The following is a 100,534-nucleotide window of genomic DNA, read 5'->3' as shown; positions in this document are numbered from 1 at the left end:
TAAACTTATTCATAATATCTTTCACCTCATCATTAAAATATAATATCTCAACATACCATCCAGCTATTAAAAACTAAGAACACTTAACAATCAACTACTAACCATATCTTATTAATTAATAAATAAAAAAACTTGTTAGTCATCTAAAGAACAGTTAGTATCCTATTAAACTATTAACTTTTAACCACTGGACAAACATACTTATAGCAATTACCCATATATAAAGATATCACTTCTACACACCCCAAAACAAAAACAAAAACACAACACAACTTAGAACAAAAACCATAGACTACCCCCCCCCCCCTAAACATATAAAGAACACACAAACAAAAAAACACAAAAATAAATACAAAAAAACAACATAATACAAAAACAACCTACCTAACCCCCACACCCAATTCCCACCCATCATTTCATTTATAATACTATCATAAAAAAAACTTTATGAAAAAAATGAGCTATAAACATATAATTTATCCTAGTTTTCACAATATTTCATCCAAAACGCGAAAAAAAATCTCATTTTAGAATAAGAACATCCACACAATCCCCCAAAAAAGATTATGAAAAAACAACACATGACACTTAACAAAAAAAAAAGATTAGAAAAAAGTACTAATAATCACATATAGAAAAATTAATGGTAGAATGAAACAAAAAAGGAGTATATTGGGTTTACTCAAAAATTTATAAGGTTATAATTAAAACTTATGAGTCATAATTTTATAACAAGTTTTTAAGAATTTCTAAAAGATTTTTATAAAAATCCTAAAGCTTAAATTTATGAGAATTTTTAAGTAAATAATATAATGAATTAGTGAATTAATAAAAAGAAGTCCATGATCTAAGTCATGGTCAAAAGTCTTTTTGCACAAATTGAATTTCTTTATTTTGAATTTCAATGATTATTTTTCATTTTAAAACATTGATTAAAATTTAAATAGCTATTATTTATAAAAATTAATCTAAATTCACTAATCACATTAAATTCAAGTAATAAATATAAGAATTATTTTTAATTATTTTTCTAGAACTTTGACTTTTGATCAAGACTCGTTATATTCTATTATTAATAGCTATTGTAATTATTATTAAGATTATTAGTATTATTATTTATTCCAAGCTATTTTTAATGAATTTTCAATAGCTATTACTACTTTTTCTAAATCTTCATAATTATGAGCATTAGAAATAAAATTACATTCAAATTGGCTTGGAGGAATGAAAACACCATTTTTCATTAATTCTCTAAAATACACTAAGAATTTTTCTGTGTCTGATTTCTTGGCATCTTCATAATTTAAAATTGGATTTTCATTGAAATATATTTGAAACATTGAACTAAGTCCTACAGTTTGAAGGTTTAAATCCAAGTTATATATAGTTTCAGATATTTGATTTCTTAAATAATCTCCTTTTTTATTTAATTCATTGTAGAAACTATGATCTAGTTGATTCAAAGCTGAAATTCCAGCAGCTACAGATACTGGATTTCCATTAAAAGTTCCAGCTTGATAAACTGATCCTGATGGAGCAATCATTTCCATTAACTCCCTTTTCCCTGCAAAGGCTCCGATTGGATAGCCTCCACCAAGTATTTTTCCAAATGTGACCAAATCTGGTGTTACAGAGTAATGAGTCTGAGCTCCTCCAACTGAAAGTCTAAAACCTGTGATTACTTCATCAAAAATTAATATGATGTTATTTTTTTCTGTAATTTCTCTTAAGAACTCTAAAAATCCTTCTTTAGGTTCCACACATCCAATATTCCCCATAACAGGCTCTACAATAATTGCAGCTATTTCGTCTTTCTCTCTGGCAATTAAATTACTTAAGGCCGTTTGATCATTAAAAGGAACAGATAGAGTATTTTTTGTAGTATCTTCTGGAATTCCAAGAGAATCTGGCAATGTAGCTGCTCCTGAGCCTGATTTTACTAGAACATAATCATGTGCTCCATGATAACTACCACTAAATTTTATTATTTTATTTTTTTGGGTATATCCCCTAGCTAATCTTATGGCACTCATGGTAGCTTCAGTTCCAGAATTTACAAATCTCACCATTTCTGCACAAGGAACCCTACCTATTACCATTTTAGCTAGGGTTATTTCATTTTCTGTAGGTGCCCCATAGCTACTTCCATTTTGAATTTGCTTATATACATCTTCAATGATTTTAGAATTACAATGACCTAATATTAAAGGTCCATAAGCCAAACAATGATCTATATATAAATTTCCATCTACATCCCATATCTTAGAACCTTTTGCTCTTTCTACAAAGAAAGGATTCGGTTTAAATGCACGAACAGGAGAATCAACTCCCCCAGGTAAATATTTTTTAGATTCTTTAAATAATTCTTTTGAATTCATCTTATCACAGATTAAAAATTGTTATTTTAATAAATTTAATATTCAAAATAAATTCATCTTATCACAGATAAAAGATTTTATTTATTATTTTAATAAATTTAATATTCAAAATAAATTCATCTTATCACAGATAAAATATTTTATTTATTATTTTAATAAATTTAATAATTCAATTGTTTTGCTTGATGAAAGCTTCATTTATTCTTCTTCATGGTTTGAATAAGTGAGTTCATAATAGCACAACATACAGGAGTTCCACCTTTTGGCCCCTTTATGATGATATTTGGAATTTTATTTTTTTGCAAAGCTTCTTTTGAATCAGCAGCTCCCACAAAGCCAACTGGAACCCCTACAATGGATTTAACATCAAGTTCATCTCTTTCAAAAAGATCAATAGCTTTATAAAGAGCCGTTGGGGCATTTCCAATAGCTATTATTCCTTCAAAACCTATGTTTGAAGCGTATTGAATAGCTGCAGCTGCCCTTGTTATTTTATTCTTTTTAGCTATATTTATTACTTCTTCATTTTTAATAAAACATTCAACATTTCCATCATATTGAGTTATTCCTGCTTTTACCATGTTTATATCAGTTAATATATCTTCACCGTTTTTTAAAGATTTTAAACTTTCCTCTAGAAAGGTTGGACTAATAGCTACAAGATCAGCATATTCAGGATCAGCTGTTGAATGAACAATTCTTTCTATTATATCCTGCTCTCCAGGGCTTAATCCTTCTATTTTATCCCCAATGAGAGATTTAACTATTTCTCTACTTTTCTCAGCTATTTCATGCCCTTGTTTCGTTGATGCACCCATGAACATTTTATCACTTTTTAATATTTCTATTTAAATTCAATGATTACAAATAATTATTATTTAATTTTATATTAATATTGATATTAATGTTTATTATTATATTTGATATTAAATTGTCCTTGTTATACTATATATTTAAATACAATTAATAATTTTAATATGACTTTTTTAATGAAGAAATTATTATTATTATTATTATTGTTATTGTTATTGTTATTGTTATTATCGTTATTATGTTTAGAAGAATTAAATTATTGATTAATAGTTTATAGAAATTTATTACAAACTACAATTACAAAATTAGAAATTTTATATCTATTATTTTCATTTATAATAGATCCATTAAATCATTTATTTGAATTATTTAATATTGGTGATTAATATTTTAATTTTTTATAGAATCAGCAACTGATTTTCCAGCTAAAAATCCGGTTGAAAAAGCTATTTGAAGATTATATCCTCCAGTTGGACCATATGACTCAATCAATTCACCTGCAAAATAAAGACCATTGCATAACTTTGATTTCATGGTTTTTGAATTTATTTCATTTGTTTTAATTCCACCACAAGTAATCATAGATGTTTCTTTAGGCATTATGCCGTTTATTTTTACATTTAAATCTTTCAAATTAGCTATTATTTTATTTTTATCATTTTTTGTCATATTGCTCAGTGTTTTATTCCCACTTACTTCAATCATGTTTAAAAAAGAATCAATAAAACGATTTTTTAGATAATATTTCATATAATTTTTTACCATTGTTTTTCCATTAGCTTGAGAATCCTTTGTCATCTTTTCATTTAATTCTTCTTTGTTCAAATCAGGAATTAAATCTAAAGAAACAAATACATTTTCAAAAAATGTGTTATCATAGTTAAAATCATTATAAAAATCATTTTGATTGTTATTTTCAATATTAACATTATTTTTATCAATAATCCCCTCTTTGTCAATATTTTCAACTATATAATTACTTATATCTAAAATAGCTGGTCCAGATAATCCAGAATGAGTAATTAAAACATTCCCTTTGGTTTTAATAGTTTTTCCTTTGGTTTTGAATGAAACTTCGATATTTTCAAAAGTTATTCCTGATAAATGTTTAAAATAGCTATTTTCAACATTAAGAGAGATAAGTCCTGGTTTAGGAGTAATTAAAGAATGACCAAAATCAGCAGCTATTTTGTATCCATCCCCTGTTGAACCAGTTTGAGGATAACTAATTCCTCCTGTAGCTAATATTACTTTTTCTGCATATATTGTTTCTTTTTCTGTTTTAATTTTAAAAATATTTTTTTTAATGAAATTATCTTTTTTTTCATTATTATTGATTATATATTTTACAGAATTCTTTACTAAAATATCTACATTTAATTCATCTAAATAATCTTTTAGTATCTTTAATATTGAATTTGAATCATCAGTGATTGGAAAACACTTATGGTTCTCTTCTTCTTTAAACTCTAATCCTTCTGATTCAAAAAGAGAAAGTAGTTTTTTGTTATCAAATGTGTAAAAAGCATGCTTTAGGAAAAGTTTATCTTCTTTTTCAAATTTACCTAGAAATTTTTTTATATGAGATAAGTTCGTTATATTACACCTACCTCCTCCAGTTAAGAGTAGTTTTTTTCCTAAACTTTCATTTTTTTCAATAACAACTACATTACTTTTCCCTTTTAGTTCTTGTGCAGTGGATATTGCGGCCATCATTCCAGCTGGTCCTCCGCCTATAATAGCTACTTTATAGTTTTTCATTGTTTTCCTATTTACTTTAAATTAAGTTTTATTTACTTTAACCATATCATATATACTTTATATAGTTTTTCATTGTTTTCCTATTTACTTTAAATTAAGTTTTATTTACTTTAACCACGCCATATTTACTTTAAATTAAGTTTTATTTACTTTAACCACGCCATATTTACTTTAAATTAAGTTTTATTTACTTTAACCACGCCATATTTACTTTAAATTAAGTTTTATTTACTTTAACCATGTCATATTTACTTTAAATTAAGACTTCTATTTTATCATAATTTACTATTTCATGGTTTGAAGTTTTAGCCTATTTATAATATCTTTTTAACCATTTGTCACGGAAATTAAAAAAGTTTCCATCCATAATAGATTGACGGATTTGTTGGGTGAGTTTAATAATGAAATAGACATTATGAATTGTTATAAGTTGTATAGCAAGTTGTTTATCTGCAACAATTTGTTTTTCATTTTTTAAACCATCTTTATTTTTTAGTAATTTGCGAATTTCCCCTCGTGTGTAATGAGATTTACAAGTTGGACACTCACAACCCTTAAACAAATTCAATGGATCATCTGCAAATTTTGCATTTCTTAGATTAATATCTCCATCCAGAGTGTAAACTTTTCCGTGCCTTGCCTCTCGAGTTGGTGCCACACAATCAAAAGTGTCACATCCATTTTCTACTCCAGCAAAAATATCATCTGGTTTGGAAAGACCAAGGAGGTGTCGAGGTTTTGATTCTGGCAAAATCGAATTCGTCCAAAACAAAATATCTGATAGATGTTCTTTTTCAAAGGCACCACCTAAACCATATCCATCAAAATCCATTGCTCCTAATTCACGAGCAGCTTTTTCCCGTAAATCTTTATAATGTGCACCTTGTAACACAGCAAAAAGTCCTTGGTAAGGTTTACCAATACTTTCACGAGTCAATTTTTTATGTTCAGTTAAACACCGAACTCCCCATCTATGTGTACGGTTAAGTGCTTCTTCATTATATTTCCTACTATCACCAATGTTAGTCAATTCATCAAATGCCATGATGATATCAGCACCAATTTTATGTTGAAATTCCATGGAATATTCTGGTGTGAAAAGTTTTTCTTCTTGACTTTCATTCCTCTTGAAATATACTCCTTCTTCTGTTACTCTTGCTAAACGCTTTTTGTTTTCTGCTTTAAATTGTTCACGAGCAATATTTCGTTTATCCATCGAAATAACCTTACCTAAACCACTACCAAAGGACATGACTTGAAATCCACCACTATCCGTTATAGTGGGACAATTGTATTTGGAATATTTGGACAAACCTCCAGCTTGTTCAATTTCATCCGCAATTTTCGATAAATGAAATCCATTGCTAATCATTGCTTGAGCACCAATATTATGAAATTTAGAAGGTTCTAAGAACTTAACTTTAGCATATGTGCCAACCACCACAAAAGTTGGTGTAGCAATATCACCATTAGGAGTATGAATAATACCAGCTCTGCCTAATGCATCTGGAATTTTAGCATTAATTTCGAAACTAAATTGATTCTGTTGATTATGTTTCATTTTCCACCAATTTTTTACATAAAATAATAACAGCATAAGTCACTGGTAATAATAATAATGTTTCACCAACAATTTTTGAAATATATGCTATAACCAACAATCAAAAAAATTGCATGGTTGAAATTGTACCAATGAAAGCAATAGTGGTGAAAATCATGGTATCAACCAAGTCACCAACTAAACTTGAACCAGTTGCCCGCTGCCAAAGATGCTTCCCTTTAGTGATTTTTTTAATTTTAACAAAAACATAAGCATTAAGAATTTGTCCACATACAAATGCAATCAAACTAGCAGCGACAATACGTGGCATAAAACCTATAATTGTTTCATATGCTACCTGATTTCCCCAGCCGGACTTGAGGGTAAAATTTGAACAATAAACAATGCCAAAACAGCGACTAAATTCATAGCAAATGCTGTCCAGATGACTTTTTTGGCCTTTTAAAGCCAAAAATCTCAGTAGTTATATCTCCCATAATATAAGAAACAGGGAAAAGTATTGCACCACCATCCCAAACTAAACATGGCAGTAAGACACAGTTAATATAAAAAGGGGAATATACTGTTTTTTCTCACTTTAAAATAAAATAGGAGCTCATAATAGAACTGTTTCCACCAAGAATAGAAATACTCTTTTCTAGTTTTACTTCTAATTTTAAGATATATATAATTTTTTATAAAAAAATGAGAAGATTATCTTCTTTTATTTTAATACTTATAATACAATTGGCAATAGTTTTACTTAGATAGAGTATTAACTAAAATAAAACATTGTTATAAAAAAATAGCTAAAAAATACTAATAAGTAAATTAAAAAATGAAAAACTAAGAATGTTAGTTAAAAACAATAATAAAAAAATAATAATAATCTTACTTTTTATAAATAGATGCTCTTTTACCTATACGAATTATTTCAATTACAGAAGGATTTTCATCTTCAATTATTTTAAAAATAATTCTATAATCTCCAGTTCTAACTCTTCTTTCTTTATTAACCCTACTTTTTAGGCTAATAGAATTATATGGATTATTAGGGATTTTTTTAATGGATTTCAATAATAGTTTAGAATCTTTTTTATTTTTCTTAGATAATTTAATTAAGTATCTTTTAGCAGAAGGTTTAATAACTAAATTATAGTCTGAGTTCTTTTTCAAGCTTATCCACATCCAAAGGTATGCTTTCTTCGGCTTCGGCTTCTTGTAATTTTTTAATAAATTCTTCAGGTGTTTCTCCAAACTCTTCTGCAACAACCTCTATTGGAATGCCCACTCGATATTTCAATTTTTCTTCCTCTATTTCTTTTTCTTCAATTGTTCTTTCTAGAGATTCATTAATGATAGCTTCTTCAGTAGTATTTTCTCTCTTAGCTATTTTACTAATAGTTTTTAATAAATTAGGATTAACTTTATCCATTACACTACTCATATCATTCACCTTTTTAACATACTAATGTATATATTAACAGATATTTATAATTAATTCTTTTTTGGGCTACTATAGATAAAATTAAAAAACAAAAAAACACCATATTTTTTCTACAATATACACCAGCTACAACTTTTTTATAGCTACTTCACTATTTTATATAGTATGCTACCAACTTCTCTCCCAAATAAAAAAAAACCTGCTAAATTAGTACAATGTGTATCAAAATATGGTAAGAACATATGAGGATGGGACACAATTATTTTCAAGAAAAATTTGATTCATTTAAATTTGATTTAATAATCTAATTTTCATTTAAAATTAAAATTAAAATTTAATAATTATTATTTTATTAATTAAAACTAAAATTAAGATATATGAAAAATTTAAAATATTTTTATAGAATTTTAAAATAGCTAAAATTTAAAAATATGTGTTGTGACCCAGCCTCATATAAGAAAAAAAATTTTAACTAGAAAAAAAATAAGATATGGGAAAAAGCATATAAAAAATCCTAAGTTAAATCTATAACAATTAAAAAGAAAAATAAATAATAATAATATTAAAATTTAAAAAATAATGTAAAAAATTATAGTAAATCTTCTATATTTTTATAAACCTTTTTTCTATGCTCTGCTTGAAAAATCAATATTTCTGGAGGATTGGTTGAATCATCTACCATATAAATAATACGATAATCTCCTTTTCTTTTTTTCCTAGCTTTTACACTACCTTGAATGAACCCATATTTATATGGTTCTTTTTCGATTTCTCGAATGCTTCCCATAACTTGTTTTAAATTCAGTGGGTCTTTTTTAGATAATCTCTTGAGAAACTTATCAACTTGTGGATAAACTTTAATCTTGAAACTTATATCTTTCTTCAAGTTTATCAACATCCAACTCTATATAATTTCCCCCATCCATTTTTTCATGAATTTTATCTATTCCTTTGTGAAACTTTTCACAATCATGCTCTTTAATTATTTTCTCTAAAGATTTATTAATAAATGCTTCTTCAGTAGTGTTTTTTTCAGAAGCTAATTTTTTAATGCCATTAAATATATTACTATCAATCTTAACATTAATGTCCATATATATCACACCTATAAATATATTATTGTTTTATCAAATATTTATAATTAATTAATTTTTAGCTAACATTACTTTCATTATCACAAGATTTTTTAAATGATAAATAATAATTGAAAATGACTAAGCATCTAATATAAAAAATCTAAAAAATTACTATATTTTTTCTACAATATACACTCTACAACTTTTTTATAGCTACTTCACTATTTTATATTAATACACTACTATTCCAATATATAAAAGACTAATAATTACAACATATATAAATTTATATACTACATTAAACTAATGTTATTAATGAAGTTGAATGCATTTTAATTAATGCCTTTACTCTATTCTTATTTTTATTATCCTTTATTCCATTTTACTTTAGCATATCCAATTTTTATAAAAATTATTATATTCTCACTTTTGCGAGCATATATTTCTAATTTTTAAGCCCAGAAAATGAAGTCCAGACCTCAACCTGATTCTTTTTCATTTTCCACCAATTTTTTACATAAATTAATAACACCATAAGTCACTGGTAACAGTACTGTCTCACCGACGATTTTTGAAACATATGCAATTACCAACAATCCCATAAATTGAGGAGTTGAGATTGTACCAATAAATGCAATGGTAGTGAAAATCATAGTATCGACCAAGTCACCAACCAAACTAGAACCAATTGCTCGCTGCCAAAGGTGCTTACCTTTAGTAATCTCTTTAATCTTTATAAAAACATAAGCATTAAGAATTTGCCCAGTAACAAAGGCAATCAAACTACCAGCAACAATACGAGGCATGAAACCTATAATTGATTCATATGCTACCTGATTTCCCCATCCCGGACCTGGAGGTAAAAGTTGAACAATAAACAATGCCAAAACAGCTATCAAATTCATTGCAAATGCAGTCCAGATAACTTTTTTTGCACACTTAAAACCATAAAGTTCAGCGATTACATCTCCTAAAATATAAGAAAGAGGAAAAAGTATCGCACCACCATCCCAAACTAACCCAGTTCCAAAAAAATCAAACATTTTAGTGCTAGCAAGATTGCTGACAATTAAAACCGTTGCTGATAGAGCTGTTAAAATTGCAAAAAGTTCTGCTTTAGAAATTTTTAACTTGTTAAGCAAATTCAACATTATTCTTTCTTTCAACATCATTCCTCTCTTTTAATTTGTAAGTTCAAAATTAATCAAGTTTAATCTATTAATAATGTTATTAAGATTATTAAGATTATTAAGACTATTAAATTATTCTTATGGTGTTAATTCTTTTAATTACTAATGATATAGTAGTTTAAACTAATATATAATATTTTATATGATTTTAGAGAAAATAATGAAAAATATATATCTAAAAGATAAACAATGAGTCATATCTAAAGAATAGCTAAGAAACAAATAGCTAATCTTGCTAATTACTTCAAAAACATCAAAAGTTAGACACAATAAACTAAATAAAGATAAACTAAATAAAAATAAATACAATATTAAAAGAAAGACTAAGGAGTTAGTCTACGTCTATCTCTTGGGAATAAGACCGTTTCTCTAATATTTTCTAGTCCTGTTAGAGTCATATTAAATCTATCAGCTCCAAGACCCCAACCTGAGTGAGGAGGCATTCCATATTCAAATGCTTTTAAATATCCCCCAAATGCATCAGGATTTAATCCTTTTTCAGCTATTTTTTCTCTTAAGAGGTCGTGTTGGTGAACCCTCATAGCTCCTGAAGATATTTCAAGGTCTTTATACATTAAATCAAATGCATGACTTTTAATTGGGTTTTTCTCATTTGGCATTACATAAAATGGCTTTATTTCTGTTGGCCATTCGGTTAAGAAATAGTATCCGTCCATCATATCACCAAGCACCTTTTCAGCTGCTCTTGATAGATCTTCTCCCCATTCCATTGGAACATTTCTAGAATTTATCATATCAACAGCATCATCATAATTTACAATTTCAAAATGCCCCTCAGGTGTAGCTAAGTCTACTTCAAGGGTTTTTAGTTCTTCTTTACAATCATTTTTAACATTGATGATTACTTCTTGAACAAGATCATTTAAAACTTTCATAACATCAACATCATCCATGAAAGATGCTTCCATATCAATGGAAATAGCTTCATTTAAATGACGGAGAGTATCATGTTCTTCTGCCCTAAATATTTGAGCTATCTCATAAACTTTATCAAATCCAGCCGACATCATCATTTGTTTGTATAATTGTGGACTTTGGCCAAGAAATGCTTCTTTTTCAAAGTAAGTGATTGGAAATAATTCTGTTCCTCCTTCAGTAGCTGAAGCCACGAGTTTTGGAGTGTTAACTTCTAAGTATCCATTTTCTTCAAAGAAAGTTCTAACTGTATGAAGCATTTTACTCTTTATTTTAAATATTGCACTTACAGATGGTTTTCTAAGGTCAATGAATCTGGAATCAAGGCGTGTATCGATTTCTGCCTTAACTTTCTCTGTTGGATCCATTGGTAAAGGCTGATTAGCTAAACTAAAGACTTTAATTTCAGATGGGATAATTTCAGCACCATTTGGTGCTTTTCCACTTTCTTGAACAGTTCCTTTTAAGCCTATGACTGATTCTTTTCTTAGTTTTCTTATTTGCTCTAATAATTCATCATCTATTTCTTTACTTGGAGCAGTTAACTGAATCATCCCATCCCTATCTCTGATAAGTACAAATATTATTCCTCCAAGGTCTCTAATTTCATGAATCCATCCCATAACTGTAATGTTTTCACCAGTTAAACTTTCATCTACATCTTTAGTATAATGAGTTCTTCTCCAATCATTTGATAATCTTGTCAATTTTTCACCTTTTAATAAGTTATAATATTTTTATAAATTCTTACCTTTACATACTTTTTATTTTTATAGGTTTTAATTATAAATTTTAATAATAATATATTTTTCATTAATTAACATATATAATAATATTAATAAAAAATATACTTCTCATTAATTAACATAATAACAATATTAATAAAAAATACACTTCCCATTAATTAACATAATAACAATATTAATAAAAAATACACTTCCCATTAATTAACATAATAACAATATTAATAAAAAATATACTTCCCATTAATTAACATATATAATAATAATTAGCACCTATAATAAATTATTAATAAAAATAGATAATATATGAATTATTACTTTAGAAATTACTCTTTTTCCATCTATTTTTTTATTTTGAGTTTTATTTTTATTTTCTTTATCTTTATTATATTTAATCTTTTTAATTTTTTTATTTTTTTATTTTTTGTGGTATTTTGTCTGTATTTTCTCTTTTTATTTTTTCTAGTATTTTGTCTGTATTTTTTCTTTTTATTTTTTTGTGGTATTTTTTCTGTATTTTCTCTGTTTATTTTTTTGTGGTATTTTTTCTGTGTTTTTTCTTTATTTCTTATAGATTATTCTTTATTTAATCTATTTAACCTAACTTTTACAGAATCAGCATGGGCATGAAAACCTTCATATTCAGCTAGTGGAACTATAACATCTTCTAAAGATTTTAATCCTTCTTTAGTGAGTTTCTGAAAGGTAGGTTTTTTAAGAAACGATTCTGTTGATAAGCCAGAGTACATCTTTGCTCCCCCTGCAGTTGGAAGAACATGGTTAGTTCCAGACCCATAATCTCCAGCAGCCACTGGAGAATAATTTCCTAAGAAAATCGACCCTGCATTTTTGATTTCTTTTAGTATTTTATTTTCATTCTTTTCTTTCACCATTAGTATTAAGTGTTCTGGAGCATATTCATTAGCTAATTCAATGGATTCCTCTAATGAATTTGTAAGTATGATTTTCCCATATTTATTTAATGATTCTTCTATTATTTCTTTTCTAATGGCAAGTTTTTCTAGTTCTTCTATCTTCTCTTTTGTTTTTTTGGCTAATTTTTCATCTTCTGTTACTAAGAAACAAGAAGCATTTGGATCATGCTCAGCCTGAGATAATATGTCATGAGCTATATATTCAGGATTAGCTGTTTCATCCCCTAATATCAAGACTTCAGAAGGACCTGCTGGAAATTCAATATCTACTTCACCATAGACCAGTTTTTTTGCCCCTGTAACAAATATATTTCCTGGACCAACTATCTTTTCAACCTTTGGAATAGTTTTTGTTCCATATGCCATAGCACCAATAGCTTGACTTCCTCCAACTTTATAAATTTCATCTGCTCCAGCGATGTCTGCAGCTACTAAAATAGCATCCATTATTTTTCCATTCTCTTGAGGAGGGGAACAACATATTATCTTTTTTACTCCAGCTATTTTTGCAGGAATAACTGTCATTAATATGGTTGAAGGATAAGCAGCTCTTCCCCCTGGAATATAACAGCCTACACTGTTGATTGGCCTAATAATTTGTCCAGCATCAATTCCTTTGGATATTTCCATTGACCATTGCTTTGGAATTTGATTGTTATGGAATTTTTTTATGTTTGCTGCTGCTTTTTCAATTGCATTTATTAATGAATCATCTAAATTAGAATAGCTATTTTCTATTTCTTCTTTAGAAACTTTTAATTCTAATGCATCAATTCGAACTTTATCAAATTTTTCAGTGTATTTTTCAATAGCAGAATCTCCATATTCCTTTACATCTTTTAATATATCAGAAACTATATCTAAAACATTATTAACATCATTTTGTGATCTTTTTACGATTTCATTCACATTTTCTCTTTTATACTCTAAAATTTCCATTTGAATCAACTATTAATATGTGAAATTTATTTACGAAATTTATATTTGAAACTATCTGTATTTTCAAACTGATTATATTTAACAACTATTATTATAGTATGATATTTATAATAGTATGATATTTATAAATTAATAATATATAATTAAAGTATGACATTATTATAAAATTAATGATAAAATTATTATTTCAATAATGTAATAACTTTTTGTTTATATTATCATATTATATTTTTATTATTTTTAAATTTTAACAACAATTTTAAATAATACAAAAATAAAAAGTAGATTATATCCAAAATTCTAGAAATTAATTAGTTGATATACTTTTGTATAGTAATTACTAAATTTATAGAAAAAATAAATATATTAAGCTAAAGAGAGATAAGAGGTATAATGTGTATGTATAAGGATGAAATGATTCAGATGCATCAATTTTTAGTTTATGTTTTGAAATACTTAGAAAAAAACAATGAGATACAAAGTTCCTGTAGTGAATACTTTTCTCTAAATATAAGTCCTCATCATATTCATAGAACAAAAGCAGAGCATAAGCATGCAATTTTTGTGCTTTCAAATACAATTTCAGAAGTTATTTTGAATAATAATGCTGATACTGGACAATCTAATGTTTCTACTGCTTTATATGAATTAGTGAAAAGATCTAGAAAGGAATTGAAAATAGAATCAGACACTATCCAAGTTGAATCAAAGTAATAAAAGTTGGTTAAACTAGCATTTTTAAGGCTTTAATAGTAAAATAACATTAATAAAAATTAAAATTGATTAAAAAAAATATTATTAAGTTTTAATTAAATAAATTAAAATCAATTTCTAATATTATTTTTAATTATTTCTACTTAATGATTATATCATAGGGAGGTATATATAATTATTTCTACTTAATGATTATCCTTAAAGAGATCTATATTCAAAGTAATTATTGACAACGACATATGTTTACAGCACAAAATAATAAAAATTTATATTAATCTTTTAACTTTTTTTATTCTCCTTTCTATTTCTTTAAGTTTCTTGAAAATGTCTAATTTTGAGTAATATCTTTTATTTGATTGATTTAGTATCATTTTTCTTGTTGTGATTTATAAAAACTCTGTACTGTATAAAAACTTTGTACTGCATTGTTTGTTCTGAATATTTTTTGATTCCTTTTTTAATGTGTTTGTAAAGTAATTCTCAATTTGATTGTTTATTTTACTAGTTTTAGCACCCCTTATGTGATTTATAAGTAAATTAAAGCTATTTATGAATATTTATGGATGATTCTTCAAAAGTTTCAAGGTATTGCTTAGATTCAATTTTAAATCTTAAAACATTTCCACATACACTTTAACCTATTAAAATTTTTGTTTTAGATATTATATTAATCTTAAGACCCTATTTCACGATTTTAATAAATTTAACAAAACATAAAAAGTATTACTAATTATCATGTAAAGAATAGAAATTTTTCCATCACTTATAATTGGGCAGTACTTTTTACTATTTTTTTAAGGATTGATTATTAATTGCAATGAAAAATAACTAATTAAGACATGAATAATTATATTAGATATGATAACAGAATAGTAATAAGAAATAAGTAAAGTTTAGATACGCTAAAACATTATTAATAAGTAATAAGAGAAACTATTATTTAATAACAAATAAGATAAAATATTATTTAATAACTAAATAAAATAAACTATTACGCAATAACTAATAAAATAAACTATTATTTAATAAAGAATAAGATAAAATATTATTTAATAACTAACAAAATAAACTATTATTTAATAAAGAATAAGATAAAATATTATTTAATAAAGAATAAGATAAAATATTATTTAATAATTAACAAAATAAACTATTATTTAATAACTAACAAAATAAACTATTATTTAATAAAGAATAAGATATAATATTATTTAATAACTAATAAAATAAACTATTATTTAATAACTAACAAAATAAAAGTGATTTTATGAAAAGTACACAAAAAATGGTTTGTTTAGTGGATGGAGAACATTATCTTCCAGTAACCAAATCTGCTATTGAAACTTTAAATAACTTAGGTCATATTGACGTTGTAGCTATTGTTTTCATTGGAGGAACAGAAAAATTGAGAACAGATGATCCAGAAAGCTATTCAAAGATGATGGGAATGCCAGTGCATTTTGGGCCAAATGAAAACGAAATTCCATATGATTTAATCATAGAAATGATTAAAGAATGTGAAGCTGATGTTGTGATGGATTTAAGTGATGAACCTGTACTTGATTATAGCAAACGATTTAAAATAGCTTCAAGAGTTCTCGCAGAGGGTGTTACTTACAAAGGACCTGATTTTAAATTTGATCCAGCAACTGAATATGATATAATGAAGAAACCTTCAATTAAAATCATTGGAACTGGTAAAAGAATAGGAAAAACAGCTGTTTCTGGATTTACTGCAAGAAAAATAGATGCAAATGGTTATAATCCTTGTGTTGTAGCTATGGGTAGAGGAGGGCCAGAAAAACCGGAAATTGTTCATGGAGATCAACTAAAAATAACCCCTAAATTTTTAATGGAACAATCAGATAAAGGAGTTCATGCAGCTTCTGATCATTGGGAAGATGCTCTTATGAGTAGAGTTCTCACCATCGGTTGTAGAAGATGTGGTGGAGGAATGGCCGGCGATGTATTTTTAACCAACATGGAAGAAGGAGCTAAAATAGCCAATGAAGTTGATTCTAAGTTTGTAATTTTTGAAGGAAGTGGTGCAGCTATTCCTCCTATTAAAACTAATAAAAATATAGTATTAATTGGAGCTAATCAACCATTACACAATATTGAAGGCTTTTTTGGGCCATTAAGGATAGAATTAGGAGATCTCATTCTATTGACCATGTGTGAAGAACCAATGGCATCAGTTCAAAAAATAAAAAAAATTGAAGAATTTATAGCTAAAACAAATCCTGATGCAACGGTAATATCTACAGTATTTAGACCTAAACCATTAGGCGATATAACTGGTAAAAGTGTACTATTTGCTACAACAGCCCCTAAAACTATACAAAAAGTTTTAGTTGAGCATATAGAAAGTGAATATAACTGTAAAGTGATTGGAACAACTCCTCACCTGTCAAATAGACCCCTTCTTCAAAAAGACCTTGATAAATACATTGGTGAAGCTGATGTCATGTTGACTGAGCTTAAAGCAGCTGCAGTTGATGTAGCTACAAAAGACGCTCTTAAATATGGGTTAGAAGTCATTTACTGTGATAATATTCCCATTCCAATATCTGACAACTACCCAGACCTTTCAAAATCTGTTCTTAACCTAGTTGATTCAGCTATTGAAGACTTTGACAATAGCTAATTACCCAAATAATTAATTGAATACAACAGTTATTTAATGAATTATTTTATTAAGAATGAATTTATTAAAAAATTTTTTATTAATAAATTTTTATATTTATTATTATAATATAGATTTATATTTATTATTATAATATATTTTTATACTTTTCATTATAATGTATTTTTAATAGAAAGTATTTAATTATTAATGATTTTATTAATATTTTTAATAAAATTCGTTTATTAAATTTATTAATAACTTTACATTTTCATTATATTATAATTACACTTTCATAATATCATAATTACCATTTTCATCATATCATAATTACACTAATCTTTTACTCATTTTTTAAAAACTAGATTTTAATTATTTCAACTATCTTGGAAAGATTTCAAATAGTATTATCTATAGATTAAAGAGTGGTGTTTATTTTGGATCAAGATCAAACAAAAAGGCTGTTGAAGTTTACTTTAAATGAAAAAAAAATTATTAAAACTTTAAATCTTCCAGATGAAATATTTTTACCATTATTTTTTTCTATTCGTTTTGGAGGAGATTGGAGTGTCAATAAAAATTCTAAGAATTTAATGTCTGTTAAAGAAAAATTAACTCATTATGATAAGGATAAGAAAGTAGGATACACTTTAGAAAAAATATTTTTGTTTGTAAATCCAAAACTTCTTTCTCAGGAAGGAAAAATATATAGAATGGAGAAATGTAGTAATAACAATGAAAGAGAATTAGTTGAAAGACCCTATAACGTTTCTATTGATGGTGAATATATATTGGAAGCTACATTAGATCCAAAGAAAAAGAAAATATTTTTAAAGACACTTAAAGGACCATTGACATTTTCAGGACCTACCGCATATGGAGCTGCTCATGAACTGGAACATCTTGATAACGGTTCTATAGAAGGACTCCCCTTTTGGGATTTTGAATATGAATTGATTTAACTACTTATAACGTTTTTACCATCCCCATTTTTTTTTATTTTCTCTCTTCTCCTCATTATCAATTATTCTCACTTATTTTCCCTCTTTTTTATTTCCTTTCTTTCTTCTCCTCATTATCACCTATTCTCACTTATTTTCTCTCTTTTTTATTTCCTTTATTTCGTCTCCTCATTATTATCTATTCTCATTTATTTTCTTTTTTCTTTTAAAATGTTTTAAATTTCTTTTTTGTAGCTATTTGTTCAATTTTCTTGAAAATAGACCATATTAGGTCACTCTAAAAATATTAAAAATTTTGAGAAAAGATTGTTTTTTAAAATCATTGATAAAATAAGTTCTCATATTCGCTTAAAATTTAAATAAGAGAAAATAGTAATGTAATATCTACGTTTTTCATAATAAAAAAGAGAGGTTGGGTAAAATGAATCTGAAAGATATATTAGGTATGGATGTTGTTGATAAACATGAAAACAGCGTAGGAAGTGTTCACAGTATCGATATCGATGAAAGTGCTGGTTGTGCTTTATCTATAACTACAACTTCAGGTGGTGCATTATTAGCTGATACAAATTCATATGGTTTCGATCAGATAGATAACATATCAAACAATGTGAAACTAAACATTGTAATTGACTAAATAAATGAAATTTCATATGATATAACATTACAATTTCAAAAGGAGGTGAATTAAAATGAAAATAACTAATTTAATGGGTAAGGATGTTATTGATTCTGCTGGTGAAAGTTTAGGTAAAGTTGATAACCTTATGATTGATGAAAATAGTGGTTCTATTATAGGTCTCAATCTAAAAGAAAAAACAGGGACGTCATCATATGAAGAAAGTACAATTGCATTTAATGAAATAGAATCCATAGAAGATACTATTCACGTGAATATTTACAAAAGCGAATTTTCTGATGAAGAGGGATTCTTATAGGGAAAACATTGAAATTTCTCTCCCTTTATTGTTTTTTTTATAGAAAAAGTTTTAGTTTTAGCTCTATAAATATTAATACCCATATTTTACTTTTTATTCTGTTTTAATTTCTTATTTTTATTTTATTCTTGTTAATATTTATTTTTTTATTCCTTTATGGTCTTTATTGATTATTTTAGTTTTATCCTTATTATTATCTCTTTTTTTAATCTTATCCTTATTGTTATCTCTTCTTTTAGTTTTATCATTATTATTATCTCTTATTTTAATTTTATCATTATTTTTATTATAGTAATCGACATTTGATTTCAAAATGATAAAAAAAAGATTATTAATTCTAAATGTTTTTAAAATTAGCTGTTTAATGGATAACCAACCATGAAAACTAACTTTAAAATGTAATTCAATTTGAAAAGCTTTGTCTAGTACTATAGATATGTACAAACAATAAAAATCAGAAATTTTTCAAATTTATAATGGATAAAATAAAAAAATTTTACATATAATAAAAAAAATAGAGGAGAAAATAAATAATTCCTTCTAAAAAATGTTTAATCTTGTTTTCTTCTAATAGCTATTCCAAATATGGTTAACACGACTAATAAGATAGTTATTACGGGCATTCCTGTATTTTTCATAGTAGCATTAGCTACTGGATTATCACTTGTTTTATTAGTATTATTAGTATCATTTTTGTTGTTTTGAATTTCAAATTCAACTGAAACTGGATTAAAACTGTAATTTACATCATTAGAGGTAACTATAATCACATGACGACCATCATTAAGTTTAGTACTTGATATATGGATTTTTCCAATACCATCATCACCAGTAACGATATTTACAATGTGTTTACCATCCAAATCAACATTAACTTCATAATCTGGTATTGGATCATCATCAACATCCGTTACTGTAACAATCACATCAACAGATCCATCAGAATTTTTAACTACATTCACATCAACAATAGCTTCACCTTTTACAACATTAAAAGTTGTAGTATTTGTATAACTAAAGTATTTATCGTTTCCTGCATATTCAACCATAATAGTAACATTTCCTGTGTGTGTTGGTTTGTAAGTAAGGCTCCATCGACCATTAGAATCAGTGATCAAAGGATAAACCTTACCATCAACTGTAACAGTAATTGGGGCATTAGCTACTGGATTACCATTCTCATCAACAAGCACACCATCGATTGTTATGGTTTTACCCATTTTAGCAATTTCAGGAATATTTACAGTTGAATTAACAGCTAATTTTCTAACATTAAAGCTAGTAGTATTAGTAAAGCTTGTGTAATTTTCATTACCCGCAAAGTTAACAACTGTATTGAAAGTGCCTGTATAGTTAGTAGTATAATTTAACTCCCAATAACCAAAACCATCAACAAATACATTAAAGAGTGTACCATCAACAATAACATCAACACTAGCTATTCCAGTAAAATTAGCTAAATAACCACTAATAGTGACATTTTCACCAATTTGAGCAGGATTAGGAATAACAACAATAGTTGAATTAGTACCATTCTTAGCTACTATAAAATTAGTAGAATTAGTAAAACTAGTGTAATTTTCATTACCAACAAAACTAACAACTACAGTTAAATTACCAGTACGATTAGTAGTATAATTCAAACTCCAACCACCAGTAGTACTATTAACAGGCACATTTAAAAATATTGTACCATCAACAGTAACATTAACACTACCTATCCCAGTATGATTATCTAAATGACCACTAATAGTGACATTTTCACCAATTTGAGCAGGATTAGGAATAACAACAATAGTTGAGTTAGTAGAATTCATTGCCTCAAAAAAAGTCATATTCACATCTTGTTCATCTAAAGAAGCAGTTACAGTCTGAATTCCTTCAGATAGAATAGTGAAATTATAAATGAATAAATCGTCACGGCTAGAATTATAAGGTGCACCATTAAAAGTACCATTAATGACAAAATAAGGTAAATTCTCAACACCAATATTATCAAAAGTAGTATTCAATACTAACAGATAAAAACTAGCACTATCACCAATATTAACATTATCCAAACTACTAATGTTAGTAATATTCAAAATATAATGATTACTGGTATTAATACCAGAAACAATACCAGTTATATTGTTTTTCCCCCACCAATTCAAATCAGCATTAGTATCATTTCCAAAGTTTACCATATCGAAACCAGTACCATTATTATCGTAAATACGGTTGTAATTTATACTATTACCAGTTACATTATAGACAATTATTCCTCCTTTTAGGTTGTTGAGTATGGTAGAGCCATTTAAAGTATTATTAGTGCCATTAAAGATAATACCGAAATCATTACCACGGATAGTGGAATTATAAAGCCAATTATTACTTGAAGTATCATTAAACATTACAGCAACACCACTATCATCGGACCTATTATAGCCAGTGAAATTACCAGTTAAACGATTACCATTAGCACCATTAGCGAATATGAATCCACCATTATTATTATAACCAAAGCTAGCTATCACTGTATAATTACTATTACTACCACTTATATCAACTGCGTATAAATTATCAGTAATATTATTAGTATTGTTTAAGCCAACAATTGTATAATTCAAATTTGTTAAAATAAACTGAATACCAACAGTATTATTAAAAATACGATTACTAGATAATGTGAAATTAGTAGTAGCTAAACCAACAGCATGACTATTACCAGTAAAATTAGAATCCATAATCACACTATTATCACTACGAGTAGAAACACCACCACCATAAACAGCACTATTGTTAATGAAATTAGAACCACTAACATTCATATTAAAACAATTATTACCATTGGAGATAGCACCACCAGTATTTGCAGTGTTGTTAATGAAAGTAGAACCACTAATAGTCGAATTAATAACACTATTACCACTAGCAGAAATGGAAATAGCACCACCAGAAGCAACAACTGCAGTATTGTTAATGAAATTAGAACCACTAACTCTCATATTATCACCATTATCATTGACGACAGCACCACCATTACCAGTAGTTGCAGTATTGTTAATGAAAGTAGAACCACTAACTCCCATATTATCACCAGAATTGATGAGAGCACCACCAGAAATAAATGCAGTGTTGTTAGTGAAATTAGAACCACTAACACTCAAATTAACACCAGTATTGTAGATAGCACCACCACGGTTATTTGCTGTGTTGTTAGTGAAATTAGAACCACTAACACTCAAATTAACACCATTACTGTAGATAGCACCACCATAAGTAAGTGCAGTGTTGTTAATGAAATTAGAACCACTAACACTCAAATTAACACCAATATTAAAAATAGCACCACCAGTATTTGCAGTGTTGTTAATGAAAGTAGAACCACTAACACTCGAATTAGCACCATTATTGTATATAGCACCACTACGGTTATTTGCTGTGTTGTTAGTGAAATTAGAGTCAGTAACACTCATATTAACACCATAAACATTATTGTATATAGCACCACCATAAACAGCACTGTTGTTAATGAAATTAGAACCAGTAACATTCATATTAAAGCCACCATTGTAGATAGCACCACCATCACGATTTGCAGTGTTGTTGATGAAATTAGAATCACCAATACTCAAATTAGCACCAGCAACATTACTGTAGATAGCACCACCATCAGTATTTACAGTGTTGTTGATGAAAATAGAACCACTAACACCCACATTATTACTCCCATGAATGGCTATGGCACCACCAACATTTGCACTGTTGTTAATGAAAATAGAATCAATAACACTTAAATTAATACCCATATACCAGATACCAGCACCACTACCAACAGTTGCTCTGTTGTTAGTGAAAATAGAACCACTAACACTCAAATTAGCAACAGCATTATTTAAGATACCAGCAGCAACACTTGCAGTATTGTTAGTGAAATTAGAACCACTAACATTCAAATTACCACCAGCATTGTAGATAGCACCAGCACCAGTGCCACTAGTTGCAGTGTTGTTTATGAATGTGCAATTGATGAAAGTCATCGTTGTTCTAGTGTAGTTATTATATATTGCCCCACCAATTGAATCCCTTCCATTTCTGAATGTTATGTTTATAAACATCACATTCACATTATTGCTCATGTTGAATATTCGTCTTAGTCCTTGTGCATCAATTATTACATTAGCAGCAGGTCCATTTCCTTGTATTGTCACGTTTTTGGTAATAGTTAAGTTTGTATTATTAGTTCCTCTGTAGGTTCCAGTAGCTAAATTTATGGTATTTTGATTATCTATTGCACTGTTTAGTCCTTGTCGGATTCCTCCAACATTTGCTGGATTAACATTTATAATAGCTGCAAAGCTGGAGTTTAAGCTAATAACTAATAGTAAAATAGTAGCTATTAGTATACTCGTTTTTAGTATTACTTTTTTATAGTTTTTTATTTTTTTCACCTCCTTTTACATTGTATTATTATAAAAATCAGTTAGAATAAGTAGAGAATAATCACTACTTATTAACCGATAATAATTATATTCTATACCACATATAAACTTTATTGAAAAATAATATATATATATATATATATATATCATAAATAAGTAAATAAAAAACAATGAAAAGAACTTAAAAAAAGTAAAAACCTGAAAAAAATAAAATAATAATAATAATATAATAAATTTTTGAAAGTATTGTAAAAATATAAAATCCATTTAAAATGTTTTTAAAATGCATATAAATAGCTAAAAACCTTTATAATACACCATAATTAAAAATACATAAACATATAACTTTTATAAATGATAAATCCATATAAATAAAGTAAATAAAATATGAACATATAAATGGATAAAACTTTTCAAATTGAAATTTATAGCTAGATATTGATTTTGTAATTATATTAATTCATTAAATAGCTAATTTTAGATATTAAAACCCACTAGTATCTTTTTTATAATTTTAAAAAGTTTTTTCCAATACTATGTCGGTTGATTTTTAAAGATCATAGTTAACATTTAATAGCTTAAAAATTGAGTATCATTAATTACAATATTCTTTGTTTAAATTATTCTCAACTTCCTCATATTTTAAAAGTAGTTGGCTGAATAATTCACTAACTATTTTTTCAACTTCATTGTCTAAATATTTCAAACCATTCTCAGTTATTCCTTTTTTTGTAGTTGTTTTAGTTAGTATTTCATCAATATCTAAATTTTTATCATTTAGTTGAATTGAAGTTCCTAACATAGTTTTAATAAGCATATTTTCTAACTCTAGATAAGACAATGAAGTATTTTTACATGCAGTAATAGCTATTTTTCTTATCACAAGCGATAGAAATGCAGGACCGCAGCTTGTTAAAATAGTAGCTATTTTGGTATCATTATTTTTATCAGACCCGATATCCTTGTATTCGTCATTTTTTTCACCATTTCTTGAAATAGTGTTGTTCTTATTGTTTCTATCAGTATCAAGAATTTTAATGTAACTAAATTTATTAAATAGTGATTCTACGAAGTTTTTATCATTTAAATCTAATTTTGAATTATGCAAAATTAATGAGATTCCTTTTTGATTGTTATTAGAACTATATTTTTGATTGGAAATAGCTATTTCATTATATGTAGAAATAATTGTTGGAATCACTTGAGAAACTTTCCCATGAAAAATATTAGATATATTTTCAAAAGTTAATCCAGCACAAACATGAATTATATGGCTATTTTCATTTAAAGAAGTAGCTATTTCTTCTAATAATGTTTTGAATTCAGGAGTTTCCACAAAAATAAATATTTTATTACATTTTTTAGCTAAATAGCTATTATCTGATGTTACTTCAAGCAAAGGATATTTCTCTTTTAAATTATCTAATTTACTCATTGTTCTATTTGAAAGTATAATTTCCTCTTCTTTTAATAGCTTTAATGATAATATGTTATTTATTACCATTTGTCCCATGTTTCCATAACCAATGAATCCTATTTTACTCATATATTTTTTATATGTGTTTTTATCTTATATATTATCGTATTTTGTCATGTCAAATTAACTTAATAACAAAAGACGCAAAACCTTACATAAACAAAAAATACATTTTCAGATGATCTCATGTTTAAGAAGATGGGTCATAATTTATAAAATCAAAATTTTAAAAATCGATTAAATTACATTAATATTTCAAAGAATAATGAAAGACTATCATCTCAAAAAAATATTTATATTGGGTTAATTAATGAATTAATTATTTAAAATCCAATACCAAGAAAATAGATGATATCAAAGAAAAATTACCTTCTTTCAGATCTAAAAAAGTCCAAAAAAAGAATGAAAAGAAAATTAAAAAACTAAAATCCGAAATAAGAAAATATAAAATATAAAGCCAATTAAAAGAACTTGAAAACTATAAAGAAAGAATATCTAACATATTCAAACAAAAAATGTTAAAAAAGCTAAAAGACGATTTAAAACTCTATACAACAATTTAAAGAACTTACCTCCAGTTGTTGCGACTTTTATTCACCGATTAAATAAAACTTTTGATAAAGCTGTAAATCACATGGTTTAATGAATATTTACCATCAACTAATAATCAATTAGAATGTTACAATGATGTATCATTACCCAATAACCAGAAAAAAACCTATAGAACAGACAGAGGATTAGAAAGAGCCATAAAATTAGGTAAAAAAAGATGGATAGAAAGAAATAGAAAACCAACTTAAAAATCAAAATCAGAAACCATCACAATAATTTTTGACAGAGCCTTATGAATGATTATCTTCATTTTAATTCTAAACATTTTAATTTTTATCATTTTTCATTAAGTATCCTCTAATAATTTTGGATTTTTAGCATTTTGGCTTGTGACAACTTTTTTTCGTGTTTGTTTTTCTAAGTTTTTACGAGCATCTCCAGCAATAGTTCCGCCTCTTTTAGCTATATCTTTGCTATCTTCAAATCCTTCGGGATTTTCAGTTTTAGATATTTCAGTAGTGGATACTTCAGCTAACATATTCAATACTAATTCAACATTGCTCATATTACCGAAAATCGAAGATTTTCGTAATAAGAAAATCGCAAAAGCGATTTTCTGTATTATCTCTAAGGTTTTCTTTTTTAAGACATTTGATTTGTTTGTGTTCTTTTGTATCTATTTCAAAACAAGCATTACTTATTTCATTAGTTAGAATAGCATATTCTATTCCTTGTTTAACACCAGATCTATCCCATTCATCAATCATATCTTTTCTTATTTCTTTAGATTTTAATCTCTGATTAATCCAAGCTTCTGAATAACCTTTTGATCGATAAGTATCTAATGCCCTATCAATTGCTTTTTCAGGGTCAGCTATTTCATCAAGTCTTTCATGGTCGATTTTAGCTAACCATCTTTTAAATAGTTCTGCATTTGGTGATGGAATTGATTGTATGATTCTTAATATCTGTTCTGTATTCCCAACATCAGTTTTATAATATTTCCCATCAAAAGAAAGCATTTTCAGTTGACTACAATTTGTAGCCAACTGACTACCTTCTAATCTGAAGCTTGTGAAAAGATAGGAATTACCATACCCACAGGTTATCAATGGTTAAAGGCATGGAAAAATGATTGAAAAGTTTTAGGCTGAATAAGGCATCGTTTATAATGATTATGTGCGAATAATTTTAATATGCGAATATTCTTTAAATATTAAAATTTTAAATATTAATTAAAAAACGGACTTGGTGGGATTCGAACCCGCGACGGCAGAATTAGGAGTCCTGCGCTCTTCCAGGCTAAGCCACAAGCCCAATTAAAAATAAAAAAAGTATTCGAGAATTTATTATAAAAATAATTAATTATTAACTTTGTTAATCAGCCTTAAATAGTTTTTTCTAACCAGAACATTATTCTTAAAAATATTAAATTAAATACCTATTTTCATATGACCATCACCAGTGTCTTTATATCTAGCTCCACATTTAGGCAAATAAAATCGCCACGAACACAATTACTGTATCCACATTCACAATTTATCTCTTTACATGGAGTATTTACTTCCCCTGATGAAGTTCTAACCATATTATCAGCTCTAAATTTTTACTCAAGATTCTCAATTCATTGTTGATTAAATGTATTCTATTAAATTTGTCATATCATTTTCATTCATATACTTAAATGATTGTGGTGCAGAGAAATCTTCTAATTTATCAGTTTCTATAGGATTTCCAAAGATTTCAAGTTCGTCTATTTTTAATGCAAATCCCTCTTCTTTATTTTCGAAATAATCAAAAAAATCTTCTTCATTTATACCTGCTTCTTCAGAAAAATTATTCCATAAATTTTTAGGGCAATCTTTAATTATTTTATTTGATTTAAAGCAACCTATTATTTTTTTTTCAGGTGAAGTGGAATAAATTACTATTTTTTCGACTTCTTTTTTGAAAATATTTCTTCGGAATTCATAGGTTTTTTCTTTTGAAATTATTTTTTCAACATATTTTGGTTTAATTGAGATTAGAACATTCATTTACATCACTAATTTTTTTAATTTCAAGTATTTTTCATGAGATAAACTTTGAATAGATTGTGGAGGTCCATTTAAAATTTTATTTTCTATTAATTCTTCAAAAGGTACTTTTTTAATTTTTTTACTATAGATAAACAATATTATTGAATTATTCTTCTTATCAAAATCATTTAACTCATCATTTGAATATACAGAACGTTTACCTATTGTTTTATTAATCTCATCAAAGTTAAGATTTTTATAAAAACTTTCTACGATTCCAATATCTCCTATTCCTTTTTTATCAGATTCATAAAATAATAAAATATCTCCAGATTTTAAATTTACATTAGAACCTGAAATATATGCTTTTTTAATAGTATTAGCTGAAATAGGATAATATTCTAAGTTTTGAAAAAATTCATATAACTTTTTCTGCTCTTTTTTCTGTAAAAATAATTTTTCGTGAAATTCTGGTTTAATTGGAACTATATATTTATTTACTTTTTCACCATCATAAAACTCAGGATAAAAATTTTTAGCTAAATCTAAAGGTGATTTTTCACCTATCAATTCATTTATAGAATTTTTAACTTCTTTTTCATCAATGACTTTTATATAAATCGCTTCACCTCTTGAATTATCTCCAGCATGGTTAAAACCATACTCTTCGATTAAATATACTAAAGGATCATCAGGTTTTATAAAGTGGGTTAGATATATTTCTTTAATGTTTTTATCTAATGAATATTTTAGAATCCAGCTTAAGAAGAACTCACCAATTTTATAGCCAGTGCTCGTGACAACAAGAGTCGCTATTTTCATCCTGTCTTTAGGGGGTAGAGTTCTATCTAAAAGGTCAATAGATTCTGTTTCTTCTTTATATATTAACAAAGCCCCAATACTCTTTCCATTTTCTTCGTAAACTAAACATTCTCTTCTTTTACGGCTAATTGATTCAAACCATTTATTGAATTCAGGATAATCTGCTTTTAAAGTATCAAATATAGGGTCTTCAAGGTCTAAATAATTCACTGTTGTATACTTTATAGTATATGGCAAAACAGGTAAGTTTATACTGAAATTTTCTAAAGCTTCTGATATTGTAAATATTCTATCACTAAAATTTTCTTCTAAATTATTGAGCTTTGATGCTTTTTTATGTATTCCTTCATCTTCTGTTATTAAGAAACTAGCCTCATCCTTTAAAATAGCATATATTAAACAATTGTCCACATAGTCATGAGAGTTATCTTTAGGTTTAACTATATATTTAAAATCATTATCTTTATCAAAATTAGGATAATTCTTAATTTCATCATAGCTATTGAGTTTAGAAAGCATGATTTCTCTCCTATCTACAACTTTATCTCCTTTAATTTCTTTAATAGCTAATGGATGTATTAACAAATGATACTCAGGAGTGTTAATAGTTTTTAATAGCTGTTGAAGCTTTTCATCTATTAGTTTATTATCCTCTCTATAGATTATTATATTTGTGTCTAATAAAATCCTAGTTATCATAATATAGTATTTAGAAATTGCATTATTTAAGTTTTTATATAAAACTCTATTATTAAACACTCATTTGTTTAAATTAAGCAGAATATTAATAATATTAGAATTAGAATATAATCATAAACCTCAATCTATATATTATATTCAAAAAAATTAATAATACTTTTTAATAAAAAAGTATATCTAAATTAACAGATAATTAGCGAGTTTTTTTATAACTCCTTTCTTTAGTCTGGATTTTAAAACACTCCAGTATTTTCTAGGGTTTTTGCTTTCACTTAATACTCCTACAACATCAATAACCGAAAAAAACCATTCTTCTTTCTCATCATCCCAATGAGTCCGTATTTCACGATTTTCAAAAAGTTTGATTTGATTTTCATTTTCCATTTATAATCACTTGTTTTTATTTTGTTTGTTTCTTGTTTATTATTTTTTCATAATGTTATTTATAGATATGATTAGAGCAAATGAAAAATAATATTTAAAAAATAGCATTGGTTAATATAATTCTCTATATTTTTACTATTTTAATACATATATCTATTAAATCTAATTTGATAACTGTTGAGTACAAATAGTAGGAGATCCATCCAGACACAGAATCTTCATAAAGCAATGTTCTAAAAATAATCAAAATAATTGATAATTAAAAAAAAGGAAAATAAAGAAAAATAAAGCTATACTGTCTAAATAAAAGAACTTAAATTCTCCTATAAAAAATATATCAAAATATTATATATAAAATATAATAATATAATATCTTAAATTTTAATAATAAATATTTAAAAAAAAAATGAGGGTCAGCCAAAATTCCATATCAGTTTGTCAAAATCTTAGGAGAATCCTTTGTTTAGCAAAAGAAGAAACTTTTTTTTGAAAAAAGCTATTTTTGGCCGACCCTCAAAATTAATAAAAAAAGAAATAAAAAAGGTTATGAAGCTGTAGAATGGAAATAATTAAAATAAAAAATAATTAATAAGAGTTAAAAGTGCTTATTTATAATGAATAAGTTAGGAAATGATAAACACCATTATATTTTACATCCAATTTGTTAATTGTAATTCTTGAATGTTTTTAAAGTGTCTTGTATTATTTGAAACCAAAATTCCATTATTTTGCATAACTATTGTAGCTATTAGAATATCCATATCACCAATAGTTTTTCCTGCTTTTTTTAAGTTTGTAAAAATTTCAGCAGCTTCTACCATGCTTTGATTATTTAAATTGAAGACTTCTATCTCATTTAAAAAAGTTTCAAGTTTTTTTATCTTTTTTTCACTACCAATATACTTAAAGCCTTTTACTATTTCATAAACATTTAATGTGGTGGTGCAAATATCCTCTCCATTTTGTAGATGCTTTAAAAGAGCAGATTGAATATTTTTGTTTCCTTTAAAATAATTTATGAGAATATCAGTATCAAGAAATATCATACTCTTCCCTGCCTTTGGAGAAGTCCTTTCTTTTTTCTATAATATCATCAAATATCTCTGTATCAAGGTCACTCCAAATACCAGAGAATTCAAGAATTTTATTAATTTTGTGTTTATCTATTTTTCCTTTTTCTTTACTAAGTCTCAGTTCTACATTAAAATTTCCTTTAGGTAGTGGATCTTCAAAGTTAAAATTTTTTCCATCATAAGTTCCTTTGATTTTGTACATAATAATCACTCTAATCTTTAATTATATTTTCATTTAAATGATTTTTTCCTGATTTTCCTAATCATATTAAATATATTTTTATATTATAATATAAGGAGTTTGTAATTAATAAATTTTTTTATTTAAATTATTCTTGTTTTATTTAATTCCATTTATTTTTCATTAAATATAGCTAATAGACTTTTCGAATAACTGCATAATCATATCATGTAGTAAATGGGAAAACAGAGATGTACACTATTTTTTCGCCGTTTTAGTAACTAAACACTTGCTTTCACTAAAAAGTTGGAAGTGATAATTACAATAACTTATTATATTGTAGCTATTTACTCCCTCTGATTAGATAAAGTATTATAAGGAGTTGCAATGCTCATCAGCTTACCTTTCATAATCATATAAGAAGGACAAAGCCAGAACATGATAAAATATGCTCCAATTTCAATTAATATGTTTATTTTTCATGAATTATAAATTTATATAATATATTGTAATTATTATTTTTGAAAAAGTAATGTTTACTAATCTTTACTAAATCTTAATTATACTAAATAATCAAGAGAATTGATTCTGATTTTTATTATAATGATAAGTTTAAAAATGTAAAAATATGGGATAATCGTAGAGAATATATTTCCTCGCCAAATTATAAAATAAAAATAGAATAATAAAAATAAAATATATTGAATAAATACAAAAATAATTAAATAGCTGACAATTAAAAAGAAAAAAGATAAAAAGAATAAAAAAGAGGAAAAAAGATAAAGTTATTTATCTTTTCTTTTTATAGCTATACAACTCAGTACCTTCGTTTATTTTAAATGTTTTAATACTTTTAGCATATTTTTTAGCATAAGATGCTTTCATCCATCCGGTTCGGAAATATATTGTTTTTCCTTTTATTAGAGGGCGAAAAAAACCAGACTCAGCAATTAATTTATCTCCAACATAAACATTTATAGTTCCTGAAGCATGATATTTGCCATAATTTTTAACTTTAACATTATAATAATATCTGCTTGAGCTTATTTTAACCTTTTTTATACTAACTATTTTAAGCCTATTTCTAAGACCATTATTCTTATAATGGTTTTTACTAAATTTATTATTTTTACCTAAGTCACGATAAGCAGCAAATTGATTATTTTCAAAATAATTATTAATCACCTTTGTATTTTTAACAACAGCATTAATAAAGATTCCATAACCCATATTAAATGGAGCCACTCCCTTCCCAACACTATTTATTATTCTATTGTTTTTAATAATATTATTAGAATATAGAATTTTTATTTTTTTAGAACCAATATAATTAGTAGTTCCACCTATTTCTATTCCATTTGTACAATTTATTATTTTATTATTTATTATTTGATTATTAGAACCCCTTATACTAATACCTGGCGAACCACCTGAAATAGTATTCCCACTAACAATAGAAGTACCAAGTGCTACTGTATTACCATTACAATATATTTTGTTATTAGTAATATTACTATTTCCCGCAGAAAACCATCCTTTCAATGTTATAGTATTATTATCAAATTTAGCTCCAGATGATGATATAGCAGCGACGATAACATTATTAAACACTTGAGAATTCTTATCAAAGGATAGACTCACACTATTTATCTTACTATTTTTAACAATGCAAGTACCATCATCTAAATTATTAATAACATTACCATTATTACTAAAAGAAGAACCAGAAATAGTACAAACACCATAATTACTAATAATTCTATACATACCATTATTACTAAAAGAAGAACCAGAAATAGTACAAGAACCAGAATTACTAATAACTCCATCCCTACCATTATTACTAAAAGAAGAACCAGAAATAGTACAAGAACCAGAATTACTAATAATTCCATCCCAACCATTATTACCAGTAAAAGAAGAACCAGAAATAATCAAAGTACCAGAATTAACAATAACATTTAATCTAATACCCTCATGACTAGTGAAAGAAGAACTAGAAATAGTACAAACACCAAAATTACTAATAACTCCCTTGTGATCAGCAATATTACCAGTGAAAGAAGAACCAGAAATAATCAAAGTACCATGATTAGTAACTGGATTAGATTCCCCATCGACAAGATCATAACCAGAATATTTATACTTACCAGCATTTTTTATAGTTAAATTCACCAATGTTAATTTAATACCAGAATTCACATTAAAAGCATATCCTTGCTTTTCCAAGTCAATAACTGTCTTATCACGACCTTGACCTTTAATAGTCAAATTCTTATCTATCGTATTATTTCGATTTCCATCAATAGAACCTTTCCAAGTCCCAACACCAAGCTCTAATGTCCCACCATTAGCTGTACTATCAATACCCTCTTTAATAGTAGTATCATTACTGATAGCTACTGCATCAACAGAGTTAACTGAAACTATAGCTCCAATAGCTATTACCAACATCAACACTATTAAAAATATCGATGATAGATCCTTAAATTTTAATAAACCCATATTTAACAATCCTCCATGATTAATTTATAAAAATCAAAAAAATAATTTTATAAAACATGATAATATATTAGAGAGCAATCACTATATAAACTTAACTCAAAAACAAAAGGCTCACAAAACTCTATATAAACAAAAATACATTCTAAAATGCTCTCACGTTTTAAAAAAAAAAAAAAAAAAAAAAATATAAAGAAAATAAAGAAAAATAAAGCTATACTATCTAAATAAAAGAACTTAAACTTTTCTATAAAAAAATATATTAAAAAATATATAAAGAATATATTAAAAAAATAATTTTACAAATTTAACTAAATTTAAATATTTTGAAAGCTAATAACTAATTAGTAAAAAAGATAATATGGAAGGACAAAATGGTAGTTGTAAACATCCCAAACAGCTTACTTAAAGATATTAATAAAATAGCTGCAGAAAGAAACCTTGATGAAAGTCAAATGTTGAATCAAATAATAAAGAAGGGTATTGAATATACAAAACAAGAAGAATACGAGTTATTTAAAGAACTTGATATTTTAACTAAAGAAGCTCGGGAAGGTAAAGGAATTGTAGGAGACATTGAAACTCTTGCCAAAAGATATGGACTTTAAAATCAGATTAATGCCAGAAGTTGACAAATTCCTAAAAAAATTATCTAAAAAGAATACTAAAACTTTACAGATAATATGGGAAGGCATTGAAGAAAGTAAAAAAATCTTTATAATTCAAAGCTTCTTAAAATTATTAGTAGGAGTATGAGTATAGGAAGATTATATGAGAGTTTCCAAAAAACACTGTTTTAAATAGCTATTGAAATCTCATCGTAATTTAAAACTGGCATTTTACTATTAGCACCTTTAACTAGCTCAATTAATCCTTCTTTTTACAAATTTTTAACTTTATTATGTACTGTGCTAACATCTTTATTAGCTAATCTTGCTAACTCTCTTATGTTTTCAGGTTTTTCTTTTTTGATGGTATTTAATAAATTAAGATCATTTCACTAATACTAATTTTATCAGTTACTATGCTGGTGGTCCTTTCTATTTCTTCATATAAATGGTTCAAATGGTATTTCCAAGCATTTAAATCAACATAACAAACCATATTATTAGTTTCTTTAAACATTTTTTCTAATTGGTCAATACTTCCATAAGTTTTTTCCATTTCTTTTACAAAATCTAAACCAGTTTGTTTTTTGTTTAAATTTATTATCATTCTTTCAACTCCTTTCTAAGTTGATCTAAATTTAGCCCTTTATTTTCATCAACATTGTCATAATTTATGAACATATAACATTATTATAATCAACTTTAAGACCATTGACTTTTTGAACCTTTGGTTTAATTGAATATTTTGCTTGTTTATTTCCTTTTAAATATATTTTTATAGAAATCTTTTTAGTTTTTATGATTCCCATATTTTTGATTTGCCATGTGATAGTTCTGATTTTTTTGTTGTAAGTGGCTTTATTTAGTTTTTTCGAAGTTAAAATCTTTTTCACCTTCAAATTTTTTGGAATTTTATAGGATATTTTAAAGGTGGTTTTATCTGGACCGTAATTATAAACTATGGTTTGTAATTTAATAGTTTTCTTTTTTGATTTGCCAGTGCCTTGCATGATTATTTTTTGAGTGTTTTTTAATTTAACAATTGATAATTTAGGAATATTTAAATAACTAAGTTTAACATCACTAAAATATTCGTCGTTAGTTTTGTGAATAGCTTTAACTGTGATTTTACCAGTTGATTTAACAATATAGCTGAAAGTTGCTATACCTGATGCATTAGTTTTTCCAGTTCCAATGTATTTATTATTAATATAAAAATCAATATATTGGTCTTTAACTCCCTGTTTGTTATGGGTTAATGTTGCTTTTAAATAAATTACTTTATTATAAATTCCATTATAATTATCCATAGATATTGATGAAGGTTTTTTATATATGTAAATGTATTTTGTTAAATTATTTTCAGTATATTGATTTTCATTTAGATAAACAACTATTTCGAAGGTGCCTTCTTTATTAAATTTGTGGTAAAGGATAGCTATTCCTTCATTATTTGTTTTAATATTGTACTCTTTATTATCAATGACTAACCGTAAATCTACATTTTCTAAAGGATTATTAGATTCTTTTAAGCTAATATTGATAGTTATATTGTCATTTACATAGGAAATATTTGGAAATTCAAGGGATAAAGTGTTGTTAATAGGGTTAACTATCAAGTTACCTGTTACAGAGGAAACTTCATAATAAGTTCCTGTATAATTAATTGTAAATTGGAATGAACCGGTATTTAGACTAGGTATGTTGTAAAAGACAGCTATACCTAAAGCATTTGTTGTGGCATAATATGTTGAACCATAAATATTCAGAGTTAAATTCTCATTTGAAAGGAGTGTATGATAATTATATATGAAAGTAGCTTCTATATTAACTTGATTTCCAAATGTAGTAGATGCATCATTAACATATATGTTAGCATTACGAGGAATTTCTACATAGCTAAAGTTTGTAAATTCAATATTATTAAAGAATAGATAAAATACATTATTAGAAGAATTTAAAGTAACATTAATGTATCCTTTTGAACTTCCATTTAAATTTATAATATTATCAAAATATACTATGTAAGCTACAAAAGAAGGTAATGTAGTTATTACAGAACTGTCGTTTAGAACAAATCCATAATTCAAGGTTAAATTAGTCCCTCTATAGGCATTAGATGAATTAGTAAGGGTCACGCCTTTAATATAATATTGAATTGAAACTTCATTTTGAAACTCATTAGTAGGAGGATTTCCTCCCCACCAGTTATAGTTAGCTATTATGTTACTGGTACTATAGTATGTACCCACCTCGAAATTCTGTGTATTGTTAAAAATATGGTTAAAATCAATATTAACATTGTTTACAGAATCCATTTCAGCAAAAATAAATGCGACTAAATTATCATGAAGAATATTTCCAGTTATATTATAATAAGACCCTCTCTCAATTAAAATACCATAGTTTGCATTGGAAACTTTTGAATTATAAATTCTATTATTGTCTTTTGACATATAAATTCCAAACATTCCATAGGCTACTGTAGAGTTAATGATACAATCGTTTCCACCTTCTAAGAATATTCCATAAAAATTATTGCCTATAGCTATTGAATTGGAAACATTATTTTCTCCTGTTAAAATGGGATCTGCATCACTTGCAGTGTGAATTCCCCACTGTCCATTATAATTAGCTGTACAACCTGTAATATTCCCATATCTCCCCAGTATAAATATTCCAAAGTAATTATTACTGGCTATTGAGTTAATAATGTTACTATAGTTACCAACAATAATAATTCCATCCATAGTATTATCACTACCATTACAGTAAGTCACATTATTGTAATTACCTTCAATACTTATTCCTACAGAATTAAAATATGTGTTCCCATTTCTAAGGGAATTATAACTCCCTTCAACAGATATTCCCATAGAATTATTATAAGAAGTGAAATTAGAAATAAGATTATCATTTCCATAGATAAAAATTCCATAGGTGGTATCATAAAGATATTTATTATCATAGGAACTTATGTTTGAAATTTTGTTGCGATTACCAACAATCCACAATCCATCATAGTTAGCATAGATCCTACAATCAGAAACGATATTGTCGCTTCCAACTATCAGAATACCATTGTTTTTATTATTAGAGCTAATAACGCTCAATATAGTGTTAAAATTCCCACTTGCATTAATCCCATTTTCATTGTACTGCAAATCACAGTTTTTAATAGTATTATGTCCTGAAGAAACTGAAATTCCATTATAATAATTACTAATATTAATATTTTCAATAGTAATATAACTTCCACTTAAACTAAAAGCACTTTCTTCATAAGATATTCCAGAACCATTAAAAAGTACTTTCCCCCTATTGGCTGTTAAAGTAATATTGTTTTTATTAATACTGACAGTTTTGTTTTGATAAACGCCATCTTCGAAAAAAAGAGTATCTGTCGGATTCATCGTATTAATAATATTATCTATATCGGTAGTAGAATTTCCAACATTTACTTTATATTCTGTAGCTGAAACAGACCCTGCCATAATTAAAGTCAATAAAAATAACAATAAAACACATAACATTTTAAATTTCATTTTGAATTCCTTCTTAAATTTAATATATAATAATTAATTGAAAATACAGCGACTAATTAAAAATACAAGAATGTTTTTGGAGCTTTAATAAAATTAGGAACATTATTATTGTTCACGGAAATAGAATTATTAATATCTGCATTACAACCCCTAAATCTTTAATATAAACTCCATTAACAGAATGAATAGACAATAAGATCATAAAAACTGAAAATAGCAAAAATACTAAAACAAAAGAATCCTTTTTATCTAAATATTTTCAATTATTAAAGTTCATGAAAATCATTCAAAAATTATTAGTATGTGATTATAAAGCATGCTAATATATTAATGAGCAATCACTATATAAACTTAACTCAAAAACAAAAGGCTCACAAAACCCTATATAAACAAAAATACATTTTCAAATAATAGCACCTTTTAAAAAAAAAAGGAAAATGAAGAAAAATAAACTTATACTGTCTAATTAAAAAAGCTTAAATTCTTCTATAAAAAAATATATTAAATTGTTTTATATAATTAACTTTATAAAAATTTATAAAAGATTATAAAAATTTTTTATCATTTTTCATTAAATTGACAAAAGAAGTCAAATATACAAATAAAATACTTTTTAATTAACCATTAATTAGTGTTATAGTCCTAGACATTTGATTTAAAAATAATATTAAATTTTTAATCGTTAAAATTCTTTTATTTATAAAAATAATGATAATATGAATATTTAAAAATATTATAATTTTGAGAAGTTTTGTCCAACACTATAATACCCATTTTAGATAAAAATACAAAATAATACAATATAATGTAATTATTAAAACATAAAATAGCCATTAAATATACCATAGATATTTAATTAAAACATAAAATAACCATTAAATATACCATAGATATTTAATTAAAACATAAAATATCCATTAAATATACCATAGATATTTAATTAAAACATAAAATAGCCATTGAATATACCATAGATATTTAATTAAAAAATAGCAATTTATTATAATATACCTATTTGAATCGTTTTAAATAGGGTTTTTCATTAAGTGAAAGGCATTTTTTAGTTAAAAACTCCATTAGAATTTCATTGAACCATTCATAATCTATTATATTCCATAAGTGAATAGCTCTATAGACATTGAATATTTGAGCTTCAGGAAATGTTTCTTTTATTAATTCAGCTGATTTAACTATTTTTGGATATTCTTTAGTTCCAAATAATACTAAAAGATTCTTATTTTTAATAGAATTAGGTTTTGAGAATTTAAATTTTAGTGATTCTTTTGTGATTGAAATTAGACTGTTATTACTATTTTCAATGGATTCTTTAAGTTCTTTATAATATTCTTTTTGTAATCCATATTCAGCTAAATAAGCTTTTATAATAAAATCTGGACTTTTATCACCTAAAATATCTTCTTGCAGTTGATTCACAAGAGTTAATAAATTGTCTATTTTTCTTTCTTTTTGTGAATTTATCAAATTAGCTATTTTATCATCTTTATCATGAGTTGCCTTTAGATTCACTCCAGTTATAACAGCGTTATCTATCACTTCAGGATATTTAGATAGAATATATAAAATTATTTGTCCACCTAATGAAACTCCCACTAAATGTGCTTTCTTATTTTTAGCTATTTTCTCAATTAGTTCTTTTATGAGAATAGCTGAATCTTTAATTGAAAATTCTTCTTTAAAAGAGCTATTTCCATGTTTAGGCAGGTCAATGTATACACAATGATAGCTATTATTAAAATAACTCCTTTGATTTTTCCAAATCCAATTACTAAGAAAATTACTGTGGATAAAAATTATTGTTTCTTTGTTATCCTTTCCTTCTTCCTCATAGTATAGTTCTTTTTCCACAACTATCTCCTATTTTCATTATATTTACTTTATGATATTTATTAAATTTTTATATGAGTTTTTATCTATGAACTATTTAATAAAATTTTATATAATATCATATAATTATTTATAATTTATTTTTTAAGTACAAATTTTAACTAATCATTGTCTATTTAATGACAAAATGTATTGTTTTTCATATTAATAGAAATATTAATATAGTAGAAACATGAAATAAATTATCTTCATGTATGCTAGTACATATGTGTAATTAATATTGTTATGAGGAGGAAAGCTCAATTTATTACAACCTCTTACTGTAGATCACCATTTCCTTCTCATGATGGTATTTTTTAAGTATAATCGCATGATCAATATCTTATTCTTAAAAAATCAGACTATTCATGTATCCTATTCATTTTCTTAGTTGATTTAAACCCATTGAACATTGGCCGTAGTGAAAACATGCTGATTTGAAAAGCAAGGGTTATATAAAGAATTACTTAATTTTGTAGTGTTGAATGTCACAGCTATGCTTTTTCTAATATTATAATTCATTCGATCTCCTGCTGAAACTCTATCTTCTCTTGAGGTCAAGGTTGGTGATGATGCATATGCTCTGATTTGAATACTTGTTCTATTGTATCTATCATCAAAACCTCTATTTAATTTTTCTATCTTTATTATTGTAATTGCATTGTTATGAGTCAAAGGAGTTTTATTAAGTGAATACTTAGTATATGCATCATCATCATAAATAGCTATTTTATTTTCTGTTGATCCAAAACTTATCCCTTCTCTTGCAGCAGCCATAGCTAAGTTGATATCAGTTTCATAACTTAAAGAATTAGCTAATAAAAATATTAAAACTAAACTAAAAGATATTAAAAGTAAAAACTCTATGGTTACCTGCCCTTTGTTATCATTTCTTAAATTTCTATTTAAATTCATCTTTTATAACCTTACTTATCTTACAACTTTAACAAACAAAATCCACTATCTTACAATTTTAACAAACAAATCCACTATCTTACAATTTTGATAATCAATCCAACTATAAAATTGAAGTAAATAGCTAGTAGATTAAAACACGGAAAAATTAATCACAGAACTACATTAAATCCTATAAATTTGGATCATAGAAATATTGTTATCATCCATAGATTTCTTAATTTTATAAGCTTCACCAGAATTCAATCTTATTTCCTCTAGAGTATTGTTATTAAAATCTGCTAATCTTACTGGAAATATAGTTGATTCTCCTTTCTTATTATTGGATATGAAAATTACTTTATTTTTTTTGACTATGAGATTATAATTCATCTTAGAAAGATTATTTGGAATTTTTACCTCTTTTATATTCCCAACTTCATTAGAATTCACTTGATTTATAGAATTAGCTATTTTATCAATTAACAATCTAAAATTTACTTCTTCTTCAATAATTTTCTCATTATCCAATGTATTTACAAAGAAACTTAAAGTAGTCATAGCTATTAATAAAGTTAAAAATAATGTAAATACAAAATCAACTGTAACCAATCCTCTTGAATTCATCGATTAATTCTTTCTAGTTTAATATTAAAAAGTATTACTATTTTTTAACATCCATACTGTTATTATTTAATTATTTTGCAATGAAAACATGATTTTGTTATGAAATAACAGAAATAAGGTGAAATTATAAAATTTAAATAAAAATAAAAAATTATGATATCAATAGAAAGATATTAATAGAAAATATTAATATAAAACTATTATAAGAATACTCTTGATAATTTCAAATCTTCTATTTTAATTAGAAATAAATCATCATAATTAGAAGATTATAGTTATGAGAGTTTAAAAATCACAATAAACAGTATGAGGGGATAGAATGAAAATTTTTATAATTAGTTCAGGAGAATATGGATCAAAAATAGTTAATGGAATAGCTAGTCAAGGATTTGCAGCAAATATTGTTGGGATACATGAATTTCCTTCTAAAGATGAAGTACCAGAATTTATTGATGATATCAGTGAATATATACCTGAAAATATCCCAGAAGCAGATTTAATAATAGCTACTGGGATACATGGAGATATAAATATGGTAATTCCAGCTATTATTGAAAAATCTGGAGCCAAATCTGTGATTGTGCCTACAAATCATCCCAAACAAATCCCTATTGGACTTCAAAATGAGATTAAAAGCTCTTTAAATGATGATGTAGCTATTCTATTTCCAAAACCATTTTGTTCTCTCCTTCCTATCGGTGATAAGTATATAGATGAGTTTGCAAAGGTACTTGGAAAACCAAAATTCAAAATTGAAGCTAATGATGAAATAAATTCAATAGAAGTTATAAGAGGAACTCCTTGTGGATCTAGCCCATTTATAGCTGAAAATTTAGTAGGAATATCAACTAAAGATGCTGAATTTGAAGCAAACAACAAGCTTCATAATTTCCCTTGTTCTGCATCGATGGCAAGTGACAATAATACAGGAGATACTATTCTCCATTTAGCTACATACAAAACAAAAGAAGCTATAAAAAGAGCAATTGGTTTCACCTATAAATCAGCAATAGTTGATGAAGAAGTTTGTGAAGGATTAGAAGAATGTGATAATATCTGTTTAAATTCTTGTCCAAATGTATTGACTGGTGATGAAACAATATATTTAGATGATAATGGTAAAGCAAAAATCGATCCTGGTTCATGTGGTGTTTGTGAAATTTGCATTAAAGAATGTCCTTATGGAGCTATTGAAATATATGAAGAAAAAATGCCTGTAAACAAAGACAACGATTAAGATATATGATAAAATAATTAAAAAACATTGCATAATTAAAAAATAATAAATGAAATAAAATATAAACTAATTAATTAAAAATTACAAAATAATAACTTAAAATCACCTCCATTAGGAAAAATATTAATAAAATTACAAAACAATAACTTAAAATCACCCCCATTAGGAAAAATATTAATAAAATTACAAAACAATAACTTAAAATCACCCCCATTAGGAAAAATATTAATAAAATTACAAAATAATAACTTATATTATCTCAATATTAGAAGTATGCTGATTTTTAAAAATAGCTACAAGTAAATTAAAAAAATTATTAAAATTAGTGATATAATGAAAGGAAAAGTCATTTTCATTGGTGCAGGTCCTGGTGACCCAGAATTATTAACAATAAGGGGATATAAGGCAATCGAAAAGGCAGATATTATTATATATGCAGGATCACTTGTTAACCCAGAAGTGTTTAATCACAGAAAAAGAGAAGCTAAAGTTTACAATAGCGCAATTCTTGATTTAAATGAAATAATAGCTATTATAGAAGAAGGAATAGATGCAAACAAGATAATAGCTAGAGTTCACACTGGAGATCCTTCAATCTATGGAGCTATTGGTGAGCAGATTAGAGAATTAAAAATTAGAAATGTTGAATATGAAATAATTCCCGGTGTTAGTTCTGTATTTGCAACAGCTGCTGCACTTGAATCAGAATTAACCCTTCCAGAAATTTCACAAACTGTCATTATTACAAGACCAGAAGGAAGAACTCCAAAACCTAAAAAAGAAAGTTTAACTAGTTTAGCTTCCCATAATGCAACTATGTGCATATTCTTAGGAATCGGAATGATAAATGAAGTTGTAGATGATTTAAAAGAAGAATATTCTGAAAATACTCCAGTAGCTGTTGTAAAAAAAGCTTCTTGGGAAGATCAATTAATTATTAGAGGGACTTTAAAGGATATAGCTAATAAAGTCAAAGAAGAAAACATAACAAAAACAGCTATGATAGTAGTAGGTGATGTTTTAAATCCAGGTAATTTTAAAGCTTCTAAATTATATGATCCTAACTTTAAACATGAATATAGATAAGCTAGTTTCATTGAAAAAATCAATTTACAATATTTAAGTAACATTTAAACAATTTTAAAATAATCTCCTAAAAACAATAGATTTTAAGAATTTGAAATTTTAAGCCCTCAAAATAGCTAGATCATCTTAAAATTAAAATTAAATTCAATGAAAATAACATCAAATAAACATTTAAGCACCATATTCTTATTAATAAAATAAAATTAAAACAGCACACTAAAATAAAAATTCTTAAAAGTGATTATTTCCCACATACTAGATACTATTTTCTTTAGAAAGAAGACCTAATCTCTTTCAATATCAATAGATCCTCCTTCATAACCACATACACCCATACGAGGGGAATTAACAACTGGCATGTATGCATAATCCTCAAAATCAGGACACTCCTTTTCATGTTTTTTTCCACACTTATCACAAAACATGCTATCATGAACAGTACATATCTGAGTAGCAATTTCTTCGTTACATGAATCGCATTTCCATTTAAGAGGGTCATTACGTGAAAGCAAGACTATTTCATCTTCTGCTTTTACAGAATATTCTCCTAAAACAGTTAACTGAAGCTCAGTGGTGCTTCCAAAGTCATATTCATAACCCAACTTCAAATCTTTATAAAAAACTTCTTTCACTTTTTCACTCATTGACACTTGACCACTTGAAAAATCACTCATATGTCCACAACATTCAAGCCAAATACCACGAAGAAAGCTATCAATATCCTCCATAGTTGCCTCACCATCGACCCATAATGAAAGAAAATAAGGTAGAGAACCATAGTATGGATTAGATTCTATTTTTATGAGATATGACTGTCCTTTTATATTTTCAGCCTCTTTTTGCTTTAAATGAGTTTTTAAATGACGATTGATTCCTGCTTTAGTAAAAGTTTTACCACAAAATATACATTTGCCTTCTGATTTGGGAACGTTCATTGACATTTTCTATTTCTCCTATATATTAACATGCTATGTTTTACCTAATAAATATTACCTTAAATGACAATTATGGTTAAACCTATGAAAAAGTTAAACCTATGAAGTTTAGTATTGATTTTAGTTATTGGTTTATTCTTATAAATAATTGTTGATTTTAAAAAAATTCTTGCTTTTTGAACTTGTTCCATTTTGGAACAAATTGAATTTTCTTTTATAGTCGAAAACGATTTTTTGGCAATATTAATAAATCCCAAACAGTTTATTTTATTCTTTATATTGAAAATAAAGACATAGTAACTAAATAAAAAATATAATTATTGCCAAAAATTTCGTGCTTGACTATAATTCAACAGCTCAAAAATATTTTTTAAATATTTTGTAATTGCTTGACTATTAATTTCAAGAATTTTCACAGCAAGAAAATAGCTGAAATCCCATTATTTAAAGAATAAATTAGAGGAATTAAAAAATTAGAAGAATTAATCAATGCTTTATTATGAATGCAAAAAATCAGAACAAAGAAAAAATGATGCAATAATTTTTTTGGCTAGGGAATAATTATTTTTGTTCAGTAAATATGTATACTAAAGTGAACATTGTTTAAAAAAATTTAATATAGGGAGTGTCTCATAAGTCACTTTTTTAGAAATTTTCATGAAATTAGTTTCCATGAAAATCATTTAAATATTAAATAGTTGATAAATTATGTATTAATAGCTATAATAAATTAATTGTTTTATTTAGTTTGATTTTTAAAGAATTTATATTATTTTAAGTTTAAATTATAGATTTTTTAAATATTATTTTTAAGAAATAAAATAATATAGGTAGTTATATAATATTTAAAGATTTTAAATGAGGAATACTTTTATTAAATTTTTTAAAAATCTTACTTATGAGACACTCTCATATATTTAAATTTGTTCAATGTATTTCCTGAATTTTCAACATTGTTCAACGAACTTTGAATCATTTCCCATCCAATTTTTAATTAGGAAATATTTTTTCCAGCCATTATTTGATTAACAATTACCCTAACAAAAATAATGTAATTTTTTTGATATCTCATTCTTATTTCATGATAAAACTATTTTTAATGATTTTCTAATAATCATTGAACAAAATAATAATAATAATAATAATAATAATAATATCTAAAAATCACTAATTTTTTTTACAATCCCTTAATTATAAATATTTTAAAGATTTAATATTGCATTATAATAATATATTTTTTAAAATGGAGAATGAATAATGACTAAATCATTGATTGAAGAGTTACCAAAAATTCTTAAAAGAGGAAAGAAGGAAGCAAATAAAATTTTGGGGGGGGGGGGGTAATTATAATCTAATTTTACAAACAAATGAATATGTACTCCCTTCTAAAGATGAAAGTGGATATTTTAAAGAGAAAGTTAAAGAAATCGATGAAAATTCATGGATGAATAAACTTATCTATGGAGATAACTTGTTAGCTATGCAAGCTCTTTTAACAGAGAGTGAAAATAGTCCTTCTATGAGAGGAAAAATAGATTTAATATATATTGACCCTCCTTTCGATTCAAAAGCAGATTACAGAACAAAAGTCAATCTTCAAAATGGAGATATCCAACAAAAACCAACGGTAATAGAACAATTTGCATACAAAGACACTTGGAAAGATGGAACTGCAAGCTATTTAGAAATGATGGTTCCAAGACTAATTTTAATGAGAGAATTCTTATCTGAGAAAGGTTCCATTTATGTCCATATTGATTGGCATGTAGGACATTATTTAAAAGTAATTTTAGATGATATTTTTGGAAAAGAAAATTTTCTTAATGAAGTTGTATGGGTATATAGTGGTGCTACAAGTCCAGGATTAAAAGTCTATGCTAGAAGACATGATATTTTATTGCTATATAAAAAAAGTAATAACTATATTTTTAATCCTGATGAAATAAGGCAAGAATATTCTGAAGCATCTCAGTCTATGCAAGGCAAAACAAAAAAATTTCACAATAGTGATGAAGAAATTGTAATTGAACTTAATAAGAAAGGTAAATTTCCTGAGGATTGGATCTATATTCCTACAGGTATTGCTATGGCAAAGGAGCGTGTAGGTTATGGAACGCAAAAACCAAAAGCACTTCTTGAAAGAGTTATTAAAGCTTCTTCTAGTGAAAATTCTGTTGTAGCTGACTTCTTTTGTGGTTCTGGAACAACAGGAGCAGTAGCTGAAAAATTAGGTAGAAAATGGATTATGAGTGATTTAGGTAAACCTGCATGTATGATTACAAGGAAACGACTTATTGACCAAGATTCAAATCCTTTTTTATTCCAATCTATTGGAGATTATCAAAAAGAACAATATGAGCAATCAGAATTTAGCACAATTAGAGATTTATCTCAAGTTGTAATGCATCTTTATGGTGCAAGACTTTTTAATGAAAGTGAAAATATTCATACAAATTTAGGTTATATTAAAGAATCTAAAACTCTTATTTATGTAGATTCTCCTTCTAAAATGACAGGGTATAATACTTTAGTTAAAGCTCAAAAACTTCGAAATAGTTATAAAGGAGGATGGAAAAAAGTAGTTGTTTTGGGATGGAACTTTGTTCAATCTATTGGTCAAGATATCCAACAATTGAATGATAGAAATTTAGAAGTTCTTGTTATTCCTCCTGATTTATTGGATCAACTTAAAACAAAATCTAGTGCTAAAAAATTAATTGAATCTGGAAAAGTTCGTTTTTCATCTTTACAATATCTTAAAATTAAAAATACTTCGACTATGGGTTATGATAGTGAAAATGAAGAATTAATTGTGGAATTAGATAATTATATTTTATTATCTCCTGATGCTATGCCTTTAGATGACAAAAATAAGGAAAAACTTAGGTATGTTATCGCAAATGAACCATTATCTTTAATTGAATATTGGAGCGTTGATCCTGATTATGATGGAGAAGTATTTAGAAGTAAGTGGCAAGATTATAGGCAAAATACTGCTAATGATAAAGATCCATATAATGTTGTAAAAAAAGCTGTCTTAACGGTTCCTAAGTTAAATCATTCACGAAAAATTTGTGTTAAAGCTGTTGATGTATTTGGATTTGAAAGTGCGACTACTGTTGAACTTAAATAAAGGAGATTAAATTATGGCTAAAGAAATGAAAGGTACAGGTTCAAATCCTCTTGATATGGCTAATTTTTTAAGTGGTGAAGTTAATAAATCATTAAAAGATGGATCATTTTTAGACAAAGTTTCTCCCATTACTCAAGATCTTTTAAAGTATTGGTTTGATGAAAGTTTTTCTGATTTACGGGATTTTAATTTTCATAAAGGACAAAAACAAGCTATTTTAAATATTATCTATCTCCATGAGGTTCTTGGTATTGAAAATGTGTTGGGATTATATCTTAATACCAATCCAGAAATCCTTCAAAGGATGGATGTTGATGATTTAAGTAAAGAAAAATATCAGCATCCTATGTATGCTGTTAAAATGGCTACAGGTACTGGAAAAACTTGGGTATTAAATGCAATATTAATTTGGCAATATTTAAATGCAAGATTTGAAAGTTTAAACATTGAATATGGGGGAGAAAAATCTGGGAAATTTTCAAAAAACTTTTTAATTGTAGCTCCAGGATTAATTGTTTATAATCGGCTGTTGGATGCTTTTATTGGAAAAGAAGACGAACAAGGAAATCGTGACTTTGAAACTTCTGATTTTTATAAATTTAAGGAATTATTTATTCCTAACTACTATACAGATGTAATTTTAACTTTTATTCAAAATTCAGTAGTTAAAAAAGAAGAAATATCTTCAAAAGTAACAGGGGATGGGTTAATAGCTATTACTAATTGGCATCTTTTAGCAGGTGTTGAAGAAGAAGTTGTTATTGATAATCCTTTAGAGTACCCAACAGAAGTTTTATCTAATGCTCTTCCTATTTCACCAGGTACATCTGGAGGAAATAGTTTAGAATCATTGGATAATAATTTTTTAAAAGGAAATGAACTTGAATATTTAGCTCAGTTAACTGATTTAGTAGTTTTCAATGATGAAGCTCATCATATTCATGAGGTTAAAAAAGGAGAGGAAATATTTGAAGTTGAATGGCAAAGAAGTCTTAATTTTATTTCAAAAGATAAGAAAAATAGATTTATTCAAATTGATTTTTCAGCTACTCCTTTTAGTAATACCTCTGGAAAAAATAAAATTAAACATTACTTCCCCCATATTATTGTTGATTTTGATTTAAAAGCTGCTGTTGTTAATGGTTTAGTGAAAATGATAGCTATTGATAAGAGAAAAGAAATTGATTCTATTGATTTAGATTTTAAAGCTATTCGTGATGGAAGAAAAGTAATTGGTCTCAGTGAAGGTCAAAGATTAATGTTGAGAGCTGGGCTTAAAAAATTACAAATTTTAGATAGTGAATTTACTAAATTAGATAAAAATAAACATCCTAAAATGTTAATAATGTGTGAAGATACACAAGTAGCTCCTTTTGTTAGTGAATTTTTATATAATGAGGGATTATCAGACGATGATGTGATGGAAATTCATTCAAATAGAAAAGGTGAAGTTACAGAAAAACAATGGAATGAAATTAAACAACGATTATTTAATATTGATAATTATGAAAAACCAAAGGTCATTGTTTCAGTTTTAATGCTTAGAGAAGGTTTTGATGTAAACAATATTTCTGTTATTGTTCCACTTAGATCATCTGATGCAACAATATTATTAGAACAAACTATTGGTCGTGGTTTAAGATTGATGTGGAGAGAACCAGAGTATGTTGAAACTAAAGCAGAAGATAGAAAAAAGGTTTTAATTGATAAAAAAGAGCCATCTAATTACTTAGATTTATTAAGTATTATTGAACATCCTAAATATATGGATTTTTATAATAAATTTTTAGAGGAAGGAATTGTAATTGATGTTACTGATACTCCAAAATCAGGAAATACTTTAGGAGATATGATAACAGTAGGATTAAGAGAAAACTATCGAAATTTTGATTTTTATTGGCCTATTATTAATCGTGAACGAGAAGAAATATTATCTAAAGAAGAATTATCTTTGGATAATCTTGAGCCATTTGATATTCCGTTATCTAGCCTTCAAAAAATTAAAGGAGAAGGTGGAGAGAAATTTGAATCCCATGATATTATTGTTAGAACAAGGTTTGGAGAGTATAATGTCACTGCAGATTTATTCTCCTCAGAAAGTTATAATGAATTCATTTCTAAGATTATTAATTCAATAACATCACAAATCCAATCATTTAAGCAAGGTCAAAAATCTTTCCCAGTAATGCAAATTAATAATGCTGAAATTGCGGGCTTAATTGATAATTATATCAGATATAAATTATTTAACACCAATTTTAATCCATTAGAAAATGAAAATTGGAGAATTCTCTTAATGTCTGCAAATTCTATTACTAATCATATTATTAAAGAAATTAGTAAAAAAATTTATCAGCTACAAACAAATGTTAATGTTCGTGAGGCTGAAGTCAAAAAAATTTTCTTTTCACAAGTTGACACATTAAGAATGAGAAAAAATTATTCATTAGAAATATCTAAATCTATTTATAATAGATTGCCTTACCCTTCAAATAAAGGAGGTTTAGAAAAATTATTTATAGAAAATGTTGATCTTGATGGAAGAGTTGATTCTTTTGTAAAAATAAACGAATATTATCATACATTTGCTACAATAACTTATATTAGGGAAGATGGACTACTTGCAAGGTATTTCCCAGACTTTATAATTAAAGTTTCAAATGATATATATATTGTTGAAACAAAGTCAGACCATATGATGAGTTCATTTAATGTTCAATCTAAAAGAATAGCTACACTTGATTTTATTGAAAAAATTAATCAACTCAAAGGAGAAAATAGAATGGATTCAAAATGGCATTATGTTCTTTTAGGAGAGACAACATTTAGAGGAATGTTAAATAAAAATGCTTCAATTAAAGAAATTTTAGATTATTCTGTATTAACTGAATCTAAAGTTAAGGGTAACTTAGATGATTATTTATGAAATATTATTAAGTATAGTTATATAAGATATATTAATGAATACACTCCTTACAAAAATCACATCGACATAATAGTGAATTCTAACACAATATCTCAATTTAAAACGCGATACCAACAATTAAAAAAGAAAATAAAGAAAGATTTAATCCAAATAAAACCTAACAGAAAATTTAAAATAACAACAAAAGCCAAAAAACACAAAATACCATCTCAACGGAAAATAAAAAAATTAACTTGACAGCATGGTTTCTCACTATACATTAGGATGCTAGAGTTTTATTAACAATTAAAATTAGATAATACCCATTAATAATTATAGAATCTATATTTTAAAAATAAAGCTTAAAAATCATTGGATTTTAAAAAATCTATTATATTTAGATGTTTTATTCCTTTTTGTGAAAAATCTACTTCATCCATAGTTATGAGGATTTTTTCATGGTTATCTTTGATTTTCAACAAAGAGTTAAATTCTCTTTCAATAGTTTTTTCACTAGCAAGTAAATAAGATACTTGAACATAAAAAGTTTTTTCATGATTTTTACATATAAAGTCTATTTCAACATTATTTAATTTTCCTACATATATTTCATATCCTCTTCTTAAAAATTCCATATAAACGATATTTTCAAGTATTTGACCTATATTTTTAATATTTTTTCCAGCTATTGTCTCATTAAATCCATGATCAGTAAAATAATATTTTTCATAGATTTTTAATATTTTTTTTCCAATCAAATCTTCTCTTTGTACCTTATGTATTAAACAGGCTTCTTGAAGATAGATTAAATAGTTGTAGATAGTATCTCGTGAAACTATCCTATTTTCATTTTTGAAAAATTTTGAAATACTTTTTGCAGAAAATGTGCAACCAATATTATCCATTAAAAATTTAATTAATTTATCAAATAAATCCACTTCTCGAATATTATTTCTATACACAATATCTTTTAGAATAATGGAGTTGTATAAGTCTCTTAAGTAATCTATCTTTTCATTTCGATTTAGTTGAAGTACTAAAGGCATACCTCCATATTTTAAATATTCCATGAAGAATTTTTTCTCATCACTATCCTTAAATTTTAGTTTCAATGATTCTTTAAAAGAAAATGGGTAAATTTTTATTTCAACGTATCTCCCTGCTATAAGAGTGGCCAATTCTCCAGAAAGTAAATTAGCATTAGAACCAGTTATAAATATTTCTGCATCTAAGTCTATCCTATAGCTATTTATTGATTTTTCCCAATTTTTAACATTTTGTACTTCATCAAAGAAGAGATATAGAGGTCCTTTCAAATCATGGGTTAAATTTTCAATTAAGTTGTTTAATTTAGTTGAGGAGTCAATATCCATATATTTTGCAGATTCGAAATTAATTAAAATTATGTTGTCTTTATTAATTCCTTCTTCTATTAATTCATCAATAATTAGATGTAGCATAGAAGATTTTCCACATCTTCTAATCCCTGTTAAAACCTTTATAACATCTTTACCTATTAAATGTCTGATTTTTTTCAAATATAATTCTCTTTTAATCATTTAAACCAAATACAATTATTTTAAAAATTACATCTATAGATGTTATTTTCATAAATATTAAAAAAGTAACATTTATACATGATTATTTTTGAAAAATCTTAAAAATTACAATTATAGATGTCTAATTTATAATATATAAAATTTTGCACTCAAAGTTTTATTTCCTGAGAAATAAATCTAAAATCAAAATTTTAAAAATCAACTAAATTTCGTTATTATTTAAATGATAGTAAACAATTATTATTTTAAAAAAATTAACTATATAAATGTAATAGCTATTTTAGAAAATAGCTATTAATCAAAGTAGTAATTTATAGAATTTTACTTCTAGTTTTGAAAATTTTGTTTTATTTAACTAAAAAGCTATTGTCTGCAATTTATAGAGTTTTTTATCCTTAGAATCATTACCAAGTAACAATGATTTGTATAGAATTAATTTGGGCAGAATTTCGCCAAATTGAGATGAACCAGCTTCTTGCCATGATTTAAATTCTGAAATTTCATCCTCTTCATAGTCATAATGAGGATAATCATAGTAATAAGGTCCACAATCACATTCTTCTGTTATATCAAAACAATATTCACCTACACATTTAGAACAATACTCTTGTGGGTCCTCCACTGCACATGATTCACTACCACAATACCCAAATAGTTTTTTAGATGTATTATATTCTACAAGAACTAATGTGTGTGCATTTAAAACTTTTTCATTTTTATCTTTGACAAAAATAACAAGATTTGTAGTGTTAATAGACTTTGGAATCTTCAATGTAATATTAAATCTATATAAATTAACCGCCTCATCTGAAACATTTTCAATATCTATAACTTCAATATCAGAATCTCTTGAATAAATTTTAACACTCGAATCAGCCTTTTCTTCAACCGCACCACTTAAAATGTAATAATTATACTTATCCGTATCATTAAAACCATGATCAAAAAGACCAAAGGTATCTAAATCATGGTGGGAAATAAACAAATATGGATCATAAACCGTTTCAATGTTTTCAAAAATATCTGGAGATCTTTCAATAATGTTTGAGCTATTTGTGATATTTCCATTGACACATACAATAGACATAGCTATTAAAACAACAATTATAAGAAGATAAATCTTTTTTAAATTCATATAAATCAAATCCTAAAAAGAAAATTAATGATTAATACTGAAATTTAATAAATACATTCAATAGATTTCACTTTATCAAAATCTGAAATAGATTTCACTTTATCAAAATCTGAATCAACAGAACAAATCTTTTTAATATCTAAATCTTTCATTATTCTTATCTTCGCAGCACCTAGTAATGACAATATTCCATCATATTTTAAATACATCTTATTTTTTATTTTTATAGAAGTCATTTTACCATAAAACTCAATTATTATTCTTTAGACTTGTTCTATTTTGGAACAAGTTGAATTATTCTCCCCATTATTTTTTATTACTTATATTTTACCTATATGTTTATGATTATCGTTTATGATTATGTCTTATATTTTATATAGTTTATATAATAATTATTCAGTTTTAAAGAAAAAAAGAATATTTAAATCTAATTTTTAGTCATTCTATTTCTTTTTGCTTAAAATCCTTGATTTTTCAAGGATTCTATGTATTCTTTTTGTTATTTCGCTAAATTCATTTTTTCAGATTTATTTATTAAAATATTTCTCTCATTCCAAAAAAAATAATGAAACAAACACACCTAAACCCGCACAAAACGCAAATGCGAATATAATTCCCCATATAACTTTTATCCACCATACTTTATTAATTTTATTATTTCTAATTTTTACTATTTAATATTTCACAATCCTTGTTTTAATAGATTCCTTTGTGCAATCTTATAACACACGGACTATCATATAAGGAATTATTTATTATCCAGTCAGTCATTTAAATCCCCTTATTTTCTTACGATTTCACCAAAATTATCATTTATGTATTCTACTATTGGTCTTGCCCATGGTGGACTATTTTTAGTATCAATATAGAATACTCTTTGGTCGTTATCTAATTCTATGGATTTTATTTTAATCGGGTTGGTTTCTATGTGGAGTTCTTGCCAACCCCCATTTCTCCATACCTCTGGATGAAGTTCTTCATTTTTTAGGATCCCCACATCTTCAAGTTCTTTTTTAGGGTCTTTGTAGATTTTTTCACCTGTTGTTCTTTTTCTTTATTGTATATTGTAGTCGCAATCCTTGTTTTAATAGATTCCTTTGTGCAATGTAGAACAATTTATCAACTAAGAAGATTGATTATTCATGTAATATTATCATGACAATTTAAATATTAATATATTTATATTTTTCAACAAAATTATTAAAAAGTATTTTATCTTCTTAATTCAATCTTAAGCCTTTTATTTAATCTTACTCTATAAAATCTATATTAATAAAATTATAGAAAAAATTAAATTGTCTTAACAATATATTTAATTAAATTAAAATTAATTAATATGAGAAGGATTAATAAAATAAAAAATCAGCTATACGAAAATATCGTATAACTTCAAAAAATAATAAAAAATTGATAATCAGTATGGAAAAAATACTACAAAAATTCCATACTAAATCCTAAAGAAAATAAATTATTCTTTACTTGATAAATAAAAGAGTAAACTATACAAATTTTTCAACATTCTCTAAAACATAACTGGAATCAATAACACAATTATTAGTTTAAGAATCAAGATTTGAAAATTTTAATTCATAATCAGCATCATTTCGTTTATCTCTAAGACGATTAAGTTTTTTAAAAATATTCCTACCAATTTTCTTATTGCCTCTTTTATGTTTTGAATATAATTCTTTATAAACTCTTCTTACTTCATAATGAGCTTCAGATTTTTTACTATTAATCTTAGTTTTATTTTCTTTATCCAAATAAGCTTTCTTTTCAATTAGAAAATCTCTAGCAATACAATATGCAGAATAATATGACCGATTAATAGATGTTCTTTTCTTTGCAGGGCTGTCATCAAGTGCTAATTCACATGCAAGAGTATAATAATCAACCCAATCAAAATTCATTCACACAAACTCCACATTTAATAAAAAATCATCTAAAGTATCATCAGTTTCAAAATTGAAAGTCAATTCATCTATGATTTCTAATTTTTTATTGGCTTCGGAAGGAGAGATATTTGTATGAATATAAGCTCTAAGAGCATGTTTGCCCGTATCATGATCTTCAATTAATTCAAGAGAAATAGAATCATTAGGAAATTCTCTTTGAACAAAAATTGGAACATACAACAATAATATTTTCAAGTCATCACTATTTCTTGAAATAAATTTTTTAATTTCACCAACATTTGATAAATTATACATAATACTTAAATTTCGCCAAAAAGCAGGAGTAATACCATAAGAAGATTTAAATAGTTCTCTGTTAAATCCCTGCGTAAAAGGTATTGTGGGAAATTGTACAGATTTAATCATATCAGAAATATTTAAAGTTCCTCCATCATAAACAAAATCAAAGTCATCAAGACAAGATCTACGATATACAGTCATTGGAATCCCTTCTACAAAATATCGATTATCTTTTTCATTAATTTATCAGATGAAGAAGAAATTCCTTGGGCATTAGTATCAATAGTTAGTTTCTTCTTATCACTATCTGCTATACTAGAATGGCCTAATATTATTAAATCATCAGGTGTATCTTCATTAGAAACAGCTAAAACTAAATTAATAGCCTTCACTTCATCAAATTCATCTTTAAATTTGTTTAAAAAATCTTCTTTAATAAAATCGGTGATGTTTTTATCTGAATCAACAGAAACCTTTAAAAGCTCTATTTTACTTTCATCTATCATTTTTTTTTACTTCCTTTCAATGTCGACTAGGAGAAGGCCGAATAATTTCTCCCTTTTCTCGCTTTTAAATTAATTTTAAAAAAAATATTACTAATTACTTTTGTGCTGTAATTATAACTTGTATTACAATTATAAATTTATTAGAATATAAATGTTTTTAATACTTTTATGTATTAACTTATTACTACAGTTAGTAATAATTTATTACTTTATCCTAATAAAATTTTCTATTTACTTACACTGTAATCACTTGAAACATACCAATATATTAAAGTCGCAATCCTTCTTTTAATAGATTCCTTTGTGCAATACATCTCCTTCGATGACAATGGAGACAATAATGGTGGGTCGCAACCCTTGTTTTAATAAATTCCTTTGTGCAATTAAAATCCAATGAAGAGTAGCTATTCTTTCGGTGAAGCAGCTACTATATCCATTAGGAGAGATTATCTTACTATTATAAAAAATTATTATACTAGAGTGTCTCATGATTAAGATTTTTAAAAAATTTAATAAAAATATTTCACATATAATATCTTTAAATATTATATAAACATTTGTATTATATTATTTTTTGAAAATAATGTTTATAGATTTAAATTATAATCTAAAAAATAATATGAATTATTTAAAATTAAATTAAATAAAAATACTTATTTAATTAAAAATGTTAATAAGTATTCAGGTGTTATTTAATATTTAAATCATTTATAGGAAATTTAAATTTATCAAAATCTTTGAAATAGTGAATTTTGGGACACTCCCTATACATGTTTTTATAAAAAATAATAAAAAAAATATTACTAAAACAACAAAAAACATCAGTGTTTTTGTTGAAAATAGCTAAAATATAGGTAAAAAAAGTATTACTTTGTAAATAGAAAATATGTAATATATTTAATTAAGTTAAAATTAATTAATAATAAAAATTAATAAATAAATTATTTTGTCTCTTTTTGATATATCTTAACAATTATTCCATTCTCATTTTTAGTATAAAACTCTTCATGGAACTCCTCAATAGTTATATCCTTATATTTTTTTAATTTCTTCCTATATTCTTTAATGAACTCGATATCTATCCATGAATCATCTTTAAGACTTCCTTCTTCTGTATTCATAATCAAATCCTCACAATATTAATATCAATAGCCTTGTTATTAAAATACTTTAACACTGCATCACTATATTTTTTATTTAAGTCCATGATTTTATCACTTTTTATTAAATCCTGATAAAATTTATCCATATTATTTTCTATTATTGCTACATCAATTGCAATCCTTGTTTTAATAGATTCCTTTGTGCAGTAATGAAAAAACTGGTGATGTTGATTATCTTGAACATCCACAAGATTATGAAAATGGTGAGAACAATTGCAGTAATAATTGTAGTTGTAATTGTGGCTTCACTCTTTTAACTAAGATTATGGTCGTTGATCATGGTTTAGATCCAGCTGATTTTATTGATGAAAATGGTAATCTACTAAGCAATACAGAAGTGCATAATCAAGATGTAAATAAAATTGAGGACAATGTTAATGAAAATAAACTTAAAAATGATTTAAAAGAAGATTTAAGCAAAAATACAGATAATCCTGAAAAGCATACTGAAAGTATTATGAATTATATTGATGAAACTAAAGGTTCTAAATTTGAAGAAGGACGACTTTACAATGATAAGAGTAATCTTGTACATTCAGCAAAAGGAACTGGTAATGATGTGACTATATTAAAAAAAGAATATGATAAATTAGCTAATGAAAATCTTGATTTAAGATTACATAGACACCCATCAAATTATCCTCCATTACCTTCAAGAACAGATATGGAGACTCAGTTAGGATTAAATATTAAGAACGAATCAATATTTTCTGATAAATTCTTTTTAAATATTAAAAATACTAATGTTAATTTATCAGAATCAAAGATTAATAATATAGTCAATGATTATTCAAAAGTATCTAATGAAATTAATAGTAAATTTTTAAAAGAAAATAAATAAGAAATATTTATTAGACCCTAAAAAAAGAAAAGAAGTTCGGAGATTAGAAGAATCTACTTATCTTCTTAAAAATAAGAAAGAAATTAGTGATAAATTTAATAAAGTTTTAAATAAATATAATATGTCAATAAAATTTTATAGATATTGATGAGGTTTAGTTTTATATGTCAAATGACGATGAAATGATTACTATCTTAGATGGAGAACTTTCTGGATATGGTCGCGATATTGATAATGCTATGGAAATAATGTTTTTAGAATCTTTAAATGAAGAAAAAAGAGAGTTGGCTGAAGAAGCTATGAAAAAACAAGACCCTAAAGCATATGAAGAATTTTTGATATGGGTTGAAAAAAAATGGCCAAATTATAAAAAAGAATTAAACTTATAATAAATATTTTTTTAAGCCAATGATTCTTAAATGGGTTGTTGGCTTTTTTAATAAACAAATTCTAAATTATATATTTATTATGTACAAAGTAATACTATTTTACTACTTCATTTATAAATAAAAACAAAGCCCACTATATTTAATAATACTTTTTAAATTTTTTTATACTTATTTTATATTTTATCATGATTTTATTTTAAATTTCAAAGAACATAGAGCTATGAAGCTCTAGCGATAGCTATAAAAGAATGGAGGACGATTCAATGTGATACATGGTCGCAATCCTTGTTTTAATAGATTCTTTTGTGCAATCAAATTAAAATGCAATATAGAAAAATTATCTGAAGAAATCGCATCATTCATCGAAAAACTATCAAAAAACTTCAAACAAACACTAAAACACATCAAAAATAACAACATACCCAATACCAATAATAAATTAGAAGGATAGTTCAAAATAACACTTCCAAAACACTTAAAAAGAACATTTCGAACAAAAAAAAGATTAAACAGAAAAGTCAAACTAAACAGAATACAATGGACACAAAGAAATGTCATGAAAATAAAATAAAAAAAATTTCAGCAGGATTCTAGACAATGCTGAGAATCCCCTTATTTTTCTATTTAAAAAATTACTATTTTAATATTTTAATCCCTTCAGAAGTTCCTAAAATGACTTTATCCACCATTTGCGAAAATATTCCATTTTCTACAACTCCTGGGATGGAATTTAAGTCTTTTTCTAATTGAATAGGATTATTTATTTCATAGAAATTAGCATCTACAATAAAATTCCCATTATCTGAAATAACTGGACCATCTTTAAATTTAGCCATTCTTATTTCAGGATCTGCACCCATGTCTTTTAAAGCCGAAAATACTGGTTTAGTGGATTGTGAGATTATTTCTAAGGGTACTGGAAAAGTTCCAAGTTCACTAACTAATTTTGTTTCATCAGCTATTACAATAAATTCACAAGCAGCATAATCAACAATCTTTTCTAGTGTATGAGCCGCTCCTCCACCTTTAATAAGATTTAAATCAGGATCAATTTCATCTGCCCCATCTACAGCTATATCAATATCATGCTCTTCCAAAGATGTTACAGGGATTTTCCACTGTTTTGCAAGTAAAAAAGACTGATAAGAGGTTGGAATTCCCATTACTTGAATTTCTTCTTCTTTTATTCTCATTCCTAAACTTTCAATAAAGTAATGAGTGGTCGATCCAGTACCGAGTCCAATTATTTGACCATCTTTAACTTCTTTTCCTGCCCTAAATCCTGCCATTTTTTTAAGATTCAACTTCAATATCTCCATAATAATTCATTTAGATTATAATTTACCTATAAACAATTTTTAAATAAACAATAAATAAACAATTCATAAATAAACAATTTATAACTAACCAATTAATAAATAAACAATCATTAAATAAATAATAAATGAACAATTCATAAATAACCTATTAATAGATAATTCATGAATAATTAATTTAAACTTAAAACTACTTTAGTGAGTAAAAAGTCTTTACCACAGCCACCTTTATGTTTACCTAAATCTTTTATGACAGTACATTTATCACCCTTCTTTAAGCCTTCAGGGTTACATAGATGGTGAAAAACACATTCAATATCACAATCAGGAGGATTAAAAGAAATGGTTGATCCTTCGAATACTTTTTTTGTATCTACCAATGTTTCAACATCTGCCACTTCTACTTCAACAGATTGAACTAAACCTGTATCATGAAGATCACATTTTTGTTGTATATCTTTAACATTCTTAATAATATATTTCCTTCCTTCTTCTAAAGATTCAATACAGGATGCTTTAAATCTACAACTTTCACATATTTCAGAAGAACCATAAAATATGAAATTCAATCCTTCTTCAGCTAAATCTTTACCAATTAAAGTTATCATTAAATCACTCCTGTTTTCACAGCTAATTTTTTAGCTGCATCTCTTGAAAGACCCCTATCTCCTAAAATAGTATAACGCTCAGGACGTATTTTATGTGCTGAAATAAGAGCTTCTATAATATCATCTGGATCTATTTCTAATTCGTAAGCATTTGTTGGAGCTTTCATATCTTTTAATGCATTTCTAATAAATTTCCAGTCTCCCCCATGTAAATTCATCATCATTATAGCCCCAATTCCACATTGTTCACCATGAAGAGCTGGTTTTTTAGCTATTCTATCAAGAGCATGACTAAATTTATGTTCGGATCCACTAGCTGGACGGCTTGAGCCTGCGATGCTTATTGCCATTCCACTACTAAACAAAGACTTAACAACTAACCTTGCACTTTCTTCCAATCCTTCTTTTATAGAATTAGAGGATTTAATGATTAATTTAGCTGTCATTAAAGATAAAGCTGCTGCTGATTCACTATAACCTTCATTTTGTAACCTTTGTGCTAACTGCCAATCCTTAATAGCTGTATAGTTAGATACAATATCTGCACAACCAGAGGCTAACAATCTGAAAGGAGCATTTCTAATTATGTTTGTATCTGCGATAACACCTATAGGAGATTGGGCAGTTAAAGAAACTGAACCTTTTGCATCTTTAATAGAAGCAAGTGGTGATGCAATTCCATCGTGTGAAGCGGCTGTTGGCACAGACATGAAATAGGTATCCTTATTTTTAGCTGCCATCTTAGCTACATCTATAATTTTTCCACCACCAACACCTAAAATCAATGAAACATCACTAGATTTATCTTCTACTTTTTTTATGGCATTTTGTGATGCTTCTGTAATTTGAACTAAGTCTACTGAATAATTTAACTCTTCAAGACTTTCAATAGCTATTTTAGCACCTATTTTTAAGGTATTTTTACCTGTAACAACTAATAAATTCCCATCAATCTTTAAATCCTGGCAAATTTTGCCTGTTTCATTAATTACATCAGATCCAATATGTACTTCCCTAGGCATCTGAATTTTTTTATAATTCATAATATCTCTCTTTATGATGTATCATATATTTATACATATATAATTAAATAGCTTTGGATTTCTCATAATTAATTTTAAAAATATCATATAATAATTAAAAATAAATTTAATAATTCTTAATAAAACATAATAGTTCCTGAAGTTATTATTTTATATTAGAATATTCAATATTATGCCCATGTAATTCATAATAATTAATATTCCCACTAGTATATCCTTAATATAATTAGTATCATTATTAATATTATATTTATCACAGATTATTATCATTATGGATTTAGAAATATAGATATTAGAATAGGAATAACCTAAATGAATAATTAAAAAGTAAAATATTAAAAAATATTCTAAATCATCTTAAAATAAAGTATTTACAATAAAAAATAAAAATGTTATAATTAAAAAGTAAAATATTAAAAAATATTCTAAATCATCTTAAAATAAAGTATTTACAATAAAAAATAAAAATGTTATTAAAAATATATTTCTATAATAAAAAAATTTATAATAAAAAGGTTTAATAAAAAAACTACTTAAAATAGTAATATCATAAATTAACATAGAAGAATATTAATGAAATAAAAAAGTATTAAAATTAATTAATTAAAAATCATTTTTATAAATTTGGTGATTAAATGGAAGATTTCAGCCAATGGTTTCACAATATTTTAGAAGAAGCAAGGATAATAGATTCAAGATATCCAATTAAAGGTATGAGTGTATGGTTACCTAATGGATTCAAACTAAGAAAACACATATTAGAATCATTAAGAAGTTTGTTTGATAAAGATCATGAAGAAGTCTTATTTCCCCTTCTTATCCCAGAAGATGAATTAGCTAAAGAAGGAATACATGTAAAAGGATTTGAAGATGAAGTTTATTGGATAACTCATGGAGGCCAGAGTGAACTAAATAAAAAGCTAGCTATTAGGCCAACTAGTGAAACTGCTATGTATCCAATGTTTTCACTATGGGTTAGATCTCATACTGATCTTCCAATGAAGTTTTATCAAGTTGTTAATACTTTTAGATATGAAACAAAGCACACAAGACCACTGATTAGGGTTAGGGAGATTACAACATTTAAAGAAGCCCATACCATCCATGCAACCAAAGAAGAGTCTGATGACCAGATAAAAGAAGCTGTTAGAAATTATAAAGAGTTCTTAAATTTGCTTGGAATTCCTTATCTAATAAGTAAGCGACCTGTTTGGGATAAATTTCCTGGTGCAGATTACACGATGGCTTTCGATACTTTATTTCCAGATGGTAAAACGCTTCAGATTGGAACCGTGCATAATTTAGGTCAAACTTTTGCAAAAACTTTTGATATAACTTATGAAACATCTGATAGTACTCATGAACATGCCTACCAAACTTGTGCTGGTCTTTCAGATAGAGTTATAGCTTCTGTAATTGCGATTCATGGTGATAAAAAAGGTCTTCGTCTTCCTCCACTAATAGCTCCAAATCAATTAACAATAATTCCTATTATATTCAAAGATGGAGGAGATGAAGTAATAGCTAAGTGTGAAGAAATCGAAACAGTACTCAAATCTCAAGATATTAGAGTCAATATTGATAAAAGAGACATTAGAGCAGGAAAAAAATTTTATGATTATGAATTAAGCGGAACTCCTTTAAGATTAGAACTTGGACCAAGAGACCTAAAAAATAATAAAGCCATACTTGTAAGAAGAGATACATTAGAAAAAATAGAGATAAACTTAAATGAAGATTATGTATCAAAAATTAAAGTATTGTTTGAGGAAATATCCAATAATCTCAGGCTACAAGCTCAAAAAAATATGGAAAGCAATCTAGTAATCACTGATAATTTAGATGATGTTAAAGGCTTGATAGACAACGGAAAAATCGTTTCATTTTCATGGTGTGGAGATGAAGAATGTGGAAAATCCATCGAAGAAATAACTGATATGGACATTTTAGGAACACAACACTTCAATACAGATAAATCTATAGATTTAAATAGTGATAAGTGCATTCATTGTGATAAAAAATCCAAATATTCTGCTTTAATAGCTAAAACCTACTAAGCATTGAAGATGATTATCTAAAACATGTTAAATCACTTAGTAAATAGAATGTTACAAATATAAACAAAATATAAAATATAAACAAATTACAAAAATATAAACAAAATATAAAAATATAAACAAATTACAAAAATATAAAACATTAAGATGGGATATAATGGATGAAATTTATGGAATAATACCAGTGTCAAAATTTTCAAATGCTAAAACAAGATTATCTCCTTTTTTAGATTTAGAAGAAAGAGAAAAATTGCTTAAAGCTATGTTAAAAGATGTTGTCAGCACATTAAAGCCCGTAGTGGATGAAGTTATTATTATAAGTGCAGATAAAGATGTTTTAGAATATGCAAATGACTTAGAAGTTTTAACTTTAGTTGAAAATGAAGGTTTATATTTAAATACTGCAATAGCTCAAGCTATGGATTGGTGTAGGCATAAAACAGAAAAAGTAATCATAATCCCCTCTGATATTCCATTGATAGCTAAAACAAATCTTCAACCATTGATTGAATCTGCAAAAGCTCTTGATTTTATCATATGCCCATCAAAAGGAGGGGGAACAAATGGATTGTTGATAAACCCATTAGCTATTGATATGAAATTTGGGGATTTTAGCTTTATGAAACATATTAATGAAGCAAAAAATAAAGGATTAGATCCTATAGTCTATGATTCATTTTATATATCCTTAGATGTTAACATAACTGAAGATATTGGAGAAATAATGATTCATGGTGATGGAACAAAGACAAAAAATTATTTAAATAGCTTAAACATAGAGGTAGAGTCAATCCACGGAACAGAAAGGTTAAAAATTACAAGAAAATAGTATCTTATAAGTATAATTATTAAACAATTTACCTTAATATAAAAAAATATATTCATTAAAGAAAATTTACCTATAATATAAAAAATATATTCATTAAAGAAAATTTACCTATAATATAAAAAATATATTCATTAAAGAAAATTTACCTTAATATAAAAAAATATAATTATTAAAGAAAATTTACCTTAATATAAAAAAATATAATTATTAAACAAAATTTACTTGATGTACGTGTTTTAATTCAATTAAAAAATTTATTATTATTTAGTGATTTATTCTATAGTTTAAATTAATAGTTTATAACTTATTTTCAATAAATTAATTATCAAGAATATTAAATTATATAATGAGTACACTTTAAAATCAATGAGTAAATGATGAAATAATGGAAGTCGGATATATGATTGGTATTTCAATAGCTGGTTTTGACCCATCAGGTGGGGCAGGGATCTTAGCAGATGTGAAAACATTCACATCATTGTGCATTCATGCTACATCAGTTATAACTGCTTTAACAGCTCAAAATCCATCGAAAGTCTTTTCACTTCAACCAATAGCTACAGATTATATTGAAGAGCAAATCGATTCTATCTTTGATGAATATGGGAATTATATCAACTATGGAAAAACAGGGATGCTATATTCTCCAGAAATCGTGAAATCTGTATCTAAAAAAGTAAAAGAATATAATTTGAAAGTTGTTGTAGATCCTGTTATGTTTGCAAGTGCAGGTGACACTCTTTCAAAGGACAAACTAGCTATTGCTCTTAAGAAATATTTACTTCCTCATTGTATAATAACCACACCAAATATCAAAGAAGCTGAGATCTTCTCAGGAATAGCTATATCAGATGTAAACAATGCAATTGAAGCATCCCAAGAAATAGGCAAGTACTGTAATGTTTTAATAACCGGGGGGCATTTAAATGGTACCAGTGTACTCAATATAAATAATAAAATAACATTATTTAAAGATGACCTTATAAACACTGCTAACACACATGGAAGTGGTTGTTGTTTTTCTGCAGCAATTACATCCTATCTAATCAAAGGTTATGATTTGAAAGTAGCTATTGAAAAGGCTAATAATTATGTTAAAATAGCTATTGAAAATGGATGGTATGGAACGCTTAAACAAGTCATTTAATCATTTATTAAAAATAACCTTAAAAAAATAAATATAGTCCTGAAAATAAAGTTTATAAGTAATGATATTTTTTAAAAACTTTTATATTCATTTATTTCTCAATCTAAATAATCATAATATATATTTTTTTAATAATAAAATTATTAAAGATTATTTTAGAAATTAAAGATAATAACAACTTATATTTATGAAATAGATTAATATTCCAATAAAACATTAATTAGAATTTTTTCTTTCAGGACCATGATTAAAAATAATACAATAATTGAATATAATAATATAATTAAAAATAATGAGTATTAAATTTTTTAATTAAAGGGTGATTAACATCTATAACACGAATAAAAGTAAAATTATATTAATAAAAAAAGGTAATAAATGCAATTTAGGTCCTATAAAAGTTGCAAATAGCTATTTTTCAAGATTAAAAGGACTTATGTTTAAAAATGATATAGATTATATCCTACTTTTAACAACTCAAAAAAATAGATATTGGCTCAAATCATCTATTCATACATTTTTTATGAAATTTACCATTGATGTTTTATTCCTAGATGAAAATAAAAGAATTTTAGAAATAGCTACAATTCCACCATGGAAAATTTATAGTCCTAAAAATTCATCAAAGTATATTTTAGAAATGAAAGAAGGGTATGCTTCAGAATATAATTTAAATGTAGGAGATAAACTAGATTTTTCTTCTGAATTTAAATAAAACTAAAAATAAAATAATAATGAAAATGTGATATCATAGAAAAAAGAAAGACAATAATAAAATATAATATATGATATAAACATGCAAGAAATAAAATATAATATATGATATAAACATGCAAGAAATAAAATATAATATATGATATAAACATGCAAGAAATAAAGTATTACTAAATATGTCTCATTATTTCATTAGGATGTTTTAAAACATATATGCCATCCATAAGAACTAATTTATGAGTATTTTCAATGTCTATGTCCCTCATGTGGATTGTTATTTTTTTACCCGCAGATATTGCGTTAAATGGACAAGCATCCTCACATTCACCACATCCAATACATTTTAAGAGATTAATCTCTGTTTTTGGTAGAATAGCTCCTTGATTACATTTTTTAGAAGCTTCACATGTTTCACAATCAGCACAGCTTTCAAGTTCGAGTTTTGAGGGGAGAATAGTTTCAACATCCCCTATTTCTAAATCAACAGGTACTATTAAAGTTTGAACGCCTCCTTTTCCAGCTTGAGCCACTGAAGTGGTCATAAGAGAGTCTCCTATTCCATGAACAATTTTAGCTACTGTATTAGAAGTTGTAGGAGATAGAATAAATAAATCATATTTACCTAAAGACAATCTTCCAGAAATAGGATAGCTAAAACTTTGATCACTATCCAGAGCTAACTCCCTGTAATAGCCTCCAGTAATAGCAGTAACTCTCTCATAAAGACCATACATTTTTAAAACTTCTTCTCCAGCGTTAGATAGAAAAATTGTGATTTTATGGTCTTTAACTAGTTCCTCAAGAATTTCAACACTTTCGCTAAGTAAGTGTCCTGCTCCTGTAATGCCCCATGCAATTTTCATAGCTTTTCATCCTAATTTAAACGGTAAGTATTGTTATTGATTTATTTTTATAATATAACTAATAAATTAACATCTAAATCTTATGATTAATTTTTAAATCTCTTTTAAATAATAAATAATCCTTATCATCAACTTTCAAAGCCTAATTCAATTAAAAATTAATGCTATCAAAATTGAATATATTGATATGCTTCATTTTCTTTAAATGCATAATTAACTTTAGTGTATTGATTCATAAATTCAGTTACTTCCATTTTAACATCTTTATTATCTTTAATTACTTTTGCTATAAATTCAGCTACTTCACTCATTTGAGATTCTTTCATACCTCTACGAGTAATTTCTTGAGTACCGACCCTTATACCAGAAGGATCATCAGATCTATTAACATCATCCCATGGCAGAAGATTTTTATTTAATATTATATTATTAGTTTCAAGTTTTTTAGCAAATATTGAAGCTTTACCAATTGCAGAAACATCAAAAGCTACTTGATGAGATTCTGTAAAACCATACTCTTCACATAGTACGTTGAAACCAAGATCATGAAGGCTTTGACCCAGAGCTTTAGCATTTTTAATAATTTGTTTGGCATAATCTGAACCAAATTCCAGCATTTCAGCAGTGGCTATTCCTAAACCTGCTACATGATGAAGATGATGATTACTTACCACTCCAGGGAAAACTGCATCGTCAATTTTGTCTGCATATTCATTTTTAGTAAGAATTATACCTCCTTGTGTCCCAGGAAATGTTTTATGAGTACTTCCAACTAAAAGATCAGCTCCTTCCCTAAGAGGATCTTGAAAAGTTCCACCAGCTATTAAACCAAGAACATGAGCTCCATCATACATCACCTTAGCTCCAACTTCATCAGCAGCTTCTCGAGCTTCTTTAACTGGATGTGGGAAAAGGAATAAGCTTCCTCCTAAAAGAACTATCTTAGGTTTTTCTTGTTTAATCTGTTTAACCATAGCATCAGTATCAATATTCATCTTCTCTTGATTGAAAGGGTGTGGATGAACTGTAAGTCCCCTAATACCTGCAGCACTAACATTAGCATGGCTAATATGGCCTCCAACAGGGACTTCAAGGGCTGTCATTAAATCTCCAGGCTTTGAAAATGCAAAAAATGAAGCTAAGTTAGCTACTACTCCAGAAGTAGGCTGAACATTAACATGCTCTGCTTTATATAGCTTCTTTGAAAGTTTTATAGTTAGATCCTCAATACCATCAACATATTGACACCCTTCATACAATCTCTCACCACATTTTCCTTCTGCATATCTGTGGGAAAGGTCAGATACAAGAGCTTCTTGAACTTGAGAACTTGTTATATTTTCACTTGCAATTAGATTAATGCTGTTTTTCATCCAGCTATTATGTTCTTTCATCAACTTTTGAAATTCTGAAACGTTTTCTTGATTATTAAACATTTATACACCATAGTTATATATGTAAACAATGATAAGAGCTATTAGTTTTTGAATTAATAATTAATTATAATTAAACTAATTACCCAATAAGATAATTTATAACTTTTTAAATTATATTATATTAATTTAAATTATATTAATTTTAATTATTTTAATTATTTTTAAAGGAAATTTTAAGTATTTTTTACTATTTTTTATTATTAATTAATTAGCAACTATATAAATTCTATATTGTTTTTTAGTTATTTATAGTTTTCAAAATTTTTTATATTTTCTATAGTTTTATAAAAATAAAGTTTATATAAAAATAAAAAATAAAAAAATAAATTTTTTCATGATTCTCCTAAAAATAAAATAATTTTGAAATAAAACTTCTTGATTATTTTTATAAAATAAAATGAACAGAATAATGAAAAATAGTAATATGGTCAATTGAAGCTAGATAAAAAGTATATTAATTTTAACTAAAGTTGTGCAACAATTAAAAAGTTGATAAAGCTATTAATTATGAGAAAATATTAAAATAATGTTTTTAAATTATATAATATTTGAAAATGAAGATTATTAGAATTAGAAAATTAAAATGAAGGTGAATAAAGTCTTTGTATATTTTGTTCATGATAGAAAAATAAAAAAGCTACTTGGTGAGATTTATATTTTATGCACAATAGGAAATTTTATCATGTTATAATTTTCATTTGTCACTTAAAAAAGCTTTAAAAAGTGTTTAAATTCTTAAACATTTTTATTAACTTAAATAAGAATTATTTAAAAAAATATTTGATTAATATAATCATTTTTAAAAAAGTTATAATTTCCAAATGAATATTACATTTTATCATATTTAAAAAATGTATCATGAACATTTTGGACAAAGACGAATAAAGTTAATATAATTTGAAAAATTAAATTATGAAAAATTAAATTAAAAAAAATGAGTAAAAAAGTAAAAAGTAAAAAAGAAAAGTAAATTGGAGAGAATCTCCAAGATTATTTTCCTACGTCTTCAAGGGCTGCTTCAATTTGTGCCATAATCTGGCTGGTTTTAAAGTGTTGTTGATCCATAGCTCCAGAAGGACAAGCAGCTACACAAGTACCGCATCCTTTACATAAAGCTACATTAACAGCAGCTTGATCATCTTCAATTTGTATTGCACCATAAGGACATAGTTCAACACAAACTTCACATGCACCACAAATATCAATATCTGTAGTTGCGACAATAGGTTCAATTTCTACTTCACCTTTAACCATAGGAATAGCTGCACGAGCTGCAGCACCAGAACCTTGAGCAACTGCATCAGGAATATCTTTAGGTCCTTGAGCAACACCTGCAAGGTATACACCATCAGTTAAAGTATCAACAGGTCTGAGTTTTGGGTGAGCTTCCATTAAGAAGCCATCTCCACTTTTAGATAAACCTATAGTTTGTCTAAGATCTTCAGCCCCTTCAGGAGGTACGAGTCCTACACTTAAAACAACTAAATCATAATCATATTCAGTTACTTTGTTTAATAATGTATCTTCACCCCTAACTGTTAAAGTCAAGTCAGGATTTTCGATAACCTCAGAAGGTCGTCCTCTTACAAACTTGATACCATATTTCTCTTGAGAGTTTTTGTAGAACTCTTCAAATCCTTTACCGAATGCTCTTATATCCATGTAGTAAAGAGTTACTTCAGTATCAGGTTCATGATCCTTGATTAATTGAGCATTCTTCATTGAATACATACAACATACTCTGGAACAGTATGGTTTACCGATTTTTTCATCTCTTGAACCAACACAGTGAATAAATGCAACACGTTTAGGATTTTTACCATCAGATGGTTTAACTACATGTCCTTCAGTAGGCCCAGATGCATTAATCATCCTTTCGATTTCCATAGCGGTAATTACATTACTATGAGCTCCATAACCATATTCAAGTTTTTCTGTAGGATTGTATGGATCATAGCCAGTAGCTACTATGATAGTACCAACATCCAAGTCTATGAATTGACTTTCTTGATCATGCTTTACTGCACCACGTTCACAAATTTGATCACATAATTTACATTCAATACAGTAATCTTTATCTATTGTAGCACATAATGGAACTGATTGTGGGAATGGAATATATGCTGCTTTAACCATACCAATGCCTTCATCGAAGTAATTTGGCATTTCAATAGGACATACTTCTACACAGGATCCACAACCAACACATAAATCTTCATCTATGAATCTTGGTTTTCTTTCCACTTTAACATGGAAATTACCAATGTATCCACCTACTTCTCTAACTTCAGAATAAGTCAAGAGTTCAATGTTTTCGTGTTTACCTACATCCACCATCTTAGGAGCAAGAATACACATAGAACAATCGAGAGTTGGGAAAGTTTTATCCAATTGTCCCATTCTTCCTCCGATTGTAGGTTGTTTTTCAATCATATAGGTTTTAAAACCCATATCTGCTAAATCAAGAGCAGATTGAATACCAGCTACTCCTCCACCAATAACCATAGCTTTGTTATCCACAGACACAACTGAAGCTTCTAATGGCTCAAGTAATCTTGCTTTTGCTATAGCCATTCTTGTAAGATCTTTTGCTTTATTAGTAGCTTCTACAGGTTCACCCATGTGTACCCAAGAATCTTGTTCTCTTAAATTTGCAAATTCAAACAAGAATTGGTTAAGTCCTGCTTCCCTTACACATCTTCTAAATGTTGCTTCGTGAAGTCTTGGAGAACATGCAGCTACAACAATTCTATTTAAATTGTGCTCTTTAATATCCTCTTGAATTGCTTGTTGTCCTGGATCAGAACAATAATATTTATAATCTTTCGCAAGAACTACGTTAGGAAGACTCTTTGCATATTCTGCAACAGCAGGAACATCTACAACCCCACCAATGTTTACACCACAGTGGCAAACATAAACACCTATTCGTGGTTCTTCATTTTTAATATCTCTTTCTTCTTCTGCCATATAAAATCACCTTGTACAAGTTGACAAAATCTAATTTATAAAAAATACTTTTTATATCATTTTTTTATAAAGCTATTTAGCTATTAAAATCATTCTACTATTTTTAAGCTATATGCTTAAGCTATTATATCCCTTATAAAATTACTTGATTATTTTCAACCTATTTTTAATTTTTAACAATTTTAACTTATTTATTAGTAAAAATTATTAAAAAACATTTATAAAAGATACTTATAAAAAACTATAAAAATTTTATAATTTTAGATAGTGTTATTATGCCATATACCTAAATAAAGCTTTCTATTTTTAGTGTTGAGTAAACTTTATATATGATAATAAAATTTTAACTAAAAAACTTTTAAATGATCAAAATACGAGTAAAAATGAATAATATCAGAAAAATGAAACAAATAGTAGTGTAAATATGAATTCGATAGCTATTTAGAAAATTAAAAATATTATGGTGCTAGATTTTTGCAAATATTTAAAGGATGGGATTGTCTCATAATTCACATTTTTTAGAAATTTTCATGAAATTAATTTCCATATAAATCATTTAAAAATATGACTATTTTGATATAATATTTAAAGATTTTAAATGTAAAATATTTTTATTAAATTTTTTAAAATCTTAATTATGAGACACTCTCTCTTATATAACTATTATAAATTTTTATATAATCAGTGAATTTGGATTATTTTTTGTATAATGAAATTTATTAATGTTTTAATCAGATGAAAATGAATAAATGTTAATTAAATTATGAATGAAGGAAAAAAAGAATGTTTGGAAAGAATAGTTAGATTAATTAACTTCTTTCCAAAAAAATATAATGCAAAAACAATTTATTTTTTTTTAGGCTTTTCTGTATATTGTTATTTTGAGTTTAGCTATTTTGTTGTGTGCTAGGTTTTTGACTATTGTTTTTAGTATTTTTGATTTTTTGTTGTAGTTGTATTTGGTGTTTTTTGTTGTTTGTATTTTGTAGAGTTTGTGTTTTTTGAGTATGTTTTTGAGTGATTTTGTGAATGTCTTTGAGCCTGTTTTTTCTCCGTAGTTTTTGATTGAGTAGGTTATGTAGTAGATTTTGTGTTTTTTAGTCTTTTTTGAAGTTGTTTTTTTGCTGTAAACTTTTATTTTTGCGGATGTTAGTGGTTTGTTAACATTTATGGTTTTTGTTACACTTGCTGATTCTTTGAATGTGTATTTGCCTGTATTGTTGGTTATTGTTGTTTGTTGTGATTTTGCGTAAACCTTGTAATTAGATGTTTTTGGTACTTTGTAAATGAATCTTGCTTCACCGTATTTATCAGTTGTTGCTGAACCTACTTGTTTACCATTAACATAGAAATAAACTTTTTTACCAGATAATAGTTCATCTGTGTCTTTTCTTGTTACTGTTGCTGTTATTGTGATTTGACCATTACCTGAAACAACAGTTAATACAGTGCTAGTTTCATAAGTTACATCAACGGTTATAGTACTGTTGTTAATTGATTCAGTGTTATTATTTCCTGTATTGGATACGATATCACCGGTGTTATTGGTTGAGTTAGTATTGTTGATAGTTACATCGTTGTTGTTTCCTTCATTGTTGATTAATCCGTCTTTTGCTGTATTGTTAGTTATAGTAGAATTGTCAACTGTGATTTTGTTATTATCACCTTCACTTTTTAATATTCCATCTTTGTTACCTGATAATTCACTGTTATCTATAGCTATTTTGTTTTCATCACCAGTACTACTAATTACTCCACCTTCTGGTGCATTATTGTTAGTTGCTGTTGAATTATCCAAAACAATATTATTATTATCACCATTACTGTTGATTGCTCCACCTTTATTTGAGGCATTGTTGTTGTTGAAATCAGTGTTATTAACTGTTAAATTATTATCATGACCATTACTGTTGATTGCTCCACCGTTTTTAGCGGAGTTATTGTTGAATGTAGAGTTGTTAATATTAGTTTCATGTAAATTACCATTGATATCTATTGCTCCACCAGTAGAACTAGCAGAATTATTTTCAAACAATGAATTATCTATATTAACTTCACTATCTTCACCATTAATATCTAATGCTCCACCAGTCTTAGCACTATTATTCACTAAAGTACTACCTTCTATATTGATAGTCTGATTTTCACCATTAGCATATAATGCTCCGCCTTCTTTAACAGCAGTATTACCATTTATAGTACTATCTTTAATAGTAAGCACATTATTACTATTAGCAAATCCTATTCCACCACCATTAAGACCAGCAGAATTATTAACTATAGTAACATTATCCAAAACAGAACTACTACCATCACCATAAATGGAAATAGCACCAACACTATTAGTTGCTGTGTTGTTTTTGAATACTGAATTTTCGAGAGTGTTACTGGAACCCTCTCCACCAATACGTAAAGCACTAGCATCATGATTTGCAGTGTTGTTTTCAAAAGTACAATTATCAACTAAATTAGTACTACTAACTCCAGCTAGAGATGCAGCACCATAATTATTTGCTTTGTTGTTTTTGAATACTGAATTTTTGAGAGTATTATTGGAACCATCTCCAATCATACGTAAAGCACCATAATTATTATTTGCGGTGTTGTTTTCGAAAGTACAATTATCAACTAAATTAGCACTATTAGCTCCATTTATATATGCAGTATTATAATCATGATTTGCATTGTTGTTTTTGAATGCTGAATTTTTGATAGTATTATTGGAATCATCTGCCATCATACTTAAAGCACCATAATTATTATTTGCGGTGTTGTTTTCAAAAGTACAATTATCAACTAAATTAGTACTACTAACTCCACCTAGAGATGCAGCACCATAATCGCGTGCTGTGTTGTTTTTGAATACTGAATTCTTGATAGTATTACTGGAACCATCTCCAATCATACGTAAAGCACCATAACTAGCACTTGCAGTGTTGTCTTCAAAAGTACAATTATCAACTAAATTAGTACTATTAGCTCCATTTAGATGTGCAGCACCAGCATTATTAGTTGCTGTGTTGTTTTTGAATACTGAATTCTTGATAGTATTACTGGAACCATCTCCATCCATACGTAAAGCACCATGACTAGTTCCTGCTGCGTTGTTTTCGAAAGTACAATTATCAACCAAATTAGTACTATTAGCTCCATTTAGATATGCAGCACCATAATTACTAGTTGCTGTGTTGTTTTTGAATACTGAATTTTTGATAGTAATGTTGGAACCAGCTCCATTTATATGAACTGCTCCAGTATTACTTGCGGTGTTGTTTTCGAATGTACAATCGGTTATGGTTAATGTAATGTTAGCTTGAGTTGAATAAATTGCACCACCATTACTTGTGGTGTTTCCGTTTATGAAGGTTAGGTTTATTAGTGTTAGGTTGATTCCTGCATTTATTGTGAATGCCCGTCCACTATTTTCCATGTCGATTATTGCCATACCTTTATTTTTACCAGCTATTGTCATATTTTTACTGATTGTTAGACCTGTATTATTTGATCCTGAGTATACACCATCACTTAAGTACAGTGTATCACCATCATCAAAGCTACTATTGCTGATTGCATCAACTTTTATACTACCTGTAGTGTTATCAATAGTAACATCTGCTGCGTTTGCTGTGCCGATTAAACAAAGAGCGCCAATAGCTATTATTATGGAAATTATCAAAAATGTCGATAATTTCTTAAATTCATTTTTATACATTATTCACCTCTAATATTTTTATTTAATTAAATTAGTTATTCACGACCCATTATGACAGAGTAACCAATCTTCTATAATGATCTTAGAATAATCAACACACAATCATGATTATGAATCGTAAAAAACCTAAAATATATTGATTCTATACTCTTATTTTATAATAAACATAGAACATATGAACAATATTTTTTACTTAAATATATAATTCATGTACTACCAGCTATTATTTAAAAACTAAAAAATGTTTAACAATCATCTTACTAGCTATGCCATTATCAATAAATGAAAAAAAACTTGTTAGTCATCTAAAGAACAGTTAGTATCCTATTAAACTATTAACTTTTAATTACTGGACAAACATAGTTATAGTAATTACCCATATATAAAGATATCACTTCTACAAACCTCAATACCAAAACAAGAAGAAACTAGAAAGTAGATTTAATTCCATAGATTGCCCCCCCCCCCCCTAAACATTTAAAGAACTTACAACTATTCAAACAAAAATTAAACGCAAAAAATTATCTTTTTCACAAAAATAAGACATCTAATCCATCAACGCATTTTCCACATATTCTTCTATTATAAAGAATAATAATACAAGACAATAACAAAATACTACGATTTAAAAATATACAAAAATAAGAAGACAAAGAAAAAAAAAGAGTATTCTACCAACATGTAAAAAATAGTTTTTATTTTTTGATGAAAAAATGGAATTTTGACTTATTGAAAATTGGTTAAAAATCGAGTTTTTGAAAATGCTTTAAAATAGAATATTATATAACATTCATGAAAAAAACGTTGTATTGCAAAAATTAACAGATAACATACATGAAAAACTTCATAAATCATTTAGTATTTATCAAATTAATAAAATAAACAATTTAATGAAGTAAACAGATAATAGAAAAAAATTATTGAAAATTAAAAAAATTATCAATGAACCATTGATATTAAAAACTGAATAAATTTAATTAGTAGATAATTAATTAAGGATAATAATTAATATCTAGTGTTGTTGTAAATCATTATTATCCTTTTTTAAAAAACAAGATGTAGACTTTTCAGGGAATAATGGAAGTTGAAAGTATGTAGAATTATTAGTCATTGGCTATTTATTAACTATAGTAGCTATTTATTAAGACTAGTAAATAAGTAATAAAGATATTAAATATGAAAACTTTCATTATAAGCAGTAATAAATGGTCGAAAATAATAAAATCCCCAAAATACTATTGTTTTATTTTATCATTGGGTAAATTGTCTTCTTTCATTCTGTGAACAGCATTTATTTTACTTTTTTCCATTCCTTCTGTTTTATCTTCATTTATTCCTTCTTTTTTGCCTGTTTCTTTTGCGTAGTGTATTCCGCTGTTGTAGTTTAGTTCCACTTTTAGTTTCATTTCGTGTTCTGCCATTTCTTTTTCGTTTTTTGTTGATATGTCTAATATATCGTAGATTTCTTTAGGTTTTTATCCATTTTTACCACCTTTTTAAAGAGTTCTTCAGGGCTGTTTTTATCTAAAAATATAAATAGCCTATGCAGTTCATTGTTCAGATCTGGTTCGTTTGTTTCTAGAAATCCTGAGATTTGTATTAAATAAAATTAATGAACTATTTTATAACAAACCAATTAGAATAGGTAAACTTATTAAACTCATAACTGTTGTAATAACAACACAATCTGCAGTTAATTTAAAATCTAAATCATAATTAATTGCCAAAACTAAAGTAAGCATTCCTGATGGCATTCCTGCTTCTATAATAGCTATTGTGTGTTCAATCCCAGTTAACCCTAAAATAGTAACTATTATTAAAGCTATTAAGGGACCAATTAATAATTTAATGACTGTTGCAAAGGTAGCGACTTTTAAACTCCTTTTAATATTTTTAAATTGGAGAGAAAGTCCTAATGAAATCATTATTAGGGGAATTGAAGCAGCAGCTAGATAATCAATGACTTTAAGTGGTAAATCCCCAATTGAAAGCTGAATTAAATTAAAAAAGATTCCGAATGTTACTGCCCATAAAACTGGAAAACTTAAAACTTTTTTTATAGCAGTTTTAAAACTACCACCAAAATTAAACATCAAAATAACACTTAAGGATAGAAATACTATAAGTGATGAAATATCATAAAAAATAGCTCTAATCAGACCAATATCTCCAAATATTCCAAGAGTTAGGGGAAATCCTAAAAAAGCAGTATTACCCAATATTATAGGGACCATTATACTCCATTTCTCTTTTTTAGGATATCTTTTAAATGTGAGAATGGAATAGGCTATTATACCAGAAAAAGAAGATACAATGAGACCAACAAGAGGCATGATAGCTAATTTTCCGATAGAAGACAAATCAGCAGTGTAAAGAGCTGAAAATATCAAACAAGGCATGGTTACATTAATAACGATTTTATTTAAGGTGTTAACATCAGATATATTTAATAGATCAATTCGTTTGAGAAAATAACCTAGGAATATCATTACTAAAATTGCAATTATTGTAATCTCAAAGCTAGCCATTATTTCATTTTATATATTTTCTAATTTATAAAAATTTTTCATTTTTACGAGATAGAAAAAATTAAAAAAATCTTTGATTTCTTCTAATTTATCATATCACTATCCAGTGCGAATATCAATATCACCAAATATCACTAAAAAAGATTAGTTTCAATAATAAAATCAAACTATTAAAAACAAAAAAATAAGAAATAAAAAAATAAAAAATAATGTAAAAAAGGGTAAAAAAAGTAGTTAATCAACAATACCTTCAGTGACGATCTTAAATACACATTCTCCTTCTGGAAGATGAGGACTGTCAACTAATCTCGCTATTCTCTTACCAGCTAAACCTTTTTTAAGCCAAATTCTGTAAGTTGACGCATGCCCAAGAACGTGACCCCCAATTGCTTTAGTTGGACTTCCAAAGAAAGCATCAGGTCTCGCTTGAACCTGGTTAGTTACAAAAACAGCTACATTATATGTATTAGCTATATTTTGAAGAGCATGTAAGTGCTGATTCAATTTTTGTTGTCTTGTAGCTAATGACTCCCTTCCAACGTATTCTGCTCTAAAATGAGCCATTAATGAATCTACAATGACTAATCTTATGTTTGTACCATTTTGAATTAATTCGTTAACTTTATCAGCCATTAACATTTGATGAGAAGAATTAAAAGCTCTAGCTATGTGTATTTTTTGTAAAGTTTCTTCAGGGTCCATTTCAAATCCTGCAGCTATTTGTTCCACTCTTTCTGGTCTGAAAGTATTTTCTGTATCTATGAATACACATTCTCCATCGATTCCACCATTTTCTTCTGGAAGTTGAACTGTAACAGCCAATTCATGTGAAATTTGGCTTTTACCAGACCCAAATTCGCCAAAAACTTCAGTAATAGATTGAGTTTCAATTCCCCCACCTATTAATTCATTAAAAGCTTCACTACCCACATTAATCCGGCCAACATCTCTTCTTCTTTCCATCACATCATATGCCGTTTCAAAATCAATTTTTTCTGATTTACGAGCTGCTTCAATGACTTTTTCAGCCACTCCCTCACCAATCTCAGCTTTAACAGATAATTCTTTAGCTGTAGCAGTAGCTAATCGCATCATATCTGCAAAACCTGCATCTCTCAACTTTTGTGCTGTTTTTTCCCCAACACTAGGTAAATCTTCAAGTTCCACCATTATAATCATTCCTAAATTTTTTATTAAATTTTAATTTTTGCTTTCTTATTATTAAATTATAAATATTATAAAGATTTAGAAAGAATCTTCTTAGGATTCAGCCTTATTTCTTCATTGTATTCATCGAAGCTAACATCAGCTATTATTTTCAAAGTTATACCATTTAAATCTTCAACTTTGCCTTCTAATGCTCCTTCATCAGCACTATCTTCTATAATTTTAGCCACTTCATCAGTTGTCATTCCAATTAATTCTTCAGCTAATTTAGCAAAGAAAGTTATTGAAATTTCTTCAGTATCATCTTCAATCCTTGCAGGAATCATTAACAAATATTTAGGCTTTTCAACATCTTCTCCACAGTAATCACATATATATTCATCCTCAGTTTGCTCCAATCTATTATTACAACTAGGACATCGTGCAGATAATATTTTATTTCCAAATGGATCCTTTAAAACTCCTTCGATTTTGACATTCTTATCATCATCTTCAAGTTCACCAATATTTTTAGCTTTATATATAATGTCTTCCAATTCATCAAAAGATGGCAAATCCTTTAAATCATTCTCTTGTGCTGAAAGAATTTTAGTGTTGTTACCAACACTTAATTCAATCTGATCATTTCTGAAAGATACTCTAGGATTTTCTATTTTAATTGCATCTCCTACTTCATACATAAGTTCTGCTTTGTCATCCCAAAGTGAAACCCTTATAGCACCAGTTTCATCACCTATTTCCATGTTTCTTACTACTCCAGGAGTTCCATCCTGTCGTTGGAATTCATTAGGTTCTTGAAGATCTATAATTCTAGCTATCAATCTTATATTTCTATCATCTTCTTCTAAATCATCTATTTTCTTTTTAACATATATCATTTCTTCGAGTTCAGAAAATGAAGGTAAATCTCCAACAGCATCTTCATCTAATTGAATTACTCTAGCTGTTTTCCCTATGTTAAGTTCCACACTATAAAGACCCATTCTAGTTCTAGCATTTTCAATTTGGAATGGTGATCCGATTTCTAGATTAGTTTTAGCTTTATCATCCCAAAAAGATAGTCTAATCATTCCAGTTTCATCAGCTAAATCTCCTGATCTAACAATACCCATAGTTCCATCATCTCTTTGGAACTCCCTAGGATCGTATATGGTTATTATTCTACCAAGTAAATCTACTTCCTCACCATCATCTTCCATTTCTTGTACTTGTTCTATTTTAATCGGACCTAATTGATTCTTATATTCTTTTAAAAGTTCTATCAATGCAGGATCTTCATCCTCAGGATTAGTTAATATTTGAGTGTTCCAATTTGTGTTAACTCTGTAACCACTAGAAGCATATTCATCAAATTCTATATTTCCTCCTGTAATTTTGACAATATCTCCCTTATTAATTTCAAGATTAGTATCATCACCCCAAAGAGTTACTCTAATGGAACCTGTATCATCAGCTATTTCAACTGATTTTACAGATCCTGATTTACCATCTGCTCTTTCAAAGGAGATAGTATCTTGAATTTTAGTTACAATTCCCATTAAAGAAACATCTTTAATTTCATGAGCTTCACCAATTTTAAGGATTTTCTCTTCAAAATCAGGAACCTCAAAGTCCCCTTTAATTATTCTTCCTTCCCAATGAGATAAAGAAATCTCACCATTTCTTTCTCTTGCAGAAGCAGATAGTATTTTTAGTGAATCTCCTTCTTTTAAATCTAAAGTCTTAATTAGATCTGTATCTTTATTCCACAAGGTGTAACTAATTTTTCCAGTTTCATCTTGAAGTTCAAGAGAAGTTACTTGACCTTCTTTACCATTACGTTCAAAAGTCCTTATTGAAGGGATTCTAATAAGCCTTCCAATAATATTTACTTCAGTATCAGGAGTAATATCATTTATAGCAGTTATAGGTTCACTATATTGTGGTAAATCTGGATAATCTTGGGAAGAAAGAGTTTCAATGGTTGAACGAGGTTGAAGATGAATTTCTTTACTTCTGTAACCATCTTTAACTTCAACTTTATTTACTTGAATAACATCCCCCTCATTTATATTTTTTAGGAGTTTGATGTTTTCAGTCCATAATACAACTCGAATTTCTCCAGTATCATCAGCTAATTTTATATTACATAGTTTTCCAGCTTTTCCTTTCCTAGTTTTGAAATTTCTAGGGTTAGAAATGCCCATTACCCTACCAATAACATTTAAATTTTGAGCTCCAGTTTCAAGTTTAGCTATTTTATCCATTGCATGCTCTTCACTGTCAGACAAAGAATCATTTTTTTCATCAATATAAGTTCCCACAACCATTCTAGCTATGTCTAAATCATTCATGAAACTTACATCTTCATAATCCTTTTGCATTAATTTCATTTTCTCTAAAAATTCTTCTTTAGATATTTTATCTTTTATTTTATTATATTCTTCAATAATTTCGTTATCCATACCAAACCCTCAATTCGTTAATATTATTTAGTTTCGATAGTATATTAATGCTTTTTCAAAGAGCATTTGAAAAATAATCAAAACAAATGAAATAGAAATAAACTATGTTAAAGACATAATAACATAAAATAAACTACAATAAACTATATTATGAATTCAATGAATTATTACTAAACTCATAAGTCATATAATAAATTTCTACTAAGTTTTTCTATTAAAGTTGTTTTGAATTATCTTGAATCGTATTAAAAATGTCTTGAATGTGATAAATTTAATATTTATTATAGTAAATCAGTTATTAAATCTTTAAAATGGTTTTAATACTTGTTAAAACTATCTTAAAACTATCATTTTTTCTATTAGGATGTAACATCTAATAATCTTTATATTCCTATTAATCTATATTTTTATACTAATTTCTAAATCCTAATCATTATCTATATTTTAAATCTAAATTCTAAACTTTTTAATAATAAAATAAATTATTTAATCAATAATAACTTATTTTTTCATACATTATTCATTTGTTACTATTAAATATCTCTATATTTATTTAATATAGTATAAATTATAGTATAATTTAATCCTGAATTAAATATTATTAAATTAAAATAATTATGAAATTAGCTATTTAATTAATTAGAAATTAATTAAATTAATTAAATTGACCATGAATTGATTGCTAGATAGTATAATTTTGTGATTTATTATTTTTAATTAGATATTAAAAATCAGAAGACAATTATAATATAAATAGTAACTTTAATATATGTTAATTTATTTTAATTATAATTTAATTATATATTAGCAAATATTAGCAAATAAAATAAAGTCATAATAATAAATATTGATTTTGTATTACATAATTTTAATTAGTAATAACTTATATATAAATATTATTATTATGATTGTTATTATTTTAATAATATGAAAATTGAATTGTAAAAAATTAGAATGGGTATGTACAAATTACATAAGAAGTTAAAAAATTACATAAGAATGAATTTATTAAATAATGAATTTATTAGATAATTAATTGATTAAAGAACTTAAAAGAGATTGTTCATCAATAAGCATTATTATTACCTTTTAACAATGTTTTCCACATGATCAAAAGATCTAATCCAAAATACCAATTCTCTACATAATCAATATCATACTCAATCCTTTTATATATTGAGGTATTTCCCCTCCATCCATGTATTTGTGCCCATCCGGTAAGTCCTGGCCTAATTTGATGTTTAATCATGTATTTTGGGATTTCTTCCTTAAATTTATCAACAAAATAGGGTCTTTCAGGTCTTGGACCCACCACACTCATCTCTCCTTTTAAAACATTAAAAAATTGAGGTAGTTCATCTATATTAGTTTTTCGTATGAATTCACCAATTTTTGTCTTTCTTGGATCATTTTCAGTTGTCCATTTAGAAATTTCATCTGCTTTATCCTGTAATTTCATACTACGAAATTTATACATCATAAAAGGCTTTTTACGATAGCCTATTCGTTCTTGTTTAAAAATAATAGGCCCAGGTGAAGTTAATTTAATAGCTATTGCTGTAAATAACATTATAGGAGAGGTTAATATTATAGCTATTAAAGAAATTACAATATCTGAAACTTTTTTTAAGAACTTATTAAAAGCATCATCAAGAGGGATATATCGAATATTTATAATTGGTAAATCATCTATCATATCTACAGAAGGTTTCGCCGGGAAATATTTATAGTAATCAGGTATTATTTCGGCTCTTACACCTTGATTCTCACAGATGTCCACTAAATCATTTAATTTATCATAATCCTTTAAAGAAATAGCTATTATGACCCTATCGTATTTATTACCTGAAATTTGATTTTCTAACTCAGAAATGGATCCAATGACCTCAATTCCATTGATTTTTTCTCCAATGTTCTTATTTTTTCCTAAAAATCCAGAAATAGAATACCCTAAATATTTTTTAGTTAATATTTTCTCTGAGAAATTGATAGCTAAGTCTCCATCCCCAACTATTAAAATATGTTTCAGATTAAGGTCATTACTACGAATATGTTTTAAAACTTTTCTAAAGGAAGTTCTTTCAATTATAGCAAATGTTGTACTGAAAACAGCTAAAAGAAATAATAATTTTCTAGAATAATCTGCCTGATCAACAATGAAGAGAACTGCTAGTAATATGATAAGCATGCAGAAATTTGTCTTAATAATCTGAGTAACTTCTCTTATTATGTGTGATTGATCACGAAACGGTCTATAAAGACCAAAAAAATAATAAAAAATTAAATATGATGGAACTATTATTAAAATTGATAATAAATAGGTTTCAAAACTTAAACCATCACCTGATGGTCCCAAAACAGTAGTTTGAAATCTTATAACCCAAGCAAAGATAAATGCTAAAGCAACAACTAAAGCATCAGTTGATATCAATGTAGCATTTAAAAGTCTTTGATTCTCTTTAATCATATCTTCACCCAATTATAATTATTGCTTCTTAAAAATATTTAAAAATAGTTTTACTAAAAAAAGAACCCCTATTCCTAAATACACTGCTATTCTGGTTATTATAGAATATTCATTTTTATAATGTTTATTATAAAAAAGATACATTGCCCTATAAAATTCATATAGTAATTTCGATTTTTGTTTTTTACTACTTGCTCCTTTATAATGAATTATTTCTGATTTTCCATAATATATAACTTTCCATCCAACTTCTTTTATTCTATAACAATAATCTATATCTTCACCATACATAAAATAATCTTCATCAAGAAGACCTATCTGATCCATAGTTTCTTTTCTAATAAGCATGAATGCTCCAACTAAGCTATCTACTTCATAAATTCCATCATCATCCAAATTAGTTAAGTTATAATTATTTGATCTTGAGTTTTTATTTAAATTAAAAAGATCGAATAGCTTATAAAAAGAATTTTTAGGGTTTGGAAAACTACGTTTACAAGCTTTATCTAATGTTCCATCTGGAAGAAGTATTTTACAACCTAATGCACCCACGTTATCATGATTTTCAATATAATCAACACAATTTGCTAATGTATCATTTTTAACTATAGTATCAGAATTTAAAAGAAGAATAAAAGTCCCTTTAGCTGATTTAATAGCTGAATTATTTGCAAATGCAAACCCTAAATTTTCAGGGCTAACTATAATTTTAATTTTAGAATCAGTTATTTCTTTAGAAAAAAAATTTCTGAATTTTTCCAAGCTTCCATCATTTGAATTATTATCTACTAAAATAATTTCTGTATTATTCATAGAAACAGTTTCTAAAACTGAAATAATTGTATTTTTAGTCAATTTATAGGTTTTATAATTGACAATTATAACTGATAATTTCATGTTCTCACTTAGATTATTAGAATTATTTTTAAATAATTTTTAAATATATTTCATGGATTCGGTTCATTTCTTAATAAGTTTAAAAGAATTAGCTATAAGTTTCCATTCTAATTTTAAATAATTTTTTAAATTGCTAGATCTAAATTTAATTTTATTTAATTTTTTTCTATCTTTTATACCCTCTTTTAAGCCTTCTAAGTAGATGTTTCCATACCCTTTCTTAGCAAAAAATAAATATTTAATAAAAAATCCAAACAATAGAAATCCAATGTTTAAAATTATTTGAAGAATAGGCATGTTTTTGTAAATAACGAACACATTATTACGGGCAGCTAATTTAATTTTGAATTCGTTATATTTACTTCCACTACTAGCACTACCATGATGATAAACAATAGCATTGGGAGAAAAAAGATTTTTATATCCAAATATCCTAGCTCTATATCCAATATCTACATCTTCCATATAAGCAAAAAAATTTTCATCAAAATAGCATATTTTATTTAAAATAGACATTTTATATAGTGTAGCACCTCCACATGCTGAAAATATCTCCCTTTCTTCAGTATAATGTTTTATTGATACTCCATCCCCTGATTTCTTTGTCCATCCAAATAATGTATATTCATCTCCAGCATCATCTATTAAATCAGGATTATCATATCTAAGCATTTTACTACCCACACTGAAAATATTTTCATCCTTTTCAATAGTTTTAAATAAGTTATCTAAAAAATCTGGTTTAACCTCAGTATCATTATTAAGCAAACAAATATAATCCGAATTGTTTTTATTAGCTATTTCAATTCCTTGATTAACAGCTTTAGCAAATCCTAAATTATTTTCATTAATAATTAGCATATGATTTGAAATATTGTTAGTGTCAGCATTCTCAAACTTATTTTTTAAGAAATCAACACTTCCATCTTTTGATCCATTGTCAATGATCAATATAGATAAATTAAAATTATGACTATTTATATTTTCTAAAGAATTTAAGCAATTAATCAATAAATTTAATCCATTAAAGTTAGGAATAACAATAAAAATCTTCACCATGACACCAATCTATATATTTCTACAATTCAAAAAGAATATTCTTAAATAAAATATCTTAATTATAATATCTTTTTATATAAAAATATCTTCTTAAATATAATATTCTTAAATAAAATATCTTAACTATAATATCTTTTTAAATAAAAATATCTTCTTAAATATAATATTCTTAAATATAATATTCTTAAATAAAATATCTTAACTATAATATCTTTTTAAATAAAAATATCTTCTTAAATATAATATTCTTAAATATAATATTCTTTAAAAAAATATCTTCTTAAATATAATATTATAATTCAATTTATATTAAGCTTTATATGAATAAAATTTGCTAGAAATAGAAAAAATAAAAACATCAGCTTTTTAATATTAATAAAATTCAAATTATTGTTTTCTATAAATATAATTTTATTAGAATATACTGTGAAATTGATTTATATTTTAAGATTAGTATTTATTAGCTTAAATTAGTATTTATTCACCTTGAATGTTTATTAGAATCTAAAACAAAATCAACAATTCTTTTTGAAGAATTATTATCTAAAAAATCATAATTCTCTTTAACAAATGTCTTAATTAAATCAAAATCAAAATCATTATTTTTAATAATTTCGACTAGTTCATTAGTATTTTTAGCTATTGGACCTGGAACTTTATTATAATCGAAATAAAACCCTCTTTCATTTTTCAAATAATGATATAAATCAAATGGATAAAAAATTATTGGTTTTAATAATATGGAAAATTCTATCATTAAAGAAGAATAATCCGTTATTAATATATCAGATATTAAAAGCAATTCTTTTTCGTCTGAATAATTAGTTAAATCGATTCCGCCTTCAATTGAAGGTGTTTTAATTTTTGGATGTGATTTAAAAATTAATGAAAATTCATCTCCTAAACAAGCATTAAATCTATTAAAATCAAAATTATTTAAAATATCCTTGTTTTTTTTCTCATGTTCTCTGAAAGTTGGAGCATATAAAATTATTTTTTTTCCTTTAATTTCCGGATATTTTTTCTCAAGATTTCCCCTAATGTGCTTTTTATTATTCTCATTATTGTACTTTTTATCAAAGTAATAATCAATTCTTGGAACTCCAAAGTTTAAAATTTTATCTTTACTTACTCCAAATGCTTCTTGATAAAATTCAGAAACATTTTTAGAACTTACAGATAAATATACATTATTATTTGATAGTTTTATTAAATCTTTAAGGTTTTTATCCTGAACAACAGATATTCCAAATTTTTTAAATGCTCCTGGAGCATGCCAAAGCTGAAAAATAATAACATCCTTTTTAAAATTCATATAAGCAAGAGGAAAGAAATTATCATTTAGAAATACATACTTTGATTTGGATAATTTATATGGTTTGATAAAAAAGAAATTTAATAGTGTAAAAATTTTTTTTATGATGCTTGATAGAGATTTTACTTGTCTAAATGAAAATTCTTCTTTGGATAAACAATGATATCTAAAGTTTCCTCTTTTACATAGTTCATCCTTAATAAATTTTGAATTTCCATTGAAAGAAGACTTCTTATCAAGAATAAAAAATACATCTTTTCTACTAAAAGAAAAGAATTTAAAGAAATTGAACATATAAGCAAATAATTTGTATTTAAAATTCATTTATAACACGATTAATATTCTTAATTTTGATTTTTTAATTAAATTCATTCTATTTCAAAGATAAGGGATAAATATTCTTAATTTTGATTTTTTAATTAAATTCATTCTATTTCAAAGATAAGGGATAAATATTCTTAATTTTGATTTTTTAATTAAATTCATTCTATTTCAAAGATAATGAATAGAAAAATGATAATTTAAAATAGACATCCATTAAAAATCCGTGAATATGATATATCATATAATAGGAAAACATGATTAATTAAATAAGATTATATAAATGATATTTAATAAAATATTCAGTAAATAATCACAGTATTTATAAAATAATGTTTAATTCATCTTTAATCAGCTATTAACAATTTCTTCATACTTTTCACAAACTTCTTCTACATTGCCTTTCATTATAAGTTCACCTTTTTCTAACAAGATAGCTTTATCACAAAGTTCTTTTACTTGACTTATTGAATGAGAAACAAATAAAACCGTAGTATCATTATTTTCAATTAAGTTCATCATTTTAGAAAATGATTTTTTCTTGAATTTAGCATCCCCTACAGATAAAACTTCATCTAAAATTAAAATATCTGGATTAACTACTGTAGAAATCGAAAATCCTAATCTTGCTTTCATTCCAGAAGAATAATTATCCACAGGAACATCTAAAAAGTCTTTCAGCCCAGAGAAGTTGACTATCTCTTTAAAGTGTTCTTCCATGTATTTTGTAGAGAACCCTAGCATGGCCCCTCTAAGAAAAATGTTTTCTCTTCCAGTATAACTTCCAGTAAAACCCCCACTTAATTCTAATAGAGGAACTATCTTACCTTTTGTTTTCACTGTTCCTTTACTTGGTTTTATGACCCCAGCTATAGCTTTCAGCAGTGTACTTTTTCCAGCCCCATTTAAACCTAGAATAGCTAGTCTATCTCCTTTTTCTACATCAAAAGAAACATCTTCAAGAGCCCAAAATTCTTGAAAAAGAAGTTCTCTATTTTTAACTTTTTTAAAATAGTTTTTTAAACTAATCTTTCCTTCTTTAGCAAGATTATATTTCATTGAAAGATTTTTAACTTCAACAACTTTTTCACCCAAAATATCACCTAAATATAAAGTATAAATTTGTCTTGGTATTTATATAATAGAATTACCCCTGCTATTAAAAAGACCATCGAAAATCCAAATACATATAAAATCTGAAACGATGTAGGTGGTATTCCATACATAAGAGAGTTTCTAACCATGTCAATTGCATTGAATACTGGATTAATATCAAACAAAAATCTGTATTTTTCAGGAACTGTAGTTACAGGATAAAATATTGCACTCCCCCACATAAGCAAGGTTGTAAAAACTCCCCATAAATGTTGAACATCCCTAACAAATATAACAACAGTAGCAAGAACTAATCCTACACCTAAAGTCAATAAGAAAATTAAGATGAATGGTATTATAACAAAAAATCCATTCCAAGTTAAATTAAGACCAGTGACAATTACTAAAAGAACTAAAACTGATAAAGAAACTAAAAACATGACATAATTTCCTATTACATTAGCTAAAGGGAAAATATACTTAGGAACATAAATTCTTTTAATAATTCCTGCACTTTTTAAGGATCTCATTGCAGTCTTAGTCCCATTGCTAAAAAAGTCAAACAATAACCTTCCACATAAAAGATAAACTGGATAATTTTCTATGCTTCTTTTGAAAAATGTTGAAAAAATTATTGTTAAAACTATTGTATAAAGTAAAGGACTTAAAAAAGTCCAAAAAAGGCCTAAAGAAGATCTTCTATAGGTTAATTTAATATTTTTCTTAATAAGTTCATATAAAAGATACTTATATTTTTTAAAATTTAAAAGAAACCTATTATTTGTTATAAATTCAAAACTCATTATATCTCCAGGAAATTTTCATTAATAAACAGTGTTAATTATAAGTTTATTTAATTTTATTCGATTTTCAATTAAATATTATTTTAATTATTTATATTCATTATTAGATATATAAATCATTAGATTATTAATTATTTGATATTTAAAAATATTAATTTTAATAGAATTTAAAATAATATTTAACAAAGATTTTTAAAAGAAGCTTTAAACTAAACTTTAAACTAAACTTTAAAATAAGTTTTAAAAATTATAATTAGTTATGCGAAGCATTAAATATTATAAACTATATGATGATAGCATATAGTCTTCATATATAATAGAATTAATATATTTATATATCGTTGTCAATAAGTTCATAGTTTTTAATAAGATTATAGTTTTGATGAACATTATAAATATGCTCAGATGCACATCAATCTATTTATCCCAAATTAAAATTGTTTTTCCGAAATTAGAATTAAAGTCTCTCTCAAAAGCTTCGTTAATATCAGTTAAATATCTTATTTTAAATACATTGCTGATTATGTTTTCAAGATAAGATAAGATAATTGGATGGTTTTTGAAAATACGCATAGTATTTATAAAATCTTCTTTACCACTCCTACTACTCCCAAAAACGGAAATACCTTTCTCTAATATCATCCTAGTATTAATTTGGATAGGATATTCAGATACTCCTAATATAGACACTGTTCCTTCAGGTTCTATATAATCAATTATTTGATTAATTGCTATTTGAGATTTTCTTCCACCTACACATTCAAACGCATGATCAACAGTTAATCCTGATGGTATTTCGTTTATTTTGAAAGTTTTATCAACAAAACTAAACATGTTTAATTTTTCATCATTTGTTCCAAAAACTATAACTTTAGAATCTGGAAAAAACACAGTTAACAAAAGAGAAGTTATGTAACCTAAATTACCATCACCCCACACCCCAATTATATTTTTTCTATTGTGAGAAATTTTAGAAAATTTTGTAATGGCATGAACGCTTACACTTACAAGTTCTGTGAATGATGCAACTTTCTTATTAATATTAAGGGGTAATTTAATTAATCTATCAGGAGATGAAATAATATAATCCTGCATAAAGCCATTAAAATCACTAGATCGGAACTTAGAAGATTTTAAATAGTTTTCAGATATTATATGGTCATATTCTGTGGGAGTATTTGGAATAATAACTACCATATCTCCAGAGGAGAAGGTTTCAGTATTATCTTTTATAACTTCTCCAATACATTCATGTATCAGAACTAATGGCAATTTTTTAGCCAATATTCCAGGATCCCTACTACCATTATAGTATCTTTGATCTGCTTGGCATATTGAAAGATGAGTAGGCCTAATAACAACATTATCTTCTAAAAAAACTTCCTCATATCCCTCTTCAAAGAGTTTAGGAGCCACTAAACGATATATTGTGTTAATCATTATTTTACAACCAGAACTTCACTGAAATATATTTAATATCCTTTTAAAATAGAATTTGCAACTTTTAAATCATGTGGATAAGTAATTTTAATATTTGTTACTTCTCCCTCAATGAGAAAAACTTTTTTATTGTTTATTGAAAAAATTTTACAAGCATCCGTTAACATATGTTTTTCTTTATCTGAAATTTTATTATAAAGCGTTTTAATCTTGTTTATTTTGAAAGACTGAGGAGTTTGACCTTGAAACATGTTTTTTCTATTGGGAATATTACTAATAAATTTATTATCCTTTGTTTCTACAATTGTGTCAGTTGCTGGAATTACAGTATCACAAGCATCATATTCAGCAGCATACTTTATATTTTCAGTTAATATTCTATGGGTTATAAATGGTCTAACAGAATCATGAGTTACTATTATGTCCTCATCAGTTAGTTTATAATTTGTTTCAATATATGAAATAGCATTCATGATAGTTTCATTACGAAGATTACCTCCTTCAATTACTTCAATTTTATCTGAGTTGTTAAGACTATCAGAATTAGTAATATATTTATTTATAAGATCTTCAGTATATTTTATCCAATTTTTTGGACATAGAACAATTATTTTTTCAAAACTATTATTAATATAAAATTTTTCTATTGTATGTATTATAATTGGCTTATCTCCAAGTAAAAGAAATTGTTTAGGTTTTTCAATGTTTCCCATTCTTGTTCCAGTGCCACCTGCTAAAATCGCCCCAAATATCATATTAATCTCCTAATTATTAACATATAATATTAATCCACTAATTATTAACTAATAATCATATTCATATAAATTAATCATAACTCAGTATCATATAGCCTAAGAATACTAATCTACTCTAAAAATTGATAATATCTAGAAATACCCTAAAAAGATATTTTAGAAAGATCCTATAATTTTTTATTTTAAATATATTTATATTATGATTTAAAAATATATAAAAAATTATTTATTTATTATTTATAATTATTTTATTATTAATAATATTTTTCTTTTTATTTTTATTAATTCTAAATTTAAAAAATAATTTTTTAAAATCATTTGATTTGTAATTAATCGGAATATTTATGTATAAAACATATTGAGCATTTGCTTTATTAATAGATACATTTTTAAAATCATTATTGCTCAAAATTTTAATATTAGACATATTTAAATAATTTATATCATTTTTAAATTTTAAATTTTCATTTAAAAGTACTTCAAATGAATTAAATTCTTGATTATAAATTGATTCTAATAAATTATTTATTTCTTTCTCAGTTATTTTCATATCATCAATGATTATTGAAATAGAAGGATTTTTAAGGTATTTATCAGTACTTAGTATGTAGTTTTTATTTATCTTTTGAAATTCACCAAGAGAATATAAATTTTTAATATCATTTTTAATATCGTGAGAAAATTTGAAATTAATCCTTTTTAAAAATTCTTTTCGAATTAGCTTATCAGAGATTAAACTATCTTCAATTATATTAGAATCTAAAATATATCTTTTAGAGAATTTATTGATTACATATTCATCTTTATTAGCTATTATATCTCCAAGTACAGACTTCATAGGAGATATGATAAAGTCATATCTTGTTTTGGATTTTTTATTAAAAACTCCTTTAAATAATTTAATACAATCCATAAATATATTAGGAAATTTTTTAATTAATTTTGTGTTGAAACCAATAGATTTTACTTCATTTATTTTCTCTTTAAACAAATTAATTGAATAATCAATGCCATTTATCTTATCAAACATTTCTTTAAATAAATTAGGAGAAAACAAGATATCTTGATCTATAAAAAATAAATACTCTCCTTTAGATCTATTAATGGCTTTATTTTTAAAATCAAAGTTAGATTTATATTCCATTGGATGAATATTTTTTTTATTTTGAATACTTTCATCTAATTCCTCAAATAAGTCATTTGAAACAATTAATTCAAACGCGGGGAAATGAGAGTTATATATGTTTGATATTATCCTTTTTAATAGTTTAAAATCTATCTTATTTCTTATATAATTAAGATTAGTAAATTTAGTATTTAAATTACTATCTTTATTAGAATAGTTTTCATTTTTCGAATAATTATCAAAATAAATATTATCTAAAACTATTGTAATTAATGGATTTTCTGCCATTTTAATAGGATCAACAACAAGGTCATCAATATCTATATCTCTATTAGAATTAACAATATTTTCCCATGTTTCTGGAATAATTTTCTTTTTAAACTCCAATATAATTTCTTTAACCTTTATTAGTGTTTTAACATCCGTTTTCCAAAATAATCTATAAGTCATGTCAATAAATAGAGTTTGGAGTTCTTTAAATCTTAGCAAATCGATGTATTCTAAATAATCTATTTCAAAATTTTTCAGATCATTGTTTTTGCCTTTATTTTCTAGAAATTGCCTATAATTATTAGAATATCTTTTAAAAGACTTTAAAATTATGTTATAAGATTCATAGTAAGCATTTACAGAATCTAAGTTTGATTCTTGTGAAAGAGACGATTTATCAGAAAATATTCTTTTTTTATAAATCAAAAAATCATAGGGACATCCCACAATTTTATCACATTTATATAAAAAAGAAAATAAAAATACTGCATCACTTGAATGTGTTAAAAGAGGCATTTTAAGTCCAATTTCCAATAATTTTTCTCTTTTAAACATTTTATTCAAAATTAACATAGTCCAAATTATTCTTTTATCATGTGGAACTATTTCATTTTCAAAAGGAAGGAATTTTGCACTTTTATAATAATGAAAATTATATTTAAAAAATCTATTATTGCTTAATTGTTTAAAATACTTTATCTTAAAGAGTTTATTTCTAAAATTAACTATTGATCTTAAAATATTTTTAAAATTTCTATTAGAAGGGTCATGATTTATTTTTGACCAAGTATCAATAGTAATTTGAGAACCAATTACTAAATCAGGAGAAACATTCCGATTTTCATGAAAACTTATGATTTCATTGAAATTATAAAAAGCATCTGGGACGAAATAATCTCCATCCGGATCTAAAAACCCAATATAGTCACCACTTACAACTTCAAGAGCACTATTTCGAGCATTGGCAACTCCTTGATTTTCTTGAACAATAACTTTAAAATTAGGATATTTTTCGCAATACTTATCAATTATATCTTGTGTTGAATCTGTAGAACCATCATTTACCAAAATTACTTCAAAATTCTGAAAAGTTTGATTAACTAAAGAATCTAAACTTTTTGAAATGTATTTTTCTACATTATATGCGGGAATAATTATTGAAAATCTATAAGTAATTTTAATTCCTCCACTAAATAACACATGATAAATCATTTAAAAACTTAATTATTTATTTATCTTCTATTAGACAATTATTTAAAAACTTAATTATTTATTTATCTTCTATTAGACAATTATTTAAAAACTTAATTATTTATTTATCTTCTATTAGACAATTATTTAATTAAATAATTATATATTTAATTTATATTAAATTAATTCTATAGTTGAATCTTAAAAATCATTAAGATAATCTTTTATAAAATAATATTTTAATATAAATCAGACATTAGAAAAACTTTAATAACATATTGCTTATAAAAGAATACTTAAATAAAATATTATGTAGTATATTAACTTAGTATTAGATTAGCTTAGTATTATTTATTGATTCCATTATATTAAATTTAATATATGATTAAATATTAGTGTAAAAATTATTAAGTGTAAAATTAATTTACTGTGAAAGTTTGGTGGATTTTATTAAATCAAGATATATCCGTAATATAACATTGTAAATATTATATTTAATCTTCCTGTTTTTAATAAAGACTTATTAAAAAGTTCAAATATAAAATAATAGCTATCTTTTTAGAACAGAAAAATTAACACCAATTATTTAAAGATATAGCATAAGATGAGGAAATTATATGCAATGTGTTAAAGAAGCAGTTATACTTGCAGCTGGTTTAGGATCAAGATTAGGACTTAATATGCCTAAATGCCTAGTTGAAATAGGAGGAAAGGCAATTATTGATTATAATCTTGAATTATTAGAAGATATTCCGAATATTTATGTTGTAGTTGGATATGAAAAAGATAAAGTAATAAAACATGTTAAAAAAGTTAGAAATGATGCGATTTTTATTGAAAATTCAAACTTTGCGAGTACATCAAATACCTATAGTCTTTATTTAGGACTAAAATATGTTAAAGAACCATATTTACTCCTATTTGGAGATGTTATATTTAATAAAAATGATTTCAAAACATTTATTAACAACTGTAATGATGAAACAGTTGTAGGGTTAACTTTAGCTAAATCAGAAGAAGCTGTTTTTGCTGATGTGGGAAAAGAGAGTTTGATGATTAAAAACTTTCAAAGACGACCTCCAACAGGTTATGAAATTGCTGGTATTTTCTACTTTAAAGATATAAAAATAACTAAAAATGATGGATATGTTTTTGAAGTATTAAATAAATATTTACCTTTGAAATACTTTTTACTTAAATCTTATGAAATTGACACCAAAAAAGATCTGAATTTTGCTGTTAAAAACTTAAATGAACTTGAACTATGAAAATCAGTTCGGAAGTAAATATATCTTTAGAAGAATATTTATCTTTACAATAGATTTAATAATAATGTATTGAAATTTTTAAATTAATTTAATTATCCTCCTATTTTAGGCATGTTAATTACCTATATAAATATTAATATTTTCAAAAATATAGTGTAATGTGAGATTTATTACTAAAATTATCAAATTAGATAATGTGTAACTTAAATTAAGGTATAATTTAAATTGTAGAAAAATTTACTTAAATTGTAGAAAAATTTGCATTATTCTCAAAAATAATTATTGTTTTTCCACCATCCGTTAAATTTTAAAATAAAGTTAAAGGGGTTACTCATGCCAAAAATATCTGTAATATTACCCATATATAATGTAGAAAGTTATTTAAAAGAAACATTGAATAGTATTATTAATCAAACTCTAGAAGAAATTGAAATAATTTGCATAAACGATGGATCCACTGACAATTCATTGAAAATCTTGGAAGAATATGCAAAAAAGGACAAAAGATTTATAATATTAAACCAAGAAAACAGCGGTGCAGGAGTTGCCAGAAATAAAGGATTAAAAATCTCAAAAGGGGAATATCTCTCATTTTTAGATGGTGATGATATCTTTGAACTCGATATGTTAGAAAAAGCATATGCAAAATCCAAAAAATTGTCTTTAGATTTGTTAAATTTCGGAGTTAATGATTTTAATGAGGATTTATCTGATTCAAAAAGAATTCCTCATGATATAAACAAAAAATATTTACCTAAAAAAGAAGTTTTCAATTATAAAGATTTCCCTAAGTATGTTTTTAACACATTTCAAAATTGGACTTGGAATAAACTATTTAAAAGAGAATTTATATTAAAAAATAACATTAAGTTTCAAGAAATTCATAGAACTAATGATCTTTTATTTACATCAAAAGCATTGATAAAGGCAAAAAGAATTTCTATACTTGATATTCCTCTAATAAATTATAGAAGAAATGTAAACAGTTGTCAAAGTACCAATCACCTTTATCCAAAAGATTTTTATTATGCTTTTTTAGAACTTAAAAATTTTTTAATAAGTGAAGACCTTTTTGACCTTTTAAAGCAAAGCTTTGTTAATTTTGCAGTAAGTGGTTGTTTGCATAATCTAACTTCATTAAAAACACGAGAATCATATAGAGAACTTTATGTATTCTTACATGAAAATGGATTAAAAGATCTCTCAATAACTGAAGCCCCTGCAAACTATTTTTATGAAAAAAGATATTTAAAAATCAAAGATGTTGAAAAGTACTCTTTAATAAAATCATCAAATCAACCTAAAGTTTCTATTGTAGTACCGATATATAATGTTGAAGATTATTTAAAAGTAGCTTTAGACAGCCTTGTAAATCAAACTTTAAGAGATATAGAAATTATCTGTGTAAATGATGGTTCCACAGATAAATCTTCAAAAATAATTGAAGAATACGCAACTAGGGATGAAAGAATAAAAATAGTATCTAAAACAAACTCTGGTTATGGACATAGTATGAATATAGGTATGGAGTTAGCTAAAGGGGAATATATAGGAATTTTAGAACCAGATGACTATGTTGCACTTAAAATGTATGAAACACTCTATGAAAAAGCAATGAAATATGATCTTGATTTTATAAAATCTGACTTTAGAAATTTCAGAGATGAAAAAGAAAATAGAATATTTAAATATTCGAATTTGGCAGAAACTGAATATTACAATTGTATTATAAATCCTCAAAAAGATTTTGAAGCATTTAAATTTGATAAACAAACATGGTCAGGTATATACAAAAGAAATTTTTTAACTAAACATGATATAAAACACAATGAAACACCAGGCGCATCTTTCCAAGATAATGGATTTTGGTTTCAGACTTTTTGTTTTGCAGAAAAAATAATGATATTAGATAAGGCATTTTATTTTTATAGAAAAGATAACCCAAATCAATCAACAACAAACAAGGAAAAAGTTTTTATAATATTTAAAGAGTGGAAATTCATAAAAAACAAATTAAACGAGTTATTATCTTCATCGAATGATTTAAAATCTGTTTATGAATATTGCAAATATAAATCTTATATTTTTCATTATAGAAGAGTTGGTAGTAAATTTAAAAAAGATTTTTTAAAGAGGTTTCATGAAGAATTTGTTTTAGCAGATAAAGAAGGAAATTTAAGTAAAAATTATTTTAGTCCTGCTAATTGGTATCTTTTAAATTTAATAATTAATAATCCTAGTGAATTTTATAAAGTATATTCTACTAATCAACCAAATTATAAAAAGATGTTAAAGAGTTTATCTTTTATTATTAAAAAGGAATGGAAACACCCTAAGAGAATTATAAATCTTTTAAAAGCTTATAAAAATATTAAAAAGCTAAATCTTTTTGATGGAGCTTATTATACTAAAAAATATCCCGAAGCTTATTCTTCTAAATACAATCCTATTGATTATTATATGTTTTATGGATATAAAAAAAATCATATCCCTAGCAAAAAATTTGATAGTCTTTATTATTTAAAAAGATATTCTGATGTGCGAAAAAATGGAGAAAATCCATTATTACATTATGTATTATATGGACAAAAAGAAGGAAGAATAAGTACTAAGAAAAAAGACTCTGATTATAAAATAAATGAAGTTAACAAAAAAATTAATACCCAAAATAAATTGTTCAGTATAATTTTTAGAGACTGTACAGTGGAAACAAATAATAGTCTTAAATTAATACAAAAGTTTTCTTTAGAATTTCTAAAATTTATTGACAAAATTTGTGAAAAATATGAAATCGATTATTGGTTGAATAAAAGTAATTTAATTGGAGCTATACATAATAAAGGATACTTCCCTTGGGATGATGGAATTGATATTGGAATGATGAGGAAGGATTATGATAAATTTATATCAATAATAGAAAAAGAAATTCAATCTAATGAATTAGAAGATATTATTAAACCTATCCGTAATTATGGCCAAGTATGTAGCTATGAGTGGGGGGAAATTACAACTTATCTCAAATTTAATTATCTTTTAAAGGATGGGATAGGATTTATTGACGTTTTACCCTATGATTACATAAAAAAAAATAAAGATGAAGAAGATATTGAAGGAATTAGAGATTTAGAAGTCGGAAAATATAGAAAATCTATTGAAAAAAATAATATCTATAATAACATAGCTAATGATTCAATCCATTTATCAAATAATGAAAAAAATATACTTAAAAAATCAATGAAAAATTTAAATTTGAAAGTTGAAAGATCAGATTATGTGATTCCTGGAGTGGATGCAGATGATGAATTCTGTATTATCCCAAAAAATAATATTTTTCCATTGTCTTCAATTGAATTTGAAAATTATAAATTCAAATGTCCATTTAATCCTCAAAAATTTTTAAATTCAGAATATGGAGAAAGTCTTAATGATTTATCAGAAATTGTTAAATTTCATTGCAAAGATGATGAATATTATAATTCATCGAATATTAATATTTTAATGTTAGAACAACATGTAAAAAAATTAAGAGATGTTAACAACAAAGATGAAAGATTTTAATTTATTATAAAGTGTTTACTGATATATTATACTAGCTACATAATATATTATCACAATATATTACTATTCTTGATTAAACTTTAACAATTTTTTAATTTTTAATAGTTTGCCCCTGTTAATTAATTTTCTAGATATATATTTTTTTATTTTCTTTTTTGATATTGCATTTTCATTTGTAGAAGGATTTTTTGGATTTTCGTTTTTATTATTACATAAATTTTCTTTTGATACTTTTTTTATGATTTCTATAGTTTTTTTATTGCTTAATGGATTATGTTTATTTCTTTGATTATTAGTGTAAAAAATAATTTCAACTTTATCTTTCAAAAAAGGCAATTCTAAGAATCCTTCTACAAATGGAATACATTGGTTTATTATATCTTGTTTGGACTCAGAATTAACATAATAAACAATAGATGGGACATATTTTTCTTTTTTAAACATTTCTAAAACACTTAACCTATACCCATATTTTTCATAAATAGTATCAATGTCTAAATCACCAAAACAAGCTTTAATCATTCTTTTATAAACATTTTTATGATAATAATTTTTCAATATTAATTGAGAATTGTTTACAAAAACTTTTGATTTTTTTATCAATGTAGCTAATATAATTGAAGTGAAACCTCCTCCAGAGCTTCCATAAAATAAAATATCATTATTAGATATATTATTGCCTTTTGCAAATAATTTGATGATTTTAGAAATAATTTCTAAATAATAATCCTCTTTGAAGCCAACACCCCAACCTAATTTAACTTCATTATTCAAATACAAAGTAGGATCATTATAAAATAAGACAGATTCTTCAAAATCTTTATTCCAAGACCATCGATTAAAAATTGGAGGGTATGTAGCTTTTGGTCCAGAATTTTTATATGCTCCGGATCCAAAACAAATTAAATTATTATTATAGCTAGAAAGTTTTATTAAAAATTCATATTTGACTCCATTTTCTATTATTTTCAGACCAAAAAGTTCATCTCTAGGAAAACTATATTTTTCTATTTCATCAAGTTCTAAACTAATAATCTTATCAACAAATCTATTCATATAAAACACTAATTTTATTAAGTAATTTAAAAAATATAAAGTTAATTAAATATTATAAATTTATAACTATAAATTGATAATTATACATTAACGATTACAAATTAGTAATATTTTAGTATACTATGTTTAAAATATTTTCTTAAATATGGCTAAAATATTAATATTAACCATTAGATTATGAAAAAGGTTAGATTTGATCATTTACTCGTCGTTTTAAAAAATATATTCCAAACATAGCTGGTTAATTTTCTAATAGAATCATTAAAAATGTCGGGAGACAAAATAATTAAAATAATCGTTGTAGATAGTATAATATAAGTTCCAGCGAGGAAAAAGTTATTAGATATTAAATGACCTACAGATGTCTTATTTATAAAAAAATTAGAAAAAGCTATTAAATAAAAGTGCAGTATATAAATAGCTAAAGAATTACGTCCAATTTTAGTCAAAAATGATTTTTTATCAGTCATAAATAAAGTGAGAAGAAGAGTTATTATAATTCCAGATGAAATAGCAAAAAGTCTTTTTAACATACCATATTTAAATCCTTGATGTAATTCAATATAAGATAATCTAAATGTAAATCTTCCAGGAAGAATATAGTTTCCAATAATGTCGATTATTATCAAAGAAGCTATTAAAATAAAAAATAACAGAACTTTGTTATTTTTAATAAAGTCTCTAAAACTTATTATTATTTTTTTAATGGTTACTCTTAAACTATCTAAATATTCTTCTGAGTTTTTATAATAGTGTCCAAGTAAAAATACTGGTGTAAATCCAAAAGTTCGGCCTAAAGATAATAAATTATTTGGAACATCTGGAATAGCAATCAACAAAGCCATGATCAGAGATATCCAGAATATATGTTTAATTTTAATAAGAATAGGTAAAAAGAGTTTAATTGAGAATAAGCTTACCAAAAACCATAGGCCAGAAACAGGGAATATGAAAGGCATTGGTGGGACATTACCTCTAAAAAAGTAATCGAAAATATACCAAAGCACACTAAATACAAAAAATGGAATAATTAATGATTTGAATGCCTTTATATCTGAATTATCATCAGTTTTAGAGAAATATCCTGCTACAAAAAAGAAAATTGGCATTACTATTATGTAAATGAGATTATAAATATTATCATAAAATGCAAAATCATTAAAACGGGGAAAAATATGACATAGTGTTAAGACAATTTATTTAAGTTAAGTTTATATGGTGGCATGTTCATATATATTATTATGAAATTTAATTTGAAAGAAGAAGATGAAGTATATGTTAATAATCTCTTAAAAGAATCAAAAGAG

General features: G+C 25.9%; 82 protein-coding genes and 1 tRNA gene. 20 read left to right on the top strand and 63 right to left on the bottom strand.

The genetic code is table 11. The features are described from left to right. Positions 1-173: 173 nt before the first annotated feature. The 13 genes from MBCUT_RS10865 to hisD all read right to left on the bottom strand — a co-directional run bounded on the left by MBCUT_RS10865 (position 174) and on the right by hisD (position 13,758). Complete coding sequence (locus MBCUT_RS10865; protein ID WP_157082495.1) at positions 174-314, bottom strand: hypothetical protein; 141 nt, start codon at positions 312-314, stop codon at positions 174-176. Positions 315-1,112: 798 nt separating this feature from the next. Then, a complete protein-coding gene (gene hemL, locus MBCUT_RS05365; RefSeq protein WP_067259657.1) occupies positions 1,113-2,378 on the bottom strand; it encodes a glutamate-1-semialdehyde 2,1-aminomutase in 1,266 nt (421 codons plus the stop codon). A gap of 194 nt (positions 2,379-2,572) precedes the next feature. After that, complete coding sequence (locus tag MBCUT_RS05360) at positions 2,573-3,202, bottom strand: cobalt-precorrin-8 methylmutase (RefSeq protein WP_067259656.1); 630 nt, start codon at positions 3,200-3,202, stop codon at positions 2,573-2,575. A 379-nt stretch (positions 3,203-3,581) separates the two neighbouring features. Continuing rightward, the gene (locus tag MBCUT_RS05355) at positions 3,582-4,952 is read right to left on the bottom strand and encodes a BaiN/RdsA family NAD(P)/FAD-dependent oxidoreductase (RefSeq protein ID WP_067259655.1); all 1,371 of its coding nucleotides are present in this window, start codon (positions 4,950-4,952) and stop codon (positions 3,582-3,584) included. Positions 4,953-5,262: 310 nt separating this feature from the next. Beyond that, positions 5,263-6,513: a tRNA guanosine(34) transglycosylase Tgt gene (gene tgt, locus MBCUT_RS05350; RefSeq protein ID WP_067259654.1), complete on the bottom strand. Its 1,251-nt coding sequence runs from the start codon at positions 6,511-6,513 to the stop codon at positions 5,263-5,265. Positions 6,514-6,613: 100 nt separating this feature from the next. Then, on the bottom strand, positions 6,614-6,964 hold the full coding sequence (locus MBCUT_RS11720; protein WP_067259653.1) for a queuosine precursor transporter: 351 nt from the start codon (positions 6,962-6,964) through the stop codon (positions 6,614-6,616). A 419-nt stretch (positions 6,965-7,383) separates the two neighbouring features. Beyond that, positions 7,384-7,668, bottom strand: coding sequence for a type II toxin-antitoxin system RelE family toxin (locus MBCUT_RS05340; RefSeq protein WP_067259652.1), 285 nt, complete (start codon positions 7,666-7,668; stop codon positions 7,384-7,386). Then, on the bottom strand, positions 7,646-7,939 hold the full coding sequence (locus tag MBCUT_RS05335; RefSeq protein ID WP_067259651.1) for a hypothetical protein: 294 nt from the start codon (positions 7,937-7,939) through the stop codon (positions 7,646-7,648). Before MBCUT_RS05335 ends, MBCUT_RS05340 begins: the two co-directional genes overlap by 23 nt. A 589-nt stretch (positions 7,940-8,528) precedes the next feature. Further along, complete coding sequence (locus MBCUT_RS05330) at positions 8,529-8,825, bottom strand: type II toxin-antitoxin system RelE family toxin (protein WP_067259650.1); 297 nt, start codon at positions 8,823-8,825, stop codon at positions 8,529-8,531. Continuing rightward, positions 8,797-9,033: a hypothetical protein gene (locus MBCUT_RS05325; RefSeq protein WP_067259649.1), complete on the bottom strand. Its 237-nt coding sequence runs from the start codon at positions 9,031-9,033 to the stop codon at positions 8,797-8,799. The genes MBCUT_RS05330 and MBCUT_RS05325 overlap by 29 nt, the downstream gene beginning before the upstream one ends. A gap of 461 nt (positions 9,034-9,494) precedes the next feature. Then, entirely contained in the window at positions 9,495-10,166 is a 672-nt protein-coding gene (locus MBCUT_RS05320) for a queuosine precursor transporter (RefSeq protein ID WP_067259663.1), read from the bottom strand. A 362-nt stretch (positions 10,167-10,528) separates the two neighbouring features. Beyond that, complete coding sequence (aspS, locus tag MBCUT_RS05315) at positions 10,529-11,848, bottom strand: aspartate--tRNA(Asn) ligase (RefSeq protein WP_067259648.1); 1,320 nt, start codon at positions 11,846-11,848, stop codon at positions 10,529-10,531. 611 nt (positions 11,849-12,459) lie between these two features. Next, a complete protein-coding gene (gene hisD / locus MBCUT_RS05310; protein ID WP_067259647.1) occupies positions 12,460-13,758 on the bottom strand; it encodes a histidinol dehydrogenase in 1,299 nt (432 codons plus the stop codon). Between the two features lie 399 nt (positions 13,759-14,157). On the opposite strand from hisD, the gene MBCUT_RS05305 reads away from it, so the two are divergent. The 5 genes from MBCUT_RS05305 to MBCUT_RS05285 all read left to right on the top strand — a co-directional run bounded on the left by MBCUT_RS05305 (position 14,158) and on the right by MBCUT_RS05285 (position 18,998). Then, complete coding sequence (locus MBCUT_RS05305) at positions 14,158-14,472, top strand: UPF0058 family protein (RefSeq protein ID WP_067259646.1); 315 nt, start codon at positions 14,158-14,160, stop codon at positions 14,470-14,472. Positions 14,473-15,739: 1,267 nt separating this feature from the next. Then, positions 15,740-17,119: a 2,3-diphosphoglycerate synthetase gene (locus tag MBCUT_RS05300; RefSeq protein ID WP_067259645.1), complete on the top strand. Its 1,380-nt coding sequence runs from the start codon at positions 15,740-15,742 to the stop codon at positions 17,117-17,119. Between the two features lie 407 nt (positions 17,120-17,526). Continuing rightward, on the top strand, positions 17,527-18,060 hold the full coding sequence (locus MBCUT_RS05295; protein ID WP_394327052.1) for a putative ATP-dependent zinc protease: 534 nt from the start codon (positions 17,527-17,529) through the stop codon (positions 18,058-18,060). Between the two features lie 421 nt (positions 18,061-18,481). Next, positions 18,482-18,697: a PRC-barrel domain-containing protein gene (locus MBCUT_RS05290; RefSeq protein ID WP_067259643.1), complete on the top strand. Its 216-nt coding sequence runs from the start codon at positions 18,482-18,484 to the stop codon at positions 18,695-18,697. A gap of 55 nt (positions 18,698-18,752) precedes the next feature. Continuing rightward, complete coding sequence (locus MBCUT_RS05285) at positions 18,753-18,998, top strand: PRC-barrel domain-containing protein (protein WP_067259642.1); 246 nt, start codon at positions 18,753-18,755, stop codon at positions 18,996-18,998. 138 nt (positions 18,999-19,136) lie between these two features. Here the strand turns inward: MBCUT_RS05285 and MBCUT_RS11305 are convergent, their stop codons facing one another. From MBCUT_RS11305 to MBCUT_RS05225, 12 genes are all read right to left on the bottom strand, one after another. Then, positions 19,137-19,310, bottom strand: coding sequence for a hypothetical protein (locus MBCUT_RS11305; protein ID WP_169805398.1), 174 nt, complete (start codon positions 19,308-19,310; stop codon positions 19,137-19,139). A gap of 239 nt (positions 19,311-19,549) precedes the next feature. Continuing rightward, positions 19,550-23,431, bottom strand: coding sequence for a beta strand repeat-containing protein (locus tag MBCUT_RS05275; protein WP_067259640.1), 3,882 nt, complete (start codon positions 23,429-23,431; stop codon positions 19,550-19,552). A gap of 586 nt (positions 23,432-24,017) precedes the next feature. Further along, a complete protein-coding gene (locus tag MBCUT_RS05270; protein ID WP_067259639.1) occupies positions 24,018-24,968 on the bottom strand; it encodes a pyrroline-5-carboxylate reductase dimerization domain-containing protein in 951 nt (316 codons plus the stop codon). 829 nt (positions 24,969-25,797) lie between these two features. Then, positions 25,798-26,016: a hypothetical protein gene (locus tag MBCUT_RS05265; protein WP_067259638.1), complete on the bottom strand. Its 219-nt coding sequence runs from the start codon at positions 26,014-26,016 to the stop codon at positions 25,798-25,800. Between the two features lies 1 nt (position 26,017). Further along, positions 26,018-26,563, bottom strand: a complete 546-nt coding sequence (locus MBCUT_RS05260) for a hypothetical protein (protein WP_157082493.1) — start codon at positions 26,561-26,563, stop codon at positions 26,018-26,020. A gap of 131 nt (positions 26,564-26,694) precedes the next feature. Then, positions 26,695-26,768: transfer RNA gene (locus MBCUT_RS05255), tRNA-Arg, on the bottom strand. A gap of 317 nt (positions 26,769-27,085) precedes the next feature. Beyond that, positions 27,086-27,487 (bottom strand): ASCH domain-containing protein, encoded by a 402-nt coding sequence (locus MBCUT_RS05250; RefSeq protein ID WP_067259636.1) that lies wholly within the window; start codon positions 27,485-27,487, stop codon positions 27,086-27,088. Then, a complete protein-coding gene (locus MBCUT_RS05245; RefSeq protein WP_067259662.1) occupies positions 27,488-28,990 on the bottom strand; it encodes a hypothetical protein in 1,503 nt (500 codons plus the stop codon). 177 nt (positions 28,991-29,167) lie between these two features. Continuing rightward, positions 29,168-29,374, bottom strand: a complete 207-nt coding sequence (locus MBCUT_RS05240) for a phage antirepressor protein (protein WP_067259635.1) — start codon at positions 29,372-29,374, stop codon at positions 29,168-29,170. A 650-nt stretch (positions 29,375-30,024) separates the two neighbouring features. Then, on the bottom strand, positions 30,025-30,420 hold the full coding sequence (locus tag MBCUT_RS05235; RefSeq protein WP_067259634.1) for a type II toxin-antitoxin system VapC family toxin: 396 nt from the start codon (positions 30,418-30,420) through the stop codon (positions 30,025-30,027). Continuing rightward, positions 30,407-30,649 carry a hypothetical protein gene (locus tag MBCUT_RS05230; RefSeq protein ID WP_067259633.1) on the bottom strand — a complete coding sequence of 81 codons (243 nt, stop codon included), beginning with the start codon at positions 30,647-30,649 and terminating at the stop codon, positions 30,407-30,409. The genes MBCUT_RS05235 and MBCUT_RS05230 overlap by 14 nt, the downstream gene beginning before the upstream one ends. A gap of 768 nt (positions 30,650-31,417) precedes the next feature. Beyond that, positions 31,418-33,133, bottom strand: a complete 1,716-nt coding sequence (locus MBCUT_RS05225) for a right-handed parallel beta-helix repeat-containing protein (RefSeq protein WP_067259632.1) — start codon at positions 33,131-33,133, stop codon at positions 31,418-31,420. Between the two features lie 371 nt (positions 33,134-33,504). Here MBCUT_RS05225 and MBCUT_RS05220 point away from each other — a divergent pair, with 371 nt between their 5' ends. Together MBCUT_RS05220 and MBCUT_RS10855 are read left to right on the top strand one after the other, a co-directional pair. Continuing rightward, on the top strand, positions 33,505-33,738 hold the full coding sequence (locus MBCUT_RS05220; protein ID WP_067259631.1) for a hypothetical protein: 234 nt from the start codon (positions 33,505-33,507) through the stop codon (positions 33,736-33,738). Continuing rightward, positions 33,716-33,886, top strand: coding sequence for a hypothetical protein (locus MBCUT_RS10855; protein WP_157082492.1), 171 nt, complete (start codon positions 33,716-33,718; stop codon positions 33,884-33,886). Before MBCUT_RS05220 ends, MBCUT_RS10855 begins: the two co-directional genes overlap by 23 nt. A gap of 124 nt (positions 33,887-34,010) precedes the next feature. Here MBCUT_RS10855 and MBCUT_RS11885 read toward each other — a convergent pair whose 3' ends face one another. From MBCUT_RS11885 to MBCUT_RS05195, 6 genes are all read right to left on the bottom strand, one after another. After that, positions 34,011-34,079: a hypothetical protein gene (locus MBCUT_RS11885; RefSeq protein ID WP_449288492.1), complete on the bottom strand. Its 69-nt coding sequence runs from the start codon at positions 34,077-34,079 to the stop codon at positions 34,011-34,013. A 29-nt stretch (positions 34,080-34,108) separates the two neighbouring features. Then, the gene (locus MBCUT_RS05215; RefSeq protein WP_067259630.1) at positions 34,109-34,345 is read right to left on the bottom strand and encodes a hypothetical protein; all 237 of its coding nucleotides are present in this window, start codon (positions 34,343-34,345) and stop codon (positions 34,109-34,111) included. A gap of 64 nt (positions 34,346-34,409) precedes the next feature. Further along, the gene (locus MBCUT_RS05210; protein WP_067259629.1) at positions 34,410-37,283 is read right to left on the bottom strand and encodes a right-handed parallel beta-helix repeat-containing protein; all 2,874 of its coding nucleotides are present in this window, start codon (positions 37,281-37,283) and stop codon (positions 34,410-34,412) included. Positions 37,284-38,294: 1,011 nt separating this feature from the next. Next, on the bottom strand, positions 38,295-39,149 hold the full coding sequence (locus MBCUT_RS05205; protein WP_067259628.1) for an alpha/beta hydrolase: 855 nt from the start codon (positions 39,147-39,149) through the stop codon (positions 38,295-38,297). Between the two features lie 414 nt (positions 39,150-39,563). Next, positions 39,564-40,082, bottom strand: coding sequence for a hypothetical protein (locus MBCUT_RS05200; RefSeq protein ID WP_067259627.1), 519 nt, complete (start codon positions 40,080-40,082; stop codon positions 39,564-39,566). 165 nt (positions 40,083-40,247) lie between these two features. Continuing rightward, positions 40,248-40,688 carry a hypothetical protein gene (locus tag MBCUT_RS05195; protein ID WP_067259626.1) on the bottom strand — a complete coding sequence of 147 codons (441 nt, stop codon included), beginning with the start codon at positions 40,686-40,688 and terminating at the stop codon, positions 40,248-40,250. A gap of 319 nt (positions 40,689-41,007) precedes the next feature. Between MBCUT_RS05195 and MBCUT_RS05190 the strand changes: the two genes are divergently transcribed. Beyond that, positions 41,008-41,925, top strand: a complete 918-nt coding sequence (locus MBCUT_RS05190; RefSeq protein ID WP_067259625.1) for a DUF166 domain-containing protein — start codon at positions 41,008-41,010, stop codon at positions 41,923-41,925. A 333-nt stretch (positions 41,926-42,258) separates the two neighbouring features. Beyond that, complete coding sequence (gene cobM, locus MBCUT_RS05185; protein ID WP_067259624.1) at positions 42,259-43,011, top strand: precorrin-4 C(11)-methyltransferase; 753 nt, start codon at positions 42,259-42,261, stop codon at positions 43,009-43,011. A gap of 284 nt (positions 43,012-43,295) precedes the next feature. On the opposite strand, the gene MBCUT_RS05180 is transcribed toward cobM, so the two are convergent. Then, positions 43,296-43,952 carry a hypothetical protein gene (locus MBCUT_RS05180; RefSeq protein WP_067259623.1) on the bottom strand — a complete coding sequence of 219 codons (657 nt, stop codon included), beginning with the start codon at positions 43,950-43,952 and terminating at the stop codon, positions 43,296-43,298. Positions 43,953-45,219: 1,267 nt separating this feature from the next. Here MBCUT_RS05180 and MBCUT_RS05175 point away from each other — a divergent pair. Both MBCUT_RS05175 and MBCUT_RS05170 read left to right on the top strand, forming a co-directional pair. Then, on the top strand, positions 45,220-47,079 hold the full coding sequence (locus MBCUT_RS05175; protein WP_211263773.1) for a site-specific DNA-methyltransferase: 1,860 nt from the start codon (positions 45,220-45,222) through the stop codon (positions 47,077-47,079). 13 nt (positions 47,080-47,092) lie between these two features. Next, positions 47,093-50,005, top strand: a complete 2,913-nt coding sequence (locus MBCUT_RS05170; RefSeq protein WP_245634945.1) for a DEAD/DEAH box helicase family protein — start codon at positions 47,093-47,095, stop codon at positions 50,003-50,005. Positions 50,006-50,346: 341 nt separating this feature from the next. On the opposite strand, the gene MBCUT_RS05165 is transcribed toward MBCUT_RS05170, so the two are convergent. The 9 genes from MBCUT_RS05165 to MBCUT_RS05130 all read right to left on the bottom strand — a co-directional run bounded on the left by MBCUT_RS05165 (position 50,347) and on the right by MBCUT_RS05130 (position 56,500). Further along, entirely contained in the window at positions 50,347-51,543 is a 1,197-nt protein-coding gene (locus MBCUT_RS05165) for an ATP-binding protein (RefSeq protein WP_067259622.1), read from the bottom strand. 355 nt (positions 51,544-51,898) lie between these two features. After that, complete coding sequence (locus MBCUT_RS05160; protein ID WP_067259621.1) at positions 51,899-52,678, bottom strand: hypothetical protein; 780 nt, start codon at positions 52,676-52,678, stop codon at positions 51,899-51,901. Between the two features lie 44 nt (positions 52,679-52,722). Then, a complete protein-coding gene (locus MBCUT_RS05155; RefSeq protein WP_067259620.1) occupies positions 52,723-52,914 on the bottom strand; it encodes a hypothetical protein in 192 nt (63 codons plus the stop codon). 545 nt (positions 52,915-53,459) lie between these two features. Further along, entirely contained in the window at positions 53,460-53,675 is a 216-nt protein-coding gene (locus MBCUT_RS05150; RefSeq protein ID WP_067259619.1) for a hypothetical protein, read from the bottom strand. Positions 53,676-54,237: 562 nt separating this feature from the next. Continuing rightward, complete coding sequence (locus MBCUT_RS05145; RefSeq protein ID WP_067259618.1) at positions 54,238-54,588, bottom strand: hypothetical protein; 351 nt, start codon at positions 54,586-54,588, stop codon at positions 54,238-54,240. Beyond that, positions 54,589-55,074: a hypothetical protein gene (locus MBCUT_RS05140; RefSeq protein WP_067259617.1), complete on the bottom strand. Its 486-nt coding sequence runs from the start codon at positions 55,072-55,074 to the stop codon at positions 54,589-54,591. 11 nt (positions 55,075-55,085) lie between these two features. Beyond that, complete coding sequence (locus MBCUT_RS05135; protein WP_067259616.1) at positions 55,086-55,379, bottom strand: hypothetical protein; 294 nt, start codon at positions 55,377-55,379, stop codon at positions 55,086-55,088. 288 nt (positions 55,380-55,667) lie between these two features. Next, positions 55,668-55,868 (bottom strand): hypothetical protein, encoded by a 201-nt coding sequence (locus MBCUT_RS10850; protein ID WP_157082491.1) that lies wholly within the window; start codon positions 55,866-55,868, stop codon positions 55,668-55,670. A 452-nt stretch (positions 55,869-56,320) separates the two neighbouring features. Beyond that, positions 56,321-56,500 carry a hypothetical protein gene (locus tag MBCUT_RS05130; RefSeq protein WP_067259615.1) on the bottom strand — a complete coding sequence of 60 codons (180 nt, stop codon included), beginning with the start codon at positions 56,498-56,500 and terminating at the stop codon, positions 56,321-56,323. Between the two features lie 181 nt (positions 56,501-56,681). Here MBCUT_RS05130 and MBCUT_RS05125 point away from each other — a divergent pair, with 181 nt between their 5' ends. The 3 genes from MBCUT_RS05125 to MBCUT_RS10845 all read left to right on the top strand — a co-directional run bounded on the left by MBCUT_RS05125 (position 56,682) and on the right by MBCUT_RS10845 (position 58,223). Next, positions 56,682-57,383 carry a hypothetical protein gene (locus MBCUT_RS05125; RefSeq protein WP_067259614.1) on the top strand — a complete coding sequence of 234 codons (702 nt, stop codon included), beginning with the start codon at positions 56,682-56,684 and terminating at the stop codon, positions 57,381-57,383. Positions 57,384-57,547: 164 nt separating this feature from the next. Continuing rightward, entirely contained in the window at positions 57,548-57,772 is a 225-nt protein-coding gene (locus MBCUT_RS05120; RefSeq protein ID WP_067259613.1) for a hypothetical protein, read from the top strand. 265 nt (positions 57,773-58,037) lie between these two features. Next, the gene (locus MBCUT_RS10845) at positions 58,038-58,223 is read left to right on the top strand and encodes a hypothetical protein (protein ID WP_157082490.1); all 186 of its coding nucleotides are present in this window, start codon (positions 58,038-58,040) and stop codon (positions 58,221-58,223) included. 184 nt (positions 58,224-58,407) lie between these two features. Here MBCUT_RS10845 and rpiA read toward each other — a convergent pair whose 3' ends face one another. The 3 genes from rpiA to MBCUT_RS05105 all read right to left on the bottom strand — a co-directional run bounded on the left by rpiA (position 58,408) and on the right by MBCUT_RS05105 (position 60,739). Continuing rightward, positions 58,408-59,076 (bottom strand): ribose-5-phosphate isomerase RpiA, encoded by a 669-nt coding sequence (rpiA, locus tag MBCUT_RS05115; protein ID WP_067259612.1) that lies wholly within the window; start codon positions 59,074-59,076, stop codon positions 58,408-58,410. Between the two features lie 185 nt (positions 59,077-59,261). Then, positions 59,262-59,696 carry a UPF0179 family protein gene (locus MBCUT_RS05110; protein ID WP_067259611.1) on the bottom strand — a complete coding sequence of 145 codons (435 nt, stop codon included), beginning with the start codon at positions 59,694-59,696 and terminating at the stop codon, positions 59,262-59,264. After that, positions 59,696-60,739 carry an NAD(P)-dependent glycerol-1-phosphate dehydrogenase gene (locus tag MBCUT_RS05105; RefSeq protein ID WP_067259610.1) on the bottom strand — a complete coding sequence of 348 codons (1,044 nt, stop codon included), beginning with the start codon at positions 60,737-60,739 and terminating at the stop codon, positions 59,696-59,698. The genes MBCUT_RS05110 and MBCUT_RS05105 overlap by 1 nt, the downstream gene beginning before the upstream one ends. A gap of 635 nt (positions 60,740-61,374) precedes the next feature. On the opposite strand from MBCUT_RS05105, the gene proS reads away from it, so the two are divergent. The 4 genes from proS (at position 61,375) to MBCUT_RS05085 (ending at position 65,487) form a co-directional block, all read left to right on the top strand. After that, positions 61,375-62,796, top strand: coding sequence for a proline--tRNA ligase (gene proS, locus MBCUT_RS05100; protein WP_067259609.1), 1,422 nt, complete (start codon positions 61,375-61,377; stop codon positions 62,794-62,796). A gap of 157 nt (positions 62,797-62,953) precedes the next feature. Next, positions 62,954-63,625, top strand: coding sequence for a 2-phospho-L-lactate guanylyltransferase (gene cofC / locus MBCUT_RS05095; RefSeq protein WP_067259608.1), 672 nt, complete (start codon positions 62,954-62,956; stop codon positions 63,623-63,625). A 400-nt stretch (positions 63,626-64,025) separates the two neighbouring features. Beyond that, positions 64,026-64,772, top strand: coding sequence for a bifunctional hydroxymethylpyrimidine kinase/phosphomethylpyrimidine kinase (thiD, locus tag MBCUT_RS05090; RefSeq protein WP_067259660.1), 747 nt, complete (start codon positions 64,026-64,028; stop codon positions 64,770-64,772). Positions 64,773-65,091: 319 nt separating this feature from the next. Then, on the top strand, positions 65,092-65,487 hold the full coding sequence (locus MBCUT_RS05085) for a DUF192 domain-containing protein (protein ID WP_245634944.1): 396 nt from the start codon (positions 65,092-65,094) through the stop codon (positions 65,485-65,487). Between the two features lie 169 nt (positions 65,488-65,656). Here MBCUT_RS05085 and MBCUT_RS05080 read toward each other — a convergent pair whose 3' ends face one another. The 17 genes from MBCUT_RS05080 to MBCUT_RS05005 all read right to left on the bottom strand — a co-directional run bounded on the left by MBCUT_RS05080 (position 65,657) and on the right by MBCUT_RS05005 (position 93,366). Then, entirely contained in the window at positions 65,657-66,349 is a 693-nt protein-coding gene (locus tag MBCUT_RS05080) for a dihydromethanopterin reductase (acceptor) (protein WP_067259607.1), read from the bottom strand. A 167-nt stretch (positions 66,350-66,516) separates the two neighbouring features. Next, the gene (gene glyA, locus MBCUT_RS05075) at positions 66,517-67,785 is read right to left on the bottom strand and encodes a serine hydroxymethyltransferase (protein ID WP_067259606.1); all 1,269 of its coding nucleotides are present in this window, start codon (positions 67,783-67,785) and stop codon (positions 66,517-66,519) included. Positions 67,786-68,775: 990 nt separating this feature from the next. Further along, the gene (locus MBCUT_RS05070; RefSeq protein ID WP_067259605.1) at positions 68,776-70,755 is read right to left on the bottom strand and encodes a CoB--CoM heterodisulfide reductase iron-sulfur subunit A family protein; all 1,980 of its coding nucleotides are present in this window, start codon (positions 70,753-70,755) and stop codon (positions 68,776-68,778) included. Positions 70,756-71,611: 856 nt separating this feature from the next. Further along, entirely contained in the window at positions 71,612-74,467 is a 2,856-nt protein-coding gene (locus MBCUT_RS05065) for a beta strand repeat-containing protein (protein ID WP_067259604.1), read from the bottom strand. 1,235 nt (positions 74,468-75,702) lie between these two features. Then, on the bottom strand, positions 75,703-75,888 hold the full coding sequence (locus MBCUT_RS10840; RefSeq protein WP_157082489.1) for a hypothetical protein: 186 nt from the start codon (positions 75,886-75,888) through the stop codon (positions 75,703-75,705). A 201-nt stretch (positions 75,889-76,089) separates the two neighbouring features. Next, positions 76,090-76,995, bottom strand: coding sequence for an AEC family transporter (locus MBCUT_RS05060; protein ID WP_067259603.1), 906 nt, complete (start codon positions 76,993-76,995; stop codon positions 76,090-76,092). Positions 76,996-77,229: 234 nt separating this feature from the next. Continuing rightward, positions 77,230-78,165: a DNA repair and recombination protein RadA gene (gene radA, locus MBCUT_RS05055; protein ID WP_067259602.1), complete on the bottom strand. Its 936-nt coding sequence runs from the start codon at positions 78,163-78,165 to the stop codon at positions 77,230-77,232. Between the two features lie 65 nt (positions 78,166-78,230). Further along, positions 78,231-80,606, bottom strand: a complete 2,376-nt coding sequence (locus tag MBCUT_RS05050) for an OB-fold nucleic acid binding domain-containing protein (protein WP_067259601.1) — start codon at positions 80,604-80,606, stop codon at positions 78,231-78,233. Positions 80,607-81,672: 1,066 nt separating this feature from the next. After that, positions 81,673-83,073: an undecaprenyl-phosphate glucose phosphotransferase gene (locus MBCUT_RS05045; protein ID WP_067259600.1), complete on the bottom strand. Its 1,401-nt coding sequence runs from the start codon at positions 83,071-83,073 to the stop codon at positions 81,673-81,675. Positions 83,074-83,091: 18 nt separating this feature from the next. After that, entirely contained in the window at positions 83,092-83,970 is an 879-nt protein-coding gene (locus tag MBCUT_RS05040; protein ID WP_067259599.1) for a glycosyltransferase family 2 protein, read from the bottom strand. 63 nt (positions 83,971-84,033) lie between these two features. Then, positions 84,034-85,029 (bottom strand): glycosyltransferase family 2 protein, encoded by a 996-nt coding sequence (locus MBCUT_RS05035; protein ID WP_067259598.1) that lies wholly within the window; start codon positions 85,027-85,029, stop codon positions 84,034-84,036. Between the two features lie 481 nt (positions 85,030-85,510). Further along, positions 85,511-86,638 carry a CDP-glycerol glycerophosphotransferase family protein gene (locus MBCUT_RS05030; protein WP_245634947.1) on the bottom strand — a complete coding sequence of 376 codons (1,128 nt, stop codon included), beginning with the start codon at positions 86,636-86,638 and terminating at the stop codon, positions 85,511-85,513. Positions 86,639-87,016: 378 nt separating this feature from the next. After that, positions 87,017-87,760, bottom strand: coding sequence for an ABC transporter ATP-binding protein (locus tag MBCUT_RS05025; RefSeq protein WP_211263772.1), 744 nt, complete (start codon positions 87,758-87,760; stop codon positions 87,017-87,019). An 8-nt stretch (positions 87,761-87,768) separates the two neighbouring features. Further along, a complete protein-coding gene (locus tag MBCUT_RS05020; RefSeq protein WP_067259596.1) occupies positions 87,769-88,563 on the bottom strand; it encodes an ABC transporter permease in 795 nt (264 codons plus the stop codon). 417 nt (positions 88,564-88,980) lie between these two features. Next, positions 88,981-90,003 carry a zinc-binding dehydrogenase gene (locus tag MBCUT_RS05015; RefSeq protein ID WP_067259595.1) on the bottom strand — a complete coding sequence of 341 codons (1,023 nt, stop codon included), beginning with the start codon at positions 90,001-90,003 and terminating at the stop codon, positions 88,981-88,983. A 32-nt stretch (positions 90,004-90,035) separates the two neighbouring features. Next, positions 90,036-90,758: an IspD/TarI family cytidylyltransferase gene (locus tag MBCUT_RS05010; protein ID WP_067259594.1), complete on the bottom strand. Its 723-nt coding sequence runs from the start codon at positions 90,756-90,758 to the stop codon at positions 90,036-90,038. A 226-nt stretch (positions 90,759-90,984) separates the two neighbouring features. Continuing rightward, a complete protein-coding gene (locus MBCUT_RS05005; protein WP_067259593.1) occupies positions 90,985-93,366 on the bottom strand; it encodes a glycosyltransferase in 2,382 nt (793 codons plus the stop codon). A 596-nt stretch (positions 93,367-93,962) separates the two neighbouring features. Here MBCUT_RS05005 and MBCUT_RS05000 point away from each other — a divergent pair. Together MBCUT_RS05000 and MBCUT_RS04995 are read left to right on the top strand one after the other, a co-directional pair. Then, positions 93,963-94,613, top strand: a complete 651-nt coding sequence (locus MBCUT_RS05000; protein ID WP_067259592.1) for an NTP transferase domain-containing protein — start codon at positions 93,963-93,965, stop codon at positions 94,611-94,613. A gap of 333 nt (positions 94,614-94,946) precedes the next feature. After that, entirely contained in the window at positions 94,947-98,171 is a 3,225-nt protein-coding gene (locus MBCUT_RS04995) for a glycosyltransferase (protein WP_067259591.1), read from the top strand. 63 nt (positions 98,172-98,234) lie between these two features. Here MBCUT_RS04995 and MBCUT_RS04990 read toward each other — a convergent pair whose 3' ends face one another. Both MBCUT_RS04990 and MBCUT_RS04985 read right to left on the bottom strand, forming a co-directional pair. Beyond that, entirely contained in the window at positions 98,235-99,227 is a 993-nt protein-coding gene (locus MBCUT_RS04990; RefSeq protein WP_067259590.1) for a hypothetical protein, read from the bottom strand. 197 nt (positions 99,228-99,424) lie between these two features. Continuing rightward, on the bottom strand, positions 99,425-100,402 hold the full coding sequence (locus MBCUT_RS04985) for an acyltransferase family protein (RefSeq protein WP_281177942.1): 978 nt from the start codon (positions 100,400-100,402) through the stop codon (positions 99,425-99,427). Positions 100,403-100,534 lie beyond the last annotated feature (132 nt).

It is taken from the genome of Methanobrevibacter cuticularis (assembly GCF_001639285.1).
In the GTDB taxonomy this organism is placed as follows: domain Archaea; phylum Methanobacteriota; class Methanobacteria; order Methanobacteriales; family Methanobacteriaceae; genus Methanobaculum; species Methanobaculum cuticulare.
The sequence above is the reverse complement of the archived record's forward strand: the minus strand, read 5'-3'. Positions and strand labels throughout refer to the sequence as shown.

Bases quoted from the DNA above. Each gene is read 5' to 3' on its own strand.
- MBCUT_RS05080 (WP_067259607.1), bottom strand. From the start codon at position 66,349: ATGAAAATTGCATGGGGCATTACAGGAGCAGGACACTTACTTAGCGAA.
- MBCUT_RS05035 (WP_067259598.1), bottom strand. From the start codon at position 85,029: ATGGTGAAGATTTTTATTGTTATTCCTAACTTTAATGGATTAAATTTA.
- MBCUT_RS05140 (WP_067259617.1), bottom strand. From the start codon at position 55,074: ATGACTGTATATCGTAGATCTTGTCTTGATGACTTTGATTTTGTTTAT.
- MBCUT_RS05245 (WP_067259662.1), bottom strand. From the start codon at position 28,990: ATGATAACTAGGATTTTATTAGACACAAATATAATAATCTATAGAGAG.
- MBCUT_RS05180 (WP_067259623.1), bottom strand. From the start codon at position 43,952: ATGTCAATGAACGTTCCCAAATCAGAAGGCAAATGTATATTTTGTGGT.
- MBCUT_RS05270 (WP_067259639.1), bottom strand. From the start codon at position 24,968: ATGAGTAAAATAGGATTCATTGGTTATGGAAACATGGGACAAATGGTA.
- MBCUT_RS05230 (WP_067259633.1), bottom strand. From the start codon at position 30,649: ATGTACAAAATCAAAGGAACTTATGATGGAAAAAATTTTAACTTTGAA.
- MBCUT_RS05120 (WP_067259613.1), top strand. From the start codon at position 57,548: ATGTCAAATGACGATGAAATGATTACTATCTTAGATGGAGAACTTTCT.
- MBCUT_RS05160 (WP_067259621.1), bottom strand. From the start codon at position 52,678: ATGAATTTAAAAAAGATTTATCTTCTTATAATTGTTGTTTTAATAGCT.
- MBCUT_RS05005 (WP_067259593.1), bottom strand. From the start codon at position 93,366: ATGATTTATCATGTGTTATTTAGTGGAGGAATTAAAATTACTTATAGA.
- MBCUT_RS05000 (WP_067259592.1), top strand. From the start codon at position 93,963: ATGCAATGTGTTAAAGAAGCAGTTATACTTGCAGCTGGTTTAGGATCA.
- MBCUT_RS05135 (WP_067259616.1), bottom strand. From the start codon at position 55,379: ATGATAGATGAAAGTAAAATAGAGCTTTTAAAGGTTTCTGTTGATTCA.
- MBCUT_RS05250 (WP_067259636.1), bottom strand. From the start codon at position 27,487: ATGAATGTTCTAATCTCAATTAAACCAAAATATGTTGAAAAAATAATT.
- MBCUT_RS10850 (WP_157082491.1), bottom strand. From the start codon at position 55,868: ATGAGACACTCTAGTATAATAATTTTTTATAATAGTAAGATAATCTCT.
- MBCUT_RS05225 (WP_067259632.1), bottom strand. From the start codon at position 33,133: ATGGGTTTATTAAAATTTAAGGATCTATCATCGATATTTTTAATAGTG.
- MBCUT_RS05360 (WP_067259656.1), bottom strand. From the start codon at position 3,202: ATGTTCATGGGTGCATCAACGAAACAAGGGCATGAAATAGCTGAGAAA.
- MBCUT_RS05200 (WP_067259627.1), bottom strand. From the start codon at position 40,082: ATGAATTTAAATAGAAATTTAAGAAATGATAACAAAGGGCAGGTAACC.
- MBCUT_RS10865 (WP_157082495.1), bottom strand. From the start codon at position 314: ATGTTTAGGGGGGGGGGGGTAGTCTATGGTTTTTGTTCTAAGTTGTGT.
- MBCUT_RS05220 (WP_067259631.1), top strand. From the start codon at position 33,505: ATGGTAGTTGTAAACATCCCAAACAGCTTACTTAAAGATATTAATAAA.
- MBCUT_RS10840 (WP_157082489.1), bottom strand. From the start codon at position 75,888: ATGGCAGAACACGAAATGAAACTAAAAGTGGAACTAAACTACAACAGC.
- hisD (WP_067259647.1), bottom strand. From the start codon at position 13,758: ATGGAAATTTTAGAGTATAAAAGAGAAAATGTGAATGAAATCGTAAAA.
- MBCUT_RS05240 (WP_067259635.1), bottom strand. From the start codon at position 29,374: ATGGAAAATGAAAATCAAATCAAACTTTTTGAAAATCGTGAAATACGG.
- MBCUT_RS05195 (WP_067259626.1), bottom strand. From the start codon at position 40,688: ATGAATTCAAGAGGATTGGTTACAGTTGATTTTGTATTTACATTATTT.
- MBCUT_RS05170 (WP_245634945.1), top strand. From the start codon at position 47,093: ATGGCTAAAGAAATGAAAGGTACAGGTTCAAATCCTCTTGATATGGCT.
- MBCUT_RS05165 (WP_067259622.1), bottom strand. From the start codon at position 51,543: ATGATTAAAAGAGAATTATATTTGAAAAAAATCAGACATTTAATAGGT.
- MBCUT_RS05060 (WP_067259603.1), bottom strand. From the start codon at position 76,995: ATGGCTAGCTTTGAGATTACAATAATTGCAATTTTAGTAATGATATTC.
- radA (WP_067259602.1), bottom strand. From the start codon at position 78,165: ATGGTGGAACTTGAAGATTTACCTAGTGTTGGGGAAAAAACAGCACAA.
- MBCUT_RS05155 (WP_067259620.1), bottom strand. From the start codon at position 52,914: ATGACTTCTATAAAAATAAAAAATAAGATGTATTTAAAATATGATGGA.
- MBCUT_RS05065 (WP_067259604.1), bottom strand. From the start codon at position 74,467: ATGTATAAAAATGAATTTAAGAAATTATCGACATTTTTGATAATTTCC.
- MBCUT_RS05320 (WP_067259663.1), bottom strand. From the start codon at position 10,166: ATGTTGAATTTGCTTAACAAGTTAAAAATTTCTAAAGCAGAACTTTTT.
- MBCUT_RS05020 (WP_067259596.1), bottom strand. From the start codon at position 88,563: ATGAGTTTTGAATTTATAACAAATAATAGGTTTCTTTTAAATTTTAAA.
- MBCUT_RS05070 (WP_067259605.1), bottom strand. From the start codon at position 70,755: ATGGCAGAAGAAGAAAGAGATATTAAAAATGAAGAACCACGAATAGGT.
- MBCUT_RS05335 (WP_067259651.1), bottom strand. From the start codon at position 7,939: ATGAGTAGTGTAATGGATAAAGTTAATCCTAATTTATTAAAAACTATT.
- thiD (WP_067259660.1), top strand. From the start codon at position 64,026: ATGATTGGTATTTCAATAGCTGGTTTTGACCCATCAGGTGGGGCAGGG.
- proS (WP_067259609.1), top strand. From the start codon at position 61,375: ATGGAAGATTTCAGCCAATGGTTTCACAATATTTTAGAAGAAGCAAGG.
- MBCUT_RS05355 (WP_067259655.1), bottom strand. From the start codon at position 4,952: ATGAAAAACTATAAAGTAGCTATTATAGGCGGAGGACCAGCTGGAATG.
- MBCUT_RS05110 (WP_067259611.1), bottom strand. From the start codon at position 59,696: ATGATAACTTTAATTGGTAAAGATTTAGCTGAAGAAGGATTGAATTTC.
- MBCUT_RS05190 (WP_067259625.1), top strand. From the start codon at position 41,008: ATGAAAATTTTTATAATTAGTTCAGGAGAATATGGATCAAAAATAGTT.
- MBCUT_RS05015 (WP_067259595.1), bottom strand. From the start codon at position 90,003: ATGATTAACACAATATATCGTTTAGTGGCTCCTAAACTCTTTGAAGAG.
- MBCUT_RS05290 (WP_067259643.1), top strand. From the start codon at position 18,482: ATGAATCTGAAAGATATATTAGGTATGGATGTTGTTGATAAACATGAA.
- cofC (WP_067259608.1), top strand. From the start codon at position 62,954: ATGGATGAAATTTATGGAATAATACCAGTGTCAAAATTTTCAAATGCT.
- MBCUT_RS05265 (WP_067259638.1), bottom strand. From the start codon at position 26,016: ATGAGCAATGTTGAATTAGTATTGAATATGTTAGCTGAAGTATCCACT.
- MBCUT_RS05030 (WP_245634947.1), bottom strand. From the start codon at position 86,638: ATGTTCAATTTCTTTAAATTCTTTTCTTTTAGTAGAAAAGATGTATTT.
- MBCUT_RS05130 (WP_067259615.1), bottom strand. From the start codon at position 56,500: ATGAATACAGAAGAAGGAAGTCTTAAAGATGATTCATGGATAGATATC.
- MBCUT_RS05325 (WP_067259649.1), bottom strand. From the start codon at position 9,033: ATGGACATTAATGTTAAGATTGATAGTAATATATTTAATGGCATTAAA.
- glyA (WP_067259606.1), bottom strand. From the start codon at position 67,785: ATGTTTAATAATCAAGAAAACGTTTCAGAATTTCAAAAGTTGATGAAA.
- MBCUT_RS05145 (WP_067259618.1), bottom strand. From the start codon at position 54,588: ATGAATTTTGATTGGGTTGATTATTATACTCTTGCATGTGAATTAGCA.
- MBCUT_RS05010 (WP_067259594.1), bottom strand. From the start codon at position 90,758: ATGATATTTGGGGCGATTTTAGCAGGTGGCACTGGAACAAGAATGGGA.
- MBCUT_RS05235 (WP_067259634.1), bottom strand. From the start codon at position 30,420: ATGATATTTCTTGATACTGATATTCTCATAAATTATTTTAAAGGAAAC.
- MBCUT_RS05300 (WP_067259645.1), top strand. From the start codon at position 15,740: ATGAAAAGTACACAAAAAATGGTTTGTTTAGTGGATGGAGAACATTAT.
- MBCUT_RS05045 (WP_067259600.1), bottom strand. From the start codon at position 83,073: ATGATTAAAGAGAATCAAAGACTTTTAAATGCTACATTGATATCAACT.
- MBCUT_RS05305 (WP_067259646.1), top strand. From the start codon at position 14,158: ATGTATAAGGATGAAATGATTCAGATGCATCAATTTTTAGTTTATGTT.
- MBCUT_RS04995 (WP_067259591.1), top strand. From the start codon at position 94,947: ATGCCAAAAATATCTGTAATATTACCCATATATAATGTAGAAAGTTAT.
- MBCUT_RS05285 (WP_067259642.1), top strand. From the start codon at position 18,753: ATGAAAATAACTAATTTAATGGGTAAGGATGTTATTGATTCTGCTGGT.
- MBCUT_RS05040 (WP_067259599.1), bottom strand. From the start codon at position 83,970: ATGAAATTATCAGTTATAATTGTCAATTATAAAACCTATAAATTGACT.
- tgt (WP_067259654.1), bottom strand. From the start codon at position 6,513: ATGAAACATAATCAACAGAATCAATTTAGTTTCGAAATTAATGCTAAA.
- MBCUT_RS05215 (WP_067259630.1), bottom strand. From the start codon at position 34,345: ATGATAATAAATTTAAACAAAAAACAAACTGGTTTAGATTTTGTAAAA.
- MBCUT_RS05050 (WP_067259601.1), bottom strand. From the start codon at position 80,606: ATGGATAACGAAATTATTGAAGAATATAATAAAATAAAAGATAAAATA.
- MBCUT_RS04990 (WP_067259590.1), bottom strand. From the start codon at position 99,227: ATGAATAGATTTGTTGATAAGATTATTAGTTTAGAACTTGATGAAATA.
- MBCUT_RS05210 (WP_067259629.1), bottom strand. From the start codon at position 37,283: ATGAAATTTAAAATGTTATGTGTTTTATTGTTATTTTTATTGACTTTA.
- hemL (WP_067259657.1), bottom strand. From the start codon at position 2,378: ATGAATTCAAAAGAATTATTTAAAGAATCTAAAAAATATTTACCTGGG.
- MBCUT_RS05105 (WP_067259610.1), bottom strand. From the start codon at position 60,739: ATGAATTATAAAAAAATTCAGATGCCTAGGGAAGTACATATTGGATCT.
- cobM (WP_067259624.1), top strand. From the start codon at position 42,259: ATGAAAGGAAAAGTCATTTTCATTGGTGCAGGTCCTGGTGACCCAGAA.